At 63.0% G+C, this 114,789-nt stretch carries 104 protein-coding genes and 2 pseudogenes; 47 read left to right on the top strand and 59 right to left on the bottom strand.

Annotated elements, in window-relative coordinates:
• The 5 genes from FCU66_RS24835 to FCU66_RS24815 form a co-directional block, all read right to left on the bottom strand.
• Positions 1-947: HlyD family type I secretion periplasmic adaptor subunit (locus FCU66_RS24835; RefSeq protein WP_136625449.1), on the bottom strand; the 947-nt coding region annotated here is incomplete at its 3' end.
• Positions 947-2,692, bottom strand: a complete 1,746-nt coding sequence (locus FCU66_RS24830; RefSeq protein ID WP_136620194.1) for a type I secretion system permease/ATPase — start codon at positions 2,690-2,692, stop codon at positions 947-949. The genes FCU66_RS24830 and FCU66_RS24835, both read right to left, overlap by 1 nt.
• A gap of 28 nt (positions 2,693-2,720) precedes the next feature.
• Positions 2,721-9,140: a calcium-binding protein gene (locus FCU66_RS24825; protein WP_136620092.1), complete on the bottom strand. Its 6,420-nt coding sequence runs from the start codon at positions 9,138-9,140 to the stop codon at positions 2,721-2,723.
• A gap of 16 nt (positions 9,141-9,156) precedes the next feature.
• Complete coding sequence (locus FCU66_RS24820; RefSeq protein WP_136620093.1) at positions 9,157-9,888, bottom strand: hypothetical protein; 732 nt, start codon at positions 9,886-9,888, stop codon at positions 9,157-9,159.
• A gap of 1,153 nt (positions 9,889-11,041) precedes the next feature.
• Entirely contained in the window at positions 11,042-11,662 is a 621-nt protein-coding gene (locus FCU66_RS24815; RefSeq protein ID WP_136620094.1) for a hypothetical protein, read from the bottom strand.
• Between the two features lie 443 nt (positions 11,663-12,105).
• On the opposite strand from FCU66_RS24815, the gene FCU66_RS24810 reads away from it, so the two are divergent.
• The 9 genes from FCU66_RS24810 to FCU66_RS24770 are packed head-to-tail and all read left to right on the top strand — an operon-like array spanning position 12,106 to position 19,639.
• Positions 12,106-13,155 carry a PilN domain-containing protein gene (locus FCU66_RS24810; RefSeq protein WP_136620095.1) on the top strand — a complete coding sequence of 350 codons (1,050 nt, stop codon included), beginning with the start codon at positions 12,106-12,108 and terminating at the stop codon, positions 13,153-13,155.
• 2 nt (positions 13,156-13,157) lie between these two features.
• Positions 13,158-13,757 (top strand): type II secretion system protein GspM, encoded by a 600-nt coding sequence (gene gspM / locus FCU66_RS24805; protein ID WP_136620096.1) that lies wholly within the window; start codon positions 13,158-13,160, stop codon positions 13,755-13,757.
• On the top strand, positions 13,754-14,323 hold the full coding sequence (locus tag FCU66_RS24800) for a hypothetical protein (RefSeq protein ID WP_136620097.1): 570 nt from the start codon (positions 13,754-13,756) through the stop codon (positions 14,321-14,323). The genes gspM and FCU66_RS24800 overlap by 4 nt, the downstream gene beginning before the upstream one ends.
• The gene (locus FCU66_RS24795) at positions 14,320-15,240 is read left to right on the top strand and encodes a general secretion pathway protein GspK (RefSeq protein ID WP_136620098.1); all 921 of its coding nucleotides are present in this window, start codon (positions 14,320-14,322) and stop codon (positions 15,238-15,240) included. Before FCU66_RS24800 ends, FCU66_RS24795 begins: the two co-directional genes overlap by 4 nt.
• Positions 15,237-16,880, top strand: a complete 1,644-nt coding sequence (locus tag FCU66_RS24790; protein WP_136620099.1) for a GspE/PulE family protein — start codon at positions 15,237-15,239, stop codon at positions 16,878-16,880. Before FCU66_RS24795 ends, FCU66_RS24790 begins: the two co-directional genes overlap by 4 nt.
• A complete protein-coding gene (locus FCU66_RS24785) occupies positions 16,880-18,091 on the top strand; it encodes a type II secretion system F family protein (RefSeq protein WP_136620100.1) in 1,212 nt (403 codons plus the stop codon). Before FCU66_RS24790 ends, FCU66_RS24785 begins: the two co-directional genes overlap by 1 nt.
• The gene (locus tag FCU66_RS24780) at positions 18,088-18,561 is read left to right on the top strand and encodes a GspH/FimT family pseudopilin (protein ID WP_136620101.1); all 474 of its coding nucleotides are present in this window, start codon (positions 18,088-18,090) and stop codon (positions 18,559-18,561) included. The genes FCU66_RS24785 and FCU66_RS24780 overlap by 4 nt, the downstream gene beginning before the upstream one ends.
• A complete protein-coding gene (locus FCU66_RS24775) occupies positions 18,558-18,923 on the top strand; it encodes a prepilin-type N-terminal cleavage/methylation domain-containing protein (protein WP_136620102.1) in 366 nt (121 codons plus the stop codon). Before FCU66_RS24780 ends, FCU66_RS24775 begins: the two co-directional genes overlap by 4 nt.
• Positions 18,920-19,639: a general secretion pathway protein GspJ gene (locus FCU66_RS24770; protein ID WP_246094001.1), complete on the top strand. Its 720-nt coding sequence runs from the start codon at positions 18,920-18,922 to the stop codon at positions 19,637-19,639. The genes FCU66_RS24775 and FCU66_RS24770 overlap by 4 nt, the downstream gene beginning before the upstream one ends.
• A 19-nt stretch (positions 19,640-19,658) precedes the next feature.
• Here FCU66_RS24770 and gspG read toward each other — a convergent pair whose 3' ends face one another.
• From gspG to FCU66_RS24740, 6 genes are all read right to left on the bottom strand, one after another.
• Positions 19,659-20,129, bottom strand: coding sequence for a type II secretion system major pseudopilin GspG (gspG, locus tag FCU66_RS24765; protein WP_136620103.1), 471 nt, complete (start codon positions 20,127-20,129; stop codon positions 19,659-19,661).
• Positions 20,129-20,623, bottom strand: a complete 495-nt coding sequence (locus FCU66_RS24760) for a prepilin peptidase (RefSeq protein WP_136620104.1) — start codon at positions 20,621-20,623, stop codon at positions 20,129-20,131. The genes gspG and FCU66_RS24760 overlap by 1 nt, the downstream gene beginning before the upstream one ends.
• A gap of 2 nt (positions 20,624-20,625) precedes the next feature.
• Positions 20,626-22,749, bottom strand: coding sequence for a type II secretion system secretin GspD (gene gspD, locus FCU66_RS24755; protein ID WP_136620105.1), 2,124 nt, complete (start codon positions 22,747-22,749; stop codon positions 20,626-20,628).
• A 598-nt stretch (positions 22,750-23,347) separates the two neighbouring features.
• Complete coding sequence (locus FCU66_RS42050) at positions 23,348-23,839, bottom strand: hypothetical protein (protein ID WP_136620106.1); 492 nt, start codon at positions 23,837-23,839, stop codon at positions 23,348-23,350.
• A gap of 159 nt (positions 23,840-23,998) precedes the next feature.
• On the bottom strand, positions 23,999-25,216 hold the full coding sequence (locus FCU66_RS24745) for an NAD(P)/FAD-dependent oxidoreductase (protein ID WP_136620107.1): 1,218 nt from the start codon (positions 25,214-25,216) through the stop codon (positions 23,999-24,001).
• Between the two features lie 14 nt (positions 25,217-25,230).
• Complete coding sequence (locus FCU66_RS24740) at positions 25,231-25,995, bottom strand: HpcH/HpaI aldolase family protein (protein ID WP_136620108.1); 765 nt, start codon at positions 25,993-25,995, stop codon at positions 25,231-25,233.
• Positions 25,996-26,113: 118 nt separating this feature from the next.
• Here FCU66_RS24740 and FCU66_RS24735 point away from each other — a divergent pair, with 118 nt between their 5' ends.
• From FCU66_RS24735 to FCU66_RS24650, 18 genes are all read left to right on the top strand, one after another.
• On the top strand, positions 26,114-27,004 hold the full coding sequence (locus FCU66_RS24735; protein ID WP_136620109.1) for a 2-hydroxy-3-oxopropionate reductase: 891 nt from the start codon (positions 26,114-26,116) through the stop codon (positions 27,002-27,004).
• A 4-nt stretch (positions 27,005-27,008) separates the two neighbouring features.
• Positions 27,009-27,821, top strand: coding sequence for a shikimate dehydrogenase family protein (locus FCU66_RS24730; RefSeq protein ID WP_136620110.1), 813 nt, complete (start codon positions 27,009-27,011; stop codon positions 27,819-27,821).
• On the top strand, positions 27,814-28,620 hold the full coding sequence (locus tag FCU66_RS24725; protein ID WP_136620111.1) for an SDR family NAD(P)-dependent oxidoreductase: 807 nt from the start codon (positions 27,814-27,816) through the stop codon (positions 28,618-28,620). The genes FCU66_RS24730 and FCU66_RS24725 overlap by 8 nt, the downstream gene beginning before the upstream one ends.
• Positions 28,621-28,661: 41 nt before the next feature.
• Positions 28,662-29,009, top strand: a complete 348-nt coding sequence (locus tag FCU66_RS24720; RefSeq protein WP_136620112.1) for a RidA family protein — start codon at positions 28,662-28,664, stop codon at positions 29,007-29,009.
• An 86-nt stretch (positions 29,010-29,095) separates the two neighbouring features.
• Positions 29,096-29,854 (top strand): FadR/GntR family transcriptional regulator, encoded by a 759-nt coding sequence (locus tag FCU66_RS24715; RefSeq protein ID WP_246094000.1) that lies wholly within the window; start codon positions 29,096-29,098, stop codon positions 29,852-29,854.
• Positions 29,855-30,145: 291 nt separating this feature from the next.
• Positions 30,146-30,856 carry an SDR family oxidoreductase gene (locus FCU66_RS24710; protein ID WP_136620114.1) on the top strand — a complete coding sequence of 237 codons (711 nt, stop codon included), beginning with the start codon at positions 30,146-30,148 and terminating at the stop codon, positions 30,854-30,856.
• A 12-nt stretch (positions 30,857-30,868) separates the two neighbouring features.
• Entirely contained in the window at positions 30,869-31,618 is a 750-nt protein-coding gene (locus tag FCU66_RS24705; protein ID WP_136620115.1) for an SDR family NAD(P)-dependent oxidoreductase, read from the top strand.
• Between the two features lie 64 nt (positions 31,619-31,682).
• Positions 31,683-32,633: a LysR substrate-binding domain-containing protein gene (locus tag FCU66_RS24700; RefSeq protein ID WP_013530401.1), complete on the top strand. Its 951-nt coding sequence runs from the start codon at positions 31,683-31,685 to the stop codon at positions 32,631-32,633.
• A gap of 86 nt (positions 32,634-32,719) precedes the next feature.
• On the top strand, positions 32,720-33,754 hold the full coding sequence (locus FCU66_RS24695) for an amino acid ABC transporter substrate-binding protein (RefSeq protein ID WP_136620116.1): 1,035 nt from the start codon (positions 32,720-32,722) through the stop codon (positions 33,752-33,754).
• Positions 33,755-33,834: 80 nt separating this feature from the next.
• A complete protein-coding gene (locus tag FCU66_RS24690) occupies positions 33,835-34,998 on the top strand; it encodes an ABC transporter permease subunit (protein WP_136620117.1) in 1,164 nt (387 codons plus the stop codon).
• A 3-nt stretch (positions 34,999-35,001) separates the two neighbouring features.
• On the top strand, positions 35,002-36,081 hold the full coding sequence (locus FCU66_RS24685) for an amino acid ABC transporter permease (protein WP_136620118.1): 1,080 nt from the start codon (positions 35,002-35,004) through the stop codon (positions 36,079-36,081).
• Between the two features lie 12 nt (positions 36,082-36,093).
• Positions 36,094-36,852, top strand: a complete 759-nt coding sequence (locus tag FCU66_RS24680) for an amino acid ABC transporter ATP-binding protein (RefSeq protein ID WP_136620119.1) — start codon at positions 36,094-36,096, stop codon at positions 36,850-36,852.
• A 50-nt stretch (positions 36,853-36,902) separates the two neighbouring features.
• A complete protein-coding gene (locus FCU66_RS24675) occupies positions 36,903-38,309 on the top strand; it encodes an FAD-binding oxidoreductase (RefSeq protein ID WP_136620120.1) in 1,407 nt (468 codons plus the stop codon).
• A gap of 116 nt (positions 38,310-38,425) precedes the next feature.
• A complete protein-coding gene (locus FCU66_RS24670; RefSeq protein WP_136620121.1) occupies positions 38,426-40,096 on the top strand; it encodes a thiamine pyrophosphate-binding protein in 1,671 nt (556 codons plus the stop codon).
• Positions 40,093-42,189 (top strand): hydantoinase/oxoprolinase family protein, encoded by a 2,097-nt coding sequence (locus tag FCU66_RS24665; RefSeq protein ID WP_136620122.1) that lies wholly within the window; start codon positions 40,093-40,095, stop codon positions 42,187-42,189. The genes FCU66_RS24670 and FCU66_RS24665 overlap by 4 nt, the downstream gene beginning before the upstream one ends.
• Positions 42,186-43,805 carry a hydantoinase B/oxoprolinase family protein gene (locus FCU66_RS24660; protein ID WP_136620123.1) on the top strand — a complete coding sequence of 540 codons (1,620 nt, stop codon included), beginning with the start codon at positions 42,186-42,188 and terminating at the stop codon, positions 43,803-43,805. Before FCU66_RS24665 ends, FCU66_RS24660 begins: the two co-directional genes overlap by 4 nt.
• Positions 43,802-45,004, top strand: coding sequence for a pyridoxal phosphate-dependent aminotransferase (locus FCU66_RS24655; protein WP_136620124.1), 1,203 nt, complete (start codon positions 43,802-43,804; stop codon positions 45,002-45,004). Before FCU66_RS24660 ends, FCU66_RS24655 begins: the two co-directional genes overlap by 4 nt.
• A 3-nt stretch (positions 45,005-45,007) precedes the next feature.
• A complete protein-coding gene (locus tag FCU66_RS24650; protein WP_136620125.1) occupies positions 45,008-45,820 on the top strand; it encodes an NAD-dependent epimerase/dehydratase family protein in 813 nt (270 codons plus the stop codon).
• A gap of 63 nt (positions 45,821-45,883) precedes the next feature.
• Here FCU66_RS24650 and FCU66_RS24645 read toward each other — a convergent pair whose 3' ends face one another.
• The 21 genes from FCU66_RS24645 to FCU66_RS24545 all read right to left on the bottom strand — a co-directional run bounded on the left by FCU66_RS24645 (position 45,884) and on the right by FCU66_RS24545 (position 66,168).
• Entirely contained in the window at positions 45,884-46,432 is a 549-nt protein-coding gene (locus FCU66_RS24645) for a flavin reductase family protein (RefSeq protein WP_136620126.1), read from the bottom strand.
• Between the two features lie 63 nt (positions 46,433-46,495).
• Positions 46,496-47,716 (bottom strand): acyl-CoA dehydrogenase family protein, encoded by a 1,221-nt coding sequence (locus tag FCU66_RS24640; RefSeq protein WP_136620127.1) that lies wholly within the window; start codon positions 47,714-47,716, stop codon positions 46,496-46,498.
• 27 nt (positions 47,717-47,743) lie between these two features.
• Positions 47,744-48,532 carry an alpha/beta fold hydrolase gene (locus FCU66_RS24635; RefSeq protein WP_136620128.1) on the bottom strand — a complete coding sequence of 263 codons (789 nt, stop codon included), beginning with the start codon at positions 48,530-48,532 and terminating at the stop codon, positions 47,744-47,746.
• A gap of 28 nt (positions 48,533-48,560) precedes the next feature.
• Complete coding sequence (locus FCU66_RS24630; RefSeq protein WP_136620129.1) at positions 48,561-49,577, bottom strand: zinc-dependent alcohol dehydrogenase; 1,017 nt, start codon at positions 49,575-49,577, stop codon at positions 48,561-48,563.
• A gap of 13 nt (positions 49,578-49,590) precedes the next feature.
• Positions 49,591-50,616, bottom strand: a complete 1,026-nt coding sequence (locus FCU66_RS24625) for a branched-chain amino acid ABC transporter permease (RefSeq protein ID WP_136620130.1) — start codon at positions 50,614-50,616, stop codon at positions 49,591-49,593.
• On the bottom strand, positions 50,613-51,476 hold the full coding sequence (locus FCU66_RS24620; protein ID WP_136620131.1) for a branched-chain amino acid ABC transporter permease: 864 nt from the start codon (positions 51,474-51,476) through the stop codon (positions 50,613-50,615). The genes FCU66_RS24625 and FCU66_RS24620 overlap by 4 nt, the downstream gene beginning before the upstream one ends.
• On the bottom strand, positions 51,463-52,191 hold the full coding sequence (locus tag FCU66_RS24615) for an ABC transporter ATP-binding protein (protein WP_136620132.1): 729 nt from the start codon (positions 52,189-52,191) through the stop codon (positions 51,463-51,465). Before FCU66_RS24615 ends, FCU66_RS24620 begins: the two co-directional genes overlap by 14 nt.
• Positions 52,188-52,916: an ABC transporter ATP-binding protein gene (locus tag FCU66_RS24610; RefSeq protein WP_136620133.1), complete on the bottom strand. Its 729-nt coding sequence runs from the start codon at positions 52,914-52,916 to the stop codon at positions 52,188-52,190. Before FCU66_RS24610 ends, FCU66_RS24615 begins: the two co-directional genes overlap by 4 nt.
• 25 nt (positions 52,917-52,941) lie before the next feature.
• Positions 52,942-54,246 carry an ABC transporter substrate-binding protein gene (locus FCU66_RS24605; RefSeq protein ID WP_136620134.1) on the bottom strand — a complete coding sequence of 435 codons (1,305 nt, stop codon included), beginning with the start codon at positions 54,244-54,246 and terminating at the stop codon, positions 52,942-52,944.
• 67 nt (positions 54,247-54,313) lie between these two features.
• On the bottom strand, positions 54,314-55,132 hold the full coding sequence (locus tag FCU66_RS24600) for an SDR family NAD(P)-dependent oxidoreductase (RefSeq protein ID WP_136620135.1): 819 nt from the start codon (positions 55,130-55,132) through the stop codon (positions 54,314-54,316).
• The gene (locus FCU66_RS24595) at positions 55,132-56,022 is read right to left on the bottom strand and encodes an intradiol ring-cleavage dioxygenase (RefSeq protein ID WP_136620136.1); all 891 of its coding nucleotides are present in this window, start codon (positions 56,020-56,022) and stop codon (positions 55,132-55,134) included. The genes FCU66_RS24600 and FCU66_RS24595 overlap by 1 nt, the downstream gene beginning before the upstream one ends.
• Positions 56,023-56,032: 10 nt before the next feature.
• Positions 56,033-57,787: an FAD-dependent oxidoreductase gene (locus FCU66_RS24590; protein ID WP_136620137.1), complete on the bottom strand. Its 1,755-nt coding sequence runs from the start codon at positions 57,785-57,787 to the stop codon at positions 56,033-56,035.
• The gene (locus tag FCU66_RS24585; protein ID WP_136620138.1) at positions 57,787-58,836 is read right to left on the bottom strand and encodes a branched-chain amino acid ABC transporter permease; all 1,050 of its coding nucleotides are present in this window, start codon (positions 58,834-58,836) and stop codon (positions 57,787-57,789) included. Before FCU66_RS24585 ends, FCU66_RS24590 begins: the two co-directional genes overlap by 1 nt.
• An 8-nt stretch (positions 58,837-58,844) precedes the next feature.
• Complete coding sequence (locus tag FCU66_RS24580) at positions 58,845-59,708, bottom strand: branched-chain amino acid ABC transporter permease (protein WP_136620139.1); 864 nt, start codon at positions 59,706-59,708, stop codon at positions 58,845-58,847.
• Positions 59,709-59,775: 67 nt separating this feature from the next.
• Positions 59,776-60,477 carry an ABC transporter ATP-binding protein gene (locus tag FCU66_RS24575; protein ID WP_136620140.1) on the bottom strand — a complete coding sequence of 234 codons (702 nt, stop codon included), beginning with the start codon at positions 60,475-60,477 and terminating at the stop codon, positions 59,776-59,778.
• On the bottom strand, positions 60,477-61,193 hold the full coding sequence (locus FCU66_RS24570; RefSeq protein WP_136620196.1) for an ABC transporter ATP-binding protein: 717 nt from the start codon (positions 61,191-61,193) through the stop codon (positions 60,477-60,479). The genes FCU66_RS24575 and FCU66_RS24570 overlap by 1 nt, the downstream gene beginning before the upstream one ends.
• 87 nt (positions 61,194-61,280) lie before the next feature.
• Positions 61,281-62,555 carry an ABC transporter substrate-binding protein gene (locus FCU66_RS24565; RefSeq protein WP_136620141.1) on the bottom strand — a complete coding sequence of 425 codons (1,275 nt, stop codon included), beginning with the start codon at positions 62,553-62,555 and terminating at the stop codon, positions 61,281-61,283.
• Between the two features lie 27 nt (positions 62,556-62,582).
• Complete coding sequence (locus tag FCU66_RS24560; protein WP_136620142.1) at positions 62,583-63,647, bottom strand: maleylacetate reductase; 1,065 nt, start codon at positions 63,645-63,647, stop codon at positions 62,583-62,585.
• Positions 63,644-64,303: an alpha/beta hydrolase gene (locus FCU66_RS24555; RefSeq protein WP_136620143.1), complete on the bottom strand. Its 660-nt coding sequence runs from the start codon at positions 64,301-64,303 to the stop codon at positions 63,644-63,646. Before FCU66_RS24555 ends, FCU66_RS24560 begins: the two co-directional genes overlap by 4 nt.
• Complete coding sequence (locus FCU66_RS24550; protein WP_136620144.1) at positions 64,300-65,259, bottom strand: VOC family protein; 960 nt, start codon at positions 65,257-65,259, stop codon at positions 64,300-64,302. The genes FCU66_RS24555 and FCU66_RS24550 overlap by 4 nt, the downstream gene beginning before the upstream one ends.
• 3 nt (positions 65,260-65,262) lie before the next feature.
• Positions 65,263-66,168 carry a dioxygenase family protein gene (locus FCU66_RS24545; protein ID WP_136620145.1) on the bottom strand — a complete coding sequence of 302 codons (906 nt, stop codon included), beginning with the start codon at positions 66,166-66,168 and terminating at the stop codon, positions 65,263-65,265.
• A gap of 93 nt (positions 66,169-66,261) precedes the next feature.
• On the opposite strand from FCU66_RS24545, the gene FCU66_RS24540 reads away from it, so the two are divergent.
• Positions 66,262-67,212 (top strand): LysR family transcriptional regulator, encoded by a 951-nt coding sequence (locus FCU66_RS24540; RefSeq protein ID WP_136620146.1) that lies wholly within the window; start codon positions 66,262-66,264, stop codon positions 67,210-67,212.
• 42 nt (positions 67,213-67,254) lie between these two features.
• On the opposite strand, the gene FCU66_RS24535 is transcribed toward FCU66_RS24540, so the two are convergent.
• From FCU66_RS24535 to FCU66_RS24510, 6 genes are all read right to left on the bottom strand, one after another.
• The gene (locus tag FCU66_RS24535; RefSeq protein ID WP_136620147.1) at positions 67,255-67,983 is read right to left on the bottom strand and encodes an ABC transporter ATP-binding protein; all 729 of its coding nucleotides are present in this window, start codon (positions 67,981-67,983) and stop codon (positions 67,255-67,257) included.
• Positions 67,983-68,747, bottom strand: a complete 765-nt coding sequence (locus FCU66_RS24530) for an ABC transporter ATP-binding protein (RefSeq protein ID WP_136620148.1) — start codon at positions 68,745-68,747, stop codon at positions 67,983-67,985. The genes FCU66_RS24535 and FCU66_RS24530 overlap by 1 nt, the downstream gene beginning before the upstream one ends.
• A gap of 2 nt (positions 68,748-68,749) precedes the next feature.
• The gene (locus FCU66_RS24525; RefSeq protein WP_246093999.1) at positions 68,750-69,709 is read right to left on the bottom strand and encodes a branched-chain amino acid ABC transporter permease; all 960 of its coding nucleotides are present in this window, start codon (positions 69,707-69,709) and stop codon (positions 68,750-68,752) included.
• A complete protein-coding gene (locus tag FCU66_RS24520; RefSeq protein WP_136620150.1) occupies positions 69,709-70,620 on the bottom strand; it encodes a branched-chain amino acid ABC transporter permease in 912 nt (303 codons plus the stop codon). Before FCU66_RS24520 ends, FCU66_RS24525 begins: the two co-directional genes overlap by 1 nt.
• A 119-nt stretch (positions 70,621-70,739) precedes the next feature.
• Positions 70,740-71,849, bottom strand: coding sequence for a branched-chain amino acid ABC transporter substrate-binding protein (locus tag FCU66_RS24515; RefSeq protein WP_136620151.1), 1,110 nt, complete (start codon positions 71,847-71,849; stop codon positions 70,740-70,742).
• A gap of 149 nt (positions 71,850-71,998) precedes the next feature.
• The gene (locus tag FCU66_RS24510) at positions 71,999-72,634 is read right to left on the bottom strand and encodes an RraA family protein (RefSeq protein WP_136620152.1); all 636 of its coding nucleotides are present in this window, start codon (positions 72,632-72,634) and stop codon (positions 71,999-72,001) included.
• A gap of 242 nt (positions 72,635-72,876) precedes the next feature.
• Between FCU66_RS24510 and FCU66_RS24505 the strand changes: the two genes are divergently transcribed.
• From FCU66_RS24505 to FCU66_RS24480, 6 genes are read left to right on the top strand one after another with little or no spacing between them, the layout of a single operon-like run.
• Positions 72,877-73,653 carry an SDR family NAD(P)-dependent oxidoreductase gene (locus tag FCU66_RS24505; protein ID WP_164548750.1) on the top strand — a complete coding sequence of 259 codons (777 nt, stop codon included), beginning with the start codon at positions 72,877-72,879 and terminating at the stop codon, positions 73,651-73,653.
• A 6-nt stretch (positions 73,654-73,659) separates the two neighbouring features.
• Positions 73,660-74,322 (top strand): 5-oxoprolinase subunit PxpB, encoded by a 663-nt coding sequence (gene pxpB, locus FCU66_RS24500; protein WP_136620153.1) that lies wholly within the window; start codon positions 73,660-73,662, stop codon positions 74,320-74,322.
• The gene (locus tag FCU66_RS24495) at positions 74,319-75,290 is read left to right on the top strand and encodes a 5-oxoprolinase subunit C family protein (RefSeq protein ID WP_136620154.1); all 972 of its coding nucleotides are present in this window, start codon (positions 74,319-74,321) and stop codon (positions 75,288-75,290) included. The genes pxpB and FCU66_RS24495 overlap by 4 nt, the downstream gene beginning before the upstream one ends.
• On the top strand, positions 75,287-76,450 hold the full coding sequence (locus FCU66_RS24490; RefSeq protein WP_136620155.1) for an epoxide hydrolase family protein: 1,164 nt from the start codon (positions 75,287-75,289) through the stop codon (positions 76,448-76,450). Before FCU66_RS24495 ends, FCU66_RS24490 begins: the two co-directional genes overlap by 4 nt.
• A 38-nt stretch (positions 76,451-76,488) precedes the next feature.
• A complete protein-coding gene (locus FCU66_RS24485; RefSeq protein ID WP_136620156.1) occupies positions 76,489-77,520 on the top strand; it encodes an Ldh family oxidoreductase in 1,032 nt (343 codons plus the stop codon).
• Between the two features lie 54 nt (positions 77,521-77,574).
• Positions 77,575-78,600, top strand: a complete 1,026-nt coding sequence (locus FCU66_RS24480; protein ID WP_136620157.1) for a proline racemase family protein — start codon at positions 77,575-77,577, stop codon at positions 78,598-78,600.
• 51 nt (positions 78,601-78,651) lie between these two features.
• Here FCU66_RS24480 and FCU66_RS24475 read toward each other — a convergent pair whose 3' ends face one another.
• Genes FCU66_RS24475 through FCU66_RS24455 form a run of 5 tightly spaced genes read right to left on the bottom strand, consistent with a single transcriptional unit; the run spans position 78,652 to position 82,894 of the window.
• The gene (locus FCU66_RS24475) at positions 78,652-79,431 is read right to left on the bottom strand and encodes a LamB/YcsF family protein (protein ID WP_136620158.1); all 780 of its coding nucleotides are present in this window, start codon (positions 79,429-79,431) and stop codon (positions 78,652-78,654) included.
• 38 nt (positions 79,432-79,469) lie between these two features.
• Entirely contained in the window at positions 79,470-79,865 is a 396-nt protein-coding gene (locus tag FCU66_RS24470; protein ID WP_136620159.1) for an acetyl-CoA carboxylase biotin carboxyl carrier protein, read from the bottom strand.
• Positions 79,855-81,228, bottom strand: coding sequence for an acetyl-CoA carboxylase biotin carboxylase subunit (accC, locus tag FCU66_RS24465; RefSeq protein WP_136620160.1), 1,374 nt, complete (start codon positions 81,226-81,228; stop codon positions 79,855-79,857). Before accC ends, FCU66_RS24470 begins: the two co-directional genes overlap by 11 nt.
• 5 nt (positions 81,229-81,233) lie before the next feature.
• The gene (locus FCU66_RS24460; protein WP_136620161.1) at positions 81,234-81,683 is read right to left on the bottom strand and encodes an acetyl-CoA carboxylase biotin carboxyl carrier protein; all 450 of its coding nucleotides are present in this window, start codon (positions 81,681-81,683) and stop codon (positions 81,234-81,236) included.
• A gap of 8 nt (positions 81,684-81,691) precedes the next feature.
• Positions 81,692-82,894, bottom strand: a complete 1,203-nt coding sequence (locus FCU66_RS24455) for a pyridoxal phosphate-dependent aminotransferase (RefSeq protein WP_136620162.1) — start codon at positions 82,892-82,894, stop codon at positions 81,692-81,694.
• Between the two features lie 183 nt (positions 82,895-83,077).
• On the opposite strand from FCU66_RS24455, the gene FCU66_RS24450 reads away from it, so the two are divergent.
• Both FCU66_RS24450 and FCU66_RS24445 read left to right on the top strand, forming a co-directional pair.
• Positions 83,078-84,256: an NAD(P)/FAD-dependent oxidoreductase gene (locus FCU66_RS24450; RefSeq protein WP_136620163.1), complete on the top strand. Its 1,179-nt coding sequence runs from the start codon at positions 83,078-83,080 to the stop codon at positions 84,254-84,256.
• A 106-nt stretch (positions 84,257-84,362) separates the two neighbouring features.
• A complete protein-coding gene (locus FCU66_RS24445; protein ID WP_027167548.1) occupies positions 84,363-85,016 on the top strand; it encodes a GntR family transcriptional regulator in 654 nt (217 codons plus the stop codon).
• 55 nt (positions 85,017-85,071) lie between these two features.
• On the opposite strand, the gene FCU66_RS24440 is transcribed toward FCU66_RS24445, so the two are convergent.
• From FCU66_RS24440 to FCU66_RS24420, 5 genes are all read right to left on the bottom strand, one after another.
• On the bottom strand, positions 85,072-85,521 hold the full coding sequence (locus tag FCU66_RS24440; protein ID WP_136620164.1) for a VOC family protein: 450 nt from the start codon (positions 85,519-85,521) through the stop codon (positions 85,072-85,074).
• A 4-nt stretch (positions 85,522-85,525) separates the two neighbouring features.
• Positions 85,526-86,305 (bottom strand): SDR family NAD(P)-dependent oxidoreductase, encoded by a 780-nt coding sequence (locus FCU66_RS24435; protein ID WP_136620165.1) that lies wholly within the window; start codon positions 86,303-86,305, stop codon positions 85,526-85,528.
• Between the two features lie 210 nt (positions 86,306-86,515).
• Positions 86,516-87,994, bottom strand: coding sequence for an aldehyde dehydrogenase (locus tag FCU66_RS24430; RefSeq protein ID WP_136620166.1), 1,479 nt, complete (start codon positions 87,992-87,994; stop codon positions 86,516-86,518).
• A gap of 7 nt (positions 87,995-88,001) precedes the next feature.
• The gene (locus FCU66_RS24425; protein WP_136620167.1) at positions 88,002-88,589 is read right to left on the bottom strand and encodes a thiamine pyrophosphate-dependent enzyme; all 588 of its coding nucleotides are present in this window, start codon (positions 88,587-88,589) and stop codon (positions 88,002-88,004) included.
• Between the two features lie 5 nt (positions 88,590-88,594).
• Complete coding sequence (locus tag FCU66_RS24420; protein ID WP_136620168.1) at positions 88,595-89,167, bottom strand: thiamine pyrophosphate-binding protein; 573 nt, start codon at positions 89,165-89,167, stop codon at positions 88,595-88,597.
• A gap of 100 nt (positions 89,168-89,267) precedes the next feature.
• Here FCU66_RS24420 and FCU66_RS24415 point away from each other — a divergent pair, with 100 nt between their 5' ends.
• The 7 genes from FCU66_RS24415 (at position 89,268) to FCU66_RS24385 (ending at position 96,011) form a co-directional block, all read left to right on the top strand.
• Entirely contained in the window at positions 89,268-90,203 is a 936-nt protein-coding gene (locus FCU66_RS24415; RefSeq protein ID WP_136620169.1) for a LysR family transcriptional regulator, read from the top strand.
• Positions 90,204-90,306: 103 nt separating this feature from the next.
• Complete coding sequence (locus tag FCU66_RS24410; protein WP_136620170.1) at positions 90,307-91,455, top strand: acyl-CoA dehydrogenase family protein; 1,149 nt, start codon at positions 90,307-90,309, stop codon at positions 91,453-91,455.
• An 11-nt stretch (positions 91,456-91,466) separates the two neighbouring features.
• Positions 91,467-92,207: an NAD(P)H-dependent oxidoreductase gene (locus FCU66_RS24405; RefSeq protein WP_136620171.1), complete on the top strand. Its 741-nt coding sequence runs from the start codon at positions 91,467-91,469 to the stop codon at positions 92,205-92,207.
• Positions 92,200-93,330 (top strand): CaiB/BaiF CoA transferase family protein, encoded by a 1,131-nt coding sequence (locus tag FCU66_RS24400; RefSeq protein ID WP_136620172.1) that lies wholly within the window; start codon positions 92,200-92,202, stop codon positions 93,328-93,330. The genes FCU66_RS24405 and FCU66_RS24400 overlap by 8 nt, the downstream gene beginning before the upstream one ends.
• A gap of 11 nt (positions 93,331-93,341) precedes the next feature.
• Positions 93,342-94,184, top strand: coding sequence for an HTD2 family dehydratase (locus tag FCU66_RS24395; protein WP_136620173.1), 843 nt, complete (start codon positions 93,342-93,344; stop codon positions 94,182-94,184).
• Positions 94,178-94,990, top strand: coding sequence for an HpcH/HpaI aldolase/citrate lyase family protein (locus FCU66_RS24390; protein WP_136620174.1), 813 nt, complete (start codon positions 94,178-94,180; stop codon positions 94,988-94,990). The genes FCU66_RS24395 and FCU66_RS24390 overlap by 7 nt, the downstream gene beginning before the upstream one ends.
• Before the next feature lie 25 nt (positions 94,991-95,015).
• Positions 95,016-96,011 (top strand): MmgE/PrpD family protein, encoded by a 996-nt coding sequence (locus FCU66_RS24385; RefSeq protein ID WP_246093998.1) that lies wholly within the window; start codon positions 95,016-95,018, stop codon positions 96,009-96,011.
• A gap of 205 nt (positions 96,012-96,216) precedes the next feature.
• On the opposite strand, the gene FCU66_RS24375 is transcribed toward FCU66_RS24385, so the two are convergent.
• Both FCU66_RS24375 and FCU66_RS24370 read right to left on the bottom strand, forming a co-directional pair.
• Positions 96,217-97,233, bottom strand: a complete 1,017-nt coding sequence (locus FCU66_RS24375; RefSeq protein WP_425462866.1) for an ABC transporter ATP-binding protein — start codon at positions 97,231-97,233, stop codon at positions 96,217-96,219.
• Positions 97,234-97,551: 318 nt separating this feature from the next.
• The gene (locus FCU66_RS24370; protein WP_136620177.1) at positions 97,552-99,048 is read right to left on the bottom strand and encodes an aminotransferase family protein; all 1,497 of its coding nucleotides are present in this window, start codon (positions 99,046-99,048) and stop codon (positions 97,552-97,554) included.
• Between FCU66_RS24370 and pdxR the strand changes: the two genes are divergently transcribed.
• Positions 99,020-100,504, top strand: a complete 1,485-nt coding sequence (pdxR, locus tag FCU66_RS24365; RefSeq protein WP_136620178.1) for a MocR-like pyridoxine biosynthesis transcription factor PdxR — start codon at positions 99,020-99,022, stop codon at positions 100,502-100,504. The genes FCU66_RS24370 and pdxR overlap by 29 nt on opposite strands.
• On the opposite strand, the gene FCU66_RS24360 is transcribed toward pdxR, so the two are convergent.
• From FCU66_RS24360 to FCU66_RS24350, 3 genes are all read right to left on the bottom strand, one after another.
• Positions 100,501-102,633, bottom strand: a complete 2,133-nt coding sequence (locus tag FCU66_RS24360) for a LamG domain-containing protein (RefSeq protein ID WP_168992015.1) — start codon at positions 102,631-102,633, stop codon at positions 100,501-100,503. The genes pdxR and FCU66_RS24360 overlap by 4 nt on opposite strands.
• A 24-nt stretch (positions 102,634-102,657) precedes the next feature.
• Entirely contained in the window at positions 102,658-103,962 is a 1,305-nt protein-coding gene (hisD, locus tag FCU66_RS24355; protein WP_136620180.1) for a histidinol dehydrogenase, read from the bottom strand.
• Positions 103,963-104,073: 111 nt separating this feature from the next.
• Positions 104,074-105,876, bottom strand: coding sequence for a thiamine pyrophosphate-binding protein (locus FCU66_RS24350; RefSeq protein ID WP_136620181.1), 1,803 nt, complete (start codon positions 105,874-105,876; stop codon positions 104,074-104,076).
• 190 nt (positions 105,877-106,066) lie between these two features.
• On the opposite strand from FCU66_RS24350, the gene FCU66_RS24345 reads away from it, so the two are divergent.
• From FCU66_RS24345 to FCU66_RS24325, 3 genes are all read left to right on the top strand, one after another.
• Positions 106,067-106,891, top strand: a complete 825-nt coding sequence (locus tag FCU66_RS24345; RefSeq protein ID WP_136620182.1) for a helix-turn-helix domain-containing protein — start codon at positions 106,067-106,069, stop codon at positions 106,889-106,891.
• A gap of 1,064 nt (positions 106,892-107,955) precedes the next feature.
• Complete coding sequence (locus tag FCU66_RS24340) at positions 107,956-108,285, top strand: hypothetical protein (RefSeq protein WP_136620183.1); 330 nt, start codon at positions 107,956-107,958, stop codon at positions 108,283-108,285.
• Positions 108,286-108,825: 540 nt separating this feature from the next.
• Positions 108,826-109,686 (top strand): alpha/beta fold hydrolase, encoded by an 861-nt coding sequence (locus FCU66_RS24325; protein ID WP_136620197.1) that lies wholly within the window; start codon positions 108,826-108,828, stop codon positions 109,684-109,686.
• A 63-nt stretch (positions 109,687-109,749) separates the two neighbouring features.
• Here the strand turns inward: FCU66_RS24325 and FCU66_RS24320 are convergent, their stop codons facing one another.
• The 6 genes and pseudogenes from FCU66_RS24320 to FCU66_RS42040 form a co-directional block, all read right to left on the bottom strand.
• Positions 109,750-110,115, bottom strand: coding sequence for a response regulator (locus FCU66_RS24320; RefSeq protein WP_136620185.1), 366 nt, complete (start codon positions 110,113-110,115; stop codon positions 109,750-109,752).
• Positions 110,108-111,160: an HWE histidine kinase domain-containing protein gene (locus FCU66_RS24315; RefSeq protein WP_136620186.1), complete on the bottom strand. Its 1,053-nt coding sequence runs from the start codon at positions 111,158-111,160 to the stop codon at positions 110,108-110,110. The genes FCU66_RS24320 and FCU66_RS24315 overlap by 8 nt, the downstream gene beginning before the upstream one ends.
• A gap of 1,081 nt (positions 111,161-112,241) precedes the next feature.
• On the bottom strand, positions 112,242-113,300 hold the full coding sequence (locus FCU66_RS24310; RefSeq protein ID WP_246093997.1) for a GlxA family transcriptional regulator: 1,059 nt from the start codon (positions 113,298-113,300) through the stop codon (positions 112,242-112,244).
• Positions 113,301-113,642: 342 nt separating this feature from the next.
• A complete protein-coding gene (locus FCU66_RS24305) occupies positions 113,643-114,281 on the bottom strand; it encodes a sarcosine oxidase subunit gamma (RefSeq protein ID WP_168992016.1) in 639 nt (212 codons plus the stop codon).
• Positions 114,274-114,522: pseudogene (locus FCU66_RS42045) on the bottom strand (glycine cleavage T C-terminal barrel domain-containing protein); the annotation flags it as partial. The pseudogene FCU66_RS42045 and the gene FCU66_RS24305, both read right to left, overlap by 8 nt.
• 73 nt (positions 114,523-114,595) lie before the next feature.
• Positions 114,596-114,789: pseudogene (locus FCU66_RS42040) on the bottom strand (ATP-binding protein); the annotation flags it as partial.

Below are 114,789 nucleotides of genomic sequence, written 5' to 3'. Positions count from 1 at the left end.
ACCACGAGCATGATCACCTCACCCGGCGAAATGACGCCGCCGACCGTATGAACGGCAAGCTGGTGAACCACGCCATCCTGCGGACTGCGAATATCGATGCGTTTGAGCTGGTCTTCGGCTGACACCTTGCGTTCGACGAATTCGGACATTTTCCCCTGGACATCGCGAAGCTCGGTCGCAACCTCGCTGCGCAGATCCTGGTCGACCTGGATGATCTGCAACCGGGTCTCGGCGATCCGGCCTTTCGCTTGTGCAATCGATGCGGTCAGCTGTCCGTGTTCGCCATCGAGCCGAACCGCGTCGCGCTCCAGCGCCGTCATGCGGTCGATCGAGACAAGCTTCTTGAGCCAGAGCGTGCGGATGCTGTCGAGTTCGGTGCCGATCAGTTTTATTTCCTGGCTCTTGGCCTCCCGTTGTTCGGTGAGCCCCGAGGCCTCTTCGGTAAGCTGCGCGATGCGTTCCTCCAACTGAGCCTTCTGCCCGGCGCGAGCCTGCCGGCGAAACTCGAACAGCGACTGTTCGCCGGCCATGGCGCGCGCAACGGCGGCGTCATCCCGCCGCGAGATCAGCGAGGTTGGGAAGGCGATGTCGGCATGGTCATCACGCTCGGCTTCGAGACGGGCCAGGCGCGCGTCGAATTCGTCGAGGCCCTTGGTGACGATAGCGAGGTTGGCGCGGGTGACGGTTTCGTCGAGACGGATCAGGACCTGGCCGGATTTCACGGCATCGCCTTCGCGCGCCAGAATGTCGCCGACGACGCCACCGGTGGGATGCTGGACCTTCTTGACGCTGGAATCGACGACCATCTTTCCCGACGCGATTACGGCACCGGAAAGCTCCGTGACCGCCGCCAGACTGCCCGCGCCGCCGACGAGAAGGATGCAGGCGGCCACGCCACCAAGCAGATAGCGCCGAATGGTCCGATCGATGGTGGGGGCCACGGCCATCAGGACGCAGTCTCCTCAGGCCCGGATACGACCTTCAAGGGAACGCCACTCGGACGGGTTACCTTGTTCAAGACTTCGCTCTTCGGTCCGAAGGCCTGGACGCGGCCGTTGGCCATCACCAGAACCTGATCGAGGCTTGCCAGCGCGCTCGGCCGGTGCGCCACGACCACGGCGATGCCGCCGCGCGCGCGAACCCCCTGGATGGCTTCCGTCAACGCGGCCTCGCCTTCGGCATCGAGGTTGGAATTCGGCTCGTCGAGGATGACAAGGAAAGGATCGCCATAAAGAGCCCGCGCCAGCGCCACCCTTTGCCGCTGGCCTGCCGAGAGCGCCGACCCGGCCTCACCGATGCGCGTCTCGTATCCCTCCGGCAAATGCACGACGAGATCGTGAACGCCCGCCGCCCGGGCCGCTGCCAGTATCTTATCCGAAGCAGCCTGAGGTTCGAAGCGCGCGATGTTTTCGGCGATGGTGCCGTCGAACAGCTGCACATCCTGCGGCAGATAGCCGATATGACTGCCGAACTCTTCCAGCGACCACTGGTCGAGCGTCGCTCCATCCAGCCTTACGGTCCCACGCATGGGGAGCCATATCCCGGCAATCGCGCGGACCAGCGAAGACTTGCCCGAGGCGCTCGGGCCGACGATGCCGAGCCCAGCGCCCTTCTCCAGCGCAAAGCTGGCGTCCTGGACGACAACGCGGCGCTCCCCCGGCGGCGTGACGCTGATGGCTTCGACCTTAAGAGCGGAGGTCGGCGCCGGCAGGTCGACACTGGTTGCGGTTTCGGGAAGCAGTGCCAACAACTGGGTCAGCCGGGCCCAGGCCTGGCGGGCATTGACGAAGCCTTTCCAGTGCGCGATCGCCAGTTCGATCGGCGCCAGCGCCCGGCCCATCATGATCGAGCTGGCGATCATGATGCCGCCTGTCGCCTCCTGATGGATGACGAGCCAGGCGCCGATCGCCAGTATGCCCGACTGCAGCATCATGCGCAGGATCTTCGAGACCGTTCCAAGCGTGCCGGCCAGATCGCTGGCTTTCGCATTGGTGCTGAGATAGTCGGCGTTGATATCAGACCAGCGCTCGGCGATGCGCGAGCCGAAGCCCATCGCCTGCAGCACCTCGACATTGCGGCGCGTGGCCTCCGCCAGCGTGTTGCGGGCGGCCGCCTGGCTGTTGGCTCTTTTGGCGGGCTCGCGTGTGCGGGCCTCGGCAAACAAGGTCAGGCCGAACAGAATGACGGCGCCGGCCAGTGCCGTCATGCCGATCCAGAAATGGAAGAGGAAACATATGCCGAGGTAGAGCGGCATCCACGGCAGGTCGAAAAGGGCCGTTGGGCCGACGCTCGACAGAAATGACCGGACCTGATCGAGATCGCGCAACGACTGGAGCCCATCACCCGCCAGCTTGGTGCGCAAAGGCAGGCGCATGAGGGCGGCATAGACCTGGCCGCTCATGCGCGCGTCGAGCGCCATGCCAATGCGCACGAGCAGACGCGACCGGATGAGTTCGAGCACGCCCTGAAAGACGAACAGAGTGCCGGCAAACACGACAAGCCCGACCAGCGTCGGCACGCTGCGGCCGGGAATGACGCGATCATAGACCTGCAGCATGAAGAACGAGCCGGTCAGCGCCAGGATGTTGACCACGCCGCTCATCAGCGCGATGCCGGAAAATGCGCGGCGAAAGGAAGCCAGAACCGCCGCGAGAGTCGTTCGCGGCGGCTCTGAAGGGCGGGACTGCGGCATCGCGTTCAAGTGCATTCCAGTTCAGGCATCAGGCGGCGATGAACTGGAAGTCATCATGGTGCAGGTTTGCCAAGGCGACGTTCTTCAGGGTCAGCACATTGCTGGAGTCGTGTGTGATCACTGTGTCGGAGCCGACCTGGGTGGCTGCGGCGAGGACCGAAGCGAAGTCGTCGAAGACGTTGTCGGCGAACTGAATGATATCTGGAGAACCGGCTCCGACAAAAAAGTCAGTGATGTTGTCGAGACCAAAGGCAGCTTTGAAGACGAAGATGTCATTGCCCTCGCCACCGACCAGAATGTCGTCTCCGGTCCCGCCAAGCAGCACGTCATCGCCGGCGCGGCCATAGAGCGTGTCATTGCCTTCACCGCCATCCAGCGTGTCGTTGCCCGCCACGCCGACCCTTACCTCCGAGCCCGACGCAACGCCAACAGAGACGTTCAGTTCGTAGGTTTCGCCGGTGGGGACGGCATCGTTATCCTCATAGCTCCCCACCACGATGTAGTATGTTCCGTCGACCGTCGCGGTGTAGGTCAGTGAGGAATCGAGACCTTTGGGCGAGCCCGGATCGCCGCCATTATCGTCCTGATACGCGACCTCGGTGCCCGAACTGCCGTCGGCCAGGATCAGTCTGACATAAGTGTCCAGATCTCCCGATGTATGGTCGATATCGGCGGTGATGGTCTCGCCAGTTTTCAAGGTGATCTTATAGTAGCCAGCCGCACCGTTGCCGGTGGCGTTGATCGTGGAATGCGGCACGGAGGTCGAATCCGCGATATCGCCATCAGCAAGGTAAGAGAAGCTGTTGCTGATGTCGTGGGCATTGGCGATCGAATTGTTGGTCGCGGTCGAACTCAGCGTCGCATAGCTTTCGCCGAGACCGACGTCGACGACCACCTCGGGCACGAAATCGCCGTCGATCGTATCGTTGCCGGCGCCGCCGGAGATCGTATCGCTGCCGCCCTGGCCGACGAGCTCGTTGTCGCTGGCATCGCCTGTCAGATGATCGTCGAATGCAGAGCCCGTCAGGTTCTCGATCGAAATGAAGGTGTCGGAGCCCTCACCTGTAGTCAGGTTCGCGATAACCGCCTCCGATCGGGTGTGGAAGGACGCTGTGTCGATACCCTCACCGCCGTCGATCTGGTAGCCGGTGCCATCCGTGAAGATAAACGTGTCGTCCTGGCTCGACCCGGTATAGCCCTCCCCGTTTTCGGATCCCACAAGGATGGTCATGCCATTGGGACCGTCGCTCTCTCCTACGGTGATGGTGAAGATATCATCGATGGTATAAGTTCCGTCGGAGACTTCCAGACGTATGACGAAGGCGCCGGCAACATCAGGCGTACCACTAAATGTCCGCGTTGCCGGGTCGAAACTCAACCACTCCGGCAGTAGAGAGGCCGAATATATCAGATTTGGTGTGTCGATGTCCTGAAAGGTATCGGCCGGTACGGTGAACGTGAACTGCCCACCTGCTTCTGCTTCCTGGTTGGCAAGGGGATTGACGAGAACCGGCGCGAGATTGACGCCTGCCGCTATACTGATCTCCGCAGAGTTCCACTCCTCGCCGTCCGAAAATATAATCTTCTCGATACCTGCATCCACAGGATGAACAAAGAACTGATTGCGTATGGTGATCAATTCATTGCTTTCAAGGATTCGTATTTGCAGATCATTCCCGCTCACAGAAAGCTCGACTCCGCTTGAGAGAATATCGGTAAATATAAGCGCACCGCTTTCTACGTCATTCGGATCATCAAACCATGGATCATATAAGGAGTAGGTATCGTTCCCGTCGCCCAAAGCGTAGACGAACCTGTCGTCCCCCATTGTAGGGCTGAAATAATCATCGCCCTTGCCTCCTTGGAATGTAACGGACCACCGGCCGCTCTCGTAAAGAATGTCGTCGCCGTCCGTTCCACGTATCCAGGCATTGGCCTGAATCTCGGCGAGATTCCACGATGAACCATCGGCGAATTCGATCTTCTCAATACCGAAATTCTCGCCGGGCCGCGAAAACTGCTCATCGACCATAATAGTCTCGCCGGTCGAGAGCACCGTGATCTTCAGATCGCTACCATCGTGAGTAAGCTCAACATCGTCAGCGTTCAGATTGGCCAGCCGCAAGATGTCGATATCGGTGACCGATCCATCGCCATCGTTGATGTGATCATTGCCGTCACCCGAGGTGTAGATATACGTGTCGTTCCCGGCACGCCCCATCAACACATCCGCGCCCAAGCCACCGGTCAGGATGTCGTTGCCTTCAAGACTGATAATCGTGTCAGCTGCACTGGTGCCAGTGATCGAATTGTTGGCCTGGTCCCCCATGATGGCACCCGACGCTGCGCTCAGAAAATCCGATTTGTCCCAACGCGCGCCGTCGGCAAAGACGATGGTCTCCACCCCTCTCGATGAACCGAACTGTTCCGAGATGGTTATGGTTTGGCCTGTTTGAAGAATCGTAATCTTAAGATCCATATCCGATTTTGTCAGCTCAACGTCATCCATGGTGAGATCGATGAGTTTAAGCGTATCAGTCCCCGCGAAACGAATGTCCCCGCCATAGTCATCGATGTTGTCGTTTCCGTCTCCAGAAGCATAGATATATGTATCGCTGCCTGACCAGTCCCAGAAGGTGTCGTTCCCTTGTCCCGCGTAGTAAGTATCATCCCAATTGCCACTTTCGATGCTGCTGCCGGTCAGAGAATCGTCTCCGGCTGTTCCACGGGTCCAGGCATGCGCGGTGATTTCAGCCTGGTTCCACGACGAGCCATCGGCGAACGTGATTTTCTCGATCCCCCAGTTTTCGTTTTGCCAGAATTGCTTTTCGACGGTAATCACCTCGCCCGTTGAGAGGATTTTCACGGTCAGGGTCTTGTCTTGACGAGCAAGTTCAATGTCGCCAGCGTTGCGGTCCATCAGCTTCAGCGTGTCGACCTCGGTGAGGCTTTTTGCATCTTCGATCACGTCGTTGCCGTCGCCCGACGCGTAAACGAATGCATCATTGCCGGCGCCGCCGTTTAACTTGTCATTGCCGGTGCCGCCCTCCAGCGTATCGTCACCTCCCAGGCCGGTGATGGTTTCACCGGCAGCGGTTCCGATGATCGTGTTATTGCCGGCATCGCCGTGGATACCGCCACGCACGAGGCTGATGAAATCCGAGCGCGTCCACACTTCGCCATCGGCAAACAGGATTTGATCGACACCACGCACGCTGTTACCAGCATCGGAGAGCGCTGCGACGAGTACAATTGAGCTCCCATCGCCCGCTCCAGGCGCACTCTCGCTCACAGTGACCGTCACGTCCGTCCCCGAAAGGGTCAGGTTCACATCGGCCGCGACGATATCGGTGAAGACAAGACGGTCAGATGGCGTTTCCCATCCAAACCCTTCGTCGACAATTTGGTCATTGCCATCGCCACGCGTAAACAAATATGTATCGTCGCCGACGTCACCTCTGAGCGTATCGTCGCCTCGTCCTCCTATTAGCGTATCGTCAAGGGTCCTCCCCTGGAGGACATCTGCGTCATTGCCCCCAAGTAACAGCAAACCGTCATCCACAAGTGAGGCTAAGACGGGGTCGTCACCGCTTGCCGCGTTGAGTGCAGCGGTAACGAGAGTTTCCCACGTATACCGATTACTGTAATATTCATATTGGAGTCCTTCGAGGGCCAACAGAGCCTTCATCGTGTATTCTGTACGAGCACTTCCAGCTTCCGGTATTCGCTGAAACATTGATTCCAATACAAGCTCGCTAACGTGCAAGCGGTCTTGGTCGTGATCGTATCGCACTGGCCAAAGTGATCCGAACGGACTTTCCTCGACCAGCACGGGGTCAACCCCAAGTGCCAAAGCGCTTGTTGAGGATTGGCTGATAAATCGCGTAAGCAATGTGCTGAAGACATCGCCGAATGTGTCTTCGATAGTCCTGCCAAAGCTGCTCGTTATTGGCCCTTCAAATGGGCTGCCAAAGTACTTTTCCAAAAAAGCCGCATGCCGCGGATCCAGGTAAGACCCTTGTGGGCCACTCGGAACGCCATCGACGCCTGCCCACTCCAGCAGCAAACTTTCGAACGAAGCACGGATGGCATACGTATCACCGGTATAGAGCTGTATGACCATGGCCGATGCGTGAGCTAAAAGCTCCTGATCCAGGGACATGGCATAAGCCAAGTCGGGGATTAGTCCATAACCCTTAAGGTTCGGCAATTCTTCAGCCGCGGGAGAAACGACAAAGCCCGCTGGGGGAATCCATCGTGTTATCGTGTTGTCAACGCCAAAATAAATCGCCGCCGCTGTCCCGGTCGCTCCATTTTCGAAAACGTAATTGCCTTCAAATGCGACAATATTGCCCCCTTGCACGCCACCGTTGGGGCTATTGTCAAGGTTGATGGCCGATACGTTGTAGGCCGAAAGACCGAACAGTTCACCGCTGTCGGAGACGCCGTCGCCGTCAAGGTCGCGCCAAAGCTTCAGTGTGCTGAACACTGCGTCGTTGACATCGATCCGACCGTCGTCATTCGAGTCGAACATTCTTAGGGCTGTAAAGCCATCCTGCGTTTCATTGCCGAATAGCTCCGAGACTCCGTCGACAATGGAATTGCCGTTCGCGTCTCGCACCAAGATCGCATCATCGGACGCAACCCAGCCGGTCTTCTCCGCAAAACCATCGCCTGCGAAGTCGAAATGGGCTTGCGACGCTCCAACCGCGATGAGTTCTACCCCATCGCCATCAAGATCCAAGACTAAAGGGTCACGGGGCTGCGAAGGCTTGTAAGGCCGCCACGGCGAATGAGGATCCTTTTCCAACGAGAGGGTAATCCCGAGGTCGCCGTTTGCCCAATTTTGAACCGCTATTGACCCTCCCGTCGCAAAGGTAATAGCCAACGTGGTACCTGACAGAACGCAGCCGTTTCCGGCTCCGTCCATATAAGGGGCACCAGCCGCGGCTAAGCGGTCCTTCGTACCGCCAGAAAACCGCTCGCCGCCACGGAAGACCGCACCGCTGCCGTCGCTGTCATCAACAACGTCCCCATCGCTCACATAGTACCTGTCGAAGCCAGAACCGCCCGAGAGGCGGTCGGCACCGTTGCCACCGTCTATGGTTTGGTCACCATTGTCCGTCAGGATGATGTCATTGAAATTCGAACCCGTTACGATCTCAACATCGATCAACCTAACGCCATGAGCGCCAACAACGACCGAAGTCGTCGCCTGACTAAAGTCGGCGGTATCCTCGCCACCTTTGCCGTCGATTTCCGTTTCCATGCCTGTCAGAGTAAAGATGTCGTCGCCATTGCTGCCCTGATATCGCTCAAAGTTGTCGATGGATATGATCTTCCCACCGGTCCGGAACTCCTTTTGAACGGTGTCTATTTCAACTTTGTCGAGATATACCCCGGTGAGTTGGTCGTTGCCGCCGCCACCATCTAATGCCAGTTCTGTGAAATCTGGCGCAAGGGACTGGACCGCGAATGTGTCGTCGCCTGCAGAACCAATGATTTTCTCAACATTATAGAGGCTATCGATGCCCGCTCCAGAAATTCCGGCCACGAAATGAGCGGTTGATGGCGCAGTTTTTATGGTTACAACCAACTGCGTAGTTAATTCCGAATAGTCAACAACGTCGGTGCCAGCCCCCCCATCCAGGATATCGTTTCCGAGCGATCCGAGCAGTCGATCGTTCCCTGCCCCGCCATTCATGAACTCTCCGCCGTCTACACCTTGGATCCCGGCATCGTCCGTAATCCTTCCCAACACTATGTTGCCATAGTAAGCCTGCGCTACCGTTCCCGCTCCACCGTATGCGCCATAGAGAAAACTGTCGATTTGATTGGAGCCAGAGACGACCGTCGGGATCGAATATCCCCCATTCCAATTGAGACTGACCGTCAAGATCTCCACGAACTTGTCGAATGCCTCGCCATTGTCGTGAGCAGATTTCAGCAACGCGAGGGCGTCATAGGTATCTCCTGTGGTCTCCAGAACATTTGTGAGTAGGGGTGCGGAAACTCCAAGTGCTAGAAACAGCGGGTTTCCCGCCCAACCTCCAGCATCCCCACCGAACAGGCCTTCCGCCACAGACTGCGCATCTCGGACGACAATAGTCGAAATAGCCGGGATCGCTTTGTTTTCTATAATATCACGGAGAACTGATCTCGCGATGGCATTTGAAGCATTTTGGATACGCGTTTCAAGATCACCAACAGGCCCATAGCGAATCATATATTGCTCGGCCGAGTAACCACGAATAAAGCCGCTATAGAAACCGCTGCCCTCATTTACCTCAGCTGACCCATAAAGCCACAATATTGCAGCTTGATCAACGCCAGTCTGGCCATTCGCTAGGCCGCCTGCGTAGCGGTAAGCTTCTGGGTACAGTCCCTGATCTACCAGTTCTTGCAAATGCTGTATTTGCTCTTCTGTGAATTCGAAGTTCTCAGCCATTTCTCTGCTCACTACCTTAGAGTTCGCAAGCGCCAGGGCGCTGATGATACCATTGGAAATTTCCCGCCCCCGGGCTCACAAGCCAGGAACGAAGTTGCCGCTCCAGCGAATCGAACATGGCCGGCATTTCATCTACGGAGACTTGGTAAGTCACGATCTGCAAATGCAGACGAGTAATGTTCGTGAGAGCCGGGGCGAATAAGTAATTTTTGGCATCCTTCGGATACGTCATTTTTGCGAGCGGGTCTTCATAAACCCAACTCGTCGCCAGGCCGCCAAAAACCCTGAAATCATCATCGCTTAAATATACGTCGCCAGCGGTCAGCTTCTCTTCATAGACATAAAATGGCCCATCCTTGCGCACGGCTTTGCTTGGATCTGGCTTTGCGCCTAATCGACTTGTGCTACGGCAGAACAGATCTAGTTCCGGGGCCTGCACATTGGCATCAATGGCTACAACAGGGCCTCGTTTCCTCTGCTCCATTGGCCATATCCGATCCAGCTTTATGAAGATTGTATCGACCTGACGCACTCGCCCCGTTGCTGGCGAATACCGCGCATAGTCGAACCGTGGCTTTTGGCTTGGGGATTCCGGATCGAAGGACGCGCTCACATTGTCGGGGATGTTCAGAACAAGATCCCCGACTTGGACAAGTTGCGATGCATTGGCTGCGAAAGAAGAAACCATGAAAATTATTGCGAGAGCGCCCAGTCGTACTGACAGGTGTCTGCCTGATCTGTAATTCATATCTCACACCTCGGAGGTTTCGACGCTGGTCGCAGCAGGCTAGATGCAGACTGTCCTTGACGGATCATACCGGGCTCCGCGGGAAGCAGGTGCTAGGATTGACGAGTGCCTTTTCGGTGTTTGGCGAGCAACTGGCCAGACGTTGCCCGCCCGCCTTCAATGCAACTCGAAGTTTGGTGGGCAAGCTCGGTCGGACTTCGCTAGGTTCGCCGTGCGATTCAGCCGGACTGGCGCGTTTTTCGTTCACGGCCGCTGCCTTCCGTTCGCCTCTGGCCTCGGGGGCTTCACAGGCGAGAAATAGATGATTGCCAACGCACGACCCGAAGTGAGCAAGCCATGCTTCGACCACTGCCAAGCGTGGCGCCCGACACCATGAAACTCTCCGCCGCTCTTCTGGGTTTGAGGCGATGATCGCCGCACTACCCCCGCAAGCAAAATCGGTAACACATCCGTGATGGCCTGTTAAGAGCCCGTGAAGAAACGGATCAAGAAAATCTTCGCTCTATTCATAAGACGAATCTAATTTACACTTTGATGCATTGTACATGTATGGATAGGACTCATTTTGGCACGATGGGGCCAGATAACTCCCAACGGAGCCAAGTATTTATGCGGCTTGGCGTCAGCGCGGCTATTGGCGGCCCCAAAGGCGGCGGCCTGCCGGATGTTCATGCCGAAGGCTTTGGGACAACTCCAACCCGATTGGCAGTGGCGACCGAACCTGGCGAACGGTTGCAGGCCCTCAAGACAACAAAGCTGTGACTAATCGGCCTCCCGCGCCTTCGCTAATATCCGCATCGCATCGGCATTTGTAGTGATCTCACCTTGAAAACCTTGGCCGAGAGCTGCCGACAAGCGAAGAGCGCCTGCGATTTGGAGAGCGTGTACAGTGCACAAAACGGCAGCCGTACGAACACGGCAAAACGTGCACTGTCACCGTAATTCCCCGAAATGTGTCCCCCATCACGCCAGTGCCGGGGTCGTCCAGAAGAATCGCGCCACTCAACGCGGCCATGGTCTCAACAACTGGCGTCAGGTGCTCAACGATAGCAAGACTAGGAGATGCAGCAATAACCCCAGCGGCCACCGCCGACGCGATATCCAAAATCGTCGCCAAATCATTCCAATTGATTTGCTTATTTTGCGTTGGCACTTATTTCTCCGATCGACGGCTATTTCTAAATATGGAAAGCAGAGCGCCAACGATAAAATATGCGCATACGGCAAACAACAAGGGTTGAATGATTAATATAAAGCTGCGATCTTCACCATCGCAAACTGCAGAAATAAATCTCCTGGGTAAAAATACCTCTTTGCCGACAAACAAAAACACAAACGGCGCGGCCGCCACGGCGGAAATCGTAGAAATTGCGTATGTTTGCTTATCTGATTTTTTTGACGTTGCCGCATAAATGACGCTAAATAACGCTGCCGGAACCATGAGGGCAGAGAGCAAGGAAAAGAACGAAAAATAGAGATCAAGAACGTACTTACCCGGGTACAGGCAATCTGCCAATGCCGCGGGCATCAAGTAAAAACCACCAATATCTATTTTATTATATTTGAAGTTATATCCAAGTACAGATGTCACTAAAAAAATTACGAACGATATTAGTATTGGAAGGAAGCCAAAGGTTAGAAGGCGCGGCTTTTCTTTTGGAACTGTCATCCGGACCACCAAGCTCACAAGATCAGTCGTGCTAGCATTGTGCCCGACGCCATCAAATTCCTGCAGCTTTTCTGAGTTCGCTACGGTGGTCGCCGCGCTGCCCACACCGTAAAATCGGTAACACATCCGTGAAGGCCTGTTAAGAGCCTGTGAAGAAACAAACCAAGAAAATCCTCTCTCTATTTATGAGAATTTTCTAATTTACACTTTGATGTATTGTACATGTATGGATAGGACTGATTTTGGCACGATGGGGCCAGACAACTCCCAACCGAGCCAAGTATTTATGCGGCTTGGCGTCAGCACGGCCATCGGCGACCCCCAGGGCGACGGTTTGCCGGATGTTCATGCCGAAGGCTGTCGGACAACTCCACCTGCTTAGCATCGGTAACCGAACCTGGCGAACGGCCGCAGGCCCTCAAGACAACAAAAACTGTGATTAATCGACCTCCCGCGCCGTCGCGAATATCCGCATCACATCGGCATTTGTAGTAATCTCGCCTGGAAACCCTCGGCCGAGAATCAGCCGGGGTGGCGGGCGGCTGGTTGTGGCGACACTCAACGCGCAGGTTCTGGATTTCCTCGACTGGTGGCTCGATGAGCTGCGAGGGGTCTGGACGCGGATTGTTCCCAGGCAAAAGCAATCTTCCACAAGCGACTGGATCGTCACCCTGGCGGATGACGGCATCCGCGCCCGGGAAGTCAATGCGCCGGAGTTCCAATCGATCCCGTTGGCGCTCACGGCATCCTCGGACGAAGTTCTGGCGCTTCTCCAGGGCGGGCCTCGGCGCAAGCGGCCGACCTTCGATATCCGGGTCCTGCCCGGGCTGTTCCTGACCCGGCAACTGGCGGCGCGGCGGCTGCCGCTTCGCCAGGCCCGGGACATGGCCGAACTCGACCTTCTGGCCACCACGCCGATCGACCCGGCGCAGGTGCATGTCGTTTTCGCCAGGCACGCTGAGCAGGACTGCCGCTACCATGTCGTCAAGGCGAAGACGCTTGGCCCAGTACTGGACGCGGTGCGCCGGGCCGGCGGGTCCGTCCGCTGCCTGTCGCTGTCGCAGCCTGACAGCACGCTGCGGGCCGATCCGCTCAGCCTGGCCGCCATCTGGCCGCCCACCGCGCACGACCGGCGCGGCAGAACCGCCTGGGTCGCGGCCTGTTCGGTGCTGGCCGGAGCGGTGCTGGTCACCTTCGCCCATGCGCATTGGCGCAGCTGGCAGGCTGGCGCAGAACTCGACGCGCAGATCGCCGATGCGCAGGTGCTGGCCAAGGCGGCACGCAGCTCGCTGCAGAAGCGCCAGGCCGGCATCGAGCAGATCGAAAAAATCCGTCAGGAAAAGAAGACGACGGCGTCGCTGGTGCGTGTCTGGGCCGAGCTGACGCACCTGCTGCCCGACACGGCCTGGCTGACCGATCTTTCCGCCAAGGGCGACGACCTGACCATCACAGGGTTTTCAGCCTCCGCCGCCGAGCTGATCCAGCCGCTCGACGCCTCGCCGCTGTTTTCGGCGCCCGAATTCGCCGCGCCCGTGGTCAGGGTTCCCGGCCAGGACGGCGAACACTTCACCATTTCGGCAAAGATCGGAGCGCTCTGACGATGCTCTCCGCCATCCTCAACACAAGGCCGCTGGTCCGTCGCCTGATCGCCTTGGCCCTTGCAGCGGTGACGGCCTGTGTCTTGGCCTGGGTGGCGTTCGCGGCGCTCGACAGCGTCGCCTCGGCGCAAGCCGGGATAGAGGAAAAGCGCGAGCTTCTCGGCCAGCTGCAGAGCGTGGCGGCCCTGGCCAAGCGCCTCGACAGCGCCGCCAGCCCCGTGGTGGCGGCAAATCCCGAGTTCCTCACCGGCGAGAGCGAAGCGATCATTCGCGGCGGGCTGCAAAAGCGGCTGAATGCGATCGCCGTCGCCAACGGGGTCAGCGTGCTGTCGGCCGGCAATGCACCTGTGCTCAGCGAAGCCGGCGTCGATTTCATCGGCCTGCGGGCCAACCTTTCGGGACCGCTGGAAGGCATTCACAACGCCGTTCTCGCCATCGAAACGTCGCTGCCGGTGCTGTTCATTCGCGAGGCCACGCTACGCACGACCGATGTCGGACCGGCTGCAGGACGGACCGGCGATCCCGAGATCTTTGCCGAGATCCTGTTTTACGGCCCGCTGCAAACGCAGGCCGCGCCGCCGCCCGGTGGGGTCAAGCCATGAGCCGGAAATTCGCTGGCCTGGCGATCGCGGCCATGATTGCGGGCCTCGTCCTGGTCAATGTCGCGCTCTACAACACGCCGGTCGACACCACGCCGGTCGCCCCCGGGAAAGGGCATGACGGCGCACTGGCATCAGCGGCGGGATCGCTGCAGTTTCCCGAGGCCGGCGATTTCAGCGAGACGTTCCAGCGTCCGCTGTTCACGCCGACCCGCCGGAAAATCGTGTCGCCGCCGGCAGCACCACAGCCGGTGGAGGTTGCCGTCGCACCGGCCGAGCAGCCGGCGCCGCCGCCGCCCGAAGCCGCACCGGCCGTCGCGCCATCGCTGCTGGGCATCAGCAGAAACGGCGGCGCGGCAAAGGCGCTGCTGCGCGTCGCCGGCAGCGAAGCCGCGGCCTGGTATGGCAGTGGCGAGACCGTCGACGGCTGGAAGGTGTCGGCGATCGACAAGGATCAGGCCGTGCTCGAGCGGGACGGCAAGGTGGCGCGCATCCTGCTTTATCCGCCATGGAAGAACGTCCCGCCATCCGCAACGCCCCCGCCACCTCCGCCTGAACCGCAATTATGAGCAGCCGCGCACCTCATGAGAGCGCGAACACAGGGCACGAAAGCGCCAGCAGCGGCTTTTCGCTGGTCGCCGTGCTGGTGTTCATGCTGATCGTCTCGGCAATCGTCGTTCCCTTTGCCGTGACGGCGAAGACGCGGCTGATGATCGCCAACAACGAGGTCGAGCAGGAGCGCCTGTCGCTGCTTGCCGAAGGCCTGGGCAATGTGGTTGCGAGCCAATTGACCGGCGGCTCGGGGACGAAGACATTTGCGCTGGATTCCACACCGGCAGCGTGCCGGTCGGGTGCGTTCAGCTTCGATGTGCGCGTCCAGGATCATGGCGGGCTGATCGATCTCAATGCCGCCGACGATCATTTGCTGGCGCTGGGCTTCGCATCGCTCGGCTTCGAGCAGCAGGCGGCGCAAGCGCTGGCCGAGGCCGCGATCCGGTTTCGCGACAACGCTAAGCTGTTCGCCGGCCAGCCCGGGCCGAGAAGCGCCGTCGGGCCGCCGCAAGACAAGCAGGCGCCGTTCGAATCGGTGTCTGAACTGCAGGAGTTCGCGGCCCTTGGGTCAGTGCCCCTGCAGGCCCTCCATGCCACCTTCACGGTCAACTCGAAGCGCGGCACGATCAGCGCCGATCGTGCGCCTAGCCGTCTTCGCGCTGCTCTTGCCACGGGTTCCAGCGCCGCGATCGTTCAGGCGGCCGAGGCATCGGCCTATACGGTCGACGTGGTCGTCAGACGTGACGGATCCGGGATCACGGGCGAAGCCGGGTTCATCATCGAGAAATCTCCGGTCAGCGACACCGCATTCTGGCGCGTCTCGCGAAGCCCGGCCCGTGACGCCGGCACATTGCCGGCAGTCGCCGGCAGTGCCGGCTGCGAGGTGCTTTTCGGCACCGAGGCCGCACAGCTCCTGCAGGGGTGGAGTTCATGAACGCTCTCGTCCAGCCCCAGGGAATAGAGGCGTTTCTGGCCTTTCTCGAGGGCGAGAAGGTGCTGACCGCGCACGCGGCCCAACGCGCCTTGGGGGCATCGCGAACATCAGGACACCCGTTTGACACGGTGATGACCGAACTCGGGCTGATCGGCGAGCAGGAGCTTGCCAACAGCCTCAGCCGCTACCTCCAGGCACCGACGTCGGTCGAGATTCCCGAACAGGTCAGCCCCGAAATGCTGGCAAGCGTACCGTTGGTCTATCTCAGGGAAAACGCCATCCTGCCGCTGCAGATGGATGCCGAGCGGCTGGTTGTCGCCGTGGCCGATCCGTTCTCCTCGGCAACCATCGACGCGCTCGCCTTTCACTATGAGCGGACACTGGCGTTACGCATCTTGCCAAGGCGAACGATCACCGAATGCATCGATCGCATCGAGCAATCGGCCCTGGCGGCCGTTTCAAATGGCGGCGGCGGTGGCGAAATCCTGGATTTCGGCCCCGACGACCTCGAACGGCTGAAGGATTTTGCCCGTGAAGCGCCGATCGTCCGCTTCGTCGCCGAGACCATCCACAAGGCGGTCGATGCGAGAGCCACCGATATCCACATCGAACCGCTCGAGGATCACGTCCGCATCCGCTTCAGGCATGACGGCATGCTGTCCACCGTCGACACAGCATCGATTGCGATGCTGTCCGGCATCTCCACCCGCATCAAGATCCTGTCGCGGCTCAACATTGCCGAACGGCGCTTGCCGCAGGATGGACGCATGCGCATTGCCGTGCGCGGCCGCGACGTCGACCTGCGCGTCTCGGTCATTCCGTCGATTCACGGCGAAGCCATCGTGCTTCGAATTCTTGACCGCGCCGGCGTCGAATTGAAGCTGGAGAAACTGGGTTTCGACGGTGCCGCGCAGGCCAAGATCCGCTCCATGTCGCAAGCCGCCAACGGCATCGTGCTGATCACCGGGCCGACCGGCAGCGGCAAGACGACGACGCTCTATTCCATCCTCGCCGAGCGTTCGCGGCCGGACGTCAAGATCTTCACCGTCGAGGACCCGGTCGAATACCGGATGGCGGGCATCACCCAGCTGCAGGTCAATCCGGCGATCGACCTCGACTTTGCCGCCGCGCTGCGTTCGATCCTGCGGCAGGACCCCGACATCATCCTGCTCGGTGAAATTCGCGATCGCGAAACGGCGCAGGTCGCGGTCCAGGCGGCCCTGACCGGTCATCTGGTGTTTTCGACACTTCACACCAACAGTGCCGCGAGTGCGCTGACGCGGCTTCGCGACATGGGCATCGACGGCTACCTGCTCGGCGCGACGATCAGGGGCGTCATCGCACAGCGGCTGTTGCGCCGCATCTGCCCGACCTGCCACGGCGCGGAACAGACCGGCCCGGCCTGCCGCACCTGCAATGGCTCCGGCTACAGCGGGCGCACGGTGACCTACGAAATGCTGCAGGTGTCGCCGCGCATCGCCGAGCTCATCGACCAGGGCGCCGGCGAAATGGAGATCGGCCGGATTGCCGCCGAGGACGACCTCGTGCCGATGTCGGTGCACGCAACCGCCCTTGCCCGATCGCAGGTCACCACGATGGACGAAGTCCGGCGTGTCATCGATCTCGCGGGAGGGGGCTGATGCCGGCCTTTGCCTATCGCGCCTATCTCGTCGACGGCAGCACCGAGACCGGCGTTCTCGATGCGTCGACGAAGCAGGATGCGGCGCGCAAACTGGCGCAGCAGGGCCGCCGTTCCTATCATCTTGCGCTTGTGAACGGCGACAGGCTTCGCCTGCCGGGGCGCAGCGCGCTGACGTTTACCCGCAGGGTCGATCTCGGCCGGCTGTTTTCCGAGCTTTCGGTGCTTCTGAACGCCGGTTTCACCGTCGACCGCGCCTTGCATGCGGTTATTTCAGGCGAAGCCAACCATCAGCGGCGTCAGCAGCTGCAATCGGTGCTCGATCTGACGACCGGCGGTCGGCCGATCGCCGAAGCCTTTGCCGGCCTGCCGGGCATCACCTCCGACGTTGCCGCTCTGCTCGCCAGCGGCGAGCGCAGCGGCAAGATGGCCTATATATGCCAGCGGCTGGCGGACACGTATGAGGCAACGGCCAAGCGCCGTGCGGCAATCATCGAGGCCCTGGCCTATCCGGCCTTCCTGCTGCTGGTCATGAGCGGGGCGCTGGTCATCCTGGCGACGGTCCTGGTGCCGGCGCTGGAACCGATTTTCGAAGGCTCATCCGCCCCAAAACCGTTCACCATGACCATGCTTTCGGCGTTCGGCACGGTGTTCCGCGACTATCCGTTCGTGTTCCCGCTGGCGGCGGTCCTCAGCCTGCTTTCCTGGCTTTTTCTGTCCCGGTCCACCGGCGCCAGAAAACGCCTCTCGCATTGGCTGTTGAAGATCCCGCTGATCGGCGCGCTGGTCAGGGATGCCGTGATCGCGCGCTATCTGGAAACGCTTGCGCTGCTGCTCGGCAATGGCGTGGCGATGACCGAGGCGCTTGGCCTGGCCGCCAACGTTTCCAGGCAGAGTTCCCTGGCCGCGAGCTTTGCAGCAATCGAAGAAACCGTCGCCAATGGCGCGCGCCTGCATGGCGCGATCGTCAAGGCGGGGATTTTCGACAATGCGACGATGTCGCTGGTCTCGCTCGGCGAAGAGGCCAACGCCCTTCCCGTGGTCCTGGATCGGGCGGCGAAAATGCTTCAGCTGACGCTGACGCGACGCATCGACACGGTGCTGAAGCTGCTGACCCCGGCGCTGACGATTTCACTTGGTTTTCTCGTCGGCAGCCTGGTCATTTCGGTGATGACCACCATCCTCAGCATCAACGACCTGGCGCTGCAATGACAGCCGCGACGAGAGCCGGCGCGCCGGCACATGCAACGGCCGGATTTACCCTGGTCGAAATGCTGGTCGTGCTGGCGATCATGGCCCTCGTCGCGGCCATCGCCGCACCCGGGCTGGTCAGCAACTATCGCACCAAGAACCTGGAGACACTGGCCGGCGAGATCACCATGCGGCTGCGCCTGTCGCGCACATCGGCGATCGCCACCGCCAGGCCGAAGCAGGTCGTCGTCGATCTCGGCGCCCGCGCCTTCCGTTTTGGCGAGCGGGACACGCTCACTCTGCCGGACGATGTCAAGATGACCGTGACCACCGGTCAGGAGACCGTCATCGCCGACCGGCAGACGGTCTTGACCTTCCTTCCCGATGGCAGCGCTTCCGGCATGGACATCGCCCTCGAGCGAAAAGGGCGGACCGCGCGCATCGCGGTCAACTGGCTGACCGGGCTTTCAACCTGGCGCGCACTGCCATGACCGGCCCATCGTCCCAGCCCTCCCCCGAAGACGGATTTTCGATCCTGGAGATGATCGTCGCCATGACCATCCTGGCGCTGGTGCTTGGCATCGCCAGCCAGTCGATCGTGCTGGCGAGCCGCAGCATCACTGCTGCCAAGCGCCAGGTCGAAGCCGCCAGGACCGTGCGTGTGATGCTGGCAGACTACGAAGCCCGACCCACGGTGCAAACCACGACGCCATCCGGCTGGACCCTGAAGACGCGCACGATAGAAATGGCGAAGGCGAAGGTGACCGCTGTTCTCATCGAGAAGACCGGTGGTGCGTTTCCAGGCGGGCCGTTTCTAACCTTCGTGCCCGTGCGGGACCCGGGCACTCCATGAGCGTGTTCGTCCGCACTCGCTCGAGAATCTACGCCGTCTGCCGGCAGGGACGTCGTTCAGGCGCCCCTCTGCCAGACGCCAGATCGCGGCTGCGGTCGCCGGCATCAGTCGAGGGATTTGCGCTTATCGACGTGCTGGTTGGACTGGCCCTGATCGGCGTGATCACGTCGCTGACGATGGTCTTCCTCGGCCAGGCTCGAACCATGCTGCGCATCGAAAAGGCAACCGAATTCCAGATGGAGGTCGATGCCGCATCGCGCTTTCTGGAAACGGCGATCAGCCACGCCGAGCCGTTGCCATTGTCGAAGTCGTCGCCGGACCAGGTGCTCTATCTCGATGGCGATGGCGCCCGGATCGAATTCAGCGCCGTTCAGGCAATCGGCTTCCAATCCTCCGCACTGCGCGAAACTGCCGTTTCGCTTGGCCAGGCGGGAGGCGCGCTGGCCATTGTCCAGAAAACACGGCGCGGCAGCGATCCCGGCGCATCGACGCAGAGCGAACCGGTACGGCTGATCGGCGGCGTGAACGCCGTAAAATTCGAATATCTCGACGGTTCGACGGCAGCCTCATCCTGGTTGCCGAGCTGGAATGCGCCGCGGCGCCTGCCTGCGGCCGTGCGCTTCACCGTTTCGGTCCTGCGCGATGGTGCTGCCTATTCGGCGAGAGGTTTTGCCCGCCTCGACCTGGCAAATGCACAGATGCCGCGCACGAACTGAACGCAGCCCCAGCAGAAAATCAGTTGCTGATGTCCTGGTCTTCGCCGGTTCCATCCGGCTTGCCGTCTTTTCCAAGGCTGCGGATGACCACGCCGCTCGCATCGGCCTTCACTTCGTAGGAATAAGGCCTCCCCCAGGGATCCTTCAGGCCGGTTGTTCCCTTGAGATAGGGTCCGTTCCAGCGCGCTTCGCCGGTGGGCGCCGTGACCAGGGCCGAGAGCCCCTCCTCCGCGGTCGGATATTTCGCATTGTCGACATAGTAGAGTTCGAGCGCGCTTTCGATGTTGCGGACTTGCGCCTTGGCCGCGTTGGTCCTGGCCGAGCCGAGATAGCGCAGCACCTGAGGTGCCGCGAGCGTGGCGATCAGCGCGATGATGGCGAGCACGACCAGAAGCTCGACCAGGGTGAAGCCGCTTTCGCGGCCGTCGCTTTCGCCGACAGATTTTCTGGCGCGGCGGGATTTTTCAGAGGTGAATCGCAGAGTGATCATCAGAGCAGTCCCATGTCCAAACCTGCAAATTGCTCCAGCGCCCAGCTGCAGCCGAGGCCGATGGCGATAAACGGACCGAAGGCGACACGCGCTTTCGCCACCGCCGGGCCTGTCGCAACCACCTGCCCGCCGACGAACAGCAGAGCGCTGGCGCTGGCGATGAACAGCAGCACCGGCAACAGCAAAGGGCTGATCCAGCATGCGGCGGCGGCCAGCATCTTGACGTCGCCGAGGCCGAGACCAATCCTGCCGGTCATGAGGAAATGACCGCGCCGGATCAGCCAGGCAGCGGCAAACATCGCAGCGGCGAACAGGATGTGCATCGGCAGGCCATCTGCGTCCGTCGCCATCTGATAGGCAAGGCCGATGCCGGCCAGAGCCAGGTTGAGCCCGTCCGGGATGATCTGCCGGCGGAAATCGGCGATCGAAATGGCGGCAAGAACCACCGCCAGGGCGATCGTGGCAGCCAGCACGAGGGATGGGTGCGCAGCCATCGTCAATACGCCAGCCTCTTCAGGTCCTGTTGCAGCTTGGTGCCGCCGCGTCGCTTCTGGATCGGCGTCTGCAGGCTGATCTTGCCGCGGAATTCATCCGTCACTTCGCGGGCTTCGTTGATGTCGCGGACAACATGCGGCCTGATGAAGATGATCAATTCGGTGCGTCCGATGCTGTCCGTCTTTTGCTTGAACGCGTTGCCGATAATCGGGATATCGCCGAGAATCGGCACTTGCGTGCGATCGACATTGTTGCGCGACTGGATGAGGCCGCCCAGCGCCAGGCTCTCGCCATCGTTGACCAGAACGCGGGTCTGGATCTTGCGCTGCTGGATGGTCGGCGAATCGATGCCGGAGCTGGTCGTCTTGGTCACATTGCTGACCTCCTGCTCGATATCCAGCATGACCCTGCCGGCATTGTTGATGCGTGGCGTCACCGTCAGGATGACGCCGGTGTCCTTCATCTCGACCGAGACCACCGGCGAACTGCCGAGCGTCTGGTCGACCACTTGCCTTGTGGCGATCGGCACCTGGTCGCCGACCTGCAACACCGCTTTCTGGTTGTTCAGCGCCATGATGGTCGGCGCCGAGATGACATTGACGTCGGTGATGCTGGACAGTGCGTTCAGCGTCACCTGGATGTTGTCGGTTGCGTAGCTCCAGTTGAAGCCAGGCAGTGCTGCCGCGGCAACGCCCTTTGCCACGTCGGACACCGAGATCTTCATGCCGCCATTCTCGAAGAACCAGCGCAGGCCGTATTTCAGGTCGTCGTTGAGCGTGACTTCGGCAATGACGGCTTCCAGCATGACTTGCGTCGGCAGCACGTCGACCTTGGCCAGGATCTGCTCGATGCGTTCGTAGTCGCGCGCCGTGGTCTGGATCAGCAGCGCATTGTTTTCGATATCGGCGACGACCGTGGCGTGGGCGGGCGGCTGTCCGTCCTGCATTGGCAGCGAAGGCGACGGCCCGGTCAATGGCACCGGCGTGACGCCATCCGATTGCATGGCGATCGGCGTCTGGTCGGGCGACACGTTCGAGCCGCCTGAGTCGCCCTCGGTCTTGACCGAGGTGCCGAGGACGGAGCTCAACACCGCGGCCAGTTCCTTGGCCGGGCGGTTCTGGATCTGGTAGACGAAAAGCTGGTCTTCGTTGGTCTCGGCCAGTCTGTCGAGCTTGTTGATCCAGGTCGCGGCACGGGCGAGATAGGCCGGGCGCGACGTGATCACCAGCACCGAATTCAGCCTGTCGTTGGGGATGAACTGGATAAGCTTCGCACCCGGCCCTTCCTTGGTGCCGAAGATCGAATCGAGTTCGGCGGCAACCGCCTCCGGTTTGGAAGTCTTCAGCGGATGCAGCGCCACCGACATGCCGCGCATCCAGTCGACGTCGAACACCGAGACCGCTTCTCTGATGGCATTGAGGTCGCTGTCGTTGCCGGCGACGGTGATCAGATTGCGGGTGGAATCGACCCGCAGCACCGAGCCCTGTCGGGTGATGGGTTCGAGAATGGTCTTCATCTCGTCGGCGGCGATGAATTGCAGCTGCAGCACCTGCACCTTGACGCCGGGGCCGGACGGCGAAACCGAAGGCACGCTGACCGGGGGTGTGCTGGACATGATCTCGGAAAGCGGCACGACCTGGTAGGTGCCGGCGCGATTGGTGATGCCGGCGCCATTGACCGCAAGCGCCGATTGCAGGATGTCGACCAGCGCATCCTTCGACACCGGCTGCGAGGTCTGCAGCGTCACCGTGCCTTGCACGCGCGGGTCGACGATGTAGTTGAGGTGCAGCGCGTCGCCGAGCACCGCCTTGGCCGCTTCGGTAATCGGCGCATTGATCAGGTTGAGCTCGAACTGGCCCGAACCATCGGTCGTCACCTTGGTGACGGGCGCGCCGGAGGAGACGAACTGACCCGAGCCCTGATACTGCGTGCCGTTGAAACGCTGCGCCTGGCCGGCGGCCGACGTGACCGCGCTGGGTCCGGTGTAGCCCGCCCGCAAGGGCGAGTTCTTGGCGTGCAGGCTGTCGATGGTTTCGGTGAAGAAGTCCTTGCCCGGCGCGGAGGTGCAGCCGGCAATCGCCAGCAGCGTGCACAACACGACGCGATGACCGGACCCAATTGCCATACACCTGATTCCCCTGAAACCAAGTCTAGGGCTTCTTGCAAGCCGATGTCGGGAATGATGTGGGTCTTGGGGGTCTATCCACAGGGTAGGTGGCGGAGAGTGGTAGATGTCGGAGCGGGAGAAGAGGGCGTGCGACGGGGCGTGCCAGGGTCTGGAGTGCTGGGATCAACCAGCATAAGGTCAACGAGCATCAGATCAGAGGGGTTGGTTGCAACATAACGCGGCTGACATGTTATAGAGGTTGTATGAGGCTGCTCGCTCTTTCCGCATCTGCCGTGTTCGCTGTGGTCAATTCCGCCAACGCCTTATCGTATTGTGCGCCGGGCGAAGCATGCAGACATTCGTATTTGTTCGATTATCCGGTCTGGGCCGTTCTCATTGCAGCTATTGGTGTGATCGTGTTGGGCTCGAAAGTTCTCGCGTATTTCAGGGTGAGATCGAAGTAGCAGAGAACCCGCTACCTTTCAGTCGGAGTGCAAGAATTACGGTGACAGTGCACTATTTTCTTTCGGCCGCCTGCCTCGCTTCCACGGTTTCACGGCTTTCCGGTTGGCCGAATACTCGGTTGGCCACAATGTGACCAGCTGGGTGCTTTTGGTCATTGCCTGATGAATACGCCTGTGTAGGTCTGGCCGGCAAGCATAACGGTTCCGGCCAGGGTTCCGTCGGGCAGCATCATAAAACTGACGTCCGCACCATTCGGGAGGCGTCCAAGCTTCAACGTAGTCCCTACAATTTTTCCTGCTCCTGCGGCCTCTCCCGGATTGTTATCGCCCAGCATTCCCCACGCAAAGGTGACCGTCACTTTGCCGTTTGGAGAAATCGTCTGCACAGCGACTTTGGCTGCATCCGTCCCCCCCAATCGTCCAACCCACATGCCCGAAAATGCGGCGTACTTTGTTGGAACGCCCTTCGCAGGGGGAGTGATTGTCACGGATTGATCCATGATTGCGGAGCCAGGAGGAACGGCGACGGGAGAAACAGTAACAGGATCTGACGCAGGTTCGAGAGCGGCTGATTGCGGCGCTTCAGGAGCCGATTGGCACGCGGCCAGGGCAAGTGCCGCGAAGCCCAGCATCGTGTTCCGCATCAAATTCTCCACCTCGTTCGCAAGCTGTCGGTGGGCAGCAGACCCGCCGAATTCCACATCATTCTACACCACCGCCCTATGCATTGCGTATAGCACTTTGCATCGCCGCAAAGCATGGACTCCCGCGCACCGAGCTTGTCGGCAGCTCAAGCACCGGTCTCAAATTACGGCTTCTTCCAGGAACGGCTCGTTGCGCTCTATGCGCTCATAACAGAACGGCGACAGGTCGAGCGTCTGGAAAGCCCCATGCACGATGAGTTCTGAAACGGCCCGACCCACGGCTGGCGACTGTTGCAGCCCGTGCCCCGAGAAGCCGTTGGCAAACATGAAATTCGTCACCTGCGGGTGGAAGCCGACGATGCCGTTGTGGTCGAGCATGTTGTATTCGTAGTGGCCGGTCCAGCTCGTCTGGACCTTGAGTGCATCGAAGGACGGAATGCGGTGCCAGAGCGCCGGCCAGATGTAGTCGTCGAACTCTTCATGGTGCATTTCGAAGTCATCATAGCCGGCTGGCCCGTCGCCTTGCGGCGTGTTGCCGGTGAGAAAAAGTTCGCCTTCGGGACGCACGAATGTACCGGAAAGGTCGATGACATTGGGCATACGGCCGGGGATCGGATTGGCGCTCGCGAAGACAAAGCTGTAGCGCTTGTAGGGCGCGACCGGGATCGACAGGCCGGCCATGGCGGCGACCTGTTGCGCGCGCGGGCCCGCGGCGTTGACCAATGTTCCGCAACGAACCGTCTGGCCGGTCGCGAGGCGCACCGAGACGACCCGCCCATTGGCGATATCCAGCGCCGTCACGGCATTGTCGATATACTCGACGCCGCTGGCGCGGGCGGCCCGGCGGAAACCGTTCATCAGCCCCACGGAATCGAACCAGCCCTCTTCCCGGGCTCCCCAGGAACCGCCGCCGAGATCCTCCACATTGAGCCAGGGGAAGCGATCCTTCAGCGGGCCCGGCTCAAGGAACACCGTGTGGGCCCCAAAACTGCGCTGCAGATCGACGCGCTCGCGCGCCGCTTCGACGCCGTCAGGTGAGCAGCAGTAAAGATATCCATGCTCCTTGAAGCCGAGGTCGGGTGCCGGTTCGTCCTTGTAGAAGGGCGCCATCCGTTCCTGGAATCCGCGGATGATCTCGATGCCGAACTGGCTGATCTTCACATTGATCGGATTGGAATATTGCTGCCGGATCGCGCTGGTGGACAGCGCCGTCGACGAAAACTCGTAGCTCGAGTCGCGTTCGACCACGAGGATCGAGGCGCTGCTGCCAAGCGCCTGGCTCAGCCAGTAGGCGGTCGACGAACCGACGACGGCGCCGCCGACGATGACGATGTCATATGCGGTGCGCGACGGCGCTTTGTAGGAAGGGATCGCCATATTCTGTCTCCGGCCTATTGGTTGAACGAAGCGATCAGGGCATCCGAGCCCCGCGCCAGCAGGCCGAGGTCGGAACCGACGGCAACCACGGTGAAGCCGTCGGCGAGGTAGCGGTCGGCATCGGTCTTTGCGGGAGCCAGGATCCCGCTGGCCTTGCCTGCCGCTGTTGCTGCCTTGCGCACCGAGGTGATCGCTTCTTGAACGTGTGCTGCTCCGGGATTGCCCATCGCGCCCATATTGGTCGAGAGGTCGCCGGGCCCGACGAAGAGAATATCGACACCATCAACCGCCGCAATCTCGGCGGCATTGGCGACGCCCAATTCATCCTCGATCTGCACGGCGAGAAGCTGCTGCTCACGCGCCTTGGCATGGTAGCCGGCGATACGGCCGAACGCGTTGGCACGATGACCGACCGAGAAGCCGCGAAACCCGCCAGGCGCATAGGTCATGGCCGCGACAATGGCGCGAGCCTGATCGGCCGTCCGCACATTGGGGATCATCAGGCTGCGTGCACCGATATCCAGGGCCTGCTTGATCAGATTGGCATCGTCGGAAGGCAGCCTGACGACGGCCTCGCTGTCGAAGCCGCCCATGACCTGAAGCTGTGCCATGATGCTGCGCAGATGGTTGGGGCTATGCTCGCCATCGATCAATACCCAGCCGGCTCCGGAGCCCGCGACGATCTCTGTGGTGAGGGCGGAAGCCAGCGAACACCAGATGCCGATATGGGCTCGCCCGGCCGACACGGCAGCCTTCAGCGTGTTGAGGCGCTCTTGCATTTTGCGGTCAGTCTCCGATCAGCGAAAGGACGTTGAAATTTGTATGATGTCCTATATCATATGGCAATAATTTGCTGCAAGATGCAATGCGCACCAACCTTCGTACAGGGGTTTGAGAATGAAGATCGGGTTCATCGGGCTTGGTGTGATGGGAGCGCCGATGGCGCGCCATCTCGCCGACGCGGGACATGAGATCGTTACGGTTCTCAACCGCTCCCCTCTGCCGAAGGACTTCAAGGCATCGGTCGTCGGCTCGCCTGCCGATGTGGCGCGGATGTCCGACGTCATCGTGACCATACTGCCCGACACGCCTGATGTGGAGCGCGTCCTGCTTGGAGGCAACGGCGTCCTGGAAGGACTGTCAGCCGGCAAGCTGGTCATCGACATGAGCTCGATCAGCCCCATCGCCACGGCGGAATTCGCAGCAAAGCTGCGGCAAGCGGGAGCTGGCTACCTCGACGCCCCGGTTTCGGGCGGTGAGGTCGGCGCCAAGGCGGCGAGCCTCACCATCATGGTCGGCGGGCCAACTGCCGAGTTCGAGCGCGCGCTGCCGATCTTTCAGACGCTGGGCAAGAACATCACCTTGATCGGCGAGCACAATGGCGCCGGTCAAACTTGCAAGATCGCAAATCAGATCATCGTCGCGCTCAATATCGAGGCCGTGGCGGAAGCGCTCGTCTTTGCCAGCAAGGCCGGCTGCGACCCGGCAAAGGTGCGCACCGCGCTGATGGGCGGCTTTGCCTCGTCCCGTGTGCTGGAGGTGCATGGCGAGCGCATGATCGCCCGGACCTTCGCCCCGGGCTTTCGCATGCGGCTTCACCAGAAGGATCTCAACCTCGCGCTCGAAAGCGCCCGCGCGCTTGGCGTCTCGCTGCCGAACACCGCGATGGCGCAGCAACTGATGAATGCCTGTTCGGCTCGGCCCGGCGGCGCGGAGGCCGACCACTCGTCCCTCGTCCAGGCGCTGGAGATCCTCAGCGCCCATGAACTGTCAAAAGAAAAGGAGTGAACAGATGCGCGGAACCGGCAAGGCCGACATCTTCGTGATGCTGGCCCATCCCGTGGCACACGCCAAGAGCCCCGGCATATTCAACGAGATCTTCGAGCAGAAGGGCCTCGACAGCCTCATGGTGCCGTTGAGCTGCCGCCCGGAGGATTTCGAGACCTTCTGGGCCGGCATCACGGCAGCCGAGAACATAAGGGGCGTCATCATCTCGGTGCCGTACAAGGTCGCGGTCTATCACAAATGCTCTGCCGCTCACGACCGCGCCGCGCGGGTGCAGAGCGCCAATTCCGTGCGCCGGCTGCCCGATGGCAGCTGGTACGCCGACAATTTCGACGGCGTCGGCTTTATCGATGGCCTCAACGCAGGCGGGCATAAGATTGCCGGCCGCCGCATCCTCCAGGTCGGAGCCGGCGGCGCCGGCGCGTCCCTGGCCTATTGTCTCGCCGAAGCCGGCGCGGAAGAGATCCGCCTGGCCGACATCGATACCGGTCGCGCCGAAAAACTGGCGGCGCTGGTTGCGCAGGTCTTCCCGAAATGCCGCATCCAGGTCGGAGAGGCCGAGCCTTCCGGCATGCATATGGCCATCAACGCCACGCCGGTCGGCATGCATGCGGGCGACCCGCTGCCGCTTGACGTGAGCCGGCTGACCCCGGACATGACGGTCGTGGACATCATCATGGAGCCCGCCGAGACCGCCCTGCTAAAGGCGGCGAAAGAGATTGGCTGCCGCATTCAGCCAGGGCGCCCGATGATGGATTTCCAGGTCCGGGCCATGTCTGAATTCTTCGACATCGAAGGCAAAGGCCGCGGCAATGGCTGAGACATTGACGGCCGTCGTCATCGGCGGCACTTCCGGTATCGGGCGCGCGATAGCGCTGCGCTTTGCCGAGGACGGCTACCATGTTGTCGTCGCAGGCAGGGATGCGGCACGGGGCGAAGAGGCGGCTGGCGCCTGCGAGGCGGCGGGCGCCCCGTGCGCGCTGTTTGTCCAAACCGATGTTGCCGATGCCCACTCTGTGGAAGCGCTGGCGCGAGCCGTCAGCAATGCGTTCGGCACGCCTCAAATCGTCGTCAATTGCGCCGGTATCCTGCAGAGCGGCAAGCACGTCCTCGACCAGGATCTGGACGAAGATGAGAGGATGTGGAGGGTGAATTATCGCGGCACCCTGCTGGGTTGCCAGGTCTTCGGCCGGCTGATGTCGGCTGCCGGGCGAGGCGCCATCCTGAACGTCGGCTCGCTTGCCTCTTTCGCGCCGCTGTCCCTGCCTGCCTACACGCCCGGAAAGCATGCCGTCCTGGCCTTGACCCAGATCCTGGCCGCCGAGCTCGGCCCGCACGGGGTGCGGGTGAATGCGGTGGCACCCGGCTACACGCTTTCCGATGGACTAAAGGCCAGGATCGCCAAGGGTGAGCGCAACTCCGAAGCCATACAGGCCACCACGGCGCTGCGCCGCTTCGTCGAGCCGCGCGATGTTGCCGAGGCGGCCCTGTTCCTCTGCTCCGACCGGGCCGCGTCGATAACCGGCGTGACCCTGCCCGTCGACGCCGGCTGGCTCGTTCAGGCGCCCTACGCGCAGTATTTGCAAGGAAATCCCATCCGCCCGACGCCGGCAATCTGACCCCATCCGGCGGAGGCCGGAAATCTGACAAGGACAATCCAGTGAGTGACATCAAGCGCTTCGACTTCGACACCCGCATCCACCACGGCGTCATCCACAATGGCACGCTCTACCTCACCGGTCAGGTCGCAAAGCCGGGTCAGTACGCGGCCGACCAGATGCGCGAGGTACTCGGCAAGGTCGACGTCCTGCTTGCCAAGGCCGGTACGGACAAGACCCGCATCCTTCACGTGCAGATGTGGCTGGACGACATCAGGGATTTCGACGAAGTCAACACGGTCTGGGACGCATGGATGCCGAAGGAGCACGCACCAGCGCGCTCGTCCGGCGAAGGACGGATGGCCAAGCCTGGAATGCTGGTCGAGCTGATCGTCACCGCGGCGGTTTGAATGGCCTTGTCGGTTCGGGCATCATCCTGCATCTGGCATCGGACTGGGGAACATTGATGACGAAACGCAAGCCACTTTCCACCGTCGTGGCCGAGAGCCTGTCCGAAAAGATCCGCTCCGGACAGTTGCTGCCCGGCGCGCAATTGCCGACAGAAGCCGAGCTCTGCGCCGAATACGACGTGAGCCGGACGGTAGTGCGGGAAGCGGTGGCGCGGCTGCGATCCGAGGGCATGGTGGTGCCGCAGCAAGGACGCGGCATGTTCGTCAGTGAAACGCCCGCGCCGCGCAACTTTTCGATACCGGACGAGGCTCTCCGGACCTTGCCGGAAACCATCGCCCTGCTTGAACTGAGATTGAGTGTCGAAGTGGAGTCCGCCGGGCTGTGCGCGGAACGGCGCACCGATGCGGAGGCGAGTGGAATCCGGGCCCTAATGGAACAGGTCGACGCCCAGCAAGCGGATCCCGCTGTCGTCCAGATCCACTATGACTATGATTTCCATCTGGCGATCGCCAAAGCCGCGCGCAACGAATTCATCCACGGCTTCCTGAGCTATCTCAGGCCGATGATCGTTCCACGCTTTCAACTGGACTATGTGGTTACATCCGCGCTGAAGGACAGCTACTACGCCCGCATCCACAACGAACACAAAACCATCGTCGACGCCATCGAAAGGCAGGACGGTCGCGCTGCTCGCCAGGCCATGCGCAAGCATCTGCACAACAGCCTCGGGCGCGTACGCGCTTTGGCTCGGGCTTCAGGCGTCGCGGCAACAGAGGCCGAGCAGAAGGCGGCTGCGGCCTCGCTCTTTACCGATATGAAGAGACCTGCTCCGACAGGCGGGTAAGGCCGGCGACTTCGCTTCGTATGCACCGGCGCGTGGACCAGATTAGCCACGCATTGCGAAAGCCTTGTTTTTGTTCTGCCGGCCAGCGGCACCCGTTTTCCCACGCGTTGAAAGCGCCATTCTCCCAGCGTTTCCTTGGGTTTGCGGCTTCCGCGATCGTACGGACCCCCCAGGAGGTTTCGTAGGCTGAAAGGACTTTCGAAAGTTTATCTTTCCTTTTTGCTGGTTTTCTTGGTTTCGCGGCATCGGCCCAGGCCGCAGACTGAAGCCAGACAATCAGGAAAGCCCCACGTGACGACAGCCTTCATCACAGGTGCAACGAGCGGCATAGGGCGGGCCATGGCGATCGCACTGAGCGACGCCGGCTATGATGTCTATGCGGTCGGGCGCAGCCAGTCCGCGCTCAAGGAGTTGCAGGCCGAGCGATCCGGCATCGTGCCCATTGCCGTCGACGTCACCGACCGCGAGGCGCTGGAGGCTGTTCTGGCGGATCTGACCATCGACGTGCTGATCAACAATGCCGGGATCATGCCGCCGCTGGGCAACTTTGCCGATATGAAGATCGCCGACATCGACTCCACGCTGGAGGTGAACCTCAGCGCGGCGATCCTGCTCACCCGCCTCGTCGTTCCGCAGATGCGCGAGCGGCAATCTGGCCACATCTTGTTCACCGGCTCCACTGCAGGCCATGCGGCATATTCCAACATTGCCGTCTATTCGGCCACCAAGGCGGCGATCTCAGGCTTTGCCGCCGCGCTGCGCGCCGACCTCTCCCCATCAGGCATACGCGTCACCGAGATCGTCGCCGGCCGTGTCGAGACGCAGCTCTACCAGGACATCCTCGACGCCAAGGCGCGCGCGGCCATGTACGCCAGCAAAGTGGTGCAGCCGGATGACGTGGCCAGAATGGTGGTCGCGGTACTCGGCCTGCCCGCGTGGGCCGACGTTACCCGTTTCGACATCATGCCAACCTGGCCAACCTCGCCGAGCGGCACCAAGTAAGGAAAAACTGGAATGAAGGATCTTTCCGTTCTGATCGTTGGTGGCGGCGCCGGCCTCGGCGCACTTTTGGCCCGGATGGCTGTAGAGGCCGGGGCGACAAAGATCGGCATCATCGACATCAACCAGGACGCTGCCGAAGCCGCTCTCGCACCGGCAAAAGCCAACGGTCTGCCGACCGCGACCGCCCTATGCGATATCCAGATCGGCCCTCAGTGCCACGCCGCCTTCGACGCCATCGTTTCGAAAATCGGGCGTATCGACACGCTGATCAATTGCGCCGCGATCTACCCTCGCCGCCCGCTCCTTGAGATCAGCGACGCCGATTGGGATGCCTCCAATGGCATCAACATCAAGGGCACCTACCACATGATGGTGGCGGCCGTCCGCCACATGCAGTCGCAGGAGCCGAAGAGCCATGTGCGCGGGCGGATCGTGAACCTGACCTCTGTCGACGCCTTCAAGGCGCATCCGCAGAACGCCCACTATGCGGCAACCAAGGCCGCTGTGGTCAGCCTGACGCGCTCCTTTGCCCATGACGTCGCAAAACACGGGATCCTGGTCAATTCGGTAGCCCCCGCTGGCATGGCCACGGAGCGGGCCAAGGCCCTCGGCTTCCTGGAGGAACTGGCCAAGGCGAGTCCGTTGGGTCGTGGTGCCGAGCCTACGGAGATTGCCGAGTGGGTGCTTATGACGGGCGGCCCCAAGAACACCTATATGACTGGTGAAAACGTAATTGTTTCAGGCGGTTACATATACGCCTGACAACAACTGAACTGTGACAGCGCATGGACAACTGAACCTCAAGCGAGAAGGAGCCAAATTTACAATGACCGGCAAGCTCCGCCTTCCCTCGCTGAATGCGCTTCGCGTCTTTCACGCCGTCGCGCAGCACAAGAGCTTTCGGCAGGCGGCGGATGAATTGCTGGTCACGCCGCAGGCCGTCGGACAGCAGATCAAGCTTCTGGAGGATACGCTTCAGGTAACGCTGTTCGAGCGCAAGGGCCGGTCGGTCGAATTGACCGAGTCGGCCATCCTTCTCTCGCACTATGTCAAAGCCGGGTTCGATGAGTTTTCCGAAGGTGTTCGCCGCGTCACCAAGTCGAATTACCGGGACCGCATCAACCTGAATGCAAGCCCTTACTTCGCGACCCACTATCTGCTGCCTCGGCTATCCCTGTTTCGGGAGATATTGCCGGGTGCGGATCTGCGCCTGACGACGATGGTCGACCTGCCCGATTTCGGACGCGACGACATCGATATGACCGTCCAGTGGGGCTACGGCAATTGGCCGGACTACGAGACCATCCTGCTGGTGCCGGATCCGAAGGTCATCTGCTGCACCCCGGCCATCGGCGAAAGCATCAAGTCGGCGCAGGACCTGACGCTGTTCACGTTGCTGGACACCGTCAAATCGAAGCGCCTTTGGCCAGACATTTTACGCCACCTTGCCATCGAGCAGACGGATGGCAACCGAAGCATCAGCTTCGACGATGCCGCAACCATGCGCCGTGCAACCTTGCAAGGCATCGGCGTCGGTCTGGTCTCCGTCATCGACGCCGAGGAAGATTTGAGGTCGGGCGCGCTGGTCGCGCCGGTCGGCCGCGACGCCCTTGCCGATATGCGGCCGGAGGAAGTCCCTGGATTCTACCTGATCGTCCCGCGCGGGCACCTGCGCGTGAAGGCGGTCGCCGCCCTTCATCGATGGCTCGCCCAGCAGGACTGGGGCAGCGATCTGAAGATTTCCTCCGTGCCGAAACCGACCCCGCTTTCCGACTAGGAGCGGCTTTGAGACCGAGCTCCGAAAGAAACCTTTCGGACCTCCAACAACAAGAAACCAAACAACCTCAACAGTGGAGACGGAACATGAAAACGATGAAATGGGGGGCCGCAGCCATGGCCCTTGGACTTGTGCATTTTGCAGCGCCGGCAGAAGCCGCCGGCGGCAAGACGCTGGAAGCCGTCAAGGCGCGCGGCGTGCTCAACTGCACCGGCCATGACGGATCCTATCTCGGCTTCGCCGAAGTCGACGACAAGGGCAACTGGAAAGGCATGGACATCGATCTCTGCCGGGCGGTGGCCACGGCCGTGCTCGGCGACCCGGCAAAGCTGAAGGTCGTTCCGATCAGCTGGGCGCAGCGCTGGCCGGCCCTGCAGTCGGGCGATGTCGACATCATCATCAAGGCGTCTGGCGGCACGCTCAGCCGAGACACCGAGCTCGGGCTGCAATTCTCCATGTCCTACTACCTCGGAACCACCAAGGTGATGGCGCACAAGGAGCTCAACCTCAAGTCGCTCAAGGATGCCGCCGGCGGCACGATCTGCATTCCCGCGGGCACGTCGCAGGAACAGCAGGTCGCGGCCTATTCGGCCAAGCTTGGCATCAAGCTCGAACCCGTGCTCATCGAAAAGACGGAGGAGCTCGAGCAGGCCTATTTCTCGGGACGCTGCGATCTCTATGCGCAGTGGGGCCCGACGCTGGCCATTGCGCGCATCGCCAAGAGCAAGGTCGACGACCATGTCATCCTGCCCGACGTGCTCGCCGTCGAGCCTGAAGTCATGATCATGCGGCAAGGCGACGACAATTGGGTCGACATTGCCAACTGGACGCTGAGCACCCTGATCTTCGCCGAGCAGGAAGGCATCACCTCCAAGAACGTCGATGAGATCAAGGCCAAGCCGACCTCGCCGCAAGTCGCCAAGTTCCTCGGCGTCACGCCAGGCATGGGCAAGGGTCTCGGTCTCGATGACGACTGGGCCTACAAGGTGATCAAGAACGTCGGCAATTACGGCGAAATCTTCGAGCGCGATCTCGGCAAGGACTCGCCCTACAAGATGGACCGCGAGCTGACCAATCTTTGGAACAATGGCGGTGTCCTGTTCCCGCTGGTGATCGACTGATCCGTTCTTAATTCACCCGCTTTAGGCCCCGCCCGGCACTTGCCCGGCGGGGCCGGCGACAATTCGGCAAGGATCTTTGGATGGTCAGCCTGCTGAGAAATCAAAAGGTCCGCAACGCGCTGTTGCAGGTCCTCTATGTCGGCTCGATCGCCGCGATGGTGCTTGCCGGCATCGTGATCGCGCGCCGCAACCTGGCCGACCAGGGGATCACCTCCGGATTCGACTTTCTGTTCAAGTCGACGGGTTGGGATGTGAATTTCTCGCTGCTGCCCGCCACGGCCAACGATCCCTATTGGTGGTACTTCCTCATCGGCATTATCAACACGCTGTTCCTTGGGAGCGTCGGCCTGATATTGGCGACGATCGTGGGAACAATCGTCGGTCTGGCGCGGACGTCTTCGAACGATCTGGCGCGGCTGCTCGGGCGCACCTATGTGGACATCTTCCGAAACATCCCGCTGATCCTCCAGGTGTTCTTCTGGTACGCGATCATCACGCACCTGCCGACGCCGCGCAGCGCGCACGAAGCCTGGGGCTTCCTGCTGACCAGCCGGGGGCTCTACATTCCATTCCCGAACGTCGGCAGTGCCGCGTTTGCCGCAGCCACACTGGCCGTCATCGCGGCCATCGTGCTGCCGGCCTGGCTGGGCAGGACGTCGCGCCTTGCCCAGCCAATCGGCCAGCGGCGCACCATCCAGTTCGCGGCCGCAGCGGCTGCGCTGGCTTGCGCGGCCATCATTCTGGCCATCGGACGTATGCCGGATACGCCGCTGCTGGACTTCCCCGCTTTGCAAGGCCTCAATCTGAGAGGCGGCCTGCGCATTCCACCCGAGTTCGCCACGCTCGCCATCGCCATCGCGATCTATGGCGGCTCCTACATCGCGGAGATCGTACGCGGAGGCTTCAAGGCCGTCGGCACCGGCCAGGTCGAGGCAGCCCTTTCCCTGGGCCTCAGTCCCTGGCGGGTCTTCACGCTGGTGCGGCTGCCGCTGGCGCTGCGCGCCATGCTGCCTATCCTCGCCAACCAGTATGTCTGGCTGATGAAGGCGACGACGATGGGCATCGCCGTGGGCTTCACGGACTTCTTCATGATTGTGGCGCTGACGATCAACCATTCCGGGCAGACCCTCGAAGCGATCGGCATCCTGATGGCAGGCTTCCTCGCCATCAATCTCAGCCTTGCCGCCGTCTTCAACCGCATCAACAAGGCAATTGCCCTCAAGGGCAATCAACTGAGGGGCTGACAGATGGAGATGGTCGTTGTCGCTCCACCCGCTCCCGGCAGGCTCGAGGATCTGAGGCGACGCTTCTTCGCGACGCCGCTCCAGGCGGTGTTGTCGCTGGCCTGCCTGGCGATCATGGTCTTCCTGGTCTGGAAGCTCCTGAATTGGGCCGTTTTCTCGGCTGTCTTCACGACCAGCGGCGGGCCGGAAGCCTGCCAGGCGGCAGCGGGCGCCTGCTGGTCGGTCATCGCGGCAAGATGGCGGATCATCTTCTTCGGCCTCTACCCTTATGAAGAACAATGGCGCTCGGCGCTGGCCTGCGTCGCCGTGGTGGTGATGACGGTGCTGAGCTGTATCCCGGCATTCTGGACCGGCCGCCGCATCGCGCTGGTATGGGGAGCCGGAACGAGCCTTTTCTACGTGTTGATGAAAGGCGGCGTGCTTGGCCTTGCCCATGTCGGCGAGGAAGCCTGGGGCGGGCTGGCATTGACCCTGTTCATCTTCGTGACCACCTGCCTGATCGGCTTTCCGCTGGCAATCTGCCTGGCCTTGCTGCGCCGGTCGGAACTGCCCTGGATTTCCCGGACCACCGGCCTGATCATCGATGGGGTCCGTTCGCTTCCCCTGATATCGATCCTCTTCACCTTTGCCGTGGTTCTGCCGTTCGCGCTGCCGCAATGGCTGCAGGGCGACAAGCTGTACCGGGTGATCCTGGGCTCCGCTTTGTTCTTCTCCGCCTATCAGGCGGAGATCGTGAGAGGCGGCATGCAGGGCGTCGCGACAGGACAGGAGGAGGCTGCCATGGCGCTTGGCATGCGCTATTGGCAACGCGTCAGTCGAATCCTCCTGCCTCAGGCCATGCGCAACGCGATGCCGGCCACGATCAACCAGTTCGTCATCTCGTTCAAGGAAACCTCGCTGGTGGTCATCGTCGGCTTCTTCGAGATCCTGGCTTCCGGCAATGCCGCCTACGGCACCGGCGAATGGCGCTTCGCCTATGTCGAAGTCTATGCCTTCATCGCCTTCATCTACTTCATCTTCGTCTTCAGCCTGTCCCGCTATGGCGCCTTTCTCGAGCGCCGCATGTCGGTCAGCGAACGGTAAGGAGGCGTGCAGGTGATCTCAACCAATTCGACCGGTGAGCCGGCGCTCCGCATCGAAAACCTCGACAAATATTACGGCACGTTCCACGCGCTGCGCGGGATAAACCTTTCCGTGAAGCGGGGCGAAAAAATCGTCGTCTGCGGACCCTCCGGCTCCGGCAAGTCGACCATGATCCGCTGCATCAACCGCCTCGAACAGCACAATGGCGGCCGCATCGAGGTGCTCGGCACCGAGCTTAACGACGACGTCGGCAACATCGACGAGATCAGGCGCGAAGTCGGGATGGTGTTCCAGCACTTCAACCTGTTCCCGCACATGACGGTGCTGGAGAACTGCATGATCTCCCCGATGATCGTGCGCAAGCAGCCGCGGGCGCAAGCCGAGGCAACCGCCAGACTCTATCTGGAAAAGGTGCGCATTCCCGAGCAGGCCATGAAATATCCCAGCCAATTGTCCGGCGGTCAGCAGCAGCGGGTCGCGATTGCGCGCGCTCTTTGCATGCAGCCGCAGATCATGCTGTTCGACGAGCCGACCTCGGCGCTCGATCCGGAAATGGTCTCCGAAGTGCTCGACGTGATGGTTACGCTCGCTTCGGAGGGCATGACGATGATCTGTGTGACCCATGAGATGGGCTTTGCGCGCCGGGTCGCCGATCGGATGATTTTCATGGATGGCGGCGATATCGTCGAAGAAGCGTCTCCGGACGAGTTCTTCACCTCGTCCCGCAACGAGCGCACTCGACAGTTCCTGTCGCAGGTGCTGGGTCATTGATTGGAAGCAACGAGCCGAATGAGTCACGCCGCACGCCCTCAGGCATCTCCATGATTGATCCCGCCACCGCGTTGCACGAGATTCTCGGGCCGAAAGGCTGGCTTTCGGGCATTGACGCCGAGCCCTACCAGCGCGATTGGCTCAATCGCTATGGCGTCGCACCTCTGGGCGTTGCCAGGCCCTCGGATACGTCGCAGGTTGCCGGTGTCGTCAAGCTGTGCCGAGAGGCCGGACTGGCAGTGGTGCCGCAAGGCGGAAACACCGGGCTTTGCGGCGCCGCCGTCGCCCAGCAGTCGAATGCGGTGATCGTCTCGCTTTCCCGCATGACGGCGATCGGCAAACCGGATCTGGACAGCGGATCGATCGTCGTCGAGGCCGGCGTCGTGCTGGCCGCGCTGCACGAGGCGCTGGAACCGGATGGCCTGATGTTTCCAATGCATCTCGGCGCGGAAGGCAGCGCCAGGATCGGCGGCCTGATCGGCACCAATGCCGGCGGCAGCCAGGCTTTCCGTCACGGCATGATGCAGGATCTCGTTCTGGGTCTCGAAGTCGTGACGCCTGACGGCAGGGTCTGGGACGGACTGCGCGCGGTGCAGAAGGACAATGCCGGCTATCAGTTGCGCAAGCTGTTCTGCGGCGCGGAAGGTACGCTCGGGATCGTGACGCGCGCGATCCTGCGGCTGTATCCCAAGCCGCGGCAGCAGGCGAGCGCCCTGCTGGTCCTGCCCAATTTTGCAGCCGCCGTTTCGTTCGGCGCCTTCCTGCGCGGCGAGGCCGGGGAATTCCTGACTGGCCTCGAGTTCTTCTCCGATTTCGGCCTGCAACTGGCGCTCAAGCACTTGCCCGACCTTGCCTACCAACTTGAGACACGGGGCGACGTTTATCTGCTGGTCGAACTGGCATCGGGATCGCTACGTGTTCCCTTGGACGAGATCCTGGCTTCGGCGCTGGAATTGGGCATGGAACAGGGCCTGGTCTGCGACGGCGCGCTGGCGGCGACAGGTGCGCATCGGGCACAATTCTGGCGGCTGCGCGAGGAGCAACCCGAGGGACAGAGGCTGGAAGGCGAGCAGCTCAAGCACGACATTTCGGTGCCTCCAGGTGCAATCGCCCGTTTCGTCGAGGCAGGCGCGAAGATCTGCGGCGGCACTCTTCCCGGCGTGCGGATAAACCCGTTCGGGCACCTTGGCGACGGAAACATCCATTACAATTTGTCTCCACCGGAAGGTCGTGCCGATTTCGACGGCAAGGCCGAGCTGTTCGCCGAGGCGCTGTCATCTCTTGCCACGCAGATGGGCGGCAGCTTTGCAGCCGAGCATGGGCTTGGCCGGGCAAAGGTCGTCATGGCCGACCGCAATCGCGGCCTGGTGGAGCGAGAGCTCATGACGCGGCTCAAGGGTGCGTTCGATCCGCTGGGCACGATGAACCCGGACGTCCTGGTGCGCGTCTCTCAGTAAAGAAAAACTTTCGAATAGACGGCATTTCTTGGTTTCGTCTAGATCCGCCAGCGTGCACGTATGAATCCGAAAGGCAGGCTCGGTCCGCTTGCCGTCTGAATGAAGGATGTCGAAGCATGATCCGCAATGGCGGTCGCCTTCTTGTCGAATGCCTGCTGGCGCTCGGCGCGACCAAGAGTTTCGGTGTGCCGGGCGAAAGCTACCTGGCCGTGCTGGACGCGCTGCACGACACGCATGGAAAGCTGGACTACGTGCTGTGCCGCAACGAGGGCGGTGCGGCATTCATGGCCTCGGCCTATGGCAAGCTGACGGGCTCGCCAGGCCTTTGCTTCGTGACCCGTGGCCCAGGCGCAACCAATGCGTCCATCGGCGTGCACACGGCGATGCAGGACAGTTCGCCGATGATCGTCTTCGTCGGCCAGGTCGGCACCGACATGCGCGGCCGCGAAGCGTTCCAGGAAATCGACTACCGCGCCGTGTTCGGCACAATGGCGAAATGGGCCGTGGAAATCGACGATGTCGAACGCCTGCCGGAAATCATTGCCCGGGCCTGGACCACGGCGCTCACCGGCCGGCCCGGCCCGGTGGTGATCGCCCTCCCCGAGGACATGCTGACGACGCTGACCGACGTCGCGCCACTCAGCGGACCTGCCAGGGTGTTCGAGGCCGCGGCCGATGCCGATGCGCTGGCCGAGGCCCGGTCCATGCTGGCCGCCGCCCGCAGGCCGGTCGTCCTGATCGGCGGCGCCAACTGGTCCGCTGACGGGCGCGCCGCGCTCCAGGCTTTCGCCGAAATCTCCGACATTCCGGTGGTCGCGGCGTTCCGCTTCCAGGATCAGTTCGACAATGGCTCGCCGGTCTTCGTCGGCGAGGCGGGTGTCGGCATGGTCCCGCATGTCAAGACGCTGATCCGCGACGCCGATGTGATCCTGGCGATCAATGTGCGCTTTGGCGAGATGACCACGGATGGCTACACGCTTTTGTCCGTGCCCGAGCCTAAGCAGAAGCTGATCCATGTGCACGGTTCGGATCGCGAGATCGGCAAGATCTACGTACCCTCGCTTGGCATCCATGCCGGGCCGAACGCCTTCGCCAAGGCGCTCTCACCGGTCAAGGGCGACTGGGCAGCGTGGCGGTCGCAGGCACGCCAAAGCTATGAGGGCACGTTTACCGCGCCGGCCCAGCCGGGCCCGGTCGACATGGTCGAGGTCAGCCGCTGGCTGCGCGAGACGCTGCCCGAAGACGTCATCCTGACCAACGGCGCCGGCAATTTCACCGTGTGGCCAAACAAGTTCTTCAAATTCGGGCCGAAGGCACGGCTGCTTGCACCGCAATCCGGCGCCATGGGCTACGGCCTGCCGGCGGCCATCGCGGCCAAGGTGGCCTTTCCCTCACGCACGGTGGTCTGCTTTGCCGGCGACGGCGATTTCCAGATGAACTGCCAGGAGCTGGGGACGGCGATGCAGGCAGGCGCGCAGCCGATCGTCCTCATCCTGAACAATGGCATCTACGGCACTATCCGCGCGCATCAGGAGCGGCATTATCCGGCGCGCGTGTCGGGAACGAACATCGAGAACCCGGATTTCGTCGGCATCGCCCGCGCCTATGGCTTCCATGCCGAGCGGGTCGGCGCGACCGAGGATTTCGCCGGTGCTTTCGGCAGGGCGCTGACGTCCGCGACCGGCGCGGTCCTGGAGCTGGATATTTCGCCTGAGGCCCTCACGCCGCGTCAGACCCTTTCCCAAATGCGCGACGCAGCGCTCGCTTCGCAGAAGGCCAACGCATGACCAGCACGGCAAATGACATCCGTCTCGGCGCGGATATCGGCGGCACGTTCACCGATATCGTGGTCGATGTGCGCGGCACGATCTTTTCGACCAAGATCCTGACCAACTATGCGGCGCCCGAACAGGCCATCCTCGACGGCATCGAGATCGTCGTGCGCGACGCCGGCATCACGCTGGCCGACCTCGACATCGTCATCCACGGCACCACGCTGGCGACCAACGCGCTCATCGAGCGGCGCGGCGCCAAGACGGCGCTGGTCACCACCGAAGGGTTTCGCGATGTCATCGAGATGCGCACGGAAAACCGGTTCGAACAGTATGATTTGAACCTGAAACTGCCGCCGCCGCTGATCCCGCGCGAGCATCGCTATACTGTGAAGGGGCGCATCGGCGCGGACGGGCAGGAATTGCAGCCGCTGGACGAAGCAGCGCTCGACGAGATCGCCGACAGCATCGCCGCCGGCGGCTTCGGCGCCGTAGCCATCGGCTTTATCCATTCCTACATGGACCCGGTGCATGAACGGCGGGCGCGCGAGATCCTCGCTGCGAAGCTGGACATACCGATTTCCATCAGCGCCGAGGTCTCGCCGCAGATGCGCGAGTTCGAACGCTTCAACACGGTTTGCGCCAATGCCTATGTGCGGCCGCAGATGGCCGACTATCTGGTGCGCCTCCAGGTGCGGCTGAAGGAGATGGGGGCGAACTGCCCGGTGTTCATGATCCACTCGGGCGGCGGCCTGATCTCGGTGGAAACAGCGTCCGAATTTCCGGTGCGCCTGGTCGAGTCCGGCCCGGCCGGCGGCGCGATCTTCGCGGCCGACGTGGCGCGGCGCTTCGATCTCGACTCCGTCGTCTCCTACGACATGGGCGGAACGACCGCGAAGATCTGCCTGATCGAGGATTATTCGCCGCGCACCGCGCGGACCTTCGAGGTTGCCCGCACCTATCGCTTCTGCAAGGGCTCCGGCATGCCGATCTCGATCCCGGTGATCGAAATGATCGAAATCGGCGCCGGCGGCGGCTCAATCGCCTGGGTCGACGCCATGGGGCGCATCCAGACCGGCCCGGAAAGTGCCGGGTCCGAACCCGGTCCCGCCTGTTACGGACGCGGCGGCAGTCGCCCGGCCATCACCGATGCCGACCTGGTGCTGGGCAAGCTCGATCCCGACAATTTCGCCGGCGGCGCCATCAGGCTGGACACCGAGGCATCCGAGCAGGCGATCACCCGCGATGTCGGCACCCGGCTTTCGCTCAATTCCGTTTCCGCCGCCTTCGGCATCTGCGAGGTCGTCGACGAGAACATGGCCAATGCCGCCCGCGTCCATGCGGTGGAAAACGGCAAGAACATCTCCGACAATGTCATGATCGCCTTTGGCGGCGCCGCGCCCCTGCATGCGGCGCGGCTGTGCGAAAAGCTTGGCGTCGAACAGTGCCTTGTTCCGCAAGGCGCCGGCGTCGGCTCGGCCATCGGCTTCCTCAAGGCGCCGTTCGGCTATGAGGCGCTGGCTTCCAAGCTGATGCGTCTGTCGCGCTTCGACGCATGCGAGGTGAATACGCTGCTCGACGGGCTGAAGGCGACCGCCGAGAGCTTCGTGCGGGCCGGCACAAACAGTGCCATCACCCGCGAGATCACCGCCTTCATGCGCTATGCGGGCCAGGGTTGGGAAATCCCGGTGCCGCTGCCCGACAGGGCGTTCAAGCCCGGCGATGAGATCGGCGTCAAGGACGCCTTCCGGGACAATTACGCGCGCTTCTTCGGCCGTGCCATCGATGGCCTCGACGGGTTGGAAATCGAGATCGTCACCTGGTCGGTCAAGGCGCAGGACGTGCGGCCGGCCCCCGCCAGGCACGAGATCACCATGGGGACCAGAACTGTCGCCGCTTCGCAGACGCGCGGCGTTTTCGATCCGGCGACCGGAACGGTTCAGGTTTCAGCCATCATCGAACGCGCTGGCCTCTCGCCGGGGGACCGCATCAGCGGCCCGGCGGTGATCGTCGAGCGCGAGACGTCGACGGTCGTCACCACCCTCTTCGATGCCGTGCTACAGAGCGACGGTTCGATCCTCCTGATCCGCAAAGGGGTCCAGGCATGAGCGATATCTTGGAAATCCGCATGCAGGTGATGTGGAATCGCCTGATCTCGGTGGTCGAGGAGCAGGCGCTGACCCTGTTGCGCACGGCCTTCTCCACATCGGTGCGTGAATCGGGCGACCTGTCGGCCGGCGTGTTCAATCCGCGCGGCGAGATGCTGGCGCAGGCCGTGACCGGCACGCCCGGGCATGTGAACACCATGGCCGAGGCCGTGCTGCAGTTCATGAACGAGATCCCGCGCGAGGAGATGTACGAGGGTGACACCTATGTCACCAACGATCCCTGGAAAGGCACGGGCCATCTGCACGACATCACCATGGTCTCGCCTTCGTTCCTCAACGGCGAACTGGTGGCGTTTTTTGCCTGCACCGCGCATGTGGTCGACGTCGGCGGCCGCGGCTTCGGCGCCGACGGCAAGTCGGTCTACGAAGAAGGCATCCAGATCCCGATCATGAAGTTCGCCGAACGCGGCAAGGTGAACCTCGATCTGGTGAAGATCCTGCGCGCCAATGTGCGCGAGCCGAACCAGGTTGTCGGCGACTTCTATTCGCTGGCCGCCTGCAACGAGGTCGGCCACCGCCGCCTGGTCGACATGATGCAGGAGATCGGTCTGGCATCGCTGGACAGGCTGGGAGAGTTCATCTTCACGCGCACCCACGACGCGACGCTGGAGCGCATCAAGGCACTGCCGAAAGGCACCTGGTCGAACGAACTGGTGACCGACGGCTACGACACGCCGGTCAAGCTGGTGGCCGCCGTCTCGATCGGCGACGACCATCTGAACGTCGACTTCTCCGGCACCGATCCGACAAGCCGATGGGGCATCAACGTTCCGATCATCTACAGCAAGGCCTATGCCTGCTACGCCCTGAAATGCGTGGTGGCGCCGGAGATCCCGAACAATGCGGCCTCGCTCGCTCTGTTCACCATATCGTCGCCGACCAACATCCTGAACGCCGCGCGGCCGGCGCCGGTGTCGCTCCGGCACGTCATCGGCCACATGGTGCCCGATTTGGTGCTGGGCGCGCTGGCCAAGGCGCTGCCGGGCCAGATCCTGGCCGAAGGGGCGGCGGCACTGTGGAACATCCACATTTCGGTCAGGCCGGTCGCCGGCGGCGATGGGCGCCGCGCCGAGGTGCTGATGTTCAATTCCGGCGGCATGGGCGCGCGCCCGACGCTGGACGGGCTTTCCGCCACCGCCTTTCCGTCCGGTGTCCATACGATGCCGATCGAAGCGACCGAGCACACCGGGCCGATCGTCATCTGGCGCAAGGAACTGCGTCCCGATTCCGGCGGCGACGGGGAATTTCGCGGCGGCCTCGGCCAGATCCTCGAAATCGCGGCCACCGAGGGCCACGAGTTCGATTTCTCCGCCATGTTCGACCGGGTCAGGCATCCAGCCAAAGGCCGCGATGGCGGCAAGGACGGGATTGCCGGCATCGTCAGGCTCGACGATGGCACGCTGATGCGCCCCAAGGGCTGGCAGCACGTTCCCGAAGGGCGTCGTCTGGTTCTGGAACTTCCCGGCGGTGGCGGCTATGGCGATCCCTCCAGGCGCAGTACGGAGGCGCGGGCACAGGACGTGTCCAGGGGCTATATTTCGGAGAAAAGCCGATGAGCTACATTTCCTCGCGCCTGTCCGTGGTCAAGCCGTCGGCTTCGATGGCGGCCTCCCAGGCCGCCAAGGCGCTAAGGGCCAAAGGCGTCGACGTCATCGACCTTGGGCTCGGCGAACCGGATTTTCCGACGCCTGCCCACATCACCGAAGCGGCCTATGCGGCCGCCAAGGCCGGCCAGACCCTCTACACCGCCGCGGCCGGCTCACCGGAAGTGCGCGAGGCGGTGGCCGGGAAATTCCGACGCGAAAACGGACTGGACTACACAGCCGACGACATCGTCGTGGCCAACGGCGCCAAGCAGATCATTTTCAACGCGCTGATGGCGACGCTGGAACCCGGCGACGAGGCCATCCTGCCCGCACCCTATTTCGTGTCCTATCCCGAGATGGTGAAGCTGCTCGGCGGCACGCCCGTCACGGTCGAATGCCCGGAAAGCGGCGGCTTCAGGCTGACGCCCGAGCTGCTCGAAAAGGCGATCACGCCGAGAACCAAATGGCTGTTCCTGAACATGCCCGGCAATCCGTCCGGCGCGGTCTACTCGGCCGACGACCTCAAGGCGCTGGGCGCTATCCTTGCCAGGCATCCACAGGTGCTCATCCTGTCCGACGAGATCTATGAGCACATCATCTTCGATGGTCGCGAATTCGTCTCCTTCGGCAAGGCCTGCCCGGACCTTCGGGACCGAAGCCTCATCGTCAACGGCGTCGCCAAGGCCTATGCGATGACCGGCTGGCGTGTCGGCTACGCGGCTGGCCCGGCGCCACTCGTCAAGGCGATGTCGACCATCCAGAGCCAGTCGGTCACCTCGGTGTGCTCGATTGCCCAGGCGGCGACGGTCGCCGCGCTGAACGGCCCACAGGACGAGGTGGCTCGTTTCCGCAATGCATTCGAGGCGCGCAGGAATTTGGTGGTCGATGGCATAAGACGCATCAACGGCCTGACGCTTCCGCCGCCGGAAGGCGCCTTCTATGCCTATATCGGCTGCGCCAGCCTGATCGGCCGCAAGACATCCAAAGGCGTCGTGCTGGAGGACGATACGGCGGTGGCGGCCTATCTCCTGAACGAAGGCCGCGTGGCATCGGTGCCCGGTGCTGCTTACGGACTTTCACCCTATTTCCGCATCTCCACCGCCACCAGCGAGGAGGTGCTCGCCGAAGCGATCGCGCGGATCAATGCCGCCGTCGCGCAAGTGGAGTAGACCATGCCCCATTACGAACGCATCCTGATCACCGGCGCCGCCGGCCGGCTCGGCTCGGAACTGCGAAAGGGACTGGTGCCGCTGGCAAAAACGATCCGCCTGGCGGGTCGCGAACCGTTCGGCGATCTTGCGCCTCACGAGGAAGAAGCGGTCTTCGACCTCGCTGACATGGAAGCGACCATCGCAGCCACCAAGGACTGCGACGCAATCGTGCATTTCGGCGGCGCGCCACTCGAATGCGCATGGCAGACGATCCTGGACTCCAGTATTCGCGGCTCCTACCACATCTACGAAGGCGCCCGGAAACACGGTGTGAAGCGCGTCATCTATGCCTCCTCGGTGCATGCCATCGGCTACCATGAAGTCGAGGCCCATATCGGCGTCGACGCGCCGGTACGCCCAGACAGCCTCTACGGCGTGTCGAAGAATTTCGTCGAGAGCCTGAGCCGGCTCTACTGGGACAAGTTCGGCATCGAAACCGCGTGCCTGCGCATCTTCTCGTCCTTTCCCGAACCGGCCGACCGCCGCATGTTGTGGTCGTACCTTTCCTTTGCCGACTGCGTGCGCCTGGTCGAGGCAGCACTTACGGCGCCGCGCGTCGGGCATACGATCTCCTTCGGCATTTCCGACAACAAGCTGAAGATGGTCGACAACAGCGGCGCCGACCATATCGGATTTGTACCCCAGGACAGTGCCGAGCCGTTCCGCGCAGCGGTGGAGGCGAGGACGCCGGTTCTCGATCCGAAGGCACCCTCGGTGAAGTATCTGGGCGGCTGGTTTTGCGAACTCGGCCACCCGGATGACAAGCCGGCATAAGGGGCCGGTATAAGGGTCAAGAAGCGGGATTGCCCTCGCGGCTCGTCGCGGAACCCGGTTCGCCTAGAGAAAACGCGACGACTCAAGAAGCTCGGCCACGCCGTCCAGTTCCTTGTGCAGGCGATGCCAGCGCCGGTCGAGATAGACCAGCGAATGCGCCTCCGGAGGGACCTCGTCCGGCTGCACCTCGCCGTCCAGAAGCTCGGCCGCGACCAGCGTAGCGCCCTCGATCGGCAGGACGCCGAGTCGGCGGGCGCGGAACCAGGTCGAAACGCCGGTATAGCGCGGCTCGCCCGTGGGCAGACGCGCCCAGGCGCCCCCCGGCGGGAAGCGTTCTGCGCCACTCGACGCGCAGAGTTGCGCCAGGTCGATATCGGTGAAGCGCAGCAGGTGGATCACCATGGTCTCGGCCCGCAGCAAGGGCTCGGACGAGGTGGATTTCATCGACAGCGAGAAGGCGACGACCGGCGGCGCGGCACTTACCGAGATCAGCGAGGACACGGTCATCGCCACCGGTCTGTCGCCGGGATCGGCCGTGATCACGGCAACACCGGCCGGGTGGTGGCGAAAGGCTTCGCGGAAGGCGTTGGTCATCGGATGCGGGTAGCTCATCGGCATCTCTCTTCTGCAGCATGAAAAAGGGGCCGGACGGCGTCCGCTGTCCGGCCCTTGCGACTACTTCTTCTCGATCAGGTCGTAGAACTGCCAGGTGCGATCGCTCCACAGGCCGCCTATGTCGCGGCCGGCCGAGGTGACGATCGACGGCGCGATCGTGAAGTGGTTGGCCGCCACCATCATCTCGCGGAAGGTGCGCTGGATCACGCCGGCGCGCAGCGACGCCCCGCCGCCCGCGCGGTAGGCGAAGTTGCAGATATCGACGCCAACCTCGTGAATCTCGGATTTGGCCAGATGGACAAGGCTGATCTGCCGCGTCGATACGCTGTTGCCGGCTTCGACTGTCGCCTCGATGTCGCGCCAGACTTCGAAGACAAAGGCGCGGGCAGCGCGATAGCGGGCTTCGGCGCGGCCATAGTCGTGCCAGAACTTCTCGCTCTCGCCGATCAGTCCGGCGCGGCCTGACTTCGAGCGGGCGAACTTGGCGATCTCATCCAGCATCCGCCGCCCGGTGCCGAGCGCCCAGCCGGTATGACCGATGGCGGCGAGGCCCACGACACCGAGACTGAAGAACTCCTTCTGGCGCAGCGGCGGTGCGGTCAGGATCGGGAAGACGAGATCGTCGGCGATGAAGACGTCCTCGGCCGCATAGTCGATGCTGCCGGTGCCGCCGAGGCCCAGGACGTCCCAATTGCCGAGCTGCTTATGCTGCGAGATCGGAGCATGGGCGCACATGATAATCAAATTGCCCTTGTCGTCCTTGGCGGGCTTGCCGGTGCCGTCATCGACGAAGGCGGCACTGTGGCTATAGGTGGCGTGGCTGAAGCCGCTGCCATAGCTCCACTTGCCGTTCAGCCGGTAACCGCCGTCGACCTTCTTCAGCATGCCGAGCGGCGCGCCCTGCCCCGAGAAACGGTTGTCGGTGCCCGGCGCGAACAGCCGCTCGACCGCGCTGTCCGGCAGAAAGGCCGCCGACATCGCACCGATGCAGCAATGCACCATTGAAACCCAGCCGGCCGCTCCCGAATACCAGGTGATCGTCTCCAGCAGTTCGAGCCCCTGGGTGGGTCGCAACTGCGCGCCGCCGAGGCTCTCCGCGGCGAAGATATGCGACATGCGCAGCGGCTTCAGCAGCTCGAACGTGGCCGCAGTCAGTTCGCCGCTCTCCTCATCGGCGGTGGCATTGGCTTCCAGGGCCGGCCCGATCTCCGCGATCTTCTTCAGCAGGTCGCGATAGTCGGTGGTCGTCCCCCACGAGCTGTGTTTGATGGGTTTGTTCATTGTCTTCTCCTCCTTTTTCAAATGCGGTCAGCCGGCGAGGAAGTCGCCGATCTTCCTGAGCGTTTCGGGTTTTTCCTGCATGACGAAGTGGCCGGCGTCCTCGACCAGGATCAGCTGTGCGTTAGGCAGCGCCTCGACAAAGAGCGGCGCCTGGCTCGCCGGCAGCAGACGGTCCTTGGTGCCCCAGACGACCAGCGTCGGGTTGGTGATGCGCGCCAGGAAGCGCCGCAGGTTCGGATGGCCCATGCCGAATGGTGTCAGCAGCCGACCGAGCGTCTCGCCTTCGCGGGCGCGATCGGCGCCGAAGGCCTCCGCAAAGGCGGCGTCCGAGCCATCCGGGAAATAGTGCAGCGCCACCGAGACATCGTGCGCCAGATGGGCCGGCAGCTCTTGCGGTGCGACCGCGCCAAGATTGGTGGCCGGGTGCGCGGGATCGTCGAGCCCCGCGGGGGCGATCAGCACCACCTTGGCGAAGCGTTCGCGCGCAAGGCCGGCGAGCTCGGTCGCCATCCAGCCGCCCATGGAAAAACCAATGAGATGAGGCTTCTCCGGCAGGTCCAGAACATCGAGCAGGTTCAGATAGTGCAGAACCATGTCGGACATCCCGGCCACATGCGGCGCCGCGCCTGAAAAGCCGAAGCCCGGATGGCTCGGGCAGAGCACGCGAAAGCGGTCGGCGAGGCCTTCGGCAAAGCCGAAGCCTTCAAGCGTCGAGGCGCCGTGCAGGAACAGCACGGGCTTGCCTTCGCCGATGGCCTTCACCATCGTTTTCGTGCCACCGATATCGTATTCGAGCGTTTCGAATTGAACGGCCATTTACACTCTCCTCAAACAAGGTCCGGCCTCAAACAAGGTCCGGCTGGATCAGCACTTTGCATTGCGTGGTGCGGCGGCGAAGGCTCTCGAATATCTGTGGAACCGGCGGGAGGTCGATCCGATCGGTGATCAGAGCCTGCGGCGCGAAAGGTCCGCCGCGCAGCGCATCGAGGGCAACGCCGAATTCGTTGCGCTGATGGAAGAAGACCGAGAACAGCAGATTCACTTCCTTCATCAGCGCGATGAACGGGTCCCACTGGTCGCCGCCAATGCAGAGGCCGACGCCGACCACCGTGCCCTGCAGCCGGACGGCTTCGACCGCCGCGCCGATGAGGCCACGCTTGCCAACGCATTCGAACACGATATCGGGTGCTCCGCCGCAGAGATCGGCGAGGTTCTCGGTCAGCTTCTCGCCCGAAAGCGCGAAGCCGGTCGCGCCGAGAGCAAGCGCGCGCTCGCGCTGATGGCTGTGGATATCGGCCACCACGACACGCGACGCTCCCATCCGCCGCGCCCAGAAGGCGACGAGCAGGCCGATCGGTCCGGCGCCAAGGATGGCGATCCGGTCTCCCGGCTTCATGCCCGAGCGGACGATGCAATGCAGTGCCACCGTGAGCGGTTCGGCCAGCGCACCATCCTCGAGCGCCACGTCGTCGGGCAGGATATGGCACTGGCGTGCGGCGACGGTCGCGTATTGCGCATAGCCGCCGCCGATCAGCTCCATCTCGCGACAGCGCCCCGGATCGCCTCGCCCGCAGGCCTCGCACTGTCCACAGCCGCGCATCGGCACGATGGCTACACGGTCGCCGATTCGAAGGCCGGTCACTTTCGATCCGACCGCGACGATGTCGCCTGCGAATTCGTGGCCAAGGACGAAGCCGCTTCCGATGCCGAAGGGCACCGGATCCTCGGTGATGTGCAGATCGCTGCCGCAGATGCCGCAGGCGGCGACACGCAAGACGACCTCGTCCGGCGCCGGCGTCGGATCGGGAACCATGCCGATCCGCAGCGGGCTGCCGACCGTATCGAAGATGGCCGCTTTCATGAAATCCTCCCTCTCAATGTTTCGGATCGACGAGCTTGCGCCGGATCGGGAACCACGGCGCATCCCATCGTTTCGAGATCAGGCCCCAGATACCGGTACGGGCGTAAAGCGCGACCATGAGCGTCATCAGGCCGAGAACGACGAAATAGGTTGCGCCGTACTCGCCGAACCAGCGGTCCGCGATGAAGAAGATCAGCGATCCGATCAGCACGCCCTCGATGGATCCGATCCCGCCGACCATGACGATGAAGATCGCGACGTTCGCCCACATCGGATCAAAGGCCGAACCGGGGGTGATGCGCAGCTGCGCCATGAAATAGATCGCGCCCGCAAGGCCGCAGCCGACCGCCGACGCGACGTAGATCAGGAAGCGCAGCTTCACGACATTCACGCCCTGGCTGGCAGCCGCGACCGGATTGTCGCGCATGGCGATCAGCGCAAGGCCGAAGCGCGAGCGAAGCAGCCAGTAGCTGCCGCCCAGCGTGACGAGCAGCATCCCCGCGCAGAGCAGCGACATGGCGACATTCCGCTCGAAGGCCGAATAGTCCTTCATCACGCGCAGCGACATGCCGGCACCGGAATTTACGAGCGGCAGGTTCGAGGCGGTCAGCCGGAAGACCTCGGCCACCACCCATGTTCCGATCGAAAAATAGGGGCCATCCAGGCGATGCAGCAGCAGGTAGATCGGTACGGCCAGCGCGGTCGGCACCAGGAGCGAAAGGAAGACCGCCACAAACGGATTGATGCCGTAAGTCTGCGCCAGCACGAAAAGCGCATAGCCGGCCGCGCCCATGAAGGCGTGCTGGCCCACCGAGACGAGGCCGGCATAGCCGGCGAGCAGGTTCCACATCTGCGCGACGGCGATATAGCAGCAAAGCACCAGAACCGACCGGATCGTGCCGGTCGAGGCCCACCACGGCATGGCCGCGACACCGATCATCGCCAGCACCGCCAGCGTCATCGCGATGCGACCGGACCGGGTCTGGCGCTGGACCAGCACCTCGGGCACCTCGGTTGCCGCATAGGGGATCGCACTCATGACAATGCCTTTCCGAACAGGCCCTGCGGGCGGGTCGCCAGCACGATCAGGAAGACGATATGTCCGGCAAGCACGCCGAAGCCCGGATCGATGCGGAAGCCGATGGCTTGCGAAATGCCGAGGACCATCGAGCCGGCGAAGGCGCCCCATACCGTACCCATGCCGCCGATGATCACCGCTTCGAACGCGTAGATCAGCTGGGCGGGTCCATCGGCCGGCGCAACGGTCGACCGCAACGCCTGGAAGACGGCGGCAAAGCCGAGGATGCCGACCGCCGCCGCTGTCGCCATCGCATAGACGGCGCGCGGGTTTATGCCGGTCATCGCCGCCGCCTCGACATCGGCCGACGCGGCGCGAAGCGCGCGGCCAAAGCGCGTGCGCTTCAGCGTCAGGTCGAGGCCCCATGTAAGCCCCGTGGCGACAGCCAGCACGATCAGCGGCAGCAGGCCGATATAGATACCGCCGATCTCGATGGACTGGCTCTCGATCCCATGGCCGGGCAACGACCGGCTGTTCGCGGACCATATCTGGAGCATCAGGTTCTGCAGCGCGATCGACAGTCCGAAGGTCGCGATCAGCGAGGGCAGCGGATCGCTGCCCACCACGCGGTTCAGCACGGCCTTCTGCAGCACCCAGCCCATCAGCACCGCGAGCGGCACCAGCACGATCAGCACAGGCAGCGGTCCCAGACCCCAGGCCGTGGCGATCGAAATGCCGATCAGCGACAGCAAGATCACCAGATCGCCATGGCTGATGTTGACGATCCGCATGACGCCGAACATGAGCGCCATGCCGAGTGCATACTGGGCATACATGCCGCCCAGCAGGATCCCCTGCACCAAGGCGTCAAACCACTCCATGGCCCGCTCCAAAATAGGCTTTGCCGATCTGCTCGCGCGTGATTTCGGCGGACCTGCCGGTCAGGGTCACGCGCCCCTCCAGCATGCAGTAGAGGCGGTCCGAGGCGGTCCGGGCGAGGCCGACATCCTGTTCGACCACGATCATCGCCGTTCCGGTGGCGCGGATTTCGGGCAAGGCGGCATAGATCTCGCGGATCACCTTGGGCGCAAGACCGAGGCTGATCTCGTCGCAGAGCAGCACCCGCGGCTGACACAGCAGCGCGCGGCCGATCGCCACCATCTGCTGCTGCCCGCCCGAGAGGCTCTGCACCTGCGTGCGGGCCTTCTCCTTGAGGATCGGGAACAGCTGATGCAACCGCGGCAGCGTCCATCCGCCCTTGGCGCCCATGCGCGCGGCCTGGTCGATGGCGACGCGAAGATTGTCCTCGACCGACATGCCGGTGAAGAGGCGGCGGCCCTCCGGCACGATGGCGACGCCCTTCTGCACCATGCGATCGGTGGCGGTGCCGCCGACGGGCTCGCCATGCAGCAGCACCATCTCGCGCCCGACCGGGAGCAGGCCCATGATCGAACGCAGGAGGGTGGATTTTCCTGCCCCGTTGGCGCCGATCAGGGCCACGGCCTCGCCCTGGTGCAGCTCGATGTCGACGCCGTAGAGCGCCTGGAAGTCGCCATAGCGGGCCAAGAGCCCGTGGGTGGAAAGAACGGCCGTCATGCCTCGATCCCCATGTAGACGCGCTGGACCTCGGGCAGCGCGATCACTTCGGCGGGCACGCCTTCGGCGATCTTCTCGCCGAAGTTCAGCACCAGCAGCCGGTCGGCGACCGCCAGCAGCGCGTGCAGCACATGCTCGATCCACACGATGGTGATGCCGCGGTCGCGGATGCGGCGCACCAGCGCCACCAGCGCCTTCGATTCATCGTCGGTCAGCCCGCCCGCGATCTCGTCCAGCAGCAGCAGCCTCGGATCCGACGCCAGCGCGCGCGCCAGCTCCAGCCGTTTGCGGTCAAGCAGAGTCAGAGCGCCGGCCGAGACATTGGCTTTGTCGGAGAGCTCGCAATCGCGCAGGACCTGGGCGCAGAAGGCATAGCTCCTCTTCTCGGACCGGCCGCCGCCGAAAGCGGCGGCGACCAGCAGGTTTTCGAAAGTGGTCATGCCGGAATAGGGACGCGGGATCTGGTAGGTTCGCCCGATCCCCATTTGGCAGCGCCGGAAGGGCGGCTCGCCGCGGAGCGCCGTGTCGCCGAGCTGGATCTCGCCGCCGGACGCCTTCAAATCGCCGCTGATCATGTTGAACAGCGTCGTCTTGCCCGCCCCGTTCGGGCCGAGAATGCCCAGCACCTCGCCCCGATGCACGTCGAAACTCACCTCATGCAGGACGCGGACGGCGCCGAAGGACTTCGACACGCCGCGCGCCTTCAGCAGGATTTCTCTATCCATAACTCCGCCCGCGTCCCCGCTCATGTCACCAGGTGATCGGCTTGATGGCCTGTTGGGGCGCGAAGAGCTGATTGACCGTGTTGTCGACGATCTTCAGGTCATAGGGCCATTTCTCGCCCTTCACCCACTGGCCGCCGAAGATCGGCGTCTTGCAGATGTTCTTGTGGGGCGAGCCGTCGAACTTGATATGACCGACCAGCGTCTGCAGATCGGTAGCGACCAGAGCGTCACGGTTGGCCGTACGGTCGAGCGGATTGGAAGAGCGCTTCAGGATGTCGAGCGCGACCTCGAGCAAGGCATGCGAATAGCCCAGCGGCTGCGTCCACTGGCGCTTCGAATCGGCTTCCCATTGGCTGGCGATGTCGCTGCTGACCTGCCCGGTCAGCGACGACTTGAACGGGAAGGCCGGCGTCCACCAGACCTCCGAGGACATGCCGTTGCCAAGCGGCCCCATCGCTTCGACACCGCCTGGAAACAGCAGCGCTGCCGCCACCGTGACCGCCTTCGGCTTGAAGCCCTGCTGGTTGCACTGGGTGACGAAGGTCTTCAGATCGTCCGGATAGGTGATGCCGCCGATGATCTCGCAGCCCTGCTTCTTGAACTCGGCGATCTGTGCGGAGAAATCATTGGTGCGCGGCTGGAAATAGCCGGGCACCACGACCTCGTAGCCGGCCTTGCGGGTCGGCGCCGGCAGGCCATATTCGTCGTTGCCCCAGGTCTCGCCGTCGATGTTCTGGGGAAACAGCATCCCGACCTTCTTGTTGGTCTCCAGATGGTTCCAGAGTCCGACGAAGGTGTTCAGCGCCTCGTCGAGGCCCCAGAAGAAATGATAGGTCCAGTCGAAGGTCTGCTTGCCGCCGCCGCGCGGCATGATCACCGCTTGCCAGGGAGCGCCGGAGGAAATGCAGGGGGTCTCATAGAGTTCGGACTGCTCGGCCGCCGGCAGGATCGTGTCGGTGGTCGAGGCCGGAACGAGCAGATGCACCTCGTCGTTCAGGATGAGGTTGCCGGCGATTTCCGACGCCTTGTTCGGATTGGACTGGCTGTCGCGATCGAGGATCTCGATCTCGTAGGTATTGCCGTTGGCGCATTGCAGCTGGCCGCCGAGCAGGGCGCGGATCTTCTGCAAGGTATAGCCGTCCGTTTCGCCGAAGAGGGCGAGCGGCCCAGTCGTGGGGCTGAGATAGCCGAGCTTGATCTTCCCCGCCGTCGCGGCGCGCACATAGGCCGGCATGCCCAGCGTGCTGGCGGCAAGGCCGGCTCCAAGCCCCTTCAGGACGCTTCGGCGGCTGGGCAAGCCCGATTTCACAAGTCTATTGTAGTAGGTCATCGTCGTTTCCTCCCTTGGTTAAGCCGGCCCGTCCCCTCGACGAGACCGGCGTCAGTTCACAGCTTGTTCAGGTCATGCGCAGCAGCGAGCCGCCGTCGATGACGATCAGCGAGCCCGTCACGTAGGACGCGGCTGGCGAGGCCAGATAAAGCGCCAGGCCCTTGATCTCTTCAGGGTCGCCGATCCGGCCGATGAGCGACTGGGCCTCGAAGGCCTTGCGGTCCGCCGGATTGCGCAGCCGGCCGCCGGCGATGTTGGTGATGAAGGGGCCGGGCAGGATGGCATTGATGCGGATGTTGTAGGCGCCGAGCTCCATCGCCATGTGGCGAACGAGATGGTTCACCGCGGCCTTGGCGGGCATGTAGGGCGTGCCCACAATGCTCTCGTTGATCAGCGAGGCGATGGACGAGGTGACGATGATCTGGCCGCCGCCATTCGGCTTCATGTGCCGGACGGCATGCTTGATCGTGGTGTAGACCGAGGTCAGGTTGATCTCGATCACCTTGTCCCAGTGCTCATCGGGCAGGTTCTCGATGGCGCCCTCGGGGTTCCTTTCGCCCGTCGGGGTGTTGAAGCCCGGCCCGGCATCGATCCCGGCGTTGGCGAACACGACATCGATCGAGCCCGCCTTCTCGGCCACCTTGTCGAAGGCTGCGGCCATGGCCGCACGGTCGCCGACGTCGACGACCTGGCCCCAGACATCGCCACCCGCCGCCCTGATCGCCGTCACGGTCTGCTCCAGTCCGGCAGGGTTCAGGTCGAAGATGCAGACCTTCGCCCCGTGCTCGGCCATGATCTCGGCATAGGCCTGCCCGATGCCGCTGGCGCCGCCGGTGACGATCACCGACTTGCCCCTGACATCGAACATCTTCTCAAGTGCGGCCATCAGTTTCCTCCCTTGCGCGACAGCACGAAATCGAACTCCACGTCGTAGAACGGGGCCGCGACCTCGACCCTGGCGGCGGCTTCGGCGTCCTCGACCTTGCGGAATTCGGCGAGCAGGCTCTTCTTCACGCCGAAAACGGCATCTGAATCGATGTACGGATCGTCCGGATCGAAGATGTGCGTGGTCAGCACGTCGAAGCCTTCGGCCTCGACGATGTAGTGGAGATGCGCAGGACGATAGGGGTGGCGGCCTAGCGCGCCCAGCAGCTTGCCGACCGGGCCGTCATCAGGGATCGGGTAGTATTTGGGCTTGACGCCGCGGAACCAATAACGTCCGTCCACGCCGGTGCGGAACACGCCGCGCAGGTTGAAGTCGGGCTGGATGCCCTTCTGCTGCACGTCGTAGAAGCCCTCGTCATTGGCCTGCCAGACGTCGATCTTGGCGCCTGCGATCGGGTTGCCCTCGGTGTCGAGGATGCGGCCATGCACGAACATCGGCTCGCCCTTCTGGTCGAGGCAGATGTTCGAGCCCATCGGCAGTTCGGGCGCATCGGCGACGTGGAAAGGTCCCAGCACCGTGGATTCCGAGGCGCCCGACGGCTTGCGGTTGTTGATCGCATCGACCAGCATCGAGACGCCGAGAACATCCGACAGCAAGATGTACTCCTGCCGCCACTCGTTGCAGATCTGGCCCGTCTGCGTCAGGAACATGATCGCGCCGAACCATTCCTCTTGTGTCGGCTCGATCTCCTTCACCGCCTCGTGCAGCTTGCGGGTGATGACCTCCATCACCTCTTTGAGCCGCTCATCCCCAGCGTTCCTGTTTCGCGCCACGACGATTTCGGCCGAGTTCGCTTCGGTGAAATAACCGGATTCGTGTTCGTCGATCATGGGATCCTCCTCAGCGCGCCAGAACGGATTTGAACACCCGGCGCAGTTCGGCCGCCGGATCGGCCGCCAGCGTTTCGGAGCGCCAGGCGACGTGGTGGTCGGGACGGACGATCAGGCAGCCGGTGTCGCGGATCTCCCGCGCGCCGGCCCAGTCGCCGGTGTGATCCTCGATCGCGCGGCGCGGGCCGATCACATGGCTGCGGATCGGCAGACCGAGCTCCGCGCCCACCGTCTCCGCCGCGGCGACCCACGCCTCGCCGCCAATACCGGTCAACAGCGTGAACTCGCCATGCCCGCAAAGATCGAGCGTCGAGACCTTCCTGCCCGAGCGCTCGAAGACCCAGACATGCGGCAAGCGCGCGCCCGGCCACGTCGTTGGCGCATAGTGCAGCTCGCGATCCTTCTCGAAAGCCGGCTCGCCCTGGCCGTCGGTCACCACCGCGCCCGACGCATAGCGCTGGTTCATCTCGACGCCATGGGCGTCGAACTCGTACTTCTTGAAGGCGATGGCCTTGCGGAGCGCCTCACGCTGCGCTTCGGCGGCGGGCGTCGCGTCGGCGCGAGCCTCCATGTTCCTCTGGATCTTGTCGTGATCCACGCCGCCGTCCATGCCGAGCGCCTCGAAGATCGGTCCGAATTCGGCGATGGACTGGTTCGCGCGCGTCACGATCTGGCGCGCGATCGGTGCGCGCTCGGCCGAGAAGCTGTCGAGAAGCCCGACCCCCGCCTGCCCCTTGATGACCTTGGCAAGCTTCCAGGCGAGGTTGAACCCGTCCTGGATCGACGTGTTCGAGCCGAGCCCGTTCGAGGGCGGATGCCGGTGCGCGGCGTCGCCCATGATGAACACCCGCCCCTTCTGCATCTGCGTGGCGAAGCAATTGTTCACGGTCCAGGTGTTGGCGCCCAGGAGCTCGATCTCGAGCGCGGGATCGCCGACCAGCTGACGCGCGACCTCGGTGGCCAGTTCCGGCGTCACCTCCGGCGGCGGCTGGTTGATGTCGTAGCCCCAGACGATCAGCCACTCGGTCCACGGCCGCACCATGCGAACGAGGCCCATGCCGATGCCGCCGACGTCGGCGCCGGGCTGCATGACCCAGTAGAGGACGCTTGGCCGGTGGGCGACATACTTCGAGAGATCGGCCCTGAACAGGATGTTCATCGACCCGCCGACACCCATCTTCCCCTCGAGCGGCAGGCCCAGATGCTCGGCCACCAACGAGTTGCCGCCGTCGGCGCCGACGAGGAACTTCGACCGCACGGTGAAATCCTTGCCCGACAGCCGATCGCGGCAGGTCGTGGTCACGCCGTCCGCATCCTGGACATGGCTGACATATTCCGTGCTCATGCGCGCCTGCGTCCCCCGGGCGCAGGCCGACTTGAACAGGATCGGCTCCATGAAGGTCTGCGGCAGATCGTTCATGAGGCAGGGAGACGACAGGAGATGTTCGGCCTTCGAGAGCGGGTGGATGCCCCAGCTCTTCATGCGGCCGATCTCCTCGCCGGCCAGGCTTTCGCAGAACACGTTCTCGCCCATCAGCTCCTGCGGCGAGGCGTGCATCATGGCCTCTGCCTCGACATCCGGACCGAGATCGCGCAGCACTTCCATGGTGCGCTGGTTGGTGATGTGGGCACGCGGCGTATTCGACAACCAGCGGTAGCGATTGACGATCATGTTGGCCACGCCGTAGCTGGACAGCAGCGCCGCCGTGGCCGAGCCGGCTGGGCCCGTGCCGACGATCAGCACGTCGGTTTCGATATCCGCCATCAAATTCCTCCCTCGATCTTCGGACCGATCAGCCTGCGGCGGACCGGAAACAGGTGCAGGCCATTGCGGGATGCGATCAGCCCCCACAGCCCCTTTGGCGCAAAAAGCATCACGACGACGGCGATGAGGCCGAGCGTCATCAAGTACCAGCTGCCGTAGTCGGCCAGCGCCGAGCGCAGCGCAAAGAAGACCAGCACACCGAGGATCGGCCCCTCGATGGTGCCGATGCCGCCGATGACGACAATGAAGATGACGTTGGCGGTCCAGTCGGTGACGGCAAAGGCCGCTCCTGGCGAGATACGGGCCGTCTGCAGGAAGATCAGCGCGCCCGTCAGCCCGGTGGCGGCCGCGGCGATCAGAAAGACCGCCCATCTGAGCCGGCCGGTATCGACGCCCACCGATTGCGCCGCGTCGACATTGTCGCGCACGGCCGCCAGCGCCAGCCCAAGGCGACTGCGCAGCAGCCAATAGATGCCGCCCGTCACAGCCACGACCAGCGCCAAAGCCAGCCAGTAGGCCAGGACGTCGCGTGCCGCGGCCTCGCGGACGCCGAACAGCGCCCGGATCGCATCGGTGCCCAGGATGCTGCTCGTCGCCTCGCGCGGCAGCGAGGTGCCGGTGCCGCCGCCAAGCGCCTTCCACTGCGCGACCAGCAGGCGCGTCACTTCGGCGATCACCCAGGTGCCGATGGCGAAATAGGCGCCCTGCAAGCGGAAGGCGAAGAAGGCCGTCAGAACCGCCAGCACCAGCGCCGCGAGGCCGCCCAGCGGGATCGCCAGGACCGGGTTCCAGCCGAGCAGGATGACGCCGGCGAACATCGCATAGGCGCCGATGCCGACGAAGGCCTGCTGGCCCACTGAGACCAGACCGCCATAGCCCGCCAGCAGGTTCCATATCTGCGCCAGCGTCAGCATGGTGAGGATGAAGAACAGATCCTGGACGACGCCACGCGAGGCCACGGCAGGCAGCGCGAGCGCGGCGACGATGAAGATCGGCACCGTGATCGCAGTCACGGTTCCGGCGCAGGTGCGGGTTGTCAGTCGATACATGCCGCCCCTCAATCCACTGCGCGCGGAAAAAGCCCGCGCGGCTTGAGCAGCATCACGGCCAGGAAGGCGATGTGGCCGGCCAGGATCTGCCATTCCGGATTCAGCACCGCACCGAACGTCTGCGCCACGCCGATGATGATCCCGCCGGCAAGCGTTCCCCACAGGCTGCCGAGGCCGCCGATGATCACCGCCTCGAAGGCATAGATCAGCCGCGCCGGCCCGATCGAGGGATCGAAGTTCGCTCGCATGCCGAGATAGAGCGCCGCCAGCGTCACCACGACCATGGCGATCCCGGTGGCGATCGCGAAAATCCGCTTCGGCTCTATCCCCATCAGCCCCGCCGTCACGGCGTCGTCCGAAGTGGCGCGGAAGGCACGGCCGAGGGCGGTGTGGTAAAAGAGCCCGTTCAGGGCAATGATCATCACGATCGCCGAGGCAAAGGTCATCAGCGGCATGATCCCCACCGTGACCAGCCCGAGATCGAGCGACGCCCCCTCCAACGCGCCAACCGGAATGCGGCGGCTGTCGGCGGAAAAGACCTCGAGCAGCCCGTTCTGCAGGGCGACCGACAGGCCGAACGTGACGAGAAGCGGCGGCAGGATGTCTTTGCCCAGCACGCGGTTCAAGACGGCGGCCTGCAATAGCCAGCCGAGCGCGAACATCACCGGCATGGCGACCAGGGCGGCGATCCAGGGCGACAGGCCGAGCAGCGTGACGCCCATCAAAACCAGATAGGCGGCAAGAATGATGAGGTCGCCATGGGCAAGATTCACCAGCCGCATGATGCCGAAGACAAGGCTCAACCCTGCTGCAAACAGGGCATAGAGCCCGCCCAGCAGAATCCCCTGCACGAGGGTGTCCAGCCAGATCATCGCCGCGCCACCTCGATCAGGCCACAACAGCACTGCGCGAGCAAACGACGGAGCCTCGGTTCCCGCGTCATGCCGCCACTCCGAAATAGGCAGAATGTATTTCTTCGCGCGTGACCTCTGCCGCCTTGGCGACCAGCATGACGCGACCCTCCATCATGCAGTAGACGCGATCGGCCACCGCCAGCGCCTTGCCGATATCCTGCTCCACCAGCACGATCGCGGCGCCGCCTGCGCGGATCCTGGGAAGGGCTGCGTAGATATCGCGGATGACGACGGGCGCGAGGCCGAGGCTGATCTCGTCGCAGAGCAGCAATTCGGGGTTCGACATCAGCGCCCGGCCGATCGCCACCATCTGCTGCTGGCCGCCCGAGAGTGCGGTGCTGGGGCTCTTACGCCGCTCGCGCAGGATCGGGAAAAGGTCATAGACCGTGTCGAGGCTCCACGGCCCCGGCACCTTGCGCGCTTGCCCGCCGACCAGCAGATTTTCCTCGACGGTCAGCGAAGGGAACAGCCGGCGGCCTTCCGGCACCATGGTGATGCCGCGCTTCATGATCTCTGCCGAAGACAGCGCGCCAATCGGCTCGCCCCTGTGCAGCACCATGCCGGGCTCATTGCCGATCACGCCCGTGATCGAGCGCATCAGCGTGGATTTCCCGGCGCCGTTGGCGCCGATGATCGCCACGCATTCGCCCGCGGCCACGGTGATATCCACACCGAACAGCGCCCGGAACTGGCCGTAATTCGCGGTGAGGTCGCGCGTTTCCAGCATCAGACCTCGAGCCCCAGATAGATTTCGCGAACCGCCTTCGAGGCCATGATCTCATCGGGCGCACCGATCCCGATCACGCGCCCGAAATCCAGCACGAGAAGCCGCTCGACCACCGACGTCAGGGCATGCAGCACATGCTCGATCCAGATGATGGTGGTTCCCCTCGCGTGGATGGCTCTGATCGTTGCGACCAGGGCCTTGCATTCGCCCTCCGTCAGACCGCCGGCGATCTCGTCCAGGAGCAGAAGCTCGGGGCCCGTCGCCAAGGCGCGGGCGAGTTCAAGGCGCTTGCGATCGAGAAGGCTGAGCGAGCCGGCCACGACGTTGGCCTTCCTCAGAAGCTCCGCCTCCTCGAGGATACCAGCGCAATCGTCGACCATTTCGGCCTCGCGTCCGCCCCGGCCGAAGGCGGCGGCAGTCAGGAGATTCTCGAACACGGTCAGCCCCTCGAAAGGCTGCGGAATCTGGAAGCTGCGGCCGACGCCCATGCGCACCCGCTCCATGGCCGGAGCACGGGTCACGTCGCGGCCGAGGAATTCGATGCGACCCTCATTTGCAAACAAATTGCCGGTGATCAGGTTGAAGAGCGTCGATTTTCCGGCCCCGTTCGGACCGATGATGCCCAACGCCTCGCCGCGCGGAACCGTGACGGTCACGCCATCCGTAACCTTCAGGGCGCCGAACGATTTCGAGACGTTTTCCAGCCTGAGCATCATTGCTGCCATTCTTGGGCTACCATTCTTGGGCTACGATCCTTGGATTGCGCCGAACGAGGGCGGCGGCATCAGCCGCCCTCGGCAGCGTCAGGCCAGGGCTTCCATCTTGCCGGCGGCGGGAATCTCGGAAGCGCCGGCGTTTTCGACGATCACCAGATCGAAGCCGCCGCCGGTCTTCTTGCGCCACTGCCCGCCAACGAGCGGCGTCTTGCAGACGTTCTTCGCGGCGAAAGGCGGCAGTCCCGCACCGCTCCAGGCCACCTTGCCCACCACGGTCGTCATGTCCGTGGCCGCTATCGCCGTCGCGATCGCCTCGGCATTGGTCGGATCCGAAACGCGGCCCATGACATTGGCCGCCACTTCGAACAACGAATGGACAAAGCCGATCGGCTGGGTCCAGGGACGCCCGGTCTTGGCGGTGAAATCCGCCGCGAGTTCCGCCGAACTCTCGCCGGTCACGGACGATTTGAACGGATGCGAGGCCGACCACCAGACCTCGGACGAGAGGTTGTGGCCGGCATCGCCGAGCGTCTCGACCGATTGCGGGAAGAGGATCGCCTTGGCCACCGTCACTGCCTTGGGCTTGAAGCCCTGCTGGCGGGCCTGGTTCCAGAAGGTGGTGAAGTCGGGCGGAATGACCACACCGGTGACGATCTCGGCATTGGCCGCCTTGAAGGCGTTGACCTGCGCGGTGAAATCGTCCGAGAGGTTCTGATAGCGACCAGGATCGGCAAGGCTGAAACCGGCGGCATCGAGGCCGGGCTTCAACCCGTTCTTCGGGTCGCCCCACGCATTGCCGTCGGCATCGTTGGGGAACAGCCCGCCCACCTTGCCGTTGGTGGAAAGCTGCTTCCACATGCCGGTGTAGACGGCGATGATGTCTTCGAGACCCCAGAAATAATGATAGGCGAAGTTGAAGGGCTTCCACGAGGACGGATCGGCCGGATTGCCCTGCTGGCCGATGAACCAGGGCTGCCACGGCGCCATCGTCGAGATGACCGGCATGCCCTCCGCCTCGCAGGTGGTGGCCACCGGGTTGGTGTTCTCGGGCGTCGAGCCGACGAGCATCAGGTTGATCTCGTCATCGACGATCAGGCTCTTCGCCACCTCGGCCGCGCGATTGGGGTTCGACTGGCTGTCCTTGACGATGACCTCGAAGTTCTTGCCCGCCTCGGAAGCGAGGAAGGCCTTGATGTTGTAGGCATCGCTCTCCGCGAAGCCGGCGAGTGGCCCCGTCTGTGGCGAAACATAGCCCAGACGGATCTTGGCGCCTTGCGCGATGGCTGGCGTCGCCAGGCGCGAACCGGCCAGCGCCAGGCCTGTCGCCGCCGAGGCTTTCAGTAGGCTGCGTCTTGTGATCATGTGTGGTTCCTCCCTCTTGTTTTGTTCTTAGTCCCCCGGACGGCGTCCCTCCCACGCCGCCTGAAGGAGTTCCCTTATCGATCCCGGGTCGATCGGCCTCGGATTCGCATAGGCATTCTTCACCGCGATCGCCGCCGCGCGGTCGAGATCGGCCTCCTCGATGCCGATCGCCTTCAGGCTCAGCGGCGAGCCGACGGACTGAGCGAAATCCCAGAGCCCCCCGCCCGCCGAGCCGCCACCGAATGCATCGGCGATCGGGCGCAGCAGATCGGGCACCGCCGCTTCGTTGAAGGCGGTCGTGTACGGCAGCAGGATGGCGTGGGTTTCGGCATGCGGCGTGTCGAACGAGCCGCCGAAGACATGCGCCAGCTTGTGATGCAGCGCCATCGAGACATAGCCAAGCGCGATCGAGCAGCACCACGCCGCATAGAGCGCCTGCGTCCGCGCCGCGCGATCCCGCGGATCACCGATCAGCCTTGGAATGCCGTCCCGGAAGGCAACCATGGCATCCCTGCACATCAGCACGATCACCGGATTGCGATCGGGGGCATAGAAGGCCTCCATCGCATGGGCGATCGCGTTCATCGCCGAGGTGACGGTGAGACCTACCGGCAGGCTCAGTGTCAGATCGACGTCGTAGATCACCGTCTCGGGGCGAATGTCCGGCGAGCGGCGGGTGGTCTTCTCGCCGGCCGCCGTCTCACCCAGGATGTCGGTCATTTCCGAGCCGGCATAGGTGGTGGGAATGACCACCTGGTCGGCGCCCGTGCGCACGGCAATGGCCTTGCCGAGCCCGGTGGTCGAGCCGCCGCCGAGGCTGACGACCGCCGAAGCACCGCTGGTGCGGAAGGCATCGACGGCTTTTTCCGTAACCTCGACGGGGGTATGCATGACCGCGCCGGCAAAGATCCCGGCGGCGAGGCCGCCAAGGCTTGCGGCCAGTCTTTCCGCATCGCCCTTCTGATGCGGTGTCGACAGCACCATCACCTTGTCATGGCCGAGCCGCCGGACTTCCTCCTCGACGCGAGCCATGGTGCCGGCACCGAAGACCACCCGTGTCGTCAGGCCCGGAAAGATGAAGCTGTCCATCATCGCGCCGCCTCCATACGCGGGCCACGCCCTGCCGCGAGGTCGTCGAGGATCGTGCCCAGCATGGCAATCTCGGCGTCCGAGACCTCATGGCCGCGGCCCGGGAACAGATCGGCCCGCAGGCTCGCGCCAATCCGGCCCAGCGATTGCGCGGCATCGGCAAACGCCGAGACCGGAATCCAGGGATCGGCATCGCCACCGGAAAGATAGATCGGCATTCCGGCCGGCCCGGCCTCGGACCTTTCGTCCGCCGGAACACCGACACGGCAGCCCGTGAAGGCCACCAAAGCGTCCGGCGGCGGCAGTCCCGCGCAGAGATATTCGATCGAGAGACACGCCCCTTGCGAGAAGCCCGCGAGAAGCAGCGGCAGTCCGGGCAGTTCCGCCCGCGCCGCGACCACGGCGGCCGCAAGGTGGTCGAGCGCGTCGGAAAGCTGCGCGCGGGCGACCGGCGTCAACGGGTCGACGGCACGCGCCTCCCACCACATGCCGAGCGGTGCGCGCGGCAGGATGAAGGCCACGGCAGACGCGGAAAGCCGCGACAGCACATGGGACTGCATCTCTTCGGGCGATTGGCCGCGGCCGTGGACGAAGACGCAAATCGCCTTCGCCTCCGGGCCCCTTGGCCCAAGCCGGAGCGGACCGCTGCCTGAACTCACGCGAAATCCGCCTCTTCCAGGCCGGCCTGCAATTCGCTCTCGCGGTCCTTGAACCATGGCGGGAAGACCAGCGTCTTGCCGATCTGGCCCGGGAGCTCGTCCTTGGCCCAGCCTTCCGGCGTGGTCCAGGCAATTTCGAACAGCGCGCCTCCGGGCGAGCGGACATAGCAGGACTTGAAGTAGTTGCGGTCCTTCTGCTCCGATATATCCGTGAAGCCGAGGCCCTCGATATGAGCGCGCAGTTTCAACTGGTTCTCTTCGTCGCCGGTGTTGAGGGCGAGGTGGTGGATCGTGCCGCCCGCCAGCGTCCAGGTGCCCTGCGGGCTGTCGCGGTCGACAATGACCTCCACGCGCTGCGCGACGCCGGTCGCATCCGGCACGCGGAACACGAGCCCCTCGTGGTCGTCGGCCTCTTTCTCCAGCGGCAACGCGATGGTCAGGAAGTCGTCCATGGCGGTGCGGTCCATCACCGCAACCACGGCGCCGTAGATTCCCTTGATGCCATGGGCCTTGCCGATGCCCTGCGCCTCGTTGGTGATGGGCGTACGTGGATCCCTGTCGCTTTCCACCAGCTCATGCGGGATGCCGCAGGGATGTGCGAAAGCCGCACGGTCGGCGCCAAAACGGGTGATCTTGATGGCCTCGATGCCGCGCGCGTTCAACCGGTCCACCCAGAAATCCGCGGCCCCCTTGGGGATCGACTGCATGATGGTGCGTGACTGGTTGGTCCCGCGGCGGCCATAGACGCCTGGCTTGCGAAACGGGAAGGTAGTGATGATCGTCGAGGCATCACCGTTGGGCGAGCCGTAATAGAGGTGATAAACAGGGATGACGCCGTCGAACAAGACGGTGCGCTTCACCGAATGCAGGCCCAGTGCCTTGGTATAGAAATCAAAATCTTCCTGAGCGCTGTCGGTCGAGAGCGTCAAATGGTGGTAGCCGCTGACACGTGCCATCGGTCATCTCCTCCCAGAGGTTTCGGTTTCGCCCCGCCGCTGCGGGCAGAGCACGAGGTTGAGGTCGAGCGCGTACTTCCGCTTTCCTGCATTGGGCGGCAGCGCGCGGAACTCGGCCATGAGTTCGGGTTTGACCCCGAAGATCGCATCCCGGCCGATCGCAGGGTCCGACCGGTCGAAGATGTGGGTGGTCAGCGTTTCGAAGCCCTCCGCCGAGACGCGAAAATGGATATGGGCCGGCCGCTCGAGGCCAAGGCCAAGCGCTGACATCAATTGACCGACCGGTCCGTCCGACGGCAGCGTGTAGCCCTTCGGCTTCACAGTCGCGAAGCGGAACCGTCCCTGCGGATCGGTACGGAACCGTCCGCGCAGATTGAATTCCGGCTGCCGGTCGGGTTCCTGGTTCTCGTAGAGACCCTCGGCATTGGCCTGCCAGATCTCGACCATCGCATCGCCGATCCCCGCGCCGTCGAGCGCGACGATCCGGCCCGCAACCTCCAGCGGCTCGCCCTTGTGATCGCGCGAGATGTTCGCGCCGGGCGGCATCTCCGGCACATCGGCCCGGTAGAAGGGCCCGGCCAGGGTGTTTGGTGTCGCCCCGGCGGGGCGCGGGCTGTTCTGATCCTCGATCAGCGAAGACACGCCCAGGACGTCGGCGAACAGCACCCATTCCTGGCGCCGCGCATCGGCGTAGTGGCCAACCTCGGTCAGAAAATCGATCGCCTGGCGGAATTCCTCGCCGGAGGGCCGCAACTCCACGATCAGCGCGTGCAAACCATCCACTGCTGCCTGCGCCGCCGCCGCCAGGCGGGACTGGCCCATTGCTGTCAGACGCCGCGAGAATTCCTCGGCCTGCGTCGAGATCGCCTTGGGGAACTCATCCCTCTTCGGGTCGTGCTGGCCGTGCATTCCGCCGGGGCCTCCCTTCCCCTTGCCAAGCGAGATAGCACGGCCCGACGCGATGCTTGATGAGATGTGACGTCCCTTGTATAGCGTTTTGCTATGAAGCTGAACGAGCGCCACCTCATGCAGCTCGCCGCGGTGCTGGATGCCGGCGGCGTGTCGGAAGGAGCCGCCATGCTGGGCCTGACCCAGCCGGCGGTCAGCCGATCGCTGGCCATGCTGGAGGCGCGGGTGGGTGAGCCGCTCTTCCTCAAGGGCCGCCGGCCGTTGCAGGCGACACCGCTCGGCTTCCAGCTGGCGGCGCAGGGCCGCACGATCATCACCGCGTCGCGCAAGGCGTCGGATGCGGTGCAGGGCTTCATGAAAGGCACGAAGGGCGTCGTCCGTGTCGGCGGCGTGCCTTTCTTCATGGATGCGATGATCAGCCGGATGATAGGGGAATTCCAGAAACTCGAACCCGAGGTCACCGTTCAGCAAAGCTATATGAACCTGCCCGAGATGGTCGCGGCGCTGGAGAGCAACCAGATCGACCTCGGCATCGTGCCGATCGGCGTGCTCGACCTTGGACCCGGCTTCGAATTCACCGAGATCCTGCCCGGACGCAACGTCGTGGCTTGCCGGCCCGACCATCCCCTGCTGCGAAATCGCCGCCTCAGGGCGCATGACCTGACCAGCTTTCCCTGGGTGGCTCCCCTGCCCGGCTCTCCGCTGATGTCGGACCTGCAGATGATCCTGATGAGCATCGGCATGTCGGACCTGAACATCCGCTATTCGGGAGGCTCGCTGATGAGCGTGATCAACTTCCTTGCCGAAACCGATGCGCTGGCAGTGCTGCCATTCTCCGTGGTCTTCGCGCAGCGCAAGGAGAACCGGGTTACGGTGCTGCCCTATGAAATCCCGCAGCCCAGCCGCTCACTCGGCATCCTGCGCCGGGTCAGCGGACCACGCTCGCCGGCGGCAGAGCGCTTCGCCGGCCACGTCACGACCGCCTTCGAGAATCTGAAGCACATCATCAAACGGCACGAGAATGCCGTCGTCTGGGGGCGCTGATGCATGTCGCCCGAAAGTAGCCTCTGAAGAAGAGACCGGACCTTAGGCGGCGACGCCGCCTAGATAGGCGCTGATGACCGCTTCATTACTCGCGAGATCGCTGCCAAGGCCCTCAAGAACGACGCGCCCGGCTTTGAGCACATAGCCGTAGTCGGCGAATTTCAAGGCGACTTTGCTGTTCTGCTCCACGAGCAGGATGGTCACGCCTTCGCGATTGAGGCGCTGCACGATGTTCATGACTTCCTTGATCAGTTGCGGCGCCAGGCCCATGGAAGGCTCATCGAGCAAGAGCACCTTGGGCGCGGCCATGAGGGCCCTGCCGATCGCCAGCATCTGCTGCTCACCGCCCGAGAGGTTCCTTGCATCGCCATTCTGTCTGCGCGCCAGGATGGGGAAGAGCTCAAAAACGTGGTCCAGCCGTCGCCGGCGCTCGACGTCGTCGGCAAGCGTAAACGAGCCGAGGTCAAGGTTCTCCTTGATCGTCATGTCGCCGAAGATACGCCTTCCCTCCGGGACGTGGACGAGCCCGCGATGCGGCAGGCGATGGGCAGGAACCCTGGTTATGTCCTCGCCCAGGAAGCGGACACTTCCAGAGGATGCGGCAACAAGGCCCGACAGCGTGCGCAGCGTGGTGCTCTTGCCCGCACCGTTCGCGCCAAGCAGGGCGACGATCTGGCCGCGCTTGACCGAAAGGCTGACGCCATGAAGAGCTTCGATGCCGTCATAGCGCGCGACGATGCGGTCCGCGGAAAGAACGATTTCGGCGTCCATCATTCCTCCGTACCCAGATAGGCTTCGATGACCCTGGGGTCTGCTCGCACGGCCTCCGGCGACCCGTCGGCGATCTTCTGACCGTAGTCGAACACCACGATCTTCTCCGACACTTGCATGACCAGGCCCATATCGTGCTCGATCAGCAGGACCGTGACGCCGGTTTCGTCACGGATGCGGCGGATCAGGTGCACAAGGTCCAGCTTCTCGCGCTCGTTCAAGCCGGCGGCAGGCTCGTCCAGCAAGATGAGTTCGGGCGTCGACGCCAAAGCCCTTGCGAGTTCGAGCCGCCGCTGATCGCCATAGGAAAGACCGCCGGCGCGGCGATGCGCATGCTGCTCGATGCCGACGAAATCGAGCCAGCGCATGCCGGTCGCGCGGATCGCCTCCTCCTCGCGCCGCTGTGCCGGCAAGTGCAGGATCGCCGACACAATGCCGTGGCGGCTGCGGCAATGCTGGCCGGACATGGCGTTTTCCAGAACGGTCATTTCCTTGAACAGCCTGATATTCTGAAACGTGCGGGCGAGCCCGAGCGCGGTGATGCGATGCGGCGGCAAACCGGTAATTGGCCGGCCGCTAAGGCGGATCGAGCCGCCCTTCGGCTTGTAGAAGCCGGTCAGGCAATTGAAGAGCGACGTCTTGCCGGCCCCGTTCGGCCCGATAAGACTGTTGATGGCGCCCTTCTCAACCGAGAACGAAATGTCGTGAAGGACTTTCAGTCCTCCGAAACTGAGGCGCAGATCGCGGACTTCCAGCAAGGCCATGGTCAAACTCGCTTGTCCGGCCAGAGCCCGTTCGGCCTGAAGAGCATGATTGCCAGCAGCGCAACCGCGGTCACCAGCGGACGGTAGGTGCCCGCCCCGCGCAGCACCTCCGGAAGCAGGGCCACGAGAACAGCACCGAGCACAACGCCGGGAATGCGGCCCATGCCACCCAGGACGACGCCGAGCAGGATGAGAAGCGATTGGTTGAAGGTGAAACTCTCCGGCGAGATGGCCGTCATCTTCGCGGCGTAGAGGCACCCCGCCACGGAAGCGATCACCGCGCCCATCATATAGGCCTGCAGCTTGGCCGTGACACGGTTGATGCCGATACCGGCGGCGGCGTCCTCATCATAGCGAACATAGAACCAGGCTCGTCCCATTCGCGACCGCTCGACGCTCAGGCAGACGAAGGCGGTGAGCAGCGCGAGCACCAGGAACGCATAGTAGAAATGCTGCACCTGCATCAGCTTGAAGCCGAAGATCTCCGGCCGCTCGATGCCGATGAGGCCGCTGGCGCCACCGGTGATGTCGAGGTTGCGGGCGATGATGCGCACGATCTCGCCAAAGCCCAGCGTCACGATCGCCAGATAGTCGCTGCGCAGTCTCAATGTCGGAGCCCCGATGATGATGCCAGCCACGCAGGCTGCCGCCATGGCGACCGGGATGGTGAGCCAGAAATTGAACCCGAATTCCGCGGTCAGGATGCCTGACGTGTAGGCGCCCACCGCGAAGAAGGCGGCGTAGCCGAGGTCGAGCAGGCCGGCATAGCCGACGACAATGTTGAGGCCGAGGCACAGAACGACATAGAGCAGCGCCGTGGTCGCCACCTCCGTCACATAGGCGTTGGCGAATTGCGGCAACACCAGCGAAAAGGCGAGCGCCGCCAGGCCAGGCAGCACAACGGACCAGCGCATCAGTCGCGGTTGCGCGGCAGCCGGCATGGTCCTCACTTCATCGGTCATCACACCCGCTCCACGACAGAGCGACCAAGAAGGCCGGTCGGCTTGAACACAAGGAACAGGATCAGGGTCCCGAACACGAAGACGTCACGCCACTCCGATCCGACGAAGGGCAAGGACGAGCCGAAAGCCTCGAGCAGGCCGAGCAGCAATCCGCCGAGCATGGCGCCCGGCACGCTGCCGATCCCGCCTATGACAGCGGCGGTGAAGGCCTTGAGCCCCATGATGAAGCCCATGAAGAAATGGACACTGCCATAATAGGCGCCGGCCATGACCCCGCCGCCGGCGGCGAGCGCCGAACCCATGAAGAAGGTCAAGGCGATCACCCGGTCGACATCGATGCCCATCAGGCGGCTAGCCCCCATGTCGATGGACACCGCGCGCATCGCCTTGCCGTACATGGTGCGTGAGACAAAGGCCTGCATGCCGGCCATAAGAGCGATGGAGGCGGCCACCAGCACCATCTGCGTGTAGGTGATGTGAACGGTGGAAATATCGACGCCGGCAAAACCGAGGTCCGTGTTGAAGGCATAATGCCGCCCGCCTGTCAGGGCGAGTGCGGTGCCGTTCAGCACCATCGACGCACCGAGCGCCGTGATCAGGATGGAGAGGCGCGGCGCATTGCGCATCGGCCGATAGGCGAAGCGTTCGATGACAACGCCGAGCAAGCCGACGACCAACATCGACACCAGCAGGGCGCAGACCACGCCCAACCAGCCATTGCCGACCCATATGCCGACGAAGGAAAACACGATGAGGCCGACGAAGGCGCCATTCATGTAGATGTCGCCATGGGCAAAATTCAGGAGCTTGATGACGCCGAAGACCATGCTGTAGCCAAGCGCGATCAGGGCATAGAACGAGCCGACGATAAGACCGTTCACCAGTTGCTGAATAACCAGGTCGAGCGTCATTGATGCTCCGGGGGCAGAATTGAAAAAGTCTTGCCTGGGCGCAGCGTCGGCGCGCCAGACAATCGGCGGTGACGCCGAGGCCGCCACAAGGCCGGCCTCGGCGTCAATCTGGTTCGCCTTTATTCGACAGCCACCCACTTGCCGCCCTTTGCAATCACCGGGCGGAAGTTTGAGGTCTGGAGCGTGTTCTTGTCGGTGAACTTGATTTCACCGGCAAGGCCCTTGAAGTCGCTCGCCTTGAGCGCCTCGATGATCGCCTTCTGATCACCCGATTTGGCCCGCGTGATCGCATCGACGATCAGGTCGCCCACATCATGGGAGAGAGCCGCATAGGCGCCGGCGTCGCGGCCATAGGCTTCCTTGTACTTGGCCTTGAAGTCGGCGGCGCCAGACAAGAGGTCGACGGTGGGCGGGGACAGCAGATACACGCCCTCACCGGCCGAGCCGGCGATTTCCAGATATTCCGGCGAATTGTTGCCGTCGCCGAGCACAATGCCGCCCTGGAACCCGGCCTGCCGAAGCTGCTTGGTGAGCAGTGCACCGCCGGCATGATAGGCGGTCCAGAAGACAGCGTCGGCGCCGCTTGACTTGATCTTGGTGACGACCGCCGAATAGTCCTGCTCGCCGGCGGTGGTGGTCTCCTTGGCGGCAATTTCGCCGCCTGCGCTCTTGAAGGCTTCGGCGGTCAGCTTGGCCAGGTCGGACGAATAGGCATCGCCTTCGTCCACGACCGCGATCTTCTTGTAGCCGTTCTTCTTGAAGAGCTCGACGGCGGTTGCCGCCTGCATGTCGCCGGTTGAATTGGCGAGGAAGGCATTGCCCTGATTGGCGGCGACCAGCTTGGTCGAATTCGCTCCGATGATGACGAACGGAATGCCGGCGTCACCATAGATCTTCAATGTCGGCAAGACGGCGCCCGAGCAGTAGCCGCCGACGATGGCGGTCACGCCTTCGGAGACAAGCTTGCTGCCCGCGGTCACCGCCTGCTGCGGATCGCAGGCGTCATCGGCGGTCGTGGTGGTGATCTTGTCGCCGTTGACGCCGCCTTTGGCGTTGGCGGCATCGATCGCCATCTTCACGGCGTTCTCCATATCCTGCCCCTCACTGGCCAGTTGGCCAGTCATGGGAGCCACGATGCCGATCTTGATGTCGGCAGCCGCGGCCATCGTGGTCAGAGCCAGCCCGGCAAGGGCGATGGCACAAGCTAGCCTCTTGAAGGAAACAACCATTAATTCTCTCCATTTTCCCCTGTTGGCGCATCCAGGCGGCGTGCCCGAAATGCATTGTTTCGCCCCTCGGTTAGCTGCGGAGCGGTTATGTTGAGCAAGATCGCCAGCCGGCCACGCGATTTGTCTCCGGCAAGGACCGACCCGGCAGATCAGTGACTGCCGCCGGAGGCCCGGGCATAGGCTCCCTGATAGCGGTTCTCCCGAATGCTCTGCATGATCTCGGCCTCGCGGGCCTCCTGCGCCCGGACAGCGGCCAGCAAGGCCGCGGCACCGTCGATTGGAAATGCCACGACGCCATCCTCGTCGCCCACGACGATGTCACCCGGACCGACGACCATGCCGCCTATGCAGACGGGAACATTGATGGCTCCTGGACCATCCTTGTAAGGCCCGAGATGGATGGCCGACCGCGCGAAGCATGGAAACGCGCTGCGGCCGATGGCGCCGGCATCGCGGATGGCGCCGTCGATGACAATGCCTGCGGCGCCGCGCGACGCCGCGACACTTGTCATGATTTCGCCGACCAGCGCGCGCCCCTCATAGCCACCGCCGTCGACGACGATGACGTCTCCGGGTTGCAACAGATCGAGTGCGCGATGGATGAACTGGTTGTCGCCGGGGCGGGTCCTGACCGTCAGCGCCCTCCCCGCCATGACGCCGCTCACCCGATGAAACGGCCGCAACCCGACAGCCCCGGGGACACGAGCGAGATTGTCGCTGATCAACGGCGTCGCAAGAGCGCGGAACGCGTCGATCAGTTCGCTTTCCTGAGGTGCATCTGCCATCTCCCGCTCTCCCGCTGTCGGCGCTCTTTTGTGAATATAGTATCCAATCACAATTAAATCGGCAGAGTCAACCGACTTGCGGATAGTCCTCTGAAAAAAGCCAAGACTGCCACAAACCGCTGTGTGGCGGCCTAATGCGGTCATCCGACAGCCATTCATCCGGGCTTGCAATGGCGTCGAAGTTCAAGATAAGTTGGATAACATATCCATAAATGTCGAAAATCGTAAAAGGGATTTGGGTCGTGAAGCACGCAGGAAAAGTCGTGATCGTTACCGGGGCGGCACAAGGCCTGGGCCTTGCCTGCGCCGAGCGCTTTCATGCCGATGGCGCCAAGGTTGTGCTTGTCGATGTGCAGGCCGATCGCGGGCGCGAGCATGCCGAACGTCTTGGCGAGCGCGCCGTCTGGCTGTCCGCCGACCTTTCCGAAATCAGCAGGGACATGGCCGACGGCATCATTGCCAAGGCCATGCAAAGCTTCGGCGGTGTCGACGTGCTCATCAACAATGCCGGCATCATCCATCTGGACGATTTCGTCGACTTCCCCGAGGAGGCCTTCGACTTGGTTCAGCGCGTCAATCTCAAGGCGCCCTTCCTTCTCGGGCAGGCCGCGGCAAGAGCCATGATCGCGCAGGGACGCGGCGGCTCGATCATCAACATGTCGTCGATCAACGCCATTCTGGCCATTCCCAATTCGGTCGCCTATGCCGTGTCCAAGGGTGGCATCAAGCAGTTGACGGCGGTGATGGCCGTCGGATTGATCCCGCATAACATCCGCGTCAACGCCATCGGCCCCGGCACCATCCTGACCGATATGGTCAAGAGTTCCGTCATGGCCAGCGAAGCGCAGCGCCAGACCATCCTGTCGCGCACGCCGAGCGGCCGCTGTGGCGAACCTTCGGAGATCGCCAGCGTCGCATCCTTCCTGGCCAGCGACGACGCCTCCTACATTGTCGGCCAAACCATCTATCCGGATGGCGGTCGCCTGATCTTGAATTATACGGTGCCGGTAAAGGACTGACCGCCCATGGTTGTCGGTACGCCCCACATCAGTCTTGCGGGATCAGGCGCGCTGCTGCTTGATGGCGCGAAGGGGGCTTTCGATGATGCCACCCAGGAACTGGTCTGGGCGGTGGCGAATGCCGCGCTGAGTCTCGAGGGGGTGCGCGAGGCCGTTCCCGGCATGAACAACCTGCTGGTGGTGTTTGACCCGCTCGCTACGGACGCCCACAGCGTCGGCGGTCAGCTCATGTCGCTCTGGGCCGCCACCGATGCCCACGCGGTTGTGGGCACGCATCATACCATTCCCGTCAGCTATGGCGGCGCGAGCGGCGAGGATCTCGCCGGCTGGGCCGCGCATTGCGGCCTGTCTGTCGACGAGATCGTCAGGCGTCACGTGGCGGCCACCTACACCGTCGCCGCCATCGGCGCCATGCCGGGCTTTCCCTATCTGTCCGGTCTCGACCCGCGGCTTGCCTGGGCAAGGCGCAGCACGCCTCGCCTCAAAGTCATTGAGGGCGCCGTCATCATTGGTGGCGCGCAAGCGGGTATCATGCCGATGACCGCACCGTCCGGATGGCACATAATCGGCCATACCGACGTGAAGCTGTTCAACGCCGAAGCGGAATTGCCCGTGCTGCTCAGACCCGGAGACAAGATCCGCTTCGCAATCGCAGGGATCGAGGCATGATCGAGATCCTCACCACCGGCCTGCCGAACACGGTCCAGGATCTCGGCCGGCCCGGTCATCTGGCGCTGGGGGTCACCCATGGCGGCGCCATGGACAGGCAAGCGCTGGCGATCGCCAATCTCATGCTGGGCAATGATCCCTCGGCTGCCGGGATCGAGGTCGCGCTTCATCCGTTCAGGCTGCGCACGCATGTCGACACCGCCGTCGCCATCACCGGCGCCGATTGCGCCGTCAGCGTCGGCGACCGGCCCTGCCCACCCTGGTGGGCGATGACGATCCGCGCCGGCGAGACCCTTGTCCTTGAAGCCCCGCGCGTCGGTGCGCGTTCCTATGTCGCCTTTGCCGGCGGGCTCGATCTGCCGCCCGTCATGGGGTCGCGCGCGACGGATGTGAAAGGCAGTTTCGGCGGGCTCACCGGACGCGGCCTGTCGCGCGGCGACAGGCTTGCGCTCAACCCTGCGCAATGCCGCCTTCCCGCGGGCGGGTTTGGCGCAGCGCTGGAGGAGCGACGAGGCGCGGCGGCCTCGGTAATCGAATTGCGGGTTCTGCCGGCCGCCGAATTCGACGCCTTCACGCCGGAGGCCCAGGCGGCTTTCACCGGCAGCGAATGGAGCATCACCAACGACGCCAACCGTATGGGATACCGCCTTTCCGGCGAGACGCTTTCGCTCCTTTCACCGCTGGAATTGCTGTCGCATGGCATCGTGCCGGGCACCGTCCAGGTGCCGCCGTCCGGCCAGCCGATCATCCAGCTTGCTGATGCCAACACGTGCGGCGGCTATCCGAAGATCGTTACGGTGATCGAAGCCGATTTCTGGCGGCTGGCGCAAGCGCCGGTCGGCGCGCGCCTGCGTTTCTCAGCGGTCTCGATCGAAGCGTCGACAGAAGCGCTTCGCGCGAATCGGCAGCGTCGTCGCGACTTTATCGCCGCCCGGAACCTCATGGTCGGCGAGCAGAGGGCCCCATGAAAATTCGCCCCTTCACGATCGAGATTGCCCAGTCCGAAATCGACGATTTGAGGAATCGCATCTCAAACTGGCGCGAGCCGGACCAGTTGCAGGCAATAGGCTGGGCGCAGGGAACAGAGCATGAGGAACTGCGGCGACTTATGCAGCACTGGCGCACCGGCTTCGACTGGCGCAAGCAGGAAGCCGCCTGGACCATCCATCCGCACTACCAGACGGATATCGGCGGCGAAACCATCCATTTCATCCATGCGCGCGCCGCTGTTGCGACCGGCAGAACGGTCTTACTCACCCATGGCTGGCCAGGCAGCGTCTTCGAATTTCATAGGCTGATCCCGCTTCTGTCCGACCCGCTTTCGCATGGCGGAAGACAGGCGGATGCCTTCAATGTCGTGGTCCCATCGATTCCCGGCTATGGCTTTTCAAGCCGGCCGACCAGGCCTGGTCTCAACCTGTTCACAATTGCCGACCTTTGGGCCGAGTTGATGAACCGACTCGGCTATGAGCGATATCTCGCCCAGGGAGGCGATCTGGGCGCCAGCGTGTCGACATGTCTGGCACACGCGCATCCAGACAGTCTCGCCGGGGTGCATCTGAATTTCATCCCCGGCTCATTCTCACCCCCGCACGACCCGGGTCCGGCCGGCGACTTGACGTCGGAAGAGCGCGCCTTCCTGGAACGGAAGGCCGCATGGGCGGATCTTCATGGCGCGTACGGCCATATTCAAGGCACGCGTCCGCAAACGCTTGCCTACGGGCTGACGGATTCGCCGGTCGGACTGGCCGCCTGGATGATCGAAAAATTCCGCGACTGGAGCGATTGCGATGGCGATCTGGGCAAGGCCGCTCTTTCACAGGACGACATGCTCGCCAACATCTCGCTTTACTGGTTCACCCGGACCGCCGCTTCGTCGATGCGGCTCTATTGGGAAACGCGCGCCCGCCCGCTTGCATTCCCGCCCGGCACGGCGATCGACGTCCCGCTTGCGGTGGCTTTGTTTCCCAAAGAGCTGCCGATGCCGCCAAGGAGCTGGGTCGAGCGCGTCTTCAAGGACATCCGCCAGTGGACAGCGATGCCGCGCGGTGGTCATTTCGCAGCCCTCGAGCAGCCCGCTTTGCTTGCACAGGATTTAAGAGCCTTTGCCGGTGGTCTGGATTTTTAAAGGCAGCGTTTGCGCGCAGCCAAACCCGAAGGCCAGAAATGAGCAATACCGTTCTCACCGTCGATGCCTTGCATGAGCGCGTCGATGCGATTTTCCGCAAGGCCGGAGTGAATCCCATCCAGGTCAGTGCCATCACAAGGGTCATCGTCGCGGCGGAACGCGACGCCTGCAAGTCACATGGTATCTACCGGATCGAAGGCGCCCTGCGGACGATCAAGGCCGGGAAGGTGAAACCGGAAGCAGTGCCCGAGTTGCTGCCGCAGGACGCGCCCGCCATCGTAAAAGTGGATGCCAAGGGCGGCTTCGCCAACCCGGCCTTCGAGCTGGGCCTGCCGGTGCTGGTCGAGCGGGCCCGCGCCTGCGGCCTTGCCGCGCTAGCGATCAACGATGCGGTGCATTTTTCCGCTCTTTGGGCGGAGGTCGAAGCCTTGACGCAAGCCGGCCTTGCCGGCCTGGCCATGTGCCCCAGCTATGCCACCGTCGCCCCGACTGGCGGCAACAGTCCCCTGCTAGGGACCAATCCCTTTGCCTTCGGCTGGCCGCGAGAAGGACAGCCGCCTTATGTTTTCGACTTCGCGACCTCGGTTGCCGCGCGGGGCGAGATCGAGCTTCATCGCCGGGCCGGCAAGAAGCTGCCGGAAGGCTGGGCGATCGATGTCGATGGCAGGCCGACGACAGATCCCGAAGCGGCCCTGGCGGGCGCCATGCTTTCCTTCGGCGGGCACAAGGGCTCCGCCATCGCGACGATGATCGAGCTGCTCGCCGGGATCATGATCGGCGACCTGACAAGCCCCGAGGCGCTCGATCTGCTCGGCACCACGACGCTTTATCCATCGCATGGAGAGCTGATCATCGCCTTTTCGCCGCAAGCCTTCGCCGCCGGCCGTCCCGGCAATCCGCTGGGCCGTGCTGAAGCTCTGTTCGAGGCGATCCTTGGCCAGGGTGCACGCCTGCCCTCGCAGCGGCGGTTCCTTGCCCGTGCGACATCGGAGAGAGAGGGCATCAGCCTCTCAGCTCAGGAGATCGAACAGCTCGACCGTTTTCTCGAACGAGGACTCGGCAGCGTTTGAAGGGATCCGTTCGCCCTACTCGGGCTCTGGTCATCAAACGGAAAGGGAGAAAAAATGCGCTGGTCAAGAACATTCACGGTCGTCGGCTGCCATGCCGAGGGAGAGGTCGGCAATGTGATCACCGGTGGCGTCATGGACGTGCCCGGCAAGACCATGTTCGAAAAGAAGGAATATCTGCAAGAGCATATGGATGACATACGCGGGCTCGTTCTCTTCGAACCGCGCGGCGCGCCCTACGTCAACGCCAACATCATCCTGCCGCCCTGCGATCGCTCGGCCGACCTCGGCTATGTGATCCTCGAAAGCACCGAATACCCACCCATGTCGGGCTCCAACACCATCTGCGTCGCCACCGTCGCGCTGGAGACGGGCATGGTGCCGATGAAGGAACCCGAGACGCGGCTACGCATGGAAGCGCCGGCCGGCATGATCGAGGTGCGCTGCCTCTGCGAGAACGGCAAGGTGAAGCAGGTGGAGTTCACCAATGTGCCGGCTTTCGCCTTCCACCTCGACACGCATGTCGAAGTCGAGGGGCTCGGCACGATCACCGTCGACACCTCCTACGGCGGCATGACTTTCGCCCATGTCAATGCGCGCGCACTCGGCTTCACTGTCAAACCCGACGAGGCCCACCAGATGTCGTTGATGGGCCAACGCATCAAGAAGGCGGTCAACGAGCAGCTCGTTGTCGTGCATCCGGAGAACGCGAAGATCCGCGACGTGTCCAACGTGATTTTCGAAGGCCCGATCGAGCGCGTCGACGGGCGCGTGGAAAGCATCAACGGCACGGTGTGCCTGCATGGCAGGCTCGACCGCTCGCCGACAGGCACCGGCACCACCGGGCGGCTGGCGGTGATGTCGGCAAAGGGCCAGATCGCCAAGGGCGAGCTGTTCCGCAACAAGTCGATCATCGGGACCCATTTCGATTCCCGCGTGATCGCCAATGCGCGCGTCGGCGATCGCGACGCCGTCGTCGTCACCATCGCCGGACAGGCCTGGATCACCAGCATCGGCCAATATGGCCTCGACCCGACAGACCCTTATCCACGCGGCCATCGCCTCAGCGACGTCTGGTTCTGAAACGGATGCGGCCGAGCCCTTCGGCACGGCCGCGCAACCGTTCGGCCGTGCTCAGGCCGTTGCCGCGAACGCCCTGACGCTGACGCCGCTCGCCTCCAGCCGTTTCCTGACGTGCGCGGCGATGGCGACGGCCGCCGGCGTGTCGCTGTGGACGCAGATCGAATCGATCGGCGTCTGCAGCATCTGCCCGGAAAGCGTCTCGATGGCGCCTTGCTTGACCATCCGCACGACCCGTTCCGCCGCCTTTTCGGCGTCGTGAATGACCGCGCCTTCCAGCTTGCGCGAGACAAGAAAGCCGTCCTCCGTATAGGCGCGGTCGGCGAAGATTTCGGACCTGACCGTCAGGCCCGCGTCACGTGCGATCCTGTCCTGGAAGCCGAGCGCAATGGCCAGGCAGATCAGGCCGGGATCGACGGCCTTGACCGCGCGCGTCACGGCTTCGGCGACGCCACGGTCCGTCTGGGTAAGGTTGCCCAGCGCGCCATGCGCCTTCACATAGCGGATCGGGTGGCCGGCATAGGCGGAAAGCGCCTGCGCCGCGCCGATCTGGTAGGCGACCAGCCTTTCGATCTCATCCATGGAATGCGGGATGATGCGGCGTCCGAATCCCCACAGATCAGCGAAGCTCGGATGCGCGCCAACGGCAACGCCCTTGTCGCGCGCCATCGAGAACGTGGCCGCCATGATCTCGGGGTCGCCGGCATGAAAGCCGCAGGCCACATTGGCGGAACTGACGATGTCGAGGATCGCCGCATCGTCGCCGAGCCTGTAGGCTCCAAAACCCTCGCCCATGTCGGAATTGATATCGACCTGCAATCCTTTGGCCGCCATGGCGCTTTCCTCAGTGGTTCGAACCATCGCCTCTGCCTTCACACCAGCTCGTAGAGTGGCGTGCCGTAACCGACGACCGCTCCGTCCTCGGCCAGTGTCGCGCCCAGCACGCCGTCTGCCGGCGCAACGATGGCTTTCAGGCATGGGCCGACCTGCAGGACGCCGACCGTCTCGCCCTTGCGGACCGTCCGGCCAGGTTCGGCAACCGGACGACCAGTCGTTGGATGATCGAGACGGAACACGCCGACGCCGGGCGCACGCACGCCCTTGAAGACCGTTTCGGCCTTCGGCGCTCCGACCGCAGCCACGGGTGTTTCGGCAACAACGGACTGCACACGCAGGCGCAGCGAAAAGCCGGCCTCCGACAGTTCGATCTCGCCGATGCCGGCGCTTGCGCACCAGGCGGTCAGCCTTTCGATCTCCTCAATCGTCATTGCCGCCTCGTCCCTGGAGCAGACCGCCTTCAATGAGACGTTCAAGATGATGGATATCGAAGCCTCCGGCAGCGAAGCCGGGCTCCTCCATCAGGAGGCCGTGCAGCGGCGCGTTGGTGGCGATGCCGACAGCCTCCATCTCGCCCAGCGCGCCGCTCATGCGCCGGATCGCCTCGGCCCGCGTTGCGCCATGCGCCAGCACCTTGGCCACCAGGGAATCGTAATGCGGCGGCACGGTGTAGCCGGAGTAGAGATGCGATTCGACGCGGATTCCGGGACCGCCGGGCGGCGTCCAGCGCTCGACCCGGCCCGGATGCGGCCGGAAGCTGTAGGGATTTTCAGCGTTGATGCGGCATTCGACGGCGTGGCCCTGAATGCGGATGTCTTCCTGGCTGAATGACAGGGGCTCACCCCGGGCGATGCGGATTTGCTCGCGCACGATATCGATGCTGGTGACGAGTTCGGTGACGGGATGCTCCACCTGCACGCGGGTGTTCATCTCGATGAAAGAGAAGCGCCCATCCTCGTAGAGGAATTCGAACGTACCGGCACCGGTATAGCCGATGGTCAGGCATGCGCGGGCACACAACTCGCCGATCTCGGCGATCGCCTCGCGGGCGATGCCGGGCGCTGGCGCCTCCTCGATGATCTTCTGATGGCGGCGCTGCATGGAGCAATCCCGCTCGCCGAGCCAGACCGCTCTACCGTGCTTGTCCGCCAGAATCTGGATCTCGATATGGCGCGGGTGCTCGAGGAATTTCTCCAGATAGACTTGCGGGTTGCCGAAGGCCCGGTCCGCCTCTTTCACCGCCATGGAAACGGCTTCCATCAGGGCGCGCTCGTCGCGCACGATGCGCATGCCGCGCCCGCCGCCACCGCCCGCCGCCTTGACGATGACCGGATAGCCGATGGCCTCGGCAATGGCGCGGACTGCCTGCTCGTCCTGCGGCAGCGCCCCCTCCGATCCCGCAACGCAGGGGACGCCGGCAGCGATCATCGTGCGCTTGGCGGAGACCTTGTCGCCCATGGTGCGGATCGCCGCCGCGGATGGCCCGACGAAGGCAAGGCCGGCATTCTCGACGGCCTCGGCGAAGGCGGCATTTTCCGAGAGGAAACCATAGCCCGGATGGATCGCGCCGGCGCCGGTGAGTTGCGCGGCCGCGATGATCTCGGCGATGTTGAGATAGCTTTCCGTTGCGGCAGCCGGCCCGATGCAGATCGCCCTGTCCGCCAGCGCGACATGGCGAAGGCTCGCATCGGCTTCCGAGTGCGCCGCCACCGTCTTCAATCCGAGATCGCGGCAGGCGCGCAGGATGCGCAGCGCGATTTCACCGCGATTGGCGATAAGGACGGTATCGAACATCGCCCTCAGCCCAAATCTTCGAGAACGAACAGCACATCGCCGGACTGCACGGCGGCATGGTCGTCGAACGCGATCTGGACGATCCGCCCAGTGCGATCGGATTCCACGACATTGAACGTCTTCATGGCTTCGAGGACGCCGACCTTCTGCCCTTCCGCGATGACATCGCCAACCGCAACCAGCGGCGGTTCGCCTTCGGTGCCGGAACGGTAGAACACGCCCGTCAGCGGCGCGCGGATCGAATGACGCGCGATAGGCGGAGCTGTCGAAGCCGGATCTGAAGAGATGGCGGTGCCTGCGGTTGGCTGCGGCGAAGACTGCGCCTGCGACGCGGATTGCGCCGGCGCCGCCTGCCTGGACATGCGGATGCGAACGCCGTCGCGCTCGATCTCCAGTTCGGCAATGGGCGAACGCGAGACAAATTCGATCAGCTTCTGGACGAAGTCGAGATCCATCGCCGGCCCTATTGCAGCGCTTCGACAGCCTCGGCGATGCGCCCGATCGCTTTTTCGATCAGCTCCATCGACGTGGCTATGGAAATGCGGAAATGCGGCGACAGGCCGTAGGCAGAGCCCTGCACCACCGCGACCCGCGCCTGATCGAGCAGGTAAAGCGAGAAATCGTCGTCGCTGCCGATAGGAGCGCCGTCCGGGCGGCGACGACCGATCAGGGCCGAGCAATTGGGATAGAGGTAGAAGGCGCCCTCGGGCGTCTGGCAGGTGAGACCGGGAACCTTGCGCAGCAGCTGCAGAGCGCGGTCGCGCCGCGCCTGGAATTCGAGCGCCCGCGGGGGAAGAAAGTCCTGGGAGCCTTCCAGTGCCGCTATGGTCGCGGCCTGCGAGATGGATGACGGGTTCGACGTGCTTTGGCTCTGCACGGTCGCCATGGCGCGGATCAACTCTTCCGGCCCGCCGGCGTAGCCGATCCGCCAGCCGGTCATGGCATAGGCCTTCGACACGCCGTTGACTGTCAGCGTGCGGTCCTTCAGCCGCGGCTCGACGCCGGCGATGGTATGGAAGGCACGCCCATCGAACAGGATATGCTCGTAGATGTCGTCGGTCAGCACATGCACATGCGGGTGATCGAGCAGCACCGCGGCCAAGCCTGCAAGTTCGTCGCGGCTGTAGACGGCGCCTGTCGGATTGGAAGGGGTGTTGAGCAGCAGCCATTTGGCGCGCTCGGTAATGGCGGCTCGCAGGGCTTGCGGCGTCAGTTTGAAGCCTTCCGCCTCCGTGCAGGCAACGACCACGGGCTTGCCTTCGCCGAGCAGGACGATGTCGGTGTAGGAAACCCAATAGGGCGCGGGAACCACCACCTCGTCGCCGGGGGCCAGCGTTGCCAGCAGGGCGTTGTAGATGATCTGCTTGGCGCCACCCGCGACGCTGACTTGCGAAGGCTTGTAGTCGAGGCCGTTCTCGCGCCTGAATTTCCCGGCCACCGCCTTTTTCAGTGCGGCGGTGCCGTCCACCGCCGTATAGCGCGTCTCCCCCCTGCGCATCGCCTCGTAGGCCGCCTCGACAATGTGCGGAGGCGTGGGAAAATCCGGCTCGCCGGCGCTCAGGCTGATGACGTCGATGCCGGCTGAGCGCATTTCGATTGCCCGCGCGGTGACCGCCATGCTGGGGCTTGGCTTGATGACGTCGAGACGGGGAGCGATGAGGCCCACGGAACAATCCTCGGCATGTCTGATATTTGGTATCAAATTGGATAATGTATTCTTATTTTCGCGTCAAACCCCTTTTTCTGCGTCGAAGACCGGGTTATGTCTCATTTTGGAGGTGGGCCGACAGAGGAAAGTATCCAATCCTTCGTCGCCACGGATAACATTCGAGATGGGAACACGATTGGAATGGGCACAAACTATGATGTGGTGATCGTCGGAGGCGGCGTTGTCGGCAGCTCGATCGCCTACTTCCTGTCAGTCAATCCGGATTTCGATGGCAGGATCGCGGTGATCGAGCGGGACCCCTACTACACGGCCTCCTCGTCTTCCTTGTCGACCAGCGCCATACGCCAGCAGTTCGGCACGGCGCCGAACATCGCCATGTCGAAGTTCAGCATCGACTTCCTGCGCCAGGTAAAGACCCGGCTTGCCATTGGCGACGAGTTGGCCGACATCGGGCTGCATGAGTCCGGTTATCTCATACTGGCGACGCCCGAGCGGGCTGACGCGCAGCGCGCCAAGAACAGCGTTCAGCGCGGCATGGGCGTCGACGCGGAACTGATCGAGCAGGTCGACCTGGCGCGACGCTTCCCGTGGCTCAACACGGACGATCTCGCGCTTGGCTCACTCGGCCTTGGCAGCGAAGGCTGGTTCGACGGCCCTGGCCTGATGCAGGCATTTCGCCGCAAGGCGCGCACGCAGGGCGTGGACTATCTTGCTGCGACCGTGACCGGACTGACCATGGCGTCTCCTGGCAAGGTTGGCGAAGTGGTGCTCGACAATGGCGACCGACTTGCCGCCGGCACGGTGATCAACGCGGCCGGACCATGGAGCGCGGGCATTGCCAGGATGGCCGGCGCGGAGTTGCCGGTTGTCCCGAGCAAGCGCTGCGTCTTCGTCTTCGAAACGCCGGCCAGGATCGACAACTGCCCCTTCGTCTTCGATACAAGCGGCTTCTGGCTGCGGCCGGAAGGTCAGCTCTTCCTGTGCGGTATCCCGCCGGTGCGCGAGAACGCGCCGGACGATTTTGGCCTGGATGTGGACTACGACCTGTTCGACGAGTTGATCTGGCCGGCGCTCGCCCATCGTGTGCCCGGCTTCGAACAATTGCGCATGCTGCGCGCCTGGGCGGGGCTCTACGAGTACAACACCTTCGACCACAGCGGCATCATCGGCCGGCATCCCGAAGTCTCGAACTTTGTCCTGGCCACCGGCTTCAGCGGCCACGGCATGATGCATGCGGCGGCAACCGGGTCGGGCGTCAGTGATCTCATTGCCTATGGCGAGTACCGCTCTGTCGACCTGTCCGCCTTCCGCTACGAACGGATCGCCGGCAATCAGCCTATCGAGGAACATGTCTACTGAAGCGAAACGGGCGACATGGCATCGCAGTGACAACGGTGCTATGCGTCCACTTCTTCAATCAAAACGGCGCCAGTCGACAAACAAGGCGGCCGCCCCAGGCTGATTCATGCTCGTACAGAAGAAAACCATCTCGACCCAGGTCGCCGATGCCATCAGGCAGAAGATCCTGATCGGCGAATACGAGGCCAACTTCCAGCTACGGCAGGAGCATCTGGCCACCGAGTTCGGCGTCAGCCGAATTCCGGTACGAGAGGCGCTGCATCAGCTTCATTCGGAAGGCTTCGTCACGCTGGTTTCCCATAAGGGCGCCGTCGTCACCTCAATTTCCCTGGACGAGATCCTCGAGCTCTACGAATTGCGAGCCCGGATCGAAACATGGCTACTGGCCCTTGCCATTCCAAGGATGACGGAGGCCGACCTCGCGCTGGCCCGAGAACGGGCAAAGCAGCACCAGGAGCAAGGCAAGACAGGCGAGTACTCGAACCAGCTCAACTGGAACTTCCACGCCGCGCTCTACGCGCCGTCCGGCCGCAAGGCGACGATCGAACTGGTAGGGCGCATCTACCAGCAGCTGGAACGCTACACGCGCATGATGGTGACGCTCACCGAGATCCAGGCCCAGTCCGACCGCGACCACTGGCAACTCATCGACCTGTGCGAAGCCAAGGATACGCTGCGCGCCGTCGGCCTTTTGGAAATGCATATCATCACCAGCGGCAAATTCCTGGTCGACCGGCTTCAGGAATTGCGGGGCAGCTGACGGACAAGTCATTCCCCCACTCGATCCGCATCGGCTTTCCCCTCACGCGATTGGATCATTTGCCGGGCAGATTGGTCGCCCGGGTCAGCAGGATCACCCCCGCCTTATCGGCTGTGTCGTAGTAGGTGAAGCCGGTGCGGTTTTCCCGGCGCCCGCGCATCAGCACGGAAAGTCCGTCGGTTTTCGCCTTGGTTTCGGCTGCGTCTGCATCACTGACTTCAAAGCCGATATGGAAGACGCCTTCACCCTTGCTATCGAGATGAATCCGCTGTGGTGAAGGATCGTGGTTCGGCTGGCACAGTTGCAGCTGAGTGTTCGGCAGGTTGCAGATTCGGTATTGCATCGCCTTGAAACCCTCGGGGCTTGGGACCTGGAGTTCTTCGTATTCGGCCAGCGGTGGATAGGACTCCCATGGCCCGATGCCGATGGAGTCATAGTAGGCCTGCGCCTTGTCGATATCGTGCACGACGATGCAGATGTGATGCAGCTTGTCGAAATTGCCCATATCCTCACTCCTTGATCGGGACCGTATAGTTCAGCACCCGGCGTCCTCCGTCGGGGTAGATCGTCTCGCCGGTGATGTAGGAAGCGTCGTCGCTGGCCAGGAACGCCACGACCGAGGCGATCTCGGCTGCCGTGCCGAGGCGCCCGAGCGGTGTGCGCGAAAGAACCGCCCGCCGCATTTCTTCCGAATCGATGAATGTCCCGTCCATGACCATGTCCGTGGCGATGGTGCCCGGGCCGACACCGACCACACGGATGCCATGGTGAGCGAAGGCGACGGCCGCGGTGCTGGTGACCTGGTTCATGCCGCCCTTGGAGATCGCGTAGGTGGCGACGCGCGGATTGGCGAGGCCCGAATTGATCGACGACATATTGATGATGACGCCGCCTCCACCCTGCGCGATCATCTGGCGGGCTGCAGCCTGGGTACCCATGAACGCGCCCTTCAGATTGACGGCGAGAACCCTGTCGTAGTCCGCCTCGCTGATGTCGAGAAAGTCTTGAACCGGAGCGATGCCGGCATTGTTGACCATGATGTCGACACGGCCGAATTTCGCCACCGCCGCCGCAACCAGCGCATCGACCTGGTCCTTCTTGCTGACATCCGTAACGACGGCCAGGACGCTGTCAGTAGTGCCGATTTCAGCGGCACATTTTTTCAGTTCCGCGGCATCGATGTCGCCGAGCACGAGCTTCGCGCCTTCGGCCAGAAAGCGTTCCGCGCAAGCGCGTCCGATGCCGCGCGCCGCTCCCGTGACAACCGCCACCTTGCCTGCCTGTCTCATGTCCAGTCCTTCGATCATTGTAAGCCGGCCACCGTCTCAGGGAGCGGTGTGCCGAGCTTGGCCACGGATAAGGATAATTCTCCCACCGAAGCCTACCTAGAGCATGATGCCGAAAAGTGTGAAGCGGTTTTCGGACGACATCATGCTCTATCTCTTTGATTTAGAGACGGATTCAGATTTCAGGTCGATTCGACCTGAAATCATCCGGCTCTAGCGGATAACAAAGGGATTGGCGGTCTTGCCGGCCGTGTCTATCCACACCGTTTTGGTCTGCAGATAGGAATTGATGGCCTCCTGCCCGCTTTCGCGACCGATGCCGCTCCTCTTGTAGCCGCCGAAGGGCGCCATGTAGGAGACGGCACGGTATGAATTGATCCAGACCATCCCCGCTTCCATTGCAGCCGCGCCGCGCAGCGCCCGGCCCATGTCGCTGGTCCATATCCCCGCCGCCAGTCCGTAGGGGCTGTCATTGGCAATGGCGAAGGCCTCGTCCTCGTCGTCAAAGGGGATGACGGACAGGATCGGCCCGAACACCTCTTCACGCGCGATCCGCATGGTGTTGTTCACACCCGTGAAGATGGTGGGCTCGACGAACCAACCCTCGGCCAACTCACCGGACGCCGGCTTGCCGCCGCCCAGCACGCAAAGCGCACCCTCGCGGCGCGCTATGCCGAGATAGGACAGCACCTTCTCGCGCTGGGCTTGCGTGGTGATCGGCCCCACCTGCGTCTCGGACAGCGCCGGATTGCCCAGTCGGGCGCTGGCCGCCAGCGTTATGACGGCCTCCACGAACCGGTCATGGATCTTGCGATGCACCAGCAGGCGGGAGCCGGCGATGCAGGTCTGGCCGCTGGCGGCGAAAATGCCTGATATCGCGCCGTTGACCGCGCTCTCGATATTGGCATCGTCGAAGACGATGTTGGCCGATTTGCCGCCGAGCTCCAGCGTGACGACTTTAAGCTGTTCGGCAGCCGCGCGGTAAACGGCGATCCCGCCGGGCTCACCGCCGGTGAAGGCGATCTTGGCGACGTCGGGGTGGGCAACGAGCGGCACGCCGACATCCAGTGGCATGCCGGTAACGGTGTTGACCACGCCGGGGGGAAAGCCCGCCTGCGCAAACAGTTTCACGAACTCCAGCGTCGAGGCCGAGGCGTGCTCCGACGGTTTGATGACGACAGTGTTGCCTGCCGCCAGCAGCGGCGCAAGCTTCCAGGTCAGAAGCAAAAGCGGTGAGTTCCAGGGCACGATTGCCGCGATGACGCCCAGCGGCTCGTGGCGGGTGAAGGCGAACATGCCAGCCTTGTCGATCGGCAGCACCGCACCTTCGATCTTGTCGGCAAGGCCGCCGAAATAGCGGAACCATTCCGGGATGTAGCGCAGTTGCGCGGTCATTTCGGTGATCAGCTTGCCGTTGTCGCGCGTCTCGATGGCGGCAATGCGATCCGCATTCTCGGCGATCAGCTCAGCCAGCCGCACAAGCAGCTTGCCGCGCGCGGTGGCCGTAATGCCGGCCCATTCCCTCGACCGGAAAGCCGCCTTGGCGGACGCCACGGCGGCGTCCACCTCGGCCTGTCCACCGCGCGGGATCAGCGCCCAGGGCCTGCCGGTAAACGGATTATGGCTCTCGAATGTATCGGCGGTCGGTTGCAGCCGACCGCCGACCGTGTTCTGGAAACTGACCAGCGCCATATCGACCTCAACAGGTGGCAAAGCCCAGATGGGCGCGAAAGCGGTTCTTGACCTCGACCGCGTCGCGCGGTGGCAGCGAGCGCGGCAGGTTCTCGGCAGTGATTTTCAGCACGAAAAGGCGTGGACCGTCGGCCGGGCGACGAAGCTCTTCACACAGCGTGTCGATCTCCTCCAGCGAGCGCAACTCGGCGGTTTTCGAAAACCCGCAAGCGGCGGCGACCTTGTCGAAACCAATGCCCTTGCCGGTATGGCTGGACTGCATGCCGGTCTCGCCGAAATGCTGGTTGTCGAGCACGATCAGGTCGAGATTTTTCGGCCGCGCCACCGAGATCGTCGCCAGCGAGCCGAACGCCATCAGCTGTTCGCCATCTCCGGTGATCACCATGACCCGCTTGCCGGGCTGGGCCTGGGCAAGCCCGAGACCGATCAGTGCCGCGCCGCCCATCGCGCCCCACAGATAGTAGTTGTCGTTGCGGTCGCCGGCGGCATGCACGTCGTAGCTCGGCGAGCCGAGACCGGTCACGACCAATGCGCCGTCGCGGGCGTCAAGCAGCTTCTTCACCGCAACCCGGCGGTCCATCGTCGGTAAATTCATGTCGCTCACCACTTCTTCTTGCCGAGCAGCCGCTGCCCGATCAGCACGGCAATCTGCTGGTCGGCATCGAAAGCCATCAAGGCTGCTTGCGCCACCGTCTCCACCAGGTCGGGACCGGTCTCGGCGCGCAGCACCCTGAGGCCGATCGCCTTCAGCGAAGCCTCCGTCGCCTGCCCCATCGGCACCTGCCACGGGTTGAACTCGGCCCATTCGCCTCGCATCGTCACCAGGACGAGCAAGGGAAAGCGCGCCTGCACGGGAAGCGACAGCATGTTGATGCAGTTGCCGACGCCGGAGGATTGCATGAGCACGACGCTCCGCTTGCCGCCGAGCCAGGCGCCCGCAGCAATGGCAATGCCCTCCTCCTCCGTCGTCAGCACATTGGTGACAACCTCGGGATCCGCGCTGAAGCGGCGGATCAATGTGGTATGGCCGGCATCGGGCACATAGGACATATGGCTGATGCCGGCGGCCTTGAGTACGTCATAGACCTGATCTGGCCACTGCTTTTCAGACGCCGCCGGAGCGGCTGCAAGTGCTGCTGCTTGCGGATATTTTGCTTCTACGCTCGCCGTCACCTTGGACCTCCGAGAACTGAATTGCCATTAGATTACCTCGGTCATCCGATCTAATCTTCGTCCCTTTCTCGTGACCAGATATAATGATATTCGATAGCTCATGGAGTTATCGCAGCTGCGCACCCTGATCCACGTCGCTGAACTCGGCAGTCTCAGCAAGGCTGCCGACCGGCTGCACATCGCGCAGCCGGCGCTCAGCCGGCAGGTGCGCATGCTGGAGGAGGAATTGGGCTTTGCCCTTTTCCTGCGCCACGGACGCGGCATGGTGCTGTCCGAGCAGGGCAAGGAGGTGCTGACGCACGCCATGCGCGTGATGGCCGAGATCGACGAGATCCGCGCCACGGCCACGCCCGCCGATGCGCCGCTGACCGGCGAAGTGGCCATCGGCCTGCCACCCACCGTTGCCGACATTATCTCGCTGCCGCTGGCTGCCGCGTTCGGCAAGGCCCACCCCAAGGCCAAACTCAGACTTGTCAGTGCCTACACAGGCTATTTACTGGACTGGATGCACCGCGGCGAGGTGGACGTCGCGGTGCTCTATGACCCACGCATGGCCCGTTCGTTGCGCTCGCGCCCGCTGCTCCTGGAAAACCTCTTCCTGATCGGACCGCCGGACGCGGGGTTTTCGACCGTACGCGCCGTATCGTTCGCCTCGCTCGCCGGCAAGCGCCTGCTGCTGCCCAGCATCAAGCACGGGCTGCGCATCATCGTCGAACGCAGCGCCACGGATGCCGGCATCACGCTCGATGTCGGCATCGAAGCGGACTCGTACTCGGCGCTGAAGGACCTAGTGCGCAATGGCCATGGCTGGACGATCCTGCCGCTCGCTCCCATCCATGCCGACGTGACCGCCGGGCTGCTCACCGCCGCGCCATTGATCGATCCTGTGCCCGTGCGCCGCCTGATCCTTGCCTACCCGGCGGACCGGCCTGCCTCGCGGCTGGCGCGGTTTGCCGGACAAGCGATCGAGGACATCGCCAAGGATCTTGTCGGGCGGGCCGTCTGGGTTGGCCAGCTTCTCGGCCCTCCGCCATAAGCATTCGAATTCCGTTATATCTGCTCACGTCCGCCTTGCATTGCTGACAGGACATGGAGGCGCGATAGTGAGGCCGCAGCAAGACGAAAGCCGGACAAACCTTATGGAATCCTATCAGGACATTCGCGATGCCGTCGCCAGGCTGTGCGCGCGCTTTCCCGGCGAATACTGGCGCGCGCTCGACAGGGACATGACCTACCCCGGTGAATTCGTCGCGGCGTTGACGGAGGCCGGCTGGCTCTCGATCCTGATCCCGGAGGCGTATGGCGGCTCGGGCCTGCCGCTTTCGGCCGCCGCTGCCGTGCTGGAGGAAATCCAGCGCGCCGGCTGCAATGGCGGTGCCTGCCATGCCCAGATGTACACGATGGGCACGCTCCTTCGCCACGGCTCGGAAGCGCAGAAGCAGCGATACCTGCCGAAGGTCGCCGCGGGAGAATTGCGCCTGCAGGCCTTCGGTGTCACGGAGCCGACCAGCGGCACCGACACCGGGGCGCTCAAGACCACTGCTCGCCTCGACGGCGATCATTTCGTGGTCAAGGGCCAGAAGATCTGGACCAGCCGCGCCGAGCATTCGGATTTGATGCTGCTCCTGGCCCGCACCACGCCGCTGAAGGACGGTATGAAGAAGACCGACGGCCTCTCCGTCCTCATCGTCGACATGCGCGAAGCCGTTGGCAACGGCCTCACCATCCGGCCGATCCGCACCATGATGAACCACGCCACCACCGAAGTCTTCTTCGACGATCTGCGCGTGCCGGCCGAAAACCTGATCGGCGAAGAGGGAAAGGGATTCCGCTACATTCTCTCGGGCATGAACGCCGAGCGCATCCTGATATCAGCCGAATGCGTCGGCGATGCGAAATGGTTCATCGAAAAGGCAAGCACCTACGCAAAGGAGCGGCATGTGTTCGGCCGGGCGATCGGCCAGAACCAGGGCATCCAGTTTCCGATCGCCAGGGCCTACGCCAACATGCGCGCGGCCGAATTGATGGTGCGCGAGGCGCTGAACCTCTACCAGGCCGGCAAGAACCCCGGCGCCGAAGCGAACATGGCCAAGATGCTGGCGGCCGACGCCTCGAACGAAGCCGCCAATGTCTGCATCCAGACGCATGGCGGGTTCGGTTTCGCGGAAGAGTACGATGTGGAGCGCAAGTTCCGCGAGACGCGTCTCTATCAGGTCGCGCCGATCTCGACCAACCTCATCCTGTCATACCTTTCCGAGCACGTGCTTGGACTGCCGCGTTCCTACTAAGAGGTGCCGCCGTGAACGTCCTCATCGTCTATGCACACCCGGAAGCGAAATCCTTCAACGGCGCCATGAAGGACCTGGCTGAGGAGACCTTGACCCGCGCAGGCCACGATGTGGTCGTCAGCGACCTCTACGCGATGGGCTTCAATCCTGTCGCAGGGCCGGGCGACATATCAGGCGAGCGCAACGATGCGGACTTCTTCAGCCTGCCGCGCGAGCAGACCGCCGCCTACGAGGCCGGCGCACTGTCGGCCGATATCAGCGCCGAGATCGACAGACTGAAGCGGGCGGACTTCGTGCTGTTCCAGTTCCCGGTCTGGTGGTTCGGCATGCCTGCAATCCTCAAGGGCTGGGCCGATCGTGTCTTCGCGCGCGGTTTTGCCTATCTGCCGGGCCGCAAATACGACACCGGCATGTTCAGGGGAAAGCTCGCCATGGTGGCCGCGACCACGGGCACATCGGCCGACACCTACGCGCCCGATGGCATCGATGGCGACATCCTCACGGTGCTGTGGCCGATCCACAATGGTCTGCTGCGCTACTCAGGCTTCGACGTGCTGCCGCCCTTTGTCGCCTATATGCCGGGCCGCGTCGGCGACGATGGCCGCAAGGCCTATCTGGACGCCTACCGCAAGCGGCTCGAAGACATCGACGGCACGCCACGCCTGTTCTTCCACGCCGCCGAGGATTACGGCAAGAACGAGCGGCTGAAGCCTGGTGTGCTCGCCCGCTCCGGGGTGCAGCGCAATGTCTGATGGCGCACGCCCGCTGGAGGGCCTGTTTGTCGTTTCCATCGAGCAGGCGGTCGCCGCTCCGCTTTGCACGGTCCGCCTCGCCGACGCTGGCGCGCGCGTCGTGAAGATCGAGCGTCCGGAAGGCGAAACCGCGCGTCATTACGATTCCACTGTTGACGGCATGTCGGCTTACTTCGTCTGGCTCAACCGCGGCAAGGAAAGCGCGGTGCTCGACCTGAAGGCCGAGCACGATCTCGCTTTGCTGCACCGGATGGTCGCGCGCGCCGATGTTCTCGTGCAGAATCTCGCGCCGGGCGCCATCGACAGGCTCGGCCTCTCCGCCGATGCAATAGCGAAAGAGTTTCCTCGGCTGATCGCCATCAACATCGTCGGCTACGGGCAGGACACGCCCTACGCGGCGATGCGCGCCTACGACATGCTGGTGCAGGCGGAAAGCGGCATCTGCGCGGTGACCGGCACACCCGACACGCCGAGCAAGATCGGGGTTTCCGCCGCCGACATCGCCACCGGCATGAATGCCCATGCAGCGATCCTCGAAGCCTTGTTGGCGCGCGAGAAGACCGGGCGCGGCCGCATAGTCGAAATTGCCATGTTCGACGCCATGGCCGACTGGATGACTGTGCCGTTGCTGCATTACGAATATGCGGGCCGCGAGACGCAGAGATATGGCCTGGCGCACGCTTCGATCTACCCCTATCGACCCTATGCCTGTCGGGATGGCAGCGTCGTCGTGTCCATCCAGCAGAACAATGAATGGAAGCGCTTCTGCACCCTTGTGCTGCAAAGACAGGATCTGTTCGCCGACGAACGCTTCGCCACCAATGCCTGGCGGGTAGCCAACCGCACGGCGCTCGACGCCGAGATCGAACCGATCTTCGCGGCAATCGACTGCGAAGCGGCCATAAACCGTCTCAACGAGGCGCAGATCGCCTGGGGCCGGGTCAGCGCAATGCACGACCTGCCGCACCACAAGGCGTTGCGCCGGACAGAGGTGGCGCTGCCGGACGGCAGGCGCATCTCCGTGCCGATGCCGGCAGGGCGGTCGGAGGGATTCGCAACGGTCCCCAGGGTTCCCGCCCTTGGCGCCGACACGGACCGGATCCGGTCCGAATTCGCCGCCTGACGAGGGAGCTCATGAGCCTGGACACAACCACGCTGCAGGAATGGGTTGGACGCTCACACGAGGTCGAGGATGTTGTGACCCCGCGCCTGTTGGCAAGCTTTGGCGCCACGCTTGGGGACCACGCAGCGCAAATTGCCGAGGGCGCGGCCCCGCCCGGACTGCACTGGTGCCTGACGCCCGATATTGCCGACAGGGGCGAACTCGGACCTGACGGGCACCCCGCCAAAGGCGGCTTCCTGCCACCGGTGCCACTTCCGCGCCGCATGTGGGCGGCCAGCGATGTGCGTTTCATGGCCCCGATCCGCTCCGGCGACCGCATCCGCCGTCGCTCGACATTGACCGCCATCGAGGAGAAGCAGGGCCGCACCGGCCCGCTCACCTTCGTCACGGTCCGGCACGACATTGCCAACGACACCGGTCCGGTGATCGAGGAGGACCATACCATCGTCTATCGCGCCGCCGAAGCTGCTGCTGCGCGCCCTGCCACGCCAGCAAGTCCAACCCCGGCCGCACCGCACGAGCTTTCGGTTGACGTCGATCCGGTGCTGCTCTTTCGGTATTCTGCGCTGACCTTCAACGGGCACCGCATCCACTATGACGCGCCCTATGCCACGACGGTCGAGCACTATCCCGGGCTCGTCATCCATGGTCCGCTGCAAGCGACGCTGCTGATGAACTTCGCCACCGCCATTGTCGGTCAGTCGCCGCGCCGTTTCTCATTCCGCGGCGTGCATCCGGCGACCGGCCCACAGCGCCTGCTTCTGAGCGCAACATCCCCAGGCCAAGACGGCATGGCTCTCGAGGTACGGTCGGTCGACGGCCATGTGACGGTGAAGGCCACGGCGCAATGGTGAACTTCGTCACGCCTGTCGTGCCGCTTTTCGTGCCGGGCTCGCGGCCGGAGCGGTTTGCCAAGGCCGACAGCAGGGGCGCGGACGCGGTCATTCTCGACCTCGAGGATGCCGTCGCCCCTGGCGACAAGGAGCGCGCTAGGGAAGCAGTTCTTGCTCATGCGACCGCGCTAAAAACTCCGGTCGTCGTCCGCATCAACGCCGCCGGCACACCCTGGCACCAACCGGACATCGACGCCGTGAGGCATCTCGACGGCGTCTCCGTCATGCTGCCCAAGGCCGAGCGGCCGGAAGACATTGCCAATATGACCAGCCAGATGGCACGCAGCGTTTCCGTCATCGCGCTGGTCGAGAGCGCCGTCGGCCTCGCCAACCTGCCGGACATATTGGCCAGGCCCGGCGTTGTTGCCGTCGCCTTCGGCTCGGTCGACTTCTCGCTCGATCTCGGTTGCGCGCATGATCGGCTGATCCTGCTTGTGGCGCGCAACGAAATCGTCTGGCGTTCGCGCGCGGCTGGCCGCGCCGCGCCGATCGACGGCGTGACGACCGACCTGAGCAGTCCCGAAACAGCCGAGGATGACGCCCGCCATGCCATGAAGATGGGCTTCGGCGGCAAGATGGCTGTTCACCCGAGGCAGATCGAGCCGATTCGCAATGGCTTTCGCCCGAGCGAAAATGACATCACATGGGCACGAGACATCATTGGCGCGGCCTCGTCCGGCGAAGCCAGCCAGGTGAACGGCGAGATGGTGGATCGGCCGGTCATCGAACGTGCAAGGCAGGTCCTGCGCCGGGCCGCTTTGGTCTAAAGGACATGCAAAGGAGGAGCAACAGATGAGCACGGACACAGCCGATTGGCCGACCGCCAGGCTCTGCGCCTTCATTGCCGAGCTCGACTTCGAGCAAATTCCGCCGCGCGTCGTTCATTTCGCGAAAGGACTGATGATCGACTGGCTCGGCTCGGCGCTGGCCGGCAAGGGCGCGCACCAGGTCGAGATGATCGACGGCTTCGCTCGTGCGATGGGACCGGCGGACGGTCCAAGCACCATCATCCCGACGCGGCGGCGCACCAGCCCCTATTTCGCAGCGATGGTCAATGCCGCTTCCTCCCATGTCGTGGAACAGGACGACGTTCACAACGGCTCGGTCTTTCACCCGGCCGCCGTGATCTTTCCGGCCGTCCTGGCGGTTGCGGAGGCGGAGAACAAGTCCGGCCGCGACATCCTGACTGCCTGCATAGCCGGCTACGAGACGGGGATTCGTGTTGGCGAGTTCCTCGGACGCTCGCACTACGAGATCTTCCACACCACCGGCACGGCTGGCGCCGTCGCCGCGGCCGCGGCGGTCGGCAAGTTGATCGGGCTGGACGCAGCCGGCCTCAACCATGCGCTCGGCTCCGCCGGCACCCAGGCGGCAGGGCTCTGGGAATTCCTGCGCGATGCCGCCGATTCCAAGCAGCTTCATACGGCCCGAGCGGCCGCCAACGGCCTGTTTTCTGCCTATCTGGCGCGCGATGGCTTCAAGGGGGCCGCGCAGATCCTCGAAGGAAAAAAGGGGATGGCGGCCGGCATGTCCAACGATGCCGATCCGGCCCGCCTGACGGAAGGGCTCGGCAGCCGTTGGGCAACCGAGGAGACGTCCTTCAAATGGCACGCCGCCTGCCGGCACACCCATCCGGCCGCTGACGCGCTTCAGTCTCTCATGCGCCGAGAAGGGCTCGGTCCGGACGACATCACGGACGTGGTGACCCATGTCCACCAGGGAGCCATCGATGTCTTGGGCGCCGTGGTCGCGGCCAGCAGCACAGAGCGCCACAGGATCGCGAGATAGCCGGTGGAGAACACCAGATTGCCGTCGAAATCCTCCTGGAACAGCAGCTGGCGATAGGCGAGCGCCGTGAACGGCATGCGCACGCCGCCATAGGCGCCGTTGGTCATGAAGGAATAGACGACCGCCAGCGCCATCGGCGCCAGCATGAACAGCACCATGGTCACCAGGACCGGCGAGCGCAGCAGGATGGTGGTCAACCGGACGTTCATTCGCTGAGCAGCCACTCGCTGGAGTGATCCCAGGCAAAGTCGGCGCGGTCGCCGACAGCCAGGCCCGATACGGCGCCGCGCACCCGCGCCTTGATGGGCACATCGCCGGCGCAACGCGCCTCGATCAGCGTGTCGGCGCCAAGGAAGGTCAACGCGGTGACGATCGCCTCGACGCTGCGCCTTGTCGTGGCCGGGCGCGAGCGCACCGAGATCTGCTCGGTGCGGATCGAGATCGTATGGCCGTCGGCCAGTCCGACAAGGCCTGCAGGGATCAGGTTCGCCTCGCCGATGAAGTCGGCGACGAAACAGGTCCTCGGTCGTGCATAGATTTCTTCGGGCGTCCCCACCTGCAGCACCTTGCCCTTGTTCATCACCGCGATGCGGTCCGACAGCGCCAGTGCCTCCTCCTGGTCGTGGGTAACCATGACGAAGGTCAGCGACGTCTCCTTCTGCAGCCGCTTCAGCTCGCTCTGCATCGCCTTGCGCAGCTTGAGGTCGAGCGCCGACAGCGGCTCGTCGAGCAGCAGCACGCGCGGCCGCGGCGCCAGCGCCCGCGCCAGCGCGATGCGCTGCTGCTGGCCGCCCGACATCTGCGTGGTGCGGCGGTCGGCGAAGGCCGGCATCTGCACGAGCTCGAGCACCTCGTCGACGCGGCGCTTGATGTCGGCCGGCTTCCAGCGCAGCATTTCCAGCCCGTAGGCGATGTTCTGGCGCACGTTGAGATGCGGAAACAGCGCATAGCTCTGGAACATCGTGTTGACCGGCCGCTTGAACGGCGGCTCGTGGCCGATGTCGCGGCCGTCGAGGAGGATACGCCCCTCGGTCGGATGCTCGAAACCGGCGATGATCCGCAGCAGAGTCGTCTTTCCGCAACCCGACGGGCCGAGCAGCGTGAAGAACTCGTTGTCGGAAATCTCGAATCTGGCGTCGTCCAGCGCGGTGATTTGCCCCTCGCCGAGACCGAAGCGCTTGCCGACATGGTCGATGCCGAGCAGCACCGCGCCCCTGGCCAGTGGGCCGGCGGCCGATTGCGATCCTGTCCTGGTCTGATCCGGCCTGGTTTGATCCGGGCTTGCGACGTTCACTGTGAGATGTCCCCTGTAGCTGGCCGATTTGTTGGTGTGCGTAGGCACTGCTGACCTCTGCGGGCCATTTAGACGAAACGCCGATATGCGAAAACCTGCATGTCCGGAATTCAGTCGTGAAATCATCGAGTTACTCGACCCTCCCGTCAATTTCGCGAATCCCGTTTTTTGTTCTCACCATGACGCATTGTGTGCGTCAGTATGCTTCAAACGCAGAGACGCCTTCCAGCACGCCATCGTCCGCCGCTAGTTGCCAGCAAGGCCGCGTTGGCGTGCGACATCGTCAATCGCCTGTGCCATCGCGCGAGTGCACTCGGCCAGGTCCTCGCGTGTGGCGATCAGCGCCGGCGCGATCTCGATGGCGGTGCCGATCGGGCCTACGATGACGCCGAGTTCGCGCGCTCGCCTGGCGATCGCCACCACCGTGTCATCGGTGAAGGCGGCCCGGCTTGCCTTGTCGGCGGTGAAGTCGATCGCCTGCCAGAAACCGCGGCCGCGTATGTCGCCGACGATAGGGTGATCGCCAAAGGCGTCCTTCATCGCCTGCTGCCATTGATGGCCGAGCACGTCGGAAGTTTCGACAAGGCGCTCACGCTCCATGATCTCGATTACCTTGAGCGAGGCGGCGCAGCAGATGGCGTGGCCGGCATAGGTGTGGACATGACGGAAATGGCTGATGCCGTCGGCGATCTCGTCGCGGGTCATGACGGCGCCGATCGGCGCGTAGCCGGCGCCCATCGACTTGGCCATGTTGAGGATGTCGGGCTCGATGCCGAGCTGTTCGGTGGCGAACCAGGTGCCAGTGCGCCCGAAGCCGGTGATGACCTCGTCCATGATCAGCAGGATACCGTATTTGTCACACAGCGCGCGCACCTTCTTCCAATAGCTCGGCATCGGGATCTGCACGCCGTTGGCCTGCTGGAACGGCTCACCGATAAAGGCGGCGACCAATTCGGGGTCCTCAAGCAATATCTGACGCTCAAGATGAGCGACGCAGATATCTGAATAGGTCTCCTCGTCGAGCCCGTAGGGGTTGCGGTAACGCATCGGGTTGGCGACGAAACTGTGGCCCGGTACGCGCGGATCGGGCACGTCGCGCACCGCCAGCCAGTCGGTGCAGGACAGTGCGCCCATGGTCGCGCCGTGATAGGCGCTCCAGCGCGAGATGACCTTGAAGGCGCGCGGCTTCCTGCCGCTCTGCTGCAGATACTGCTTGGCGATCTTCAGCGCGGTTTCCGTCGCTTCCGAACCGCCGGAGGTGAAGGTCACGCGGTTCAGCCGGCCGGGCGTGATCTCGGTCAGCTTCTCCGCCAGCCGGGCGGCCGCCGCGTTGGTGTTCCGCCCGGCGCCCGAATAATGCATGGTGATCGCCTGGTCGTACATCGCCTGCGCGATTTCGCGATTGCCATAGCCGAGCGAGCCCGCGCGCGTCGTGGCGCTCATCATATCCAGCATCGTCGTGCCATGCTGGTCGGTGACGCGTACGCCGCTGCCAGACATCAGGATGCTCGGGCCATAGGCTTGCATGTCCTCACGCGGCACCAGCGGGAAGATCAGGTGCTTGGCGGCAGCCTCGGCATCCCCGGCGGAATTTCTCAGCATCTGCGTGGTCATGGCCCTGCCTTCCAGCTTGACTTCGGTCTCGATGCCGGAACGATAGGAGACTGGTGACTGTCCGAAAATCGCCAGAAACAGACAAAGTGAGGATACCAGTTTGGGCGAGCCGATCCGCGATATCGCCATCGACCCGACCGGGTTCGAACAGCATGGCCAGGTTCCGATCTTCCAGCAACTCTATCGCCGGATCCGCGACCAGATCACGGCGGGTGTGCTGAGAAGCGGCACGCGGCTGCCTTCCACGCGGGCGCTGGCTGCCGATCTTGGCCTGTCGCGCACCACCACCATCGCCGCCTTCGAGCAGTTGGAGACGGAAGGCTATATCGAGACCCGCAAGGGTGCGCGCGCCAGGGTGCTGCCGCTGCCTTCCGCCGGCGGCGGACGCAACGCCGAACCGCTGCCGCGGCTTCAGGACAGTCTTTCGCGGCGCGGCCAGGCGCTGGTCACCTTGCGTCATGAAACCGGTTTTCCAGGCAGCCATTTCCTGCAGCCCGGCCTGCCTGACGCCGGGTCATTTCCCTTCACCATCTGGCGCCGCCTGCTGTCGAAGCATATGCGCCACACCGCCGGCGAAACCTTCGGCTACCACAGCTATGGCGGCCATCAGGGCCTGCGCGAGGTGATCGCCCAGTACATGCAGTCGTCGCGCGGCGTGAAATGCCAGCCGGACCAGATCATGGTGACCGGCGGCGCGCAGAGCGCTTTCACGCTGCTGGCGCATCTGCTGATCGATGCCGGCGATCCTGTCATGATCGAGGAGCCGGGCTATACCGGTGCGCACGGCGCCTTCGGCGCGGCGGGCGCGCGCATCGCGCCACTTGATGTGAATGGACGCAACTGGAACCTCAACACGATCGCGGCGATACGGCCGAAACTGATCTACCTGACCCCGTCCTGCCAGTTCCCGCTCGGCTCGACCATGCGCATCGAACAGCGTTTGCGTCTGCTGCAGCTCGCCGCCGAAACCGGCGCCTGGGTGATCGAGGATGATTTCGACAGCGAGTTCCGCTTCAGCGGCAACCGTGTGCCCACGTTGCAGTCACAGGATGCCGATCATCGCACCATCTATGTCGGCTCGTTCGCCAAGACGATGCTGCCCGACCTGAGGCTGGGCTTCATCATCTTTCCCGGCGAAGTGGTGCGACCGGTGCGCAAGGCGAACTTCCTGATGGGTACGGCGGCCCCGCTGGCCACCCAGGCTGCCCTTGCCGACTTCATCCGCAACGGCGACTTCGCCCGCCACACCAGGCGCATGAAGCGCCTGTACGCGGCCAGGCGGGCACTCTTGTGCGGACATGCCCAAGCGCTGTTCGGCGACGTGATGGAACAGCTCGACGAAGGCAACGGCCTGCAGACGACATGGCGCTTTCGCACCCCAGTCGGCGATGTCGCCATCGTCGAAAACGCGCTCAGGGCCGGTGTCAACGTCACGCCCCTGTCAGCGCATTATATCCACGGCGCGCCAGAGCACGGGTTGATGATCGGTTATGCGGCGACCGAAGACAAACAGATCCCGCGCGCCCTGCACAAGCTCAATCAGGTGATCCGCAGCCATCTCGGGTTAGGCGAACGACTCGCCTAACGCAGCATCCGCTTCAGCACATTCCTCGTCAGCGTCGAGACGGTGTTGTCGTAGCCATTGTGCGAGAGCGCACTGAACCACTGCATCGAGCCGACCGAGAAGACGAGGCCGCCTGCGGCGGTTTCGAAGCAGACGATGTCGGACCGCACCTGCGGATCGCCGGCAAGCGTCGAGGCTTCGTTGACCTGGCGGCGCTCGTCGATAACCAACTGGTAGTCGGTCGAAAACCCGGTTGCCGTCGCCAGCACCAGCGCATGCGCCGGCGTGCCGAGTGCGGCGTCGGCGCGGTCCACCTCGTCACCGGCCGCACCGATGCCGAGCCCCAGCGTTTCGAAATCGCCGATCGCCTCGCTCTCGCCGACGCCGTAAAGCAGTTCCGCCGCCAGCGGATGGCTGCGGTCGCCTGTCTGCCGGTAGGGGCGCGGCAAGCCGCAATCGTCACGCGAGGTCCATCCTTGCGCGGTGAAGCCGACGCCGACCAGGCGCTGCGGCGCGCGGCCGCGAAACCGCCACAGGCCGCCGGGTTCGCCGGTCAGCGCGTGATGGCCTTCGCCGGGATTGGACGACCAGGGCCGCGTCCCGTTGGGCCGCCGCACCTCGATCATGCTGCCATCCTCGGCCAGCGAGGTGACGCTGTAAAACCCGTTGCCGCCGAGATAGGCGACGCTGCCGCCGGCGCCGAGATAGGCTTCCAGCGCGTCGAGCATCTGGCCTGAGACATATTCGGGATGCGATCCGGTCATCACCGCCTTGTAGCGCGACAGCAGCGCGGCACCTTCGCGGTGCAATTCGTGGTCGGTGATGATGTCGACCGGCTGACCGGTCGCGCCCAACCAGTCCACCACATAAAGATCGGCGCAGAGATGCCGGCCGAAACGCGCGCCGGCTACGGATTTCAGCAAGCCGCGCCCGGGCCGGAAGGTCTTGATCGGGTGGTGCTGCGAGGCAAGCGGCACCCCCGCGCCATCGACATAATGGTCGTAGAGGCAGTTCAGCCCGTATTCGCCCCACATCTCGTTGCCATAAGCGAGATAGGTGAAGGTCGGCACCAGCAGCGCCAGCGGCGCCGTTGCAACCCCCTTCGGCGGGCAGACGAGGAAAGGCAGGTCGTCGGTCTCATCGCCCGCCGTCAGCCGGGCCGCATAGATGCCGCTCGGCAGATCGTCCGGCACGGTGAAGACAAAGCTCGGCCGCCAGCCGGCATCCGACAGGCTGTCCTCGTGGAAATGGATCGCCGAGTAGCCGCGCGGATCGATTCTTGGGTCATCCGTCTCGCCGGTCCAGTGCGGTCCGGTCATGGCGCGCACCGGCGACTGATGCGTGGCGCCGTCCAACCCCAGCCCACCAGCGTCGCGAACGATCGTACCACTGCTGCCGACACTGAAGTCCCAGGCGGCGATGCAGGGCTGCGGCAAGTCCGTGACGTCGACACGCTTCGCCAGAGCACCAAGCTCGGCGTCATCAAGGCATTTGCCGAAGATGCAGGGATCGGCGATCAGCCCGTTGTAGAAGCCGCCGCGCCGGCCATCGCGCATCGACGCGGCAATCAGCAGTGGCGCGTCAGAGGTTGCAGCGTGCGACAAATGCCCTGCCCCGCCGAAATCGCCCACAAGCGACTGATCGCGCGCGGACAAGCCGGCCGAGAGCCGGGCCGAGCCACTGGCAGCGTCGTAGCGCGCGGCAACCCAGTGCCAGCGCTGCTCCAGTATCGGCGATGTCCCTTCGATGCACACCGCGCCGAGGCGCAGGAACAGCCTGCCGGTGTCGGTCAGGCCAAACCCATAGCCGGCATCGCCAGGCCCTTCCTTGGACAGGATCAATTGTTCGCCGGCGGCCAATCGCGTTGGGCGAATCCAGGCGAACAGAGTGAAGTCGCCAGCCAGCCGCAGTTTCGCATGATCGGCAACGATGACGCAGGAGCCAGGAGAAAGCTGCTGCTCAACACCCGGGTACTCGCCATCCACCTCGGCGCCGATAGCGAGTTCGCGGCGGCCGGGGCCACGCGGATCGGTGTCGCCATGCAGCAGCCGCACGATCTCGGCCTTGAACAGTGCCGCGTCGGTGCTGACCATGAAGGACAGCGTCTCGCCCGGACGGGCACTGAGGCGATCGGTGTAGCCAGTCAGCATAGCGCTGTTCCCTTCGTGCGGCATCTACCCCACGGCGCCGCCGTAGGGAACGTTCCTGCCGCCATAGCGCCGCAGCCTTACATTGGCCTGTTCGGCGTGCCCGGCAAATCCTTCCATGATGCAGAGGCGCGAGCAATACTCGCCGACCAGCACCGAGGCCTCGTCGGTCAGGATCCGCTGATAGGTGCAGGTTTTCAGGAACTTGCCGACCCACAGTCCGCCCGTATAGCGCGCCGCTCGCTTGGTCGGCAGCGTGTGGTTGGTGCCGATCACCTTGTCGCCATAGGCAACGGTGGTACGCGCGCCGAGGAACATCGCGCCGTAATTCTTCATCCTGTCGAGGAAATAGTCAGGGTCTGCAGTCATCACCTGCACATGTTCCGACGCGATGCGGTCTGCTTCCGACACCATCTCGTCGAGCGTGTCGCAGACGATGACCTCGCCATAGTCTTCCCAGGCCTTGCGGGCGATGGCCGCGGTCGGCAGGATTTTCAGCAGCCGCTCGATCTCGGCAAGCGTGTCTCTGGCGAGCTTCTCCGAATTGGTAACAAGCACGGCGGGGGAATTGACGCCATGCTCGGCCTGGCCGAGCAGATCGGTGGCGCACAACTCGCCATCGACCGTGTCGTCGGCAATGACGAGCGTCTCCGTCGGGCCGGCGAAAAGATCAATGCCGACGCGGCCGAACAGCAGCCGCTTGGCTTCGGCCACATAGGCATTGCCGGGGCCGGCCAACATATCGACCGGCTGAATAGTCTCGGTGCCGAAAGCCATCGCCGCGATCGCCTGCACGCCGCCTAGGCAATAGATCTCGTCGGCGCCGGCCAGATGCTGGGCGGCGACGATCCGCGGCGCGATCGCGCCGGCAAAGGGCGGCGCACAGGTGATGACGCGGTCGCAGCCGGCGACTTTGGCGGTCAGCACCGACATGTGCGCGGAAGCAAGAAGCGGGTATTTGCCGCCCGGCACGTAGCAGCCGACATTGGCGACCGGGATGTTCCTGTGGCCGAGCACAACGCCCGGCAAAGTCTCGACCTCGATATCCCTGAGAGCGTCCTTCTGTGCCTGAGCAAAACCACGAACCTGGTCTTGCGCGAACTCAATGTCGGCGCGCTGACGATTGGTAAGGCTGTCGACGCAGCGCCTGATCTCCGCATCGGTCAGCCGGTAGGACTGGCGATCGAGACCGTCGAATTTGACCGACAGCCCCCGCACTGCTGCGTCGCCGCCGCGCTCGACCTCCGCCAGAAGGGCTTCGACCGTCCTGGTCACGGCGGTAGCCTGCGCGGCCTCGCCTTCAAGCAGCGCCGACTTCAAATGTCTGATCATGGCAAGGGCCTTTCTGGCAGGCAAAGTTCGGCCATCGCCGCGACAGGCACGACGCTGCAACCGGTCAATTTCTATAGATGACGGGCGGCTTCGCTGCCCGCTCGTGCTGTCCTAAAGGTGCTGTTCGAGCGCGCGGCCTTCGGCGTAGGCCTCCTGCTCCTTGTCGTAATATTCTGGCGACGGGAAATCCCACCAGCCGGTGACGAAGGGACCGGCGGCGTCGCGCGAGGTCGTCACTTCGACCAGCGCCGGGGCGCCGCAGTTGAGAGCCGCCTTGAGCGCCGGTTCGAGTTGATCCGATGCCTCGACCTTCCAGGATTCCATGCCGAAATTCTTCGCCACTTCTGAGATGTTAGCGGTGTAGGGCTCGCCATTGCCCTTGTGGTAGTTGAATTCGCTGGCGACATGGCGGCCCATAAACTTGCGCTGGCCGCCCCGGATCGACATGTAGCCGCGGTTGTTCTGCACCAGGAACACCGCCGGTATGCCGTTCATGACCGCGGTACCCATTTCGGGCAGCGACATCATGAAATCGCCATCGCCGACGACCGCCACCACCTGGCGGTCCGGCATGGCGAGCTTGGCACCAAGGGCCGCCGGCACCGCCCAGCCCATTGGCGAGAACGATCCCGAAGTCAGATGGGTGCGCGGCTCATAGACCGGGAACGTCTGCTTGACCGCGCCTTGCGTGTTGCCCGAGCCGGCCACGATGATGCCGTTGCGATCCATCACCTTGCGCAGCGCACCGAGCGGCCGCTGCGAGGTGAAGGGGCTTTCATGCGAGTCACGGCGCGGCGCCAGCATCGCTTCCCACTCGGTCTTGGCCGCGTGGATATCGGCGAGATAACGATCGCGGCGGCTCATCACCCTGGCTGATTGCTGGTCGGATATCGCCGAAAGGATCGCTTCCAACGTGACGCGGGCATCGGCGACGATACCGACTTCGGTGGCGTAGTTCTTGCCGATCTCGTGATGATCGAGGTCGATATGGATCAGCTTGCCCGGCGGTATCGAGATCGAGGCGCCCTTGCGGTAGCTCGATGCTGACCAGTCGGTGAAGCGGCAGCCGACCGACATGACGACATCGGCGCTGGCGGTGATGGCGTTGCCGCAGGAGGTGCCGGTCTGGCCGATCGCACCGATCGACAGCGGATGGTCTTCCGAGATCGCGCCCTTGCCGTTCCACGTCGTCGAGACGGCGGCGCCGATCTTCTCGGCAAGTGCTATCAGCGCCTTGGAGGCATTGGCGCTGATAGCGCCGCCGCCGGCGAGGATCACCGGCCGTTCAGCCGACAGCAGGAGCGCTGCCGCCTTCTCGACGGCGATCGGATCGGGATAGGCGACGCCGACTGCCATGCGCTGCGCCAGCGGGTGGATGGTGACGTCGGCCGCCTCGGTCTGGATGTCCATCGGCACTTCGACATGCACCGGGCCAGGACGGCCCGACAGCATGGTGTTGAAGGCGCGGTGCATGATGAAGGGCAGTTCGTCGACCCGGCCGGCCTTGTAGGCCCGCTTGGTCACCTGCTCGGTAATGCGCGGAAAGGCGTTTTCCTGCTGACGCTCAAGCTCCTGCATGACGCCATGGCCCTTCATATGCGTTGCCGGGCCGCCCGAGACGTAGAAGGCCGGAATAGAATCCGTGTAGCAGGTGGCGAGCCCTATGATGGTGTTGGCGGCGCCAGGTCCGATCGAGGTCGAGCAAGCCATCGGCTTGCCGCTGGCGCGGAAATAGCCGTCGGCCATATGCACGGCGCTCTGCTCGTGCATGACCTGGATGAAGGGGATGTGCGAGCCTTCGGCGAGGAAGGCGTCGAACAGCGACCAGATGCCGTGACCGGGCACGCCGGCAACATATTCGATCCCATAGTCCTTCAGCGCCCTGGCCACGATCTGGCCGCCAGTCAATCTCATGTGGCTCGTCCCTCTCTTGTTTCTTGCCCGGCAAGGCCCGCGAACCAGGCGAATTCCTTACCGTGATGCCGTTCCCAATCAGCATCCGGCAAGCCGTTTCGGCAAGTTCGCAGCGATTTGATTGTTGAAGCGACGTGAGGCATTGTGTGCGCAAGATTGCTTCAGATTTTGACAGGGACGGACGGTAGGGATGGATCATGACGCCGGCAAGATCGCGGATTTCGCCGCCAATCTGCGTTTTCTGTGCGAACGCCAGGGATCGATCAGCACGGTCTGCCGCAAGATCGGCCTCAACCGGCAGCAGTTCAACAAATATCTCTCCGGCCTGCACCTGCCCTCGCCACAGAACATGAGCCTGATCGCCAATTTCTTCGGCGTCAGCGTCTCGATCTTGTTCTCGCCGGCCTTCGAATTCAGGACACTCGTCGAAGGCAATTTCTTCCAGGTGATGGAGAAGCTGCGGGAATCGCCTGAGGTCACGAAATTCATCGAAACGGCCATCATCGGCGCCAAGTCGGACGGCAACGACCTCGTCGGCGTCTACGACCGCTATCAGTATTCCTCCATCTACAAAGGCTCGATCCTGCGCTCGGCCTACTGCATCTACCGCAACAACGACTTCTACCAGCACTACTACATCGAGCGCTTCCCGAGCTACGACGCGCCCGACAAGATCGACTATGTCTTCAAATATTACGGCTTCGTCTTTCCGGTAGCGGGCCGCGTCTTCTCCGTCGATTTCGAACGCATCCAGCGCAATGAGCTTACCTTCGGCGTGTTCGCACCGGTGCAGCGCAGCTCCAAGAAGTTCATGTTCGGCATCACCAGCGGCATCGCCGCGACCATGTTCCGCCAGCCCTATTCGACCAAGGTGGCGCTGCACTATCGCGGCCCCGGCCTGATCGGCCGTCAGCAACTGGAAAGCCTGACCGTGCTCAACGCGAAGGACCCTTCGATCCCCAAGGAAGCCCTTCAGTTCCTTGGCGACGGCAGCGACATGATCCAGATCATGTAAGCAATTCCTCTCTTTGTCAGAGGTTCTCCTTAGCCTTGATCCTCAGTCGGACAGCTGCCTTGTTCAAGAAGCTGACGTGAATACGCGCCACTGACGACTTTTTTGACGCACATCTGTTTGGGCCAAACCATCCCATTCGCACGTCATTACCGCCGATCACCGCACGGATCGCACGGCACTCTTTCGACGCCAGAATTTCTGTATTACGTGTCACCTGTGTTTTCAGTGAGAAGGAGATTGGGAGCGTAGGCCCAAAATATTTTCCTTCGAACGCCAGGAGATTGGCCGAGTCTGATGAATCAACCTGTGAGAGATTGGCATAAACTACTGATAATTAACATTCTGGTGGGCCCAGAGGAAAGTCGTCTTTTCAAAAAAACAGCCAGTTAGCGGGTGGTTCGCCAAGCCATATACTTCGTATGTTCTCGCATTCGGTGGCGAACCAGGTAAGGGCTCCAAATGAGCACCCCACCCTCTGATTCCTAATCTGTACGTCATAGGTTCGGGATCACCACCGAGAGTACGGACCGCCCCTCAGCATCGACGTCTCCTGGCCGCCGCAGGTTCATCAGACCTGCAGAACGAAACAAAAAAACCGTGCGCCCGGCGCAGGACACGGTCCCTCCGCGTACGGGGTGCCGACGAGCAGCAACACCCGATATCACTGCCAATCCATAACTCTTTAGCTCGCGCCAATGCTCCTGAAAGCCTCGAAGGAGGACTTACCGAATGACGCCGCTCAGGCAAGGACAAAGCCGGCCAAAAGGACCGCAAGAACAAGCGACAGAGGTACGGCAAGAAGCCAGCGAGCCTCCATAATGCTGTTGTGCTGATTATCCATTACGGGAGCTAGTACCAGCGTCCGCGACCGTAAAAACCGCCACCACCCAGCAGAATAACAATAAGAACTATGACCAGAATTGTGGTGATATCCATATGTGCCTCCTGAGCGCGCCCGGCCGCGTTCGCCGTTCGCCCTCTTGCCCTGTAGGGCAGGAATTGTTCCTGCCACTTTGACATCCACCAACGTTTCGCACGGCATTCTTGTTCCAATGGACTCAGGCATGACCAACCCAACGGAACCGCTGGCCTCTCACCTCCGCTGGAAAGGTTTCAGAAACCATGTCCGGGTTCACCAAGGAACCAACCGGCCTGACGAGTTCTTTAGCTGCATGAAAAAACCTGGCACGCTCGGAACGGAAGATCACGACCACACCGGTTCAGTCCGTACGCCGCCCGAATTGCCATCCCGACATCAGGATGCTGAAGGCGATTTCGGCGGTCGATTTGGATATGGGTATCCCGCTCACAAGCCGGATCCTTTTGCCACATACACGTTCTCGGCCGGGGCTGTTCGTCCTCTGCCGATCGATAACAAGAAAAGATGGCGCTAACCGGCTGTGCAAAAACCCTATGAAACAGCCTATTTCGCCAGGAAGCATGGAATCACTCAGGCTCAGGCACGACGGATCACCAAAAACTTTGGCCCTTCACGTTTCAGGTGCGACACAGCCGCTCAGAATTTGAATCTGGCCGAGAATGGCTCATCTTGCATGGGCATCCGTCAGCATCTGTTTCTTCGATGCCGAAGAAGTAAAACCCTCAGCGTAGCCATTTTTTGAACCGCGCGGCTTTGTTCCGCACGAATGCAGCAGCTGCCGCATCACACGTCCTTCGCGACGGTCCATTCGCGGCGATGATGAACTTGGCGTCTCTCAGCGTGAGACCGTACTTCTTTGCAAAGTAGATTGCTCCATAAGGCTCGTCTTGGGGTATGCCCGCGTTCGTGTAGGCCATTTGTGCCTCGCATGACGGATAGTCTGGCTCGGCTTCGGCCTCTTCCGCCCGCCCAGTCTGCTACATCAACCTTCGACGACAGGCGAAGGTTCCGATCAGAAGTGGAACCTCCAACTACAGGGCAAGGTTTAAGCTTGATGTTCGAAGGTTTTCGACTTGAGTCAATACAGCTGCCCGAGGCGACGCTTCGGGTGAGGCACGGCGGTTCGGGACCGCCGGTCCTGCTTCTGCACAGCCATCCTCGCACGCATGCCACGTGGCATCGCGTTGCGCCGCTTCTCGCCAAAAACCATACGGTGATTTGCCCCGACCTCCGCGGTTTTGGGCAGTCTTCGATTCCCGAGGACACACACGATCATGCAGGATCATCCAAGCGCGCCAAGGCAAAAGACTGTGTCGCGCTCATGCGCCATCTGGGTTTTGACCGCTTTGCCGTCGCCGGGCATGATCGCGGAAGCTATACCGCTTTCCGGACAGCGATGGATCACCCGTCCGCGGTAACGCATCTCATCGTTCTGGACGGCGTTCCCATCCTTGAAGCACTCGAGCGATGTGACGCCCGCTTCGCCACCGAATGGTGGCACTGGTTCTTCTTTGCCCAGCCCGACAAGCCGGAACAGGCGATCATGGCCAACCCGCAAGCCTGGTATGGCGGTTCCGCCGATCAGATGGGCGCGGAGGCGTTTGCGGACTACAGGACGGCAATTCTCGACGCTCGTGTCATCCATGGGATGGTCGAGGATTATAGGGCAGGTCTCTCGATCGACCATCTGCACGACGCGGATGACCGAAAGGCTGGACGACGGGTCCAATGTCCCACCATGGTTCTGTGGTCGATGCGCGATGATCTGGAACGGCTTTATGGCGACGTTCTCGGCGTATGGCGCCCGTGGACGACAAGCCTGCGGGGAAAAGGCATCGCCTGCGGACACCATATGGCTGAAGAGGCGCCGGAGGTGCTCGCGGCAGAAATCCTGGCATTCTTGCGTACCATCTAGTCCCGACGTCTGAGGTGAGGCGCAATGTCAGCCGGCCAAACAAAGGAGTCTTCTTTCCCTCGGTCAGCTGGAAAGCAGGCGTTCGAGTGTGGTGGTCAGTTCGTCAAAGCTGAACGGTTTTCGAAGGACGGCACGTTTGCTGAAACCCTCGCGCATATCGCGACCGCTGTTGCCGGTCGAGTAGATGAACGGCACACCACGCTCCGCAAGCGCGTCGGCCACGGTATTGCTGTCGTCGCCATCGAGATTCATGTCCAGCATGGCGGCATCGAAAACCTGCGCTTCGATCAGGGCGATCGCCTTTTCGATCGTAGCGGCTGAGGTCACTGACTGGCATCCAAGATCGCCCAGCATGTCCTCAATCATCATCAGGACCAGAATTTCATCTTCGACAACGAGGAAGCGCCGGCCAGAAAGTAGTTTATCCATCGCGAATTCCCGGTACCGGAATGTTCATCGTGCAGATCAACCCGTCCGGGCGATAGTCGAGTTGCACAGTGCCTTCGAGTTCATGGGTCAGGCCGCGCTCGATCACGCGCGAGCCGAATCCCTTTCGCAGCGGTGGCGTAACTGGCGGTCCGTCCTTTTCGCGCCAGGACAGGAACAGTCGACGGCCTTCCGAGGTCGGCTCGATCGTCCAGTCGATCCGGATCGAGCCCTTGTCGTTGGAAAACGCACCATATTTCACCGCGTTGGTCGCGAGTTCGTTAAAGGCAATGCCAAGCGCCAGCGAGGCCTTTGTCGAGAGGCGGATATTGTCACCTGTTATCACCAGTCGCTCGGCCCGCCCGTCGGTGACGCCGAACGGTTCCAGGGCATCGTGCAGCACGTCGAGCAGCCCGGCGCTGTGCCAATTTTCACGGGTCAGCAAATTGTGCGACCGGGAGAGCGCAAACAGCCGGGACTCGACGGCTTCGCGGATCGCTTTCGGATCGGAATTGGCTCGTGAGGCCTGCCAGACGATCGACTGCACTGTTGCCAGCGTATTCTTCACGCGATGGTTCAGTTCGTCGATGAGCATTTTGGATTGCGCCTGCTCTTCCTTGTGTCTGGTGAGATCGACGAAGGAAGCAAAATACTGAACCACGGCGCCGTTCTTGTCCTGGACAGGACTGGCAAAAAGGCCCGCCCAGAATTCGCTGCCATCCTTGCGCCTGTAAAGGATTTCCGCACCCGTCTCCGCATTGGCTTCGAACTCGACCTTGATGCGTTTCAGGGCTCGGGTGTCGGCGCCGTTCGCCATCAGGAAATTGAAGGGCTGACCCAAAACCTCATCCCTAGCGTATCCGGTCAGGGCGAGGAACGCGTCATTGGCAAAGATGATGGGATTGCCGGGCTCTTTCGCATCGGTGAAAACCATGGCCATTCGTGTTGTCTCGGCGGCAACCACGAACGGGCCAAGGTCGTCCTGAAAGCCCTCGACTTCGGCTTCGGCGTCCTTCTGCTCTTCGGACTTGGCGACTACTCTGGACATGTGCTTGACCGGTCGGCGTCCGCTATGTCGGTGACCGTCATCGCTCATCTCCCATGGAGGGGCGAAAGCGTGATCGACTCTTTCAATCGCCAGCGCCCGTTCATAGGCTGGCGACCCTTGCTTTGTACGCTTCCGACACTCGATTGACTAGTCATTCCACGCTCGCTGAATTGGCCGCCGATACGTTAAAATCCTTGCTGGAACGATTGTTTGGGGCCGGCGTTCCTTGACTGCTGCGGATCGCGTCAACCGGGCGTGGCGGTACGGTGAACAGGATGGTTTTCCCGGTTTCATATCCTGACCACGAATGGCAAAAAGCGCCTGTCCCGCCCGGTCCGCAGCAACAGTGGCGCACCCCGCAGGTTGTCAGTAGCCCACCATAAGTCAACGAAATCAAAGCGATGCAACGAGGTTCGCCAGATAGGGGCTAACCGAGGTCAGAATAGTCTATAAGCCATTGATAAATAACGATAATGGTGGTACTGCCAGTTAGGAGCGAACTGGTCTCTGGCTGACTTTCCCTGATAACCCGCCAAAAACAGGGAAATCTAGCAAAAAAAGAGCGAGCGTGCCAAAAATCACCCGGTATTTGGCAATGATTCCAATAATTTAGATTTGAAATTCCCTATCGCACCTATCAGGGAATTTAGTTTGGCAAGCAGGGAAGAGGTTCTTCGTTGCAACGATCGGATTTGGTTGCTGCCACAGTGCAGCAGCCCCTCGCGACGAGCCAGGCCCGCTCGACCAAATGACCGGTGCGATCCTCAAGCGCCCACCTCACATGCCTTCCAAATTCAACCTCACCGAGTTCGATTGGCTCACCCGCCGATGAGTTGGCCGGTCGAGCTAGGTGGCCCCGCCGGCCTGGACCTGCTCCTCGATCGAGAAGTCCGAGCGAACGGCAAGCGCGACACAGGGACGGCCTTTCGATCTTGGTAGCGGCGAAGCTCGACAATCGAGCCTGCAGTTGTCCGCTGGCGTCGAGATCGTGAGGGCAAAACTCGGATACAATCAGACCACTTCCAAGGAGCGGCGACGTTTGCGCCTTCCCCAGTCTTCTTTCAGCGGAATGATCAATCGATCATTCGGCATGCCGTGCGTGCCTTTGGATCAGTTGGGTTGCCATTGGTGTCGGTTGAGCAGACCCAATCGGTCGGTTCTGCTCATGTCCGCGAGATAGCAACCGGGTTTGATTTGGGTTGCTTCCGTAGGCTTCGCGATAGACCTTGGTAAAGTGTGAAGCCGTGGCAAATCCACATGCTATTGCAATTTCCAAAACTGACAGGCGCGAGCTGATAAGAAGCAGGTGCGCGCGTTCGAGACGAAGCGCTAGGTAGTAACGGCTCGGCGAGCGACCCAGTTCGCTTGCAAATAGACGCTCAATCTGACGACGCGACATGCCGGTTGACGCCACAAGCGCGTCAACCTGCATTGGGTTGTCAACATTTGCCTCCATCTGATCGATGACTTTGATCACCGCCTTATGATTGAGTCTTACGCGAGAATGAAAAGGCAGGCGCTGACGCTCTCCAGCCGAACGCGTCCGGCACGCAATAGCCTTTCCGCAAATTCGATTTACCACAACGGCCCCATGATCGCGCTCCACGAAGCGCAGGAACATATCAAAGGGTGCGTCCCCACCGGAGCAAGTGGACAGGTCCCCATCCTGCTCAAACGCCGTCTGAGTAGCGGCTACCGTTGGGAACCGCTCCAAAAAAAGGGGAAACTGTTCCCAGTGAATTGCGCAACGACGCCCTTCTGCAAGTCCGGCTCGCGCAAGGACTATGCTACCGCTGCCTATGCCGACAAGGCTTGTGCGGCGGTTACGACACTCTCTTAACCACGCATCAAGTTGCAAGTTAGAGCCGGGAAAGGTGCTCCCCCCACAGACTATCGCGGCCGATGTTGGGTTAGGTCTTTGGTTGCGCTCACGTTCAAATCGCAATGCAATGTCAGCGTTAACCACCAGCCGGCTGCTCGAAACAACGGGTTGTCCGTCGCTCGAGATGACTTGCCAATCATAGACGTTCCTTCCAACCACTTCATTGGCAAGCCTCAATACCTCTACTGCCGACGAGAACGCTTGTAGCGAGAACGTCGGCAACAGATAAAAACTGAACGTACGAGCTACGGCTTGCATCTCTAACATCCGCTCTTCTCACTAAATTCGAGCGTCTTGTCCGTCATCTCGTATCCAAGCGCATCGAGGAGACTGCGGCTGACGACGTCTCCCAGCGATGCCGCTTTGAACGCTGCGCGGATTCTGCTCTGCAATCAAAGATTCTGATCGGATTTGCAGCGGCATTCCGCTGACCAATGCGCGTCATTTGGACAGTTTCCATCTTCGGTCCAGCCCCATGAGAATGTCGTTCGGCCAGCAATCCTGAACAGGCGCGTCTAGGTTTCGCATAGGGCAAAGGCATTGTGCGGTTTGGCTGGATTCAACAGTCAATACCTCTCTGCCGCGGACGCTTCTGGCCGGTCACTCAGCGAAGGCACTAGACCCCAGCACTTCGACGCCATATTCCGCCGACGAGTCGAGTATGGTGTGCCAGATGCTGTCAGCGAAGCTGGTGAAAACCAGTATGTTGAAAACTGGCGAGCCTTCGGCGGCATCTGCGTCGCGCCACAAATTGACGCCGGTGTGGTCGATCGAGGTCGCTGCCGCTGCACCGACCGGGAAGACCGCGTCGTCGAGATCGAGCGACGATAGCTTGGCCAGCATGTTGCGCGCGCTCGGGCCGGATATCCGGATCAGCGCACGGCCATCCGACTGATCGGAAAGCGATGCCTTGTCTGCAAAATTGTCGCGCAGCGCCGCAACCGGCGACTGCCCCTGCGCGCTGGCAAACAGCGCATAGAACTGATCGGCACCTGACCAGATCAGCGTCGCAGATTTACCCGCGACGGTCTGCGGCTTCGACGGCGCTTCGACTCCGAACCGAGCCTTCGCTGCCTTGGCGGTAGCCAGCCCCTGCCCGCGCCGGGCAAGGATCAGGACCAGGCTGAAATCGCGCATCTCCGACAAGGCGATGCCAGGCAGTTGCACGGTCGCGCCACGGCGGCCGGGAGTGGTCGCATGCTGCAGTGGCGAACTGGCGGTCCAGGTAAAATCAGGCACGCTGGCGTCCTCCCTCGGGATCGTAGAAGACCGGATTGCAGATCTCGATGTCGTAGTCCTCGCCACGCAGCGGATCATGGGCACGGACGATTTCGCCGAAGCGTTCGCGACCGCGCTCGACCAGTCCAAGGCCAATCCACTGGCCGAGCATCGGCGAGTGGCAGACGGAGGTGACGTAGCCCTGGTCGGTGTCGGGACCCGGTGTCGCGCCCTTGGCGACGACATGCGCGCTAGTCTGGATGCCGGCAGGCCGAGCGCTGGTCGATGCCCTTCGGCAGCGTGCGCATTTCGGCGACGCGATCGGAGATCTTCTGGCGCGACTTTCCGATGCCGGGCTCGCCTGAGAGCAGCACCACACGACCTTCACCACTTCTCGCGCGATGCCAGTGGCGCTGCAGCAGGTCGACCTCCTCCTCACGCCCGACCAGCGGCGTGGGCGTCGTCCCATGCAGCGCCTCGAACCGGCTTTCGACAGCGCTCTCACGAACCACTTGATAGGGATGGATCG

Origin of the sequence: Mesorhizobium norvegicum (assembly GCF_004919685.1) — a bacterium.
In the GTDB taxonomy this organism is placed as follows: Bacteria; Pseudomonadota; Alphaproteobacteria; order Rhizobiales; family Rhizobiaceae; genus Mesorhizobium; species Mesorhizobium norvegicum.
This window is presented reverse-complemented; position numbering and strand designations above follow the sequence as displayed.

Coding starts and splice junctions, on each gene's coding strand:
- FCU66_RS24450 (WP_136620163.1), top strand. CDS start 83,078: ATGGGCACAAACTATGATGTGGTGATCGTCGGAGGCGGCGTTGTCGGC.
- FCU66_RS24445 (WP_027167548.1), top strand. CDS start 84,363: ATGCTCGTACAGAAGAAAACCATCTCGACCCAGGTCGCCGATGCCATC.
- pxpB (WP_136620153.1), top strand. CDS start 73,660: ATGGTTGTCGGTACGCCCCACATCAGTCTTGCGGGATCAGGCGCGCTG.
- FCU66_RS24550 (WP_136620144.1), bottom strand. CDS start 65,259: ATGGCACGTGTCAGCGGCTACCACCATTTGACGCTCTCGACCGACAGC.
- gspG (WP_136620103.1), bottom strand. CDS start 20,129: ATGATCACTCTGCGATTCACCTCTGAAAAATCCCGCCGCGCCAGAAAA.
- hisD (WP_136620180.1), bottom strand. CDS start 103,962: ATGATCAGACATTTGAAGTCGGCGCTGCTTGAAGGCGAGGCCGCGCAG.
- FCU66_RS24340 (WP_136620183.1), top strand. CDS start 107,956: ATGACCAACCCAACGGAACCGCTGGCCTCTCACCTCCGCTGGAAAGGT.
- FCU66_RS24570 (WP_136620196.1), bottom strand. CDS start 61,193: ATGATGCTCAGGCTGGAAAACGTCTCGAAATCGTTCGGCGCCCTGAAG.
- FCU66_RS24390 (WP_136620174.1), top strand. CDS start 94,178: ATGGTGAACTTCGTCACGCCTGTCGTGCCGCTTTTCGTGCCGGGCTCG.
- FCU66_RS24655 (WP_136620124.1), top strand. CDS start 43,802: ATGAGCTACATTTCCTCGCGCCTGTCCGTGGTCAAGCCGTCGGCTTCG.
- FCU66_RS24545 (WP_136620145.1), bottom strand. CDS start 66,168: ATGCACGGCCAGCACGACCCGAAGAGGGATGAGTTCCCCAAGGCGATC.
- FCU66_RS24670 (WP_136620121.1), top strand. CDS start 38,426: ATGATCCGCAATGGCGGTCGCCTTCTTGTCGAATGCCTGCTGGCGCTC.
- FCU66_RS24415 (WP_136620169.1), top strand. CDS start 89,268: ATGGAGTTATCGCAGCTGCGCACCCTGATCCACGTCGCTGAACTCGGC.
- FCU66_RS24590 (WP_136620137.1), bottom strand. CDS start 57,787: ATGGCGGATATCGAAACCGACGTGCTGATCGTCGGCACGGGCCCAGCC.
- FCU66_RS24510 (WP_136620152.1), bottom strand. CDS start 72,634: ATGGCAGATGCACCTCAGGAAAGCGAACTGATCGACGCGTTCCGCGCT.
- FCU66_RS24775 (WP_136620102.1), top strand. CDS start 18,558: ATGACCGGCCCATCGTCCCAGCCCTCCCCCGAAGACGGATTTTCGATC.
- FCU66_RS24820 (WP_136620093.1), bottom strand. CDS start 9,888: ATGAATTACAGATCAGGCAGACACCTGTCAGTACGACTGGGCGCTCTC.
- FCU66_RS24600 (WP_136620135.1), bottom strand. CDS start 55,132: ATGGCCGCACTTGAGAAGATGTTCGATGTCAGGGGCAAGTCGGTGATC.
- FCU66_RS24800 (WP_136620097.1), top strand. CDS start 13,754: ATGAGCCGGAAATTCGCTGGCCTGGCGATCGCGGCCATGATTGCGGGC.
- FCU66_RS24320 (WP_136620185.1), bottom strand. CDS start 110,115: ATGGATAAACTACTTTCTGGCCGGCGCTTCCTCGTTGTCGAAGATGAA.
- FCU66_RS24625 (WP_136620130.1), bottom strand. CDS start 50,616: ATGAGTGCGATCCCCTATGCGGCAACCGAGGTGCCCGAGGTGCTGGTC.
- FCU66_RS24605 (WP_136620134.1), bottom strand. CDS start 54,246: ATGACCTACTACAATAGACTTGTGAAATCGGGCTTGCCCAGCCGCCGA.
- FCU66_RS24425 (WP_136620167.1), bottom strand. CDS start 88,589: ATGAATTTACCGACGATGGACCGCCGGGTTGCGGTGAAGAAGCTGCTT.
- FCU66_RS24695 (WP_136620116.1), top strand. CDS start 32,720: ATGAAAACGATGAAATGGGGGGCCGCAGCCATGGCCCTTGGACTTGTG.
- FCU66_RS24325 (WP_136620197.1), top strand. CDS start 108,826: ATGTTCGAAGGTTTTCGACTTGAGTCAATACAGCTGCCCGAGGCGACG.
- FCU66_RS24495 (WP_136620154.1), top strand. CDS start 74,319: ATGATCGAGATCCTCACCACCGGCCTGCCGAACACGGTCCAGGATCTC.
- FCU66_RS24730 (WP_136620110.1), top strand. CDS start 27,009: ATGCGCGGAACCGGCAAGGCCGACATCTTCGTGATGCTGGCCCATCCC.
- FCU66_RS24665 (WP_136620122.1), top strand. CDS start 40,093: ATGACCAGCACGGCAAATGACATCCGTCTCGGCGCGGATATCGGCGGC.
- FCU66_RS24675 (WP_136620120.1), top strand. CDS start 36,903: ATGATTGATCCCGCCACCGCGTTGCACGAGATTCTCGGGCCGAAAGGC.
- FCU66_RS24430 (WP_136620166.1), bottom strand. CDS start 87,994: ATGGCGCTGGTCAGTTTCCAGAACACGGTCGGCGGTCGGCTGCAACCG.
- FCU66_RS24395 (WP_136620173.1), top strand. CDS start 93,342: ATGAGCCTGGACACAACCACGCTGCAGGAATGGGTTGGACGCTCACAC.
- FCU66_RS24635 (WP_136620128.1), bottom strand. CDS start 48,532: ATGGCCGTTCAATTCGAAACGCTCGAATACGATATCGGTGGCACGAAA.
- FCU66_RS24410 (WP_136620170.1), top strand. CDS start 90,307: ATGGAATCCTATCAGGACATTCGCGATGCCGTCGCCAGGCTGTGCGCG.
- FCU66_RS24350 (WP_136620181.1), bottom strand. CDS start 105,876: ATGAGATTGACTGGCGGCCAGATCGTGGCCAGGGCGCTGAAGGACTAT.
- FCU66_RS24620 (WP_136620131.1), bottom strand. CDS start 51,476: ATGGAGTGGTTTGACGCCTTGGTGCAGGGGATCCTGCTGGGCGGCATG.
- FCU66_RS24780 (WP_136620101.1), top strand. CDS start 18,088: ATGACAGCCGCGACGAGAGCCGGCGCGCCGGCACATGCAACGGCCGGA.
- FCU66_RS24360 (WP_168992015.1), bottom strand. CDS start 102,633: ATGCTGACTGGCTACACCGATCGCCTCAGTGCCCGTCCGGGCGAGACG.
- FCU66_RS24515 (WP_136620151.1), bottom strand. CDS start 71,849: ATGGTTGTTTCCTTCAAGAGGCTAGCTTGTGCCATCGCCCTTGCCGGG.
- FCU66_RS24345 (WP_136620182.1), top strand. CDS start 106,067: ATGGATCATGACGCCGGCAAGATCGCGGATTTCGCCGCCAATCTGCGT.
- FCU66_RS24690 (WP_136620117.1), top strand. CDS start 33,835: ATGGTCAGCCTGCTGAGAAATCAAAAGGTCCGCAACGCGCTGTTGCAG.
- FCU66_RS24575 (WP_136620140.1), bottom strand. CDS start 60,477: ATGCTGGAAACGCGCGACCTCACCGCGAATTACGGCCAGTTCCGGGCG.
- FCU66_RS24615 (WP_136620132.1), bottom strand. CDS start 52,191: ATGACGGCCGTTCTTTCCACCCACGGGCTCTTGGCCCGCTATGGCGAC.
- FCU66_RS24565 (WP_136620141.1), bottom strand. CDS start 62,555: ATGATCACAAGACGCAGCCTACTGAAAGCCTCGGCGGCGACAGGCCTG.
- FCU66_RS24610 (WP_136620133.1), bottom strand. CDS start 52,916: ATGGATAGAGAAATCCTGCTGAAGGCGCGCGGCGTGTCGAAGTCCTTC.
- FCU66_RS24470 (WP_136620159.1), bottom strand. CDS start 79,865: ATGACGATTGAGGAGATCGAAAGGCTGACCGCCTGGTGCGCAAGCGCC.
- FCU66_RS24795 (WP_136620098.1), top strand. CDS start 14,320: ATGAGCAGCCGCGCACCTCATGAGAGCGCGAACACAGGGCACGAAAGC.
- FCU66_RS24385 (WP_246093998.1), top strand. CDS start 95,016: ATGAGCACGGACACAGCCGATTGGCCGACCGCCAGGCTCTGCGCCTTC.
- FCU66_RS42050 (WP_136620106.1), bottom strand. CDS start 23,839: ATGCGGAACACGATGCTGGGCTTCGCGGCACTTGCCCTGGCCGCGTGC.
- FCU66_RS24525 (WP_246093999.1), bottom strand. CDS start 69,709: ATGACCGATGAAGTGAGGACCATGCCGGCTGCCGCGCAACCGCGACTG.
- FCU66_RS24645 (WP_136620126.1), bottom strand. CDS start 46,432: ATGAGCTACCCGCATCCGATGACCAACGCCTTCCGCGAAGCCTTTCGC.
- FCU66_RS24725 (WP_136620111.1), top strand. CDS start 27,814: ATGGCTGAGACATTGACGGCCGTCGTCATCGGCGGCACTTCCGGTATC.
- FCU66_RS24580 (WP_136620139.1), bottom strand. CDS start 59,708: ATGATCTGGCTGGACACCCTCGTGCAGGGGATTCTGCTGGGCGGGCTC.
- FCU66_RS24520 (WP_136620150.1), bottom strand. CDS start 70,620: ATGACGCTCGACCTGGTTATTCAGCAACTGGTGAACGGTCTTATCGTC.
- FCU66_RS24830 (WP_136620194.1), bottom strand. CDS start 2,692: ATGCCGCAGTCCCGCCCTTCAGAGCCGCCGCGAACGACTCTCGCGGCG.
- FCU66_RS24475 (WP_136620158.1), bottom strand. CDS start 79,431: ATGGCGGCCAAAGGATTGCAGGTCGATATCAATTCCGACATGGGCGAG.
- FCU66_RS24540 (WP_136620146.1), top strand. CDS start 66,262: ATGAAGCTGAACGAGCGCCACCTCATGCAGCTCGCCGCGGTGCTGGAT.
- FCU66_RS24640 (WP_136620127.1), bottom strand. CDS start 47,716: ATGAACAAACCCATCAAACACAGCTCGTGGGGGACGACCACCGACTAT.
- FCU66_RS24825 (WP_136620092.1), bottom strand. CDS start 9,140: ATGGCTGAGAACTTCGAATTCACAGAAGAGCAAATACAGCATTTGCAA.
- FCU66_RS24400 (WP_136620172.1), top strand. CDS start 92,200: ATGTCTGATGGCGCACGCCCGCTGGAGGGCCTGTTTGTCGTTTCCATC.
- FCU66_RS24595 (WP_136620136.1), bottom strand. CDS start 56,022: ATGATCGACGAACACGAATCCGGTTATTTCACCGAAGCGAACTCGGCC.
- FCU66_RS24700 (WP_013530401.1), top strand. CDS start 31,683: ATGACCGGCAAGCTCCGCCTTCCCTCGCTGAATGCGCTTCGCGTCTTT.
- FCU66_RS24735 (WP_136620109.1), top strand. CDS start 26,114: ATGAAGATCGGGTTCATCGGGCTTGGTGTGATGGGAGCGCCGATGGCG.
- FCU66_RS24490 (WP_136620155.1), top strand. CDS start 75,287: ATGAAAATTCGCCCCTTCACGATCGAGATTGCCCAGTCCGAAATCGAC.
- FCU66_RS24315 (WP_136620186.1), bottom strand. CDS start 111,160: ATGTCCAGAGTAGTCGCCAAGTCCGAAGAGCAGAAGGACGCCGAAGCC.
- FCU66_RS24630 (WP_136620129.1), bottom strand. CDS start 49,577: ATGAAAGCGGCCATCTTCGATACGGTCGGCAGCCCGCTGCGGATCGGC.
- FCU66_RS24585 (WP_136620138.1), bottom strand. CDS start 58,836: ATGTATCGACTGACAACCCGCACCTGCGCCGGAACCGTGACTGCGATC.
- FCU66_RS24310 (WP_246093997.1), bottom strand. CDS start 113,300: ATGCAAGCCGTAGCTCGTACGTTCAGTTTTTATCTGTTGCCGACGTTC.
- gspM (WP_136620096.1), top strand. CDS start 13,158: ATGCTCTCCGCCATCCTCAACACAAGGCCGCTGGTCCGTCGCCTGATC.
- FCU66_RS24790 (WP_136620099.1), top strand. CDS start 15,237: ATGAACGCTCTCGTCCAGCCCCAGGGAATAGAGGCGTTTCTGGCCTTT.
- accC (WP_136620160.1), bottom strand. CDS start 81,228: ATGTTCGATACCGTCCTTATCGCCAATCGCGGTGAAATCGCGCTGCGC.
- FCU66_RS24740 (WP_136620108.1), bottom strand. CDS start 25,995: ATGCAAGAGCGCCTCAACACGCTGAAGGCTGCCGTGTCGGCCGGGCGA.
- FCU66_RS24745 (WP_136620107.1), bottom strand. CDS start 25,216: ATGGCGATCCCTTCCTACAAAGCGCCGTCGCGCACCGCATATGACATC.
- FCU66_RS24440 (WP_136620164.1), bottom strand. CDS start 85,521: ATGGGCAATTTCGACAAGCTGCATCACATCTGCATCGTCGTGCACGAT.
- FCU66_RS24705 (WP_136620115.1), top strand. CDS start 30,869: ATGAAGGATCTTTCCGTTCTGATCGTTGGTGGCGGCGCCGGCCTCGGC.
- FCU66_RS24530 (WP_136620148.1), bottom strand. CDS start 68,747: ATGGCCTTGCTGGAAGTCCGCGATCTGCGCCTCAGTTTCGGAGGACTG.
- FCU66_RS24535 (WP_136620147.1), bottom strand. CDS start 67,983: ATGGACGCCGAAATCGTTCTTTCCGCGGACCGCATCGTCGCGCGCTAT.
- FCU66_RS24770 (WP_246094001.1), top strand. CDS start 18,920: ATGAGCGTGTTCGTCCGCACTCGCTCGAGAATCTACGCCGTCTGCCGG.
- FCU66_RS24480 (WP_136620157.1), top strand. CDS start 77,575: ATGCGCTGGTCAAGAACATTCACGGTCGTCGGCTGCCATGCCGAGGGA.
- FCU66_RS24560 (WP_136620142.1), bottom strand. CDS start 63,647: ATGATGGACAGCTTCATCTTTCCGGGCCTGACGACACGGGTGGTCTTC.
- gspD (WP_136620105.1), bottom strand. CDS start 22,749: ATGGCAATTGGGTCCGGTCATCGCGTCGTGTTGTGCACGCTGCTGGCG.
- FCU66_RS24660 (WP_136620123.1), top strand. CDS start 42,186: ATGAGCGATATCTTGGAAATCCGCATGCAGGTGATGTGGAATCGCCTG.
- FCU66_RS24460 (WP_136620161.1), bottom strand. CDS start 81,683: ATGGATCTCGACTTCGTCCAGAAGCTGATCGAATTTGTCTCGCGTTCG.
- FCU66_RS24760 (WP_136620104.1), bottom strand. CDS start 20,623: ATGGCTGCGCACCCATCCCTCGTGCTGGCTGCCACGATCGCCCTGGCG.
- FCU66_RS24370 (WP_136620177.1), bottom strand. CDS start 99,048: ATGGCGATATCGCGGATCGGCTCGCCCAAACTGGTATCCTCACTTTGT.
- FCU66_RS24485 (WP_136620156.1), top strand. CDS start 76,489: ATGAGCAATACCGTTCTCACCGTCGATGCCTTGCATGAGCGCGTCGAT.
- FCU66_RS24685 (WP_136620118.1), top strand. CDS start 35,002: ATGGAGATGGTCGTTGTCGCTCCACCCGCTCCCGGCAGGCTCGAGGAT.
- FCU66_RS24785 (WP_136620100.1), top strand. CDS start 16,880: ATGCCGGCCTTTGCCTATCGCGCCTATCTCGTCGACGGCAGCACCGAG.
- FCU66_RS24435 (WP_136620165.1), bottom strand. CDS start 86,305: ATGAGACAGGCAGGCAAGGTGGCGGTTGTCACGGGAGCGGCGCGCGGC.
- FCU66_RS24650 (WP_136620125.1), top strand. CDS start 45,008: ATGCCCCATTACGAACGCATCCTGATCACCGGCGCCGCCGGCCGGCTC.